This window comes from Bacillus aerius (assembly GCF_029894105.1).
In the GTDB taxonomy this organism is placed as follows: Bacteria; Bacillota; Bacilli; order Bacillales; family Bacillaceae; genus Bacillus; species Bacillus altitudinis.
In genome coordinates this window covers 1,205,311-1,320,653 of sequence record NZ_JARYHO010000001.1, presented here as the reverse complement: position 1 = coordinate 1,320,653, position 115,343 = coordinate 1,205,311, and the positions used below count along the sequence as shown (strand labels likewise).

Below are 115,343 nucleotides of genomic sequence, written 5' to 3'. Positions count from 1 at the left end.
GCTTTTACGGAATCCTGGTCTGCCTTATCATTGATACTTCCATTTGATACGGGCTGGAAGGCATTTCGCTGATAAATCACGCCTCTGACACTGTCAGGAAAAGAGCGGTGTTCCACGCGGTTTAAGACGACGCTTGCTACAGCTTTTTTCCCGGCGTAAGATTCACCTTTTGCTTCGGCATGTACCAACCGAGAAAGCAAGTCCATTTCTTCATTAGAATAGTGTGATTGATTTCTTGAGCTTGCTGGCTTTGCCGTTTCCTTTTTCTTCGGCTTCGACCTCGGTTTTGATGCCTTTTCCTCTGTTGATGTGCTTAGCATTTTCACTTTCGGCTGATGTTTCTCCTCTGAAAACGCAGGAATCACGGTATGCTTACTATCTTGATCTATATATGAAAGCTGATGCTTTTCAGGTGCTTGTTCAAGTTTCTGACTTAATGTGCCCTCTTGCTCTTGTATATTGTCCATCTTGATCGCTGAGATGAGCATAAGGATGGCAAAAAGAGCTGTATGAATTTTGATCATTCGCCTCATTCCTCCCTTAATTAATGTAGGCCGTAAGATACTTGTCCACTCTAACAAGAGCTTCTTCTATTTTCACGCACAAAGATTTTCATGCCTGTCCAAATTCCGTCATTAAATGGCATGTCCTAGTTGAAATACGCATGAACTGGTAATGTAAGCGTTTAATATAGTCTCTTTTTAGCCTATAATCATCCTTATGCTCCTGATTATGGGTTATTACATTTTCTTTTCATATGTATCAAGCTGGTTTGAAGTGTGACAAAAGAACCAAAATAAAAAGCTTTTTCTCATGAATGAGAAAAAGCTTTAGCTTCTTGCTTCTTTAAGATATTCAAAAATAACATCTCCACCATGCTTGGCGATTCCGCGAAAATGTTTAAAATCATCTTGATTGACCAATACAGAACGAAATGTTAAAAAATCATCCTTTTGAATGGTCACTTGTTTTTCAGTACCATTCCGTAATGATTCTAGTATTGTGTTGATGTGTTCTTCAGTCAAAAAAACCGCTCCTTTTCAGCCTTGATCAAATATTAAATATACCATTCGTTTTCAAAGCGTACAACGAAAACGAAAGAAAAACGTCTTTATCCTTTACATTGGTATGAAAATATTGCAAAATACTTTTTAATAGGGATTGAAATCTGTTTTTAAAGGAGAGGGATCGGTTGAAGATTGCAAAAATTGGGAATGTGATCGAATTTAGAAATGGTTTAACAGGTGTAGTTGAAAAAGTGAATGAAAACTCTGTTATTGTGGATGTCACCATTATGGACAACTATAGAGATTTAGAACTGGATTCACTAACAGTCGTTAATCATAAAAACTATAAAATCATCAAAGACTCCGTACATTAATTTGCAATCCTCAATTCAGACTACCGTTACATAAAGATATACACAGCAAAGCTGACTCGTGTCACAGCTCTGTTCTCTTTTGACAATCACATATGAAAAAGGCTGACAACCATATAAAGTGGCGTCAGTCTTTTTGCGCGTGAAAGGTTTGCATTTCCGCTTTTGTTTTGTACATATCAACTTCTTCAGGTGTTATCACGCCTTTATCAATTAAAAGGGCGATCACTCCAAGTAATGTGGAGGCACTCCATTTATATCGCTCTTTGTTTTGATGTTCAAGCATCTGAAGCTCTTCCCTTAATTCCATTAGCAGCTTCTCTGTTTTGTCTTCTTTGTTTGCCAACACAAACGCCTCCATTTTCATTCGCTCGTTTCAATTTTATCTTAAAGTAAATATATCAAGAATAAAAGCATGATACACCTTTACAAACATACGTTCTGTCGTGTATACTATACATACGAGCTGGTAGCCCCCAGCCGTCCTAGCAAGTTCTATTCCTATTGGTATGAGAAGAGTGACATGACTCTTCTCTTTTTTTATATGCCATCATAATCTATTCCATAAAAAAAGACATGTCATCCACATGTCTTTTCTTCTTTATTAGCGATTATCAATCGTTTCTGGATACATATCGTGATTCATCATACGATACGATGCCATCTCTTCATACTTTGTCCCAGGTTTTCCGTAGTTCGTATACGGATCAATGGAAATACCGCCTCTTGGTGTAAATTTGCCCCATACTTCGATATATCTTGGGTCCATTAATTCAATGAGGTCGTTCATGATAATATTCATACAATCCTCATGGAAGTCACCGTGGTTACGGAAGCTGAACAAATATAATTTTAATGATTTACTTTCGACCATGATTTCATTTGGGATGTAGCTGATATACACGGTCGCAAAATCTGGCTGCCCTGTTTGCGGGCAAAGTGATGTGAATTCTGGGCAGTTGAATTTCACAAAATAATCTCTATTCGTATGTTTATTCGGGAACGTTTCAAGCACTTGTGGTGCATAGTCAAACAAGTAATTGGTCCCCTGGTTTCCTAGTAAAGTGACACCTTCTAATTCTTCTGGTTTTCTTGTCGTCATTTTGTCTCTTCCTTTCTATACGCCTCGTTTATTTCCCCACAATAGCGTGTGCAGTTGTGGTAAGACTCTCACACGATTCAAATCAGGGTCTTGCGCTACTTGATCTACAAGCATTTCGTATTTCTTTAATAAGTGCGTTAATAAGTACGCATCATCAGCTGTCATCGTATCATCATTTCCAACTTGCAAATAAAAGGGGAGTTCTGGGTATTTCGCATGAACATCCTTTGCATAGGCTAGATCAAGATCATCAAAGATCACGACCTTCAGGCTTGCATGTTGCAATCTGTTTCCATTTTTCAATTCATCTATGATACGTGTAAGTTTCGTAAAATCTGTTTTCATATTTGAACTTGGTGGTTTTGGAGAAATGGTTAAATCATCTATCTTCAAAAACCAATCTTGATACATCGTTCCCTGCGTTTCAAGCGCCGTATCAATTCCTTCTTCATGCAATAAATCAATAAGTGATTCCATTTGTTTTAAAAGCGCAGGATTCCCACCTGAAATGGTGACATGAGAAAAAGCCTTTCCACCTATTCTCTTCAGCTCTTTTACAATGTCCTCTGCCTGAAGCCACTGAATATCATGCTTAGCTGATCCATCCCATGTAAAAGATGAATCACACCAGCTGCAAGAGTAGTCACAGCCAGCCGTTCTGACAAACATGGTTTTTTGGCCAATGACCATTCCTTCTCCTTGAATGGTTGGACCAAAGATTTCTAAGACAGGAATCGCTTTAGTCATTGAGCTCAACTCGTTTCGGACGGTAAATGCAGTAGCTTGTTGGTGTCTCTCTGACAAAAACTTGAACACATACTGGTTTGTTCGCTAAAGTCGATAAATATGCTGCGACTTTATCATACACAGTCTTTGCGACAACCTCAGTGGTTGGCATCGCGTATGGATCATTTGATGAGAATTCTTCATGGTCATTGAGCAGTGTATGGTCGTACTGTCCATGAATGAGTTTTTTTAGCGTGCTAAAATTCACAAGGAAACCTGAATCATCTAGATGATCTCCTGCAATCGTAATGTTAATCGTATACGTATGACCATGTACGCGGCTACAAGCGCCAGCATCTTCTCTCGGGATAAAATGGGCTGCCGATACATGCATATCTTTATTTAATTCAAACGAAAATGGATGATTCGTCTGTGGATAGATTTGAGAAAGCATTTAGTTCGCCTCCTTCATGTCCATATAAGTGTCATAGCCATTTTTCCGAAGCTTACATGCAGGACATTCCCCGCAGCCATCAGAAATGATGCCATTATAGCAAGTGAGTGTTTCATTTTTCACAAAATCTAGCGCATTCAGTTCATCAGCCAGCTTCCACGTTTCAGCTTTATTCAGCCACATGAGCGGCGTATGGATGACAAATGGTTTTTCCATTGCCAAATTCACGGTGACGTTACAAGATTTCACAAACTCATCTCGACAATCTGGGTAGCCGCTAAAGTCTGTCTCGCACACACCCGTAATAATATGACGTGCTCCAATTTGATACGCAAGAATGGATGCAAAGGATAAGAAAACTAAGTTTCTCCCCGGAACAAATGTGGAAGGCAGTTCTCCTTCTTTTTCTTCAATATCAATGTCATCTCTTGTTAAGGCATTGGGTGCAAGCTGATTTAAAAGAGACATATCTAATAGATGATTTTTCACACCTAGCTTGTCAGCAATTCTTTTGGCGACATCAATTTCTTCTTGATGACGCTGATTATAATGAAAGGTTACCGTTTCAACCTCTTTAAATTGTTGAAGTGCCCATAGTAAACATGTCGTACTGTCCTGTCCCCCGCTAAAGACAACGACCGCTTTTTCATTTTTCATTTTTCCTTTTCCTCCTTTTGCAGACCCGTACCTCCGCACAAAGCTGCATCTGAAAGGTTCATGAAAACCCCTATTTTTCTCAAAAGAAAAGACACCTTTACATGTGTATGAGGTGTCCCAGCCATAAAAAATAAAAAATGCCACATCCAAGGATACGGCAAGTCCTTAGTTTTTTATAGAGGGTTTTGCTAGAACCTCTCCCGTTTTCACGGATTTTTGTTCAATTTTCACAGAGGATAGTGTACCACATAATTGGTGTACAAGCTATCCCTTCTTTACTTATCACGTGATGCAGGCACTTTTTTCAGACAAAGAAAGAGGATAAAAAAGATACTGACATAACCAAAAACAGGGTAAACCGTTGAAATGAGTGTACCGTATCCAATTTTACTGATGACATAACAGCAAAGCAGAATAAAGGATATCGTATACATACTGTTCAATCGAATATACGCCCTCACCTGTCTTTCGAGACCGTATAAATTCCCTATAACGGATGTAAAGACTTCACCAAAGATCACGAATAAATAGATGAGATGAATGGAGTTTGCGACTTGATACACCACTTGGGCCATCGGAATATCATACGCTTCCAGCATTTCTAATGAAGAAAGGGATAAAAAACAGGCGAGCAGAATGAGTGTCAACATCAGACCCCCAAGCACCGCTCCTTTTTTTATCACGGCTTCGGATGTCATTTCGTTTGCAACCGGCACTAATACGGCTTGAGACAGCGCTAAATTAAATGCACCATATGAAATCGCAGACAACATCCATTCGCCCTCTCCCATTTGCAGCCCCAGAACGTGGCTTTCACCGCTACTAAACACAAATGAGTCTAGAAACACAATCAGCGAAAAGAAAATCAGCATTGGAACGACAAGTACATTGACACCAAATAACCCTTTTGAACCTTTAAAAAGGACAATGACACTTAAAATAATCGTTAAAAAAATACCATATTCTTTTGAGATGCCAAGTTGTTCTTCAAAAATAGCGCCTGCGCCAGAAATCATCACTGACGTCACACCTAGTAAAATAAAAAACATGACGATGTTAATATATCGACTCGCAGCAGCTCCAAATAAAAACCGATTCATATCTTGATAAGACTCCGCTTCAATTCGTTTGGAAATAAGCATCATTTTTGCGCCAAGGCCGGTAAAAATAACACCGCTAATCAAAATCCCGATCAATCCAATCCAGCCAAAACGAACAAAAAATTCTACGATTTCTTTTCCTGTCGCAAACCCAGCTCCAACCACTGTTCCTACATATACAAAGGCAAGCTGAAAAGCGGATTCATTTGAACGTTTCATATGACCCCTCCGCACCCATCACTTTCGATTGTCTCTTTTTTATCCTATGAGACAAGTTCCTTGAAAAGAAGGACAAACCATGATTAAATGCAAAAAAGGATTTTTCATTCAGCTATGAGCAAAACAGTTGAAAGTCAAAATAGGTCAGAGTATACTATAGTCAAAGATGGTCAAACAACAGACCATTTTATTTAACATTCATTGGTCAAATAAAGTCAAACTTTATTTTAAGGAGGTCATGGCTCATGCGTTGTCAACATTGTCAAGTAAATGAAGCAACTATTCGCCTGAATATGCAAGTAAATTCGTCCCGTAGCCAAATGGTTTTATGTGAAGACTGCTATACCTCTTTGATGGAACAGTCAAAAATGAAAATGGGTCCTAACCTTTTCGGAGGCAGCTCATTCTTCTCTGAGCAAGCAGGACATGCGACGAGCCAAGAGCGGCCTAAACAAAAAGGCTTACTCGATGAGCTTGGCCGGAACTTAACGGATGGCGCACATGCTGGTTTAATCGATCCTGTCATTGGCCGTGATGAAGAAGTCACAAGAGTCATTGAGATTTTAAATAGAAGAAATAAAAACAATCCTGTTCTCATTGGTGAACCTGGTGTTGGTAAAACGGCCATAGCCGAAGGACTAGCACTAAAAATTGCAAATGGAGATGTACCAAATAAATTAAAGAACAAACAAGTTTATTTATTAGATGTCTCTTCACTTGTGGCAAACACAGGTATACGTGGTCAATTTGAGGAACGGATGAAGCAATTAATCAAAGAATTGCAAAGCCGTAAAAATATCATCTTATTCGTTGATGAAATTCATCTTCTTGTAGGCGCAGGCTCTGCCGAAGGGTCAATGGATGCCGGAAACATTTTGAAACCAGCTCTAGCTCGAGGGGAACTGCAGCTAGTAGGTGCGACAACATTAAAAGAGTATCGTCAAATTGAAAAAGATGCTGCCCTTGAACGCAGGTTCCAGCCCGTCATCGTTGATGAGCCAACACAGGATGAAGCATTCGAGATATTAAAAGGCATTCAAGATAAGTATGAAGCCTATCATGGCGTCACCTATTCTGACGAAGCCATTAAAGCGTGTGTTCAATTATCTTCGCGGTATATTCAAGACCGCCACTTGCCAGATAAAGCCATTGATTTAATGGATGAAGCAGGTTCAAAAGCGAATCTCTCCATTGATGCAGCAAGTGAAGATGAATTAACAAACCGTCTTGCGCAAATTGCCGCTGAAAAACAAGCTGCTTTAAATGAAGAACGATATGAAAAAGCAGCGAAGCTTCGAGACGAAGAAGAAGCGATTGAAGCGAGATTGCAAAACAAAACAAATGACAAAGAACATGTCGTCACAGCTGAGGACATTCAGTCGATTGTAGAACAAAAAACAGGTATCCCTGTCGGCAAACTGCAAGCAGACGAGCAAACAAAAATGAAAGAAATTGATGTCCGCTTAAAAGCCCGCGTCATTGGTCAGGAACATGCGGTTGAAAAAGTGGCGAAAGCCGTAAAAAGAAGCAGAGCCGGCTTAAAATCAAAACACAGACCAACTGGCTCCTTCCTTTTCGTTGGACCAACAGGCGTCGGGAAAACCGAATTGTCTAAAACATTAGCGGAAGAATTATTTGGCTCAAAAGAAGCGATCATTCGTTTAGATATGAGTGAGTACATGGAGAAACATTCCGTGTCCAAAATCATCGGTTCTCCTCCTGGTTACGTTGGACATGATGAAGCCGGACAGCTCACGGAAAAGGTTCGCAGAAAACCATACAGCATCATTTTGCTCGATGAAATCGAAAAAGCGCACCCTGATGTCCAGCATATGTTCCTTCAAATCATGGAAGATGGCCGTCTAACAGACAGCCAAGGCAGAACCGTCAGCTTTAAAGACACAGTCATCATTATGACAAGTAACGCTGGCAGCACAGATAAAAAAGCAGTCAAAGTCGGATTCCAGTCTGAACAAGAAGAAGCCATCGAAGAACAATCATTGATTGATTCACTGAGCGCTTATTTCAAACCGGAATTCTTGAACCGTTTTGACAGCATCATTCAGTTTGATTCATTAGATAAAGACGATTTAGTCAAAATTGTGGATCTTCTGCTCAAAGATTTGTCAGAGCAGTTAAAAGAACAAAATCTAACTGTTCACGTCACAAACGAAGCGAAAGAAAAAATCGCTGAACTTGGTTATCATCCAGCATTTGGGGCTCGTCCGTTACGAAGAACGATTCAAGAGCATGTTGAGGATCAAATGACGGACATCTTGCTTGAAGAAGAACAACTTACTGGATTTACAGTCGATGTTGAACATGACGAAATTGTTGTGAAAAAGAGCTAAGTACATCCTAAGGAGGATCTTCAGCTCCATCATGTTGCAGTGTCTAAATTCCATCTGAGCGCCGACGCTCCCTCCCCTCTTTTCCTTTACGATAAAAGAAAAAGAGGTGGATCACATGGATCACATGATCAATTGGAACTACGATTTGATCAAAATCATACATGAAGAAAAATTAAAAGAATTGCTCTTAGATGAAACAGCTCAAAAAAGATGAAGTTTCCAGATTGTTGACAAAGGGCTAAAATGAACTTGATTTTAGCCCTTTGTCTTCTTTTCAGCGTGATAGAAAACCTTTGCAGTCTAGGAAGGACAGCTACTTGCGCGGAGTGAATTTGGCATTCGTGAGCACCAGAGCGCAGGACTGACAAAGAATGCGAGGGTTTGTCTACACGCTGAAAACTCCCTTTTATATGAGGGAGTTTCTTTTTTTACGGCTTTCAGAAAGCGCTTTCGTCAAAATTTCTTCACATAAACTGTCTTAATTTTATATTCTGACTAAAACCCTTCTAGAAGACACCGATATTAACTATAGAAAAAGATAGTTAAAGGATTTGGTGAGATAATGGACAAAACATCGTTAATTGGTATTATTTTAGCATTTATTGCACTGAGTGTCGGTATGGTTTTGAAAGGTGTGAGTCTAACCGCTCTTATCAACCCGGCGGCTATATTGATCATTGTGGTTGGGACAATTTCAGCTGTTGTCATTGCCTTCCCATCTAGTGAAATTAAGAAAACACCAAAATTATTCGGCAAAATTTTCAAAGATAGCAAGCTTCCAACGATACAAGAAATGATTCCTCTATTTTCAAACTGGGCACAAATTGCTCGTCGTGAAGGTCTTTTGGCATTAGAGGCAAATCTTGAGGAAGTCGATGACGATTTTCTAAAGAACGGCTTAAGCATGGCAGTTGACGGTCAAAGTGCTGAATTTATTCGCGACGTCTTAACTGAAGAAGTCGATGCCATGTCGGAGAGACATCAGTCAGGCGCATTAATCTTTACACAAGCTGGTACATACGCTCCGACTCTAGGGGTACTTGGTGCCGTTGTCGGACTTATTGCCGCACTTGCAAACATGGGAGACATTGAAGCACTTGGACATGCGATTAGTGCTGCCTTCGTCGCCACACTGCTTGGGATTTTTACAGGGTATGTGTTGTGGCATCCATTTGCCAACAAGCTGAAGCGTAAATCAAAGGAAGAAGTGAAGCTTCGTCTCATTATGATTGAAGGGATTCTTTCTGTCCTTGAAGGCCAGTCTCCAAAGGTTATTGAGCAAAAACTTCTGATGTACTTACCAGCAAAAGAACGTGCAAATCTTGTCATTGAAGAAGGAGAAAAACAGAATGGCTAGGAAACGTAAAAAACATGATCATGAAGACCATGTAGATGAGTCTTGGCTGATCCCTTACGCCGATCTTCTTACGCTTCTTCTCGCCCTCTTCATTGTGCTGTTTGCATCTAGCTCCATTGATGCGGCAAAATATGAACAGATGGCTAAATCGTTTAATGTTGTCTTTACTGGCGGCACTGGCGTAATGGACCAATCAAGCATGCAGAGCACCGAAGAAACAGAAAACAGCAATCAAACCAAAAAATCAGCAGAAGATGAAGAAGAAGAAGCAAAAGCGAAAGCTCGTGACCAAGCGGTATTAACAAAGGTTAAAAAGCAAGTAGATTCATTCATTGCGGATAAAAAACTTGGTTCGAAGCTTGAAACAAAGCTGACGGATGAAGGTCTGCTTATTACAATTGAAGACAGCATCTTCTTTGATTCTGGGCGAGCGGTGATCCGCTCGCAGGATGTTCCGTTAGCCAAAGAAATATCCAAGCTGCTCGTCATTAACCCTGCTCGTGACATCGTCATTAGCGGACATACAGATAACGTTCCGATTCGGAATTCTGAATTTGAATCCAACTGGTATTTAAGCGCCATTCGTGCGGTCAACTTTTTAAATATTCTCCTTGAAAACAGCAACCTAGACCAAGAGAACTTTAGCACAAAAGGTTACGGAGAATTTAAACCGATTGCCTCTAACGATACCGCAGAAGGCAGAAGTAAAAACAGACGCGTCGAAGTTCTTATTTTGCCAATTGAGAAAAAAGCAAAATAAATAGGAAGCCAGCGGCTTCCTTTCAGATCATGACAAAGGGCTAAAATGATGTTTATTTTAGCCCTTTGTCTTTCTTATGAGCGCGATTGAAAGCGCTTGTCGTTTATTGGTGCGCAGGACTGACATCATATGCGAGGATTAGTCTACATACTAAAAAGGAAGCCAACGGCTTCCTTCAGGCTGTCGAGAAAATCTCGACAGCTTTATTTTTTTCCTTAAATTTTCCACTACCCCATTTTATAATAGAGAAAAGCATACTAAAGGAAGGTGTTTTTCTCATGTTCCACACTAGAAATTCTTCTCAGCACGAAGCCGAATTTGTATTACTAGATCAACTGGTCGAAGAGGATCACCTGCTTCGTAAAATTGATCAATACATTGATTTTTCATTTATCATAGACAAAGTAAAACCATATTATAGTGAGAATAAAGGTCGTCCTTCTCTCGATCCACTCATTTTGTTCAAAATGATGTTCATCGGATACCTGTATGGTATCCGTTCTGAAAGGCAACTTGAAAAAGAAATTTACTATAACATGGCGTATAGATGGTTTTTAGGTTTGAACATCAATGACCCCGTTCCTCATCACTCGACCATTAGCTGGAATCGTCGTACTCGATTCAAAGATACAACGATTTTTCAAGACATTTTCGACGAGATTGTGCTTCAAGCTATCAATCATGATATGGTAGGAGGCCGCGTTCTTTTTACTGATTCAACTCATCTTAAAGCCAATGCCAATAAACATAAATATATGAGAAAAACGATTGAACAAGATACCCAGAACTATATAAATGATTTAGAAGAAGCGATCCAAGAAGATCGGGTGGCACACGGAAAAAAGCCCTTAAAGGTAAAAGAGGAGGTGAAAACGGAAAAAGACATTCGTCAAAGTACGACTGATCCTGAAAGTGGCTATCTTTATCGTGAAAACAAACCGGAAGGCTTTTTCTACCTAGACCACCGTACAACGGATATGAAGTACAATATCATCACGGATGCCCACATCACGCCCGGTAATGTCCATGATTCTGTTCCGTATCTTGATCGGTTGGATCACCAAATCGCACGATTTGGTTTTCAAGTAGAAGCTGTTGCCCTTGATTCTGGTTATTTGACGACCCCAATCTGTAAAGGTTTATCAGATCGCCGTATTTTTGGTGTCATCGCACATAGACGCTTTCATCCAACAAGAGGTTTATTTGAGAAGTGGAAATTCAAGTATGACTCTGAACATGATCATTACATATGCCCAAATGGTGAGAAGCTATTATATACAACAACTGATCGAAAGGGTTATCGATTCTACAAATCAGATCCTAAAAAATGTGCATCGTGTTCTTTTCTTGAAAGATGCACAAGGTCGAAAAATCATCAAAAAGTCATCTCAAGACACATATGGGAAGAACATAAAGAAAAGATCAGACAAAATCGTCTATCTGTCTCTGGAAAAGAGCTATATAAAAAAAGAAAAGAAAAAATAGAGCGAAGCTTTGCAGATTCAAAACAACTGCACGGGCTTCGCTACTGCCGGTTGAGGGGAAAACAAAATGTGAGTGAGCAAGTTCTTCTCACAGCTGCCTGTCAGAACATGAAGAAGATTGCCACACATCTAGCGAAGCTAGGTTAGGTGTGTGGGAGGCCTTTTTCATTCAATCTCATCCATCATCATTACGATGAAAATAAAAAAGATTGTAGAAAAACATGAGTTTCTCTACAATCTGAAGGAAGCCAACGGCTTCCTTTTTTATGTGTTTATTCTTTATGATCATATAAATGCTTGGCACGCAGTCCTACATGTTTGAGCATATCGATGCAGGCATCCTTCTCCTCTTCACTAAGCACACTGATCATCTCGTGAATCTCTTTTGCATGATCTGGGAAGATGTCATCAAGCAAAGCTCTTCCCTGCTCCGTAATATGTGCAAATGTCACCCTGCGGTCTTCTGCACAAGCTTTCCGGCTAAGGAGTTCTTTTTTCTCCAATTTATCAACCACATACGTGATGCTTCCGCTTGCGAGTAAGATCTTATCACCTATTTGCTGAAGCGGCTGATCACCTTTATGATACAGCAATTCTAATACAGCAAATTCAGTCGGATTCAGACCGTGCTTCACAATATGTTTGTTCATGTGGTGATTAATGGAGCGATAGGCACGTGATAGTACAATAAATAATTTCAAAGATTTCTCAACATTATGATTTTCCATTTTTTATCATCCTTTATGAAATGCAACTCACTAATGTGACATTAATAAACAATAAGTAAAATGTCAACATGTTGAACCATTTTTAGCATGAAAAAGAGACCAGAACGAATCACCTAATTTTTTAAAAATCTCACAAGTCATCGTAATAAAGATAGGTTCAATGCTATAATAAGTCTATTAGGTAATACGTTGGAGCGATGAATCATGAGTATACTGAAAGGGTTTTGGAAGAAGATCAAGCTTTACCTTATTTTGGTCGTGATTCCAACCCTCATCATTAGTTATTTTATCTACGAAAAAGAAACTGAGAAAATTGATGTAAAAAACAAACAAACCGCTACACTTATGTTAAATATTCACAAAAACCAAATGAATTATTTAATCAGTGAAACGGAAGCAAGACTAACTTCCCTTGCCATGGGATTTGACCAGCCGCTTGAAACGAAAAGAGTACAACACATCCTAGAGAAAATCTATAAACAAGAACCTCGTTTTTCAGGCCTGTATCTCCTAGACCAAAAAGGAAATGTCACAGCCAGCACCACACCATTAAAGGAAAAAATCAACCTGTCATTTAGAGATTACTTTAAACGTATTCAAGTTACAAAACAGACCGTCATCACAGATAACTATGTAAGCCGCATTACAAAGCAGCGGATTCTCTCCATTTGTGTCCCTGTTTTGAATGAAAACGACGAAGTCACAGATGTGCTAGTCGCTGCGATTCAAATTGATTATTTAAGAAATATTATGAATGTATTAAACCCAGAGCTTCATTTTAAGATGCTGAATCAAAATGGAGACGTTGTGTTTACAAGTGGTCCACAGCCAGCATCTGAAAGTGATAGCACCGTGTCTACATATTTAGATGAAAACAGCTGGAAGCTAGAGGTTTTTCCGCAGCGTGCGACAACAAGTGAAGTCCTGTCTGTGATGCTGTTTCCATTATCCAGTGCATTTATTCTCTTAAATATCTTATTTACACTCGTCCAATATATCATTTTAAGACGACAAACCCAGCAGGAACGCCACCAAAATGAAGCACAAAAACTTGAACTCATTGGAACACTTGCGGCAAGTACGGCTCATGAAATTCGCAATCCATTAACAGGCATTAGCGGGTTTATTCAACTTTTGCAAAAGAAGTATCGTTCAGAAGAGGATCAGCTTTATTTTTCTGTCATCGAGGAAGAAATTAAACGGATTAACCAAATCGTCAGTGAGTTTCTTGTGCTAGGAAAACCAACGGCTGAAAAGTGGCAAAATAATTCTGTGAAAGAAATTGTGAGTGAGATCATGCCAATTGTATTTTCTGAGGCGAACCTTTATAATGTCGAGGTTGATTTGCAAATCAATACCATTCAAGATGTTGGCGTGTATTGCACGAAGGATCACATTAAACAAGTGGTATTGAATGTAGCGAAAAACTCGTTAGAAGCGATGCCAAATGGCGGTCATTTGAAGATTGTCATTGAGGCTGAAAAAGAACAGGTCATCATAAAAGTGAAAGATACAGGTGAAGGTATACCAGAAGAGATGCTGAAACATATCTTCCTCCCTTTTATTACGTCGAAGGAAAAAGGAACAGGTCTTGGGCTTGTTGTGTGTAAACGAATCATTTCGATGTATGGGGGGACAATCGATATCGAGAGCGAAGTGAATAAAGGAACAACCGTGATCATCATGCTCCCTTCTGCACACTAATAGCTGAAGCATTCATCCGGTTTTGCTAATGGCAAGACCGGTTTTTTGATGTCAATAAGAAGGACGATTGACAGAAAGGAGACTCATTTGTGATACAAGATCATGAAAGGAAGCAACAGATTGTTGTTCATGAAAAAGAAGATACTGATACTCATTCATCAGGTTGTCCAGTTCTTGACTATATTTAATTGTCGTCTCACCTGTATAGCCTTCTACTTGAGCAGCTTCTACCATTTGTCTTCTCTTTTCATCAATTGACATTAATAGCTGTTCTTTCCGTACATAAATATTCATGATCTCAGCTCCCGCTATGAATTCGTCTGTCTACGCTCTAAATAATCCGACACCAAAATTATACTTTATTTGTAAATTAAATTAAATATGCTTATTTTATTTAATTTTTTACAGCCTAAAGACCTTTTACCCAATGAATTCTGGGGGTAAACTTCAAAATTGGACAGGACTGACACATTGATTAAACAGAATTTTATCCTATGCAGAAGACCAAAATCAACTATTTTCTCTCTCATTTTATGTCTATTTTCCTAAAAAAAAGCTGATCTTCCGCCTCATGCGAAATGATCAGCTCCCACTATTAAACCGTTTCTTCTTCGTAAATTGGCACCCAGCCCTTAGTTGTGACAAATATGCGAACTGCGACGACTTGACGATCTTCTTGAAGTGTAAAGTAGTGACGAATATTCGGGGGCACAGAAATTAAATCACCTGGATTCAGTCTCACATCAAAAAAGACGCCGTCTTTGCCTTGAATGGCAAAGATTCCATGACCGCTCACGATAAATCTGACTTCATCATCCGTATGATGATGCTCACGTTTAAAGTTTTGAAGCAGTTCATCCAGATTAGGGGTCGCATCTGATAATGAAATCACATCCTGCGCTTTGTATCCTCTTCGCTCGGAGATACTCTTTATTTCCTCTTGAAACACAGTTAAAATTTCTTCCTTTTCATCATCTGTTAAATCGTACTTTTCAGATAACTGTTTTGGTAGTTTTTCAATATCCCAATGTTCATAAATGACCCCTTGCTGTTCTAAATACGCCTGGACCTCTTGTTCGTTCTCAAGTAACGTGTTCTCTTCATTATGAATGTAAATGGTCGCCATGTGTGTTTCCTCCTTTTTATTTAACAAGCTGCTTTTGATAAAGCGCTACTTTCAAATGATAGGTAAATAAAAATTCATAAGCCTCTAAGACTCGTTTGGCTTCAAATGCGCTTTTCCCCCAAACGGTGATGCCATGATTACGAATGAGTACAGCACCAGCATCGTCCGTCAGGTGCACTGCAAATTGCTCTGCAAGGTGCGGAATATGAGCTGGGTTTTCAATAATAGGAACAGCAACTTCTGCATCCTCTTCCCAATAACCAAGCGCTTTAATGATTTCGTTACCTTTAAAACGAACTTCTCCTTTATCGCCATACAGCTCAGAAATGACATTGTTATCGATCGTGTGGACGTGAAGACAACATCCTGCTTTCGTCCGCTCATAAACGTATGTGTGAAGCAGTGTTTCAGCTGATGGCCTGAGCGGCTCATTCGGATGAACCGGCTGGCCTGCTGCATCAACAAGAACAAAATCTTCGTCGGTTTCTTTTCTTTTATCTTTGCCGCTTGCCGTCACCAAAAACGTGATGGGATCATCCGACACTTTTATCGATAAATTGCCGCTCGTTCCGTAAAACCAGTCTCTTTGTGCCAATTCACGTTTGATGTCTGCTAGTTCCTTCCAGCGTTTACTCTTCTCGTCTGCCATTCCTTCACTTCCTTTATTTGATCAAATTGCGCTTTTAGATCAACAAATGTTTCATACTCTTTATGTACGAGCCCTAGCTCTTTACATTCGTTCAGTAAATAATCACGCGCAAACGTGAGATCCGCATGTTTCGCTGCCTCAATATCAGTCACTGAATCACCAATCATGATAATAAAGTCATCTTCCTGCGTCAGTTCTCGAATAATGGAAGGCTTGCAGCAGCCACAGCCATTTTGGCATTCTGAATCACAGGCATACGGCCATTCAATTTGAATATGGTCTTCTTTAAATGATGCATGGTTACAATAAATATTCTCTTGTTCGACAATCCCTTCAAGGATAGGATAGACAAAAAAGTCCATACCGCCGCTGAGTACATAGAAAGGAATGTCTGCTTTTTTGACATCATCGACAAACTGTTCAAATCCTTCACGAATCTCTGTATCCTCTAAAATAAATGACCGAATGGCTTCTTTCTGATCACTCGTCAGTAACTGAAACATCTGCCCGACGCCTTCTTGGATCGTGATCTCTTTTGCTAGAACACCATCCTTCCATTTCGTCCATTCTTTTGGAGCAAACTGCTTCATGATGCGAATGATATTATCATTTTTCGTAATCGTGCCATCAAAATCACAACATACAATTGGTTTTTTCATTTATTCTGCTACCCTTCCCCAAAGATCAAGTGCTGCTTGTAAGTCTTGACAAGTTGATGCTTTTTCTTCGATAGACTCTTTTTTGACCACCGCATCAATGATCGAACGAAAGGCTTTCCCTCCTCCAGTTGCTCCCCGCGGATGTCCGTGAATTCCCCCGCCTGCATTAATGACATGATCAAGTCCAAAATCTTTGATTAAGATCGGCACCATTCCCGGGTGAATGCCTGCTGAAGGGACAGGAAATGTTTGTTGAACTGTATCCTCTTTCACACATGCTTCGAAAATGCCAATGGCATCTTTTTTCGGAAGGGCGACTGATCCATAAGGAGAGGGAAAAAGACTTAAATCAGAGCCAGCATATCGATTTAATTTGCCTAAAAGAAGAGAATGCGAGAATCCATAGTCTGGAGATGATGTCATTGCACCGCTCACTGCCGGATGTGCCATGATCGGCAATGGGATCTCTGGATCTTCAGCCAAGCTTTGCATGACATCAAGTCCATAGGCAAAAACGTTGAATAAAAGCGCATCAGCCCCGAGTTCGGCTGCCTTTCTTGCTCGATCTTTCAAATCAAAAGTTCTACCAGTTAAATTAACAGCATAAAGCGTGCGATGTCCTGTCTCTTCATATGTTTCTTTTAATATCTTTTTTCCTTCCATGATTCGATCTTCAAAAGGGGCTAATGGGCTTTCAAATAAAATCTCATCATCTTTGATGAAGTCTACTCCACCTAAAGCCTGTAAGCGGAGCTGCTTTTTTAAATCCTCCATATCACGGCCGATCACGCCTTTAAATATACTCATCAATAGCGGCCGATCAAACACGCCTACTTTCTTTCGTATCCCCTCAATGCCAAATACCGGTCCTGGCAGACAGCTTTTAAACCTTTCCGAAAATTCGATATCGACGAGCTTTACTTTCCCATCCAGTGAAAGCTTTCCAAAAATCGTCGTCAACACCGCTGGTATATCAGCTGAAAAGTTCGCCTCAGGATAAGCAATGGTCACCTCTGATTGATACAGACCACCATTTGCGGAGGACTGTTCTTTTACGCTCACCACACGGCCTTTATGTTTTTTTAGCTGCTCCTTTTTGAGCTGCGGCAAGTCCGTCCATGACCCGACCGTTAACCCAAGTGCGATCTGCTCTGCTTTTCGGTCTATTTGTTCATCCTCTCGATGTGTTAGTACGTATGTTGCCAGTAGTTCACTCACTAGGAATCCCCTTTCGATTGCGTCCTGTATATGGTCAATAAAAAAACCTCTTTAAGTGCTTGATCAGCGCGTTAAAGAGGTTTCGTCTCATTCATCCGAATCTTATCTCTCAGCGCTTGCTGCAAGAATTAGCACCGTGCTTCATGGAAGTCGGTTGCCGGGCTTCATTGGGCTAGTCCCTCTGCCTACTCTTGATAAGAATATTCAATTTTCTTAAATATTGCCTGAATTATCGCACCATTTTTTTACGTTGTCAATGGCTTTTTTTCAAATAACTGCAAGGCAGCGATACGATCAGCGGCTTCCTTTAGCCGCTCCTCACTTGTTAAAAGGCCGACTCTGACGTAGCCTTCACCGTGAGCACCAAAGCCATTCCCTGGTGCCACAACAACATGTGCTTTTTCTAATAATACATCCGAAAAAGTTTCAGATGTATACCCTTCAGGCACCTTTAACCAAGCAAAAAACGAGCCCTTTGGCGCACTGACGTCCCAGCCAATCTCTTTGCATGCAGCAATCCAAGTGTTTCGTCTTTTTTCGTACCGATCATTTTGTACTTGTACGCACGTTTGATCGCTTAAAAGTGCTTCTGCTGCTGCATCTTGAGTTGCTTTAAACAGTGACACAAACAGGTGATCCTGATAAAGCTCAATGGCTTCGATAACAGAGGCATTCCCTGCTGCAAAACCGACTCTCCAACCAGCCATATTATACGTTTTGGACAATGTATAGATTTCAATACCTGTCTCTTTTGCTCCGTCTATTTGCAGGAAACTAAGGGGCTTTTCGCCGTCAAATCCTATGCCGCCATATGCAAAATCATGGACAACACACATCTTATTTGCACTCGCAAACGCAACAGTATCTTCAAAAAATGTCCGGGTTGCAGTCGCACCAGTCGGATTATTTGGGTAATTTAAGTACATCAATTTTGCTTGATTCTTATCCTGCTCTGACAATTGGTGGTAGTCAGGTAAAAAATCATTTTGTTCAAGAAGAGGCATTGTGACCATGCGAGCTCCGGCAAGCACAGCGCCTGACCAGTAATCAGGATAGCCCGGATCTGGAACAAGCAGCGTATCACCTGGATTCAGTAAACATTGCGGCAATTCGACTAGTCCCGCTTTCCCTCCAAATAAGATGGCAATCTCTGTCTTTGGGTCAAGCGTGACACCATATTCTCTTTCATAAAAAGTAGCTGCAGCTTTTTTTAGTTTCGCTGTCCCGCGGAATGAGGAGTATTGATGATTTTCAGGTTTTGCTACCGCTTCCTGCATCGCTTTCACAATATGTGGAGGAGTGGGCTGATCAGGATTTCCTTGACCTAAATTAATCACATCTGCCCCTTCCTGCACTTTTTTCTGTACTTTTTGTACAAGCGACGCAAAAAATTGTTTCGGTAAATGTTTCAATACATCCGATTGCTGGAATTCCATTTTTTCACCTTCTATTCAAGTTACATGACAATACAATCACTGTAATGGATTGTTTTATGAATTGTAAAGCAATTTTGAAAAAAGATTGACATGTGAACTGCAGCTCTGATAATATCTAGAATTAAGAAATGCAAGCAGACATGAAACAATTACATATTGATTTCTCTTATCGAGAGTTGGGCGAGGGATTTGGCCTTTTGACCCCAACAGCAACCGACCGTTAATACCACTGTGAAGTGGGGCGCAGCAAGAACAGCGCCAAGACAATTCATTGTCTTATAGGGCACGGTGCTAATTCCATCAGACGTATGTGCTGAGAGATAAGAGAGGCTTCGAGCATACACGCCATCAAGCCTCTTTCTCTCAGGAGAAAGAGGCTTTTTTATATGATTTGGAGGGAAGCAATTGGTTACACTTACGGCATCATATGAAGAATTAACAGAAAGTTCGGCAGTTGCACTTGCCATTAGACTTGGATTGATTCAGGAGAGCAGTCATTTAACATGCACTGAAATCGGTGACGGAAATTTAAATTACGTCTTTCATATTTATGATCACAAACAAGCAAAAGGACTGATTATCAAGCAGGCCCTTCCTTACGCAAAAGTCGTTGGAGAAAGCTGGCCGCTGACATTAGATCGTGCAAGAATTGAAAGTGCAGCACTCATCAAGCAGTCAGAGTATGCACCTCATCTCGTACCAGCCGTCTATTATTCGGATACAGCTCTTGCAGTGACGGCAATGGAGGATCTATCACACCTCGAAATCGTCAGAAAAGGGCTAATTGCCGGAAAACAATACCCGTATTTATCAGATCATGTCGGAGAATTTTTAGGCAAAACACTATTTTACACGTCTGACTTTGCCACAAATCCTAAAATCAAAAAACAATTCGTGAAACAGTTTACGAACCCTGATCTTTGTGACATTACAGAAAAACTCGTCTTCACAGATCCTTTCTTTGACAGCGAAACGAATGACTTCGAAGAGGAATTAAGAGAAGAGGCACAAGCCCTATGGGCTGATCTTGAACTGCAAGCAAAAGCAGCCGAATTGAAACGGATCTTCTTAACCTCTGCTGAAACACTGGTACATGGAGATCTTCATACAGGCAGTATTTTTGCAAACGAAACGGAAACGAAAATCATTGATCCAGAGTTCGCTTTTTACGGTCCTTTCGGATTCGATATCGGTCACTTTATTGCCAATCTGTTCATAAATGCTTTATCTCATGAGAATGAACAGGATCAGCAGCACCTTTTTGATCATGTCGTCAATGTGTGGGCAACATTCAAAGAAGTGTTCACAAAAGCATGGAAAGAAGACAGTATTGAAGCGTTTAGTGTATCGGACAGCTTTTTAGAAACAACGTTTGACCGTATTTTAAAAGAAGCCACCGGCTTTGCTGGCTGTGAGCTTGTTCGCCGAACCATCGGTCTTGCGCATGCGGCTGATCTCGATGCGATTCCATCACATTCTAGAAGGCTTCAGCAGAAAAAAGCAGCACTTACACTAGGAAAAACATTGATCAAACAATATCAAGCAGTGGAAACAGCGTCTGACCTCGTCGCATTATTCCAGCAAACTGTAAAGGAGTGACGAGTTTTGTCTAAAGAATTTGAAGTTCCCCGTTCCGTCGAATGGGAAGAAAACCGTATCAACATTTTGAATCAGCAAAAATTACCCGCTGAAACCGTGTTTGAGCATTTATATACAAAAGAAGATGTGTATGATGCCATTGTGACGCTAAAAGTGCGCGGAGCACCTGCTATTGGCATTACAGCGGCTTTTGGGCTCGCACTCAGTGCACAAGAGATTGATACAGAAGACATTGATCTCTTTAAGCGAGAAGTCGCTCGCCTGAAAGAATATTTAAACAGTGCTCGTCCAACCGCTGTGAATCTTGCCTGGGCATTAGACCGGCTTTATCAGCGCATTGAGCGTGCTGCTTCGGTGAATGCAGCCAAAACTGATCTTGTCCATGAAGCCATTCAAATTCAAATCGAAGATGAAGAAACATGTCGGCAAATCGGTCAAAATGCTCTTCAGCTCTTTAAATCTGGTGATCGAATTATGACCATTTGTAACGCAGGCTCCATTGCCACAAGCCGTTACGGAACAGCGCTTGCACCCTTTTATTTAGCGAAAAAGAAAAACCTCGATCTTCACATTTACGCATGTGAAACACGTCCTGTCCTTCAAGGCGCTCGTCTGACGACATGGGAATTGATGCAGGGCGGCGTAGATGTGACGCTTATCACGGATAATATGGCAGCCCATACGATGAAAGAAAAACAAATTTCTGCCGTTATTGTTGGTGCAGATCGAATCGCTAGAAACGGTGATACAGCAAATAAAATTGGAACGTTAAGTCTGGCTATTTTAGCTAAACACTTTCAAATTCCATTTTTTGTGGCTGCGCCTCTTTCGACCTTTGATGTGTCAACTCAGGATGGGTCAGATATTCCGATTGAAGAACGCGACCCACAGGAAGTAAAGGAATTAAACGGCATCCAAATTGCGCCTCCTGACGTGCAGGTATTTAACCCTGCCTTTGATGTTACTCCTCATCATCTCATTTCCGGAATCATTACAGAAAAAGGCATCATCACTTCCAACTATACAGAAGAGATTGATGCACTATTCACTGAAAGCGTGTCACTTTAATCAAACAAAAGCGCGGGGTTCTTATCATTTAAGAGCACCGCGCTTTTTTGTTTCGTTCGTTTTTGCTAATATTTCTTTTTTCTGTTCTTCTGTCAACACGTTCATTTTGACACATAGTGATGTGACGGCGTACATTTTATCTTTTTTGCCCCATAACATGTTAGCAGCCTCCTTTTTCCCTAGACCAACTTTTTTAGCTTAATAAAAGGATATGTCGCTCGCTAAACATTTGGAACAGGTCAATTTATTTATTTTTGAACAAATGGGATGCCTTCTAATTCTAACAGGATCGCTTTCAGCCCTGTCTTCGTCCCTGCATAACCCGTCAAAGTCCTGTCTTTTCCAATGACCCGGTGACACGGGATAAAAATAGGCAACGCATTGCGTCTATTAGCTTGTCCAATGGCTCTGACAGCCTTTGGATTGCCGATCGCTTCTGCAATATCAGCATAGCTTTTTGATTCACCATACGGAATAGTAGAAAGTGCCTCCCACACTTGCTCTTGAAACGGAGAGCCTGCTTGCTTGAGCGGGAGATCGAACACTTTCCGATCGCCCTTAAAATATTCATCCAGCTGTTTTTTCGCTTCTTTTAATACAGGCGTGTCTTCTTGTTTAAAACGGTCTCTCTGCTTTTTGACCAAAAACGATTCATCATCAAACTTCACTTCAATGATGGCACCATCTTTCTCTAGTATGTATAATGCCCCGATTGGTGCGGTATAGACTGTATAATACACATTAAAGCTCCCCTTCTTGTTTCTGCTGACGGAGTGGAAGCGTGAGATGGAACACTGTTCCGACCCCTTCTTCACTCTCAACTTCAATGGTTCCTTGATGCTCTTCAATAATTTTATAACTAACCATTAACCCAAGTCCAGTTCCTCTTTCTTTTGTTGTATAAAATGGTTCTCCGAGACGCTTTAGTTTATCCTCTGTCATGCCGCAGCCTTCATCACGAAGAGAAATGACAATGTGCTCCTCGCCCTTCCTTTGAATGCTCACGTATACATTTCCTTTCTGAGGCATTACTTCAATCGCATTTTTTAAAATGTTAATAAAGACTTGCTTCAATTGATTTTGTTCACAGTAGATGAGCGGAATATCATCCAGCACATTTAAGTGCATTTGCACATTGCCAAGATTGGCCTGTGCGTGAAGAAGATCCATTGTGTCTTTGACAATTTGCACGACATTTTTTTCTTCATAGATGATGGCCTGCGGTTTTGCTAAAATCAGAAATTCTGTAATAATGGATTCGATTCTTTTTAGCTCTGATGTGATGACATTAAAATAGAGCGAATACTCCCCTTCAATGTTTCCTTTGAGCAGCTGAATGAAGCCTTTTAAAGCCGTCATTGGATTTCTAATTTCATGGGCAATTCCAGCGGCAAGCTCTCCGACAACATGAAGCGTATCCGATTTTCTTACCCGCTCCTCTAATTCCTTGCGCTCAGTCACATCTCTAAAGATGGCCAAATTCATGTTATGAATAATATTTCGTTTAAAAGAAAACTCCAAAATACGTTGATCTGGATGGTTCAGCACAAATGGAACTTCATTGTCCATCTCATCTAATGACATCGCCTGAGCTGGCTGCGCCAAATTTTCAATTTGATATGGCGCAAGGATATGAAAAAGGTTCATTTCCGTTAAGTGATCATCTTTGAGGCCAAGTAGTTCACTTGCGGAAGGATTCACATCAATAATCCGGTATTGATTATCGAAAAGAACAATGCCATCCATAGAGCCATTAAATACTTTACGGAATTTGAGCTCACTTTCTCGCAGCTCCTCTTCCATTCGCTTTCTGTCACTGACATTCCGTAAAATGGTTAAGTGCTGTCCTTCTAATACCGCATGCTTAGAGGTGAACTCAAGCTCTTTGAATTGGCCATTCGCCATTCTAAAGAGGAGTTCTTCTCTGATTTCAAGATTCCTTATATACCGTCTTCTTGTCGGCCGGTATCTGCGATCAGATTTGACTAGAAAATCCATGAGTTTCTTGCCAATCAGCTGATGCATCGGTAATTCAAAAATTCGGCAGGCTGATTCATTTGCCCTGACAATTTCTCCATCATCCGCCCAAATGATGATGGCATCCATCGCATTTTCGAATATTTCTCTAAAACGTTCTTCACTTTTTAGCAGCTTTTCTTCCATTAATCTTTTTTCTGTAATATCACGCATGATGGACATGTAAAAACCACTCATCACATTGGATGTGATGGTCAGTTCGAATAATTTGTGCTGCCCAGAATGAAGGGTAACAGGAAGTTCTCCCTTTGCTTTCCCTGTTTCTTTCAATGAAGTTAAGAGCTGCTGGAGCGCTGGAAGGTTTTCTTCTTCAACAAATTCATTTAAGTAGCGGTCTGTTAAATCTGTTTTTTGAAGTTCAAAGCTCTGGCAAAAAGAGTGATTGGCGTCAATCATACAACCATCCTGATCAAAAATGACCATACCGTCAATCGCTCGATCAAATAAATCTTTAAACAGCTGCTCATTCATCGAACGTTCTCGCTCTAATATTTTCTTTGAAGAAATATCACGCATGACGACAATATATTGTTGATTCACCACGTCGTGCTCTGCTACAAATTCAATATATTTTGTCTCTCCATTTTCAAGTTGAATGGAGATCTCTCTTTTTAACGTTCCTTTTCGAAAAAAAATCTCAAGTGAGCAGTCAATTTTGTTTTTCGGGATGCCGTATAGGAAATCTAGAACGGATTTATTGAGGAGGTCTTCTTTCGGTGTTTGCACAAGCCTACATGTCGCTTCATTGGCTTGAATAATGTTGAGGTGCTGATCAAATATAAAAATGGCATCTAGCGTCTTATTTAACAGCATTTTGTGCTGTATCAATTCATTTCGCAAATATTCGTTTTCTTTTTCTAATTTTCTGATATTTTTCGCGCCATCGAGCGTTTCAGTCATTCTCTTACACTCCTTTTCCAGCCTCATTCCTCTACAATATTTCTACAAGATTTTCATTGTTCCTTCATTCGACTCATAAAAAAAGAGAACTTTTTACACGAGGCTTGCTTCATTTGTTTCATTTGGATGACACGATTGTATAACGATTCTCTTTTCTTACGCTTCTTTTACAACCGTTCTACAATTTCACATCAAATAGCGAAATGAGCCAATTTGTATTTTAAAATGGGGCAAATGAGGGAACAGTGCACATAGAACGTTTATGTTCGAAATGAAGCAGGAAAGGTGATGTTATGACGTCAACGAGAGACAGTTATTTTGATAATGCAAAATTTCTTCTGATTTTTCTAGTTGTTTTTGGTCATTTGTTACGGTCATTCATACATGATAATGACTGGATACTCTACTTATATAAATTTATTTATACATTCCATATGCCCGCTTTTATATTGGTGTCTGGCTTCTTTGCCAAAGGTTTTAGAAAACCAGGTTTTATGAAAAAAGTCGCAGTTAAGCTGATCATCCCATATTTGATTTTTCAGGTCATCTATTCTGTGTATTATTATTTCTTACAGGATCAAAGCATCTCTAACTTAAATCCGATTGATCCACAATGGTCTTTATGGTTTTTAATCAGTTTATTCTTTTGGAACTTACTACTCATTCCTTTTTCAAAACTGCCATTCCACTGGGCAATGATTGTTAGTTTATCGATGGCGTTACTTGTCGGTTACGTGGACAGCATTAGCGATACGCTCAGCCTATCTCGTACGTTTGTCTTTTTGCCGATGTTTTTAGCTGGCTTTTATTTAAAAAAGCAGCACTTTGAATTTATCCGAACAAGCAAAGGGAAACTGACTGCACTTCTTGTACTGATGGCCGTGTTCATGTTTTGCTATTTTTATGAATTCGATTATTCCTTTTTATTTGGGTCACAGTCTTACGCTTCTCTTGGAGATGAAGGACTCATTGCAGCTATGAAACGAATGGTATGGTATTTACTTGCATTTGCTGCTACCTTTAGTTTCTTTGCATTAGTCCCAACACGCCGGTTCTTCTTTACCAAATGGGGCACAAGAACGCTTTATGTCTATTTACTTCATGGCTTTGTGATTAAGCTTTTAAGAACGACTTGGTTTGATGATTGGGCTCTAAATACGGCAAGTGTATTGATTCTATTGCTACTTACGGTCCTCTTAACCTTTACCCTATCTAGTACATTTGTTAAAACTGTTGCACAACCAGTCATCGAGCTCAAAATGACCAGTCTGATGCGAACCATTACTGGCAGACAAAACAGTTATATTAAATAGAAAAAACGATCTCTCAGGATCGTTTTTTTCTATTTATTTTTGTTTTTCTGTTCAGTGTGACATTCATCGTTTTTTTTAGGCTTCATTAAGGTATCAATCCATTTACTGCTGTTTATATCTCCTAGCTCGCTGCCAAATTCCTCTTCTAACATATCGGGGTTCATCGGTTTTTTATGGTCTTTCATATCTTTACTTTTCACATGCTTTTTAGTCACGAGATGCTCCCCCCCTGTTTACCTTGATGAGAATTTCGGTTCGCCTGGCGGTCTTCTGATTGCTCGTCAAATTGTGTTTGTCCTTGATCGTGTGCCATGCTTTCTGTAGGCGTCATATTATTCGTGAGTGCTTCATTTTTTGCTGCTTTTCTTTTCATTTGTCATCATTCCTTTTTAACATGTTTAGTTCTTCGCTCAATTGATCAAACAGCTCTTTCATTTGTTTGACTGTCACTGGTTTTTCCTCAGGCTTTAACTCATATCCAATTTGCCCATTCGCTTCTAGCGTTGCTTTTTTGAGACTGCTGATGTCTGTGATGCCCTGCTGCTTTAAGCGCATTTTGAATTCGTCCCTTGTCAGACGCGTTTTTTTCAGCTTGTGATCAAGCATTTCTCCATCCTCTAAAATCACCACAGACTTCCCTGAAACCAATTTTTCAAAGAAATCAAACCGAATTGACAGCTTTTCCATCACCACAAGTGCCACAATAAAGATGGTCGCTGCATAAATGGTTTCAAGTAAATTATGCTCAATGAAGGGTTGGATAATAATCGATCCAATTGAAATCATGATGACTGTCTGTTGAACCGTTAATTGACTAATGGATTTAGGTCCTGCTATTCTCAGCAGCAAGGTACCAACGAGTAGCATTACAATTGCTTTCCATAACACATCCAGCACGTCTCTTTCACCTCTTACCTATAGATTGCGAACATCCCTTGTGATTTAGCCAGTTATATAATGGAAATAAAAAAACCAGCATTCAGTAGGAATGCTGGTCTGATTGTCGACAAAGAGTTAAAATGATCGTTATTTTAACTCTTTGTCTTCTTTCAGCGTGATAGAAAACCTTTGAAGTCTAGGAAGGGCGAGTACTGGCGCGGAGCGAATTTGACATTCGTGAGCACCAGCACGCAGGACTGACAAAGAATGCGAGGGTTTGTCTACACGCTGAAACCAGCATTCAGTAGGAATGCTGGTTAGCCGATAATCACACGCTCTTTCGGATAATGATAATTCGCTTCACTTTCCCGGCGGCCAATTAAATACAAGAAGCTTGGAATTCCAATCCGTCCTATAAACATGACCACCATAATAATACACTTACCAAATACCGACAAGTCAGACGTAATTCCGAGCGACAGTCCCGTTGTTCCAAAGGCAGAACAAACTTCAAATAAAGTTTCAAGAAGTGTATGATGGTCTGATAAAGTTAACAGAAACGTAGCACCAAACACTAAAATAAAGGCCATCATCGTCACCATGAGGGATTTATTAATATCCGCTTGATGAAGCTCTCTTTTAAAGATTTTAATGGACTTATTTCCTCTCGCAAAGTGAAACAAAGCAAGTAAATTAAGGGCAAACGTGGTTGTCCGAATTCCACCCCCTACCGAGCTTGGAGATGCCCCGATAAACATCAGCAAACATAAAAATAACAGTGTCGGCTCTGTCAATTGCGTAATATCTAATGTCGAAAGCCCGCCACTTCTGGTGGCTGTTGATTGAAACAAAGAATAAAACAAGATTTCATGCCAGCTCTTCCCTAGAAAAGTAAACCGAGCTTCAAGTGCATAAATCCCAATTGCCCCAACGACAACAAGGAGGCCAAACGTGATTGTTGTAATTTTCGTAAACAATGAAAACGATGCATGTTTTCGGTCTTGATTGAATAAATAATCCTTTACTTCGACAAGTACCGGAAAGCCAATAGCGCCAAAAATGATGAGCAGCATCGTGATAAATTGGACGAAATAGTCATCTTTATAAGGAATTAACGAATTCCCAGTAATATCAAATCCTCCATTGGTTGTGGCACTGATACTAGAGAAAAATCCGTGTAAAAAAGCGCCTTGCACATCGTAATACTTTAGAAAATACATACTTAAAATCAGACCGCCTACAAACTCAATCAGCAAGATTAAATACAAGACCTGCTTCATGAGTTTTACAATTCCTGATAAGTTGCTCTGGTTTTGGTCTGCCATAATTAATTTTCTTTCTTTAATGCCGATCCTTTTTCGCATAACCAGCCAGACGAATGTACCAAGGGTCATAATGCCGATACCGCCGATTTGCAAAACAAATGCAAGGATCCACATCCCGGTCACACTAAATGTTTGTGACGTATCGACGACAGTCAGACCCGTGACACTGACAGCACTCACAGCTGTAAACAGCGCATCAATAAATGTCCATTTGACTCCTTCTTGGTGAGCCACTGGCAGGCTGAGTAGAATGAACGACACGGTCACAGCAAGAAAATAATAAAGGGCAATCAACTGAAAAGCCGACAGCCGGTCGATTAGTTTTTTCATTGGATTCATGGTTATTCCTTCTTTTATCTTTCTTTTCGAATACTATATCATTTTAATGAAAAGAAAGAAGATTTTAAAGGTATTTTGTGCTTTATTTACTTTTTCATCAAAAAGAAAAAGACATCCTTACGCAGAATGTCTTTTGATCTTTCTTATTTTGCTTCTAGTCTTCTAATTCTTTCGTTTAAATCAGGGTGTGTTGAGAAAAGAGAAGCTTTTCTTTTACCACTGATTTTCAGTGTAGCAACAGCTACTTGATCGTCATCTTTGATTCTTGATGTATACGCCTCTAGTGAACGGAGCGCATGAATCATTTTATCTTTTCCTGCAAGGTCCGCACCGCCGCGGTCTGCATGGAATTCACGATGTCTAGAGTAAGCAAATACGACAAGGCTTCCTAAGATAGAGAAAATAATTTGGAAGACGATCACAGCGATAAAGTGAACAATCGGCACAAGCTCTTCACGTGGAACGAAACGGCTTGCGATCCATGCCGCAATTCTTGAAAGGAAGACCACAAACGTGTTGACGATTCCTTGAAGTAACGTCATTGTAACCATGTCACCGTTCGCTACGTGAGCGACTTCGTGAGCGATAACCCCTTCAACTGCTGCATCATCCATTTCATGAAGCAATCCAGTTGATACGGCAACAAGCGATCTTCTTTTAGAAGGACCTGTCGCAAATGCATTTACTTCAGATGATTGGTAAATACCGACCTCAGGCATTTTAGAAAGGCCTGCTGCTCTTGATAGTCTGTGAACGCGGTCAACAAGCTGCTGCTCATCATATGTTAAAGAATCCTTTTCTGGATTTAACACACGCACACCCATCATCATTTTTGCCATCCAGCGAGACATCGCTAGTGACATAAACGAGCCTACAAAACCAACAACTGCACTGAATACAAGAAGATAAAGGATATTAAGTCTTCCGTCTGCTCCTATATAAGAACCAACACCAGTTGTTGCACTAATAACCGATAGGACAATACCAATCGTAGTGATAACAAGAATGTTCGTTAATATAAACAGAAATATTCTTTTACCCATACATAACCTCCGCTGTCATATTAAGTTCATTTGAACTTATTAATAAAATTATAAAAATAAACGTCTCAAATTGCAAGGAAAAAGGAATCGTTTTCTATGTTTATCATACTGGCTAAAACCTCGTCATTTCAATGATTACGCTACTTGCATCCGCAAATAAGTGAACAAATTGTGACGCAGCGGTCCTATTTTAGTTTATTTTGCATTTTTATTAAAAAGAGATTATGATGTTGAATTAGATCAATAATCACGTTTTTGACGTACAAATGAGGTGGAACATGGTGACTTTTAAATTAACGAGAATTGACATGACGAGACTTCTGTATTCTCTAAAAGGCGAGGGAGATCAGACTCCGCTTCAGCTTTTGAATTTATCTGTAAAAAGCGATAAGGAACATGAATATGATGAATTAAAAATCCCTTCGTTTTTTGAAAAACTCGAACGGCGGAAGCAAAAATCAGAGCACGGACTTTCAACGAACGAAATCGTTGAGCTTGGCAACTTGTGTGAGCTGACTTCTCTTAAATCGACAGCCATTCAAAACTGGATCAAGCGCGATATTAAAGATATGATCGGTCATCCAGAGCTTGGCAAGAAGTACTCCATTGATCAAGTCGTTATTTTATTAATTGTCCGGGATTTAAAATCAGTATTTGATTTTGATGCTATTCGTACGATTTTATCTGCCTTATTTAATACGATCACAGATCGAACGGATGATATTATCAGCCCCATCCGTTTTTATGAAGCATATGCGCACGTCCTTGATTTTATTTATCACCATACACATTTTCCATTAAAGGAAACGAATTTACGAGAAATGACAGAAGAGCAGACGGACAAGCTCCACGAAGAGTTTATAGAATTGACGAAGCCGCAATGGCATTTGATTAAAGGCATTATCAGTTCTACCGTTTTCTCCGTTTTCACTTCTCACTTGCAAAGCACAGCGCAAGAAATGATGTTGAATACGCTTCAGCTGAAAAAGGCTTAAAACTGAGCCCGAGGTGACCTTCATCACCTCGGCTTTTTTGTGCAGCAATTGCCAGCATAATTGCAGGCTGTTTTTTTCAAAATAAGAAGGCGCAACAAACATGAGGTGAAAGGAGGAATATGTGATGGCAAATCGAAATCAACTTCTTGTTCCTGGAGTAGAACAAGCTTTAGATCAATTTAAATACGAGATTGCTCAAGAATTTGGCGTGAATCTCGGTTCAGATACAGTCGCACGTTCAAACGGTTCTGTTGGCGGCGAGATGACAAAAAGACTCGTACAGCAGGCGCAATCTCAAATGGGCCATTCAACTAAATAAAGACATGGTGAAATACGCCGGATCTATTCTGGCGTTTTTTTACTGTTCATATGTAGGCTCATCCCGGTTTTCACGGTATGAGGGCGATGTGTTTTTTCCTTTTTGTTTGACGCCATCTCTGTTACGTTCGCCGTACGGACGATTCTGACCACTGTCGTTTTTTTTTACATGCTTTTCAGCATCACCACGTGATGTGCCGTTTGGATGTTTTTTTTCATCTGGATCAGTTGAGTGATTTTTTTTTTGCTCTTTGTCTATTTCAAAAGAGCGATCCTTTTCTTCTTTTCCCTTTTTCTCTTTGTTGTCAAGATGAGGGCTTGTTTGGTGAGGCTTTTGAACAGCTCCTTGCTCTTCCCTCTCAACTTCCTTCTGCTCTTTGTCTTCGCCTTCAGGAGCTTCTTTATCAGGCTGCATCTCATCGCTACCGTCTGTCTTTATATCTTCTTTTTTGTCTTCGTCTTTTTGATCTTCATCAGCATTTTTCGGCTCTTCTTCTTTGACAGCCTCGTCATCTGCTGGATCTTCATCTTCTTTTTTAACGTCCTCTTGTTCTTTGTCTTGCATTTCTTGATTTCTAATATAAGTTCCTGTTGAAATGCCTGCTTTTTGTGCCTTTTCTCTTGTTTCCAGGTCACCTTCCACAGTTTCCAGCTTATAATTGCGCTTTTGATATTCCCCCGAGATGGTGCTGATTTTACTTTTTACGTTTGTTTTGTATGTATGATCCTGCTTGTTTTCATAAACAGTAGAAATATAAATGCTTTTAGAGTGGTTCACGTATCCTTTTTTATCACAATCATCGATGATTTCCTGCACGACTTTGGTCATGTCGTTTTTTTCTAAATCTTTCATACTGGCCAGTACTTGCTTCGCATCTTTATTCAGCGGAGTGACACCGATCACTTGATAATTGTGATCGAGTTTCAGCTCAAAACTTGGGTTAATGTCAATCGTCATATATGCATATGCTTTTTGACTTGAGAAAGATGGCATCATAGTGAAGATCACGACAATAATTGCTGCAATTGATAGAATTCCTGCATTTAACGGACGTAAACGAAGCAGGTCAAAAAAACCGGCTCTTTTTCTTTCGAGACGTGATTCATTCGGAAACATCACTTCTTGACCGATTTCATAGTCTTGCTGTTCATACTTTGTCCGCAGAAATTGTCCATCAGGGGTCAGCAGTGTGACATATTTTTTGTTTTTCTCTACTATAATGCCTCTTCTCATGAATTAAGCACCCCTTTAAGGTAATCTTTCAAATACACATAATCACCTGTCATAATGATCGCCATCGCAATAATATATTTTCTATTTCTCTCAATCGTTTTGCGGCTGACTTCCACTAGCTTTTCCAGCTGTTTGACTGGCAATTGTTTTTTCTGAAATAAAATGGTTCTCAGTTCATCGTGCTTAACGAGTGTATGGGCCACTTTAATGGCATTTTGTCTCGCATCCGCATGCTTTGGTGAATGCTCAAGCAGTTCTTGAAACGTAAGACCATATACTTTCAATCGTTCTTTAAAATGTTCAATCTCTTCTCTTCTATGTTCTTGTTCAATTAAACGCCTATATTCATTTGCAGAAAGCTCTGCTTCAATCATGCTTTGCGAGTATTCGCCATTCTCACTTTCTTGAAGGTCCATTTGAACCGTTGGCGCGTTTCTTGCTTCTTTTCGAATATAGTCGATTACTTTTCTTTTAATAATTAACTCCGCAAATGCAAGGAGTGAGTTGCCTTTTTCGGCAGAGTATTTTTCTATCGCTTCATTAAAGGCAATTAAGCCTACGCTAAATTCATCATCTTTTTCATCTATATATCGTTTACAAACGGATGAAACCGTCTTAGCGACAAATGGTTTGTATTGCTCTATTAATGCATTTTGCAGCTCGGTATCACCCTGTTGGATGTTGATTGCCGACTGCTCTAATGTTTGCTTTTTCTTTCCCTTTTTAAACAAAAGGCTAAGCAATGGTTTCACCTCAGTTCTCCCTATATTACTCATTTATGATAGCTAATTTATGAGGGAAGCGCAAAGGAAGAAATGAGGAATTCATTTCCTGTTACTCAATTGTGACATGTATTTCTTTATCTACTTTACAACGTTTCGTTTAAAAGCAAAGAAATAAGGGGGTATCCCCCCCTTTTTTGTAATATACGTGTTATGAAAATGAAATGATATTTCTTTCAAAAAACCTACTCTTCCAGCCGCTTCTCTTGTTTTTCCTCGTTTTGTTGGCCGCCTTTTCTTGATGGACTTGATAAAAACCAGCCAAATGCTGCAATCGCGAGAAGGACCGTCCAGAAAATGATTTTCCATAATGTTGAATGAATGAAATGAGAGGACACGACCCCAATAGCTGGATGAGAAAGTGTATAGAGCGTCAGCTTCACGCCAACCCATCCGACAATGACAAATGCTGCTGTTTCTAGGCTTGGTCTCGTTTTAAGCAGTTTCACAAATACAGTCGCCGCAAACCTCATGATCACTAGACCAATGATACCGCCTAATAGAATGACAATAAATTGACCGCCATCAAGCCCGCCAATTTGTGGAAGGTTTGTTGCTGGCAAAGTCACAGCTAATGCAACGGCTGCTAAAATAGAATCTACTGCAAATGCAATGTCAGCAAGCTCAACTTTTACGACGGTTGCCCAAAAGCCGCTTTGTTTCATGTTTGTGTCTGCTTCCTTTTTCTTAAATACGTGCGATTTTAAAATATGGTGAATCGAAATATAGAGAAGATAAATTGCGCCAATGGCTTGAACTTGCCACACATCTACTAAAAACGAAATAAGAAAAAGAGAACCGAATCGCATGACAAATGCTCCCGCAAGTCCGTAAAACAATGCCTTTTTTCTTTGTTTTTCAGGAAGGTGTTTGACCATCACAGCCATAACCAGCGCATTATCAGCTGCTAAAATCCCTTCTAATCCAATCAATACGAGAAGAACCCACCCGTACTCTAAAATAATTGCTGCATCCATCATCATTCCTCCTTATTTTTTATCTATTGTCCCACAACAGACAAAGGCTTATGAATGCAAAAAAGACCTTTGCCTATAATGGCAAAGGTCTTGCTAGACATGTGATATGTAAATCATGCCAACAAAGCCGATGGAATGAGATTCCATGTAATGACGACTTTGTTTCCGGTGATAACCGGACGCTACTCCCCTTTGGTGGGATTAAGAATATTTAGATTACTTATATCATAATCAACAGACCCCGGATTGTCAACAGGTGACTTTTCATCTTCACCCGCTGATTAAGCCGTTGGTGTTTCTGTTTTTCTTTTTCTTCGTTTGAGCCACACGTAGAAAACAAACAACAAGAGCATACCAATCCCAATCGGCAATACATATGGTTCTAAAATGGTTCCAACCTCTTGCCAGTTCTCTCCAAGGACAAATCCTAAATACACGTACACAAATGTAATCGGCGTAATCGCCAAAAACGTATACAGGCAAAAAACCCACACATTCATCTTCGCAATCCCGCACGGAATGGAAATAAGGGTTCTGACCCCTGGAATAAACCGGCCGCTAAACGCAACAAATCCGCCATGCTTTTCAAAAAAGGCATCCGATTTATCAAGTGACTCAGGTTTAACAAAGAAATACTTCCCATATTTATTTAAAAAGGGTCTCCCTCCATAACGCCCTAACCAGTACAAGGTCAAGGGGCCTGCCACACCGCCAATAGAACCGGCAGCCACAACACCAATGAAGGCCATGTCCCCTTTTGAAACCCAGTAACCTGCAAGAGGCAACACCACTTCAGCAGGAACAAATTCAATGCATAATGCAAGAAAGATGCCGAAGTACGACAAATTCTTAAAGGCATCAGCTAATGAAATAATAAAATCTTCGATGTTTATCAATCCCTTTCACACATAATCAGTTTGACAGGCTATGCTTGCAAATCGTACCGTCCCACCTATTAAACGAATAAAAAACCAAAAATGATTCACTTTTCTTCGTTTTTTTACATTAAATTTGATTTTACTATAAAAAATGTTCAAAAAAAATGCTGAATGCCCTTTTTAAGTAAAGGAAAAGTGAACACAGGCGCCACTTGATCCGATATATTAAGTATATGTCTGTTTTTAGATACAGGAGGTTTTCTTACATGACACATTTAACAGGAAGTTACAACGGATGGCTTGTCTTTCTGTCAGTCGCTGTCGCCGCTGTCGCCTCCTACTCAGCTCTTCAATTAGCCAGCCGGGTGATCCAGTCGAGCGGCGCAAAGAAAAGAGTATGGTTGATCATTGGTGCGATGATCATGGGGATGGGAATATGGTCAATGCATTTTATTGGCATGATGGCGTTTCATCTACGCTCTGGTATCACATATGAAACACCCTTACTCATTTTATCGATTTTGGCCTCTTTTATCGGTTCTTTCATTGCTTTTTCAATATGTATTCAGCAGCAACTTTCCACAAGGCGACTCTTGATTAGTTCGATCACGATGGGCTCAGCTATTTGCAGCATGCACTACCTCGGATTGGAATCAATGGCGAATGTCACCATCAGCTATGACCCTGTTCTCTTTTTTCTTTCGTTTTTTATTGGTGCGCTCGCTTCATTCTTTTCATTACACCTTTTTTTCCGGCTCCATCGCTCTGAGAAAAGGCGGGAGGATCAGCTGTTAAAAATAGCGGGTGCACTGATGATGGGCGGTGCTATTGCGGGCATGCATTACACTGGCATGGCGTCTTCGACGATGTTTTTTCATTCAGATGGTCAGGTCGCTGCGGGTGGTTCTCTTGAAATGTCACCATTTAGCCTGTCCATTTTCATCGGTCTGATGACGCTTATCGTCCAATCACTCATGATTTTCGGCGCCTATATTGATCATCGGATTATGTCACAATCAGATCAGCTAAAAGAAAATGAACAGCGGTTCCAATCACTGATCAAACATAATATAGATGGTATTATCGTGTTATCTGTTGATCGAAAAGTGATATCTGCGAATGACCCAGGCAAACACATTTTGAAAATGTGCAATTCTTGGATTGGTGATGATGTGAGTCAATACGTCATGCCAACTGAGATGTGGGAAGACTTTATTTATCAATCAAAAAAAGCAATTACGCGTGAAGCAGAACTGAAAGCAGCAGATCGGTTTTATTATTATCATGTTACATACATACCCGTACACGTCAACCATACACTTGACAGCATTTATCTCGTTTTAAAGGATTTAACCCAGCAGAAGATTGCTGAAAAAGAAATTCATGTGATGGCACATTATGATGCATTAACTGAACTTCCGAACCGTCGTCACGGAATTAATCATTTAAATGATGTTTTATCCGCTCAAGAAGAGACAAAAACGTCAACGGCAGTTCTTTTTCTTGATTTAAATCGGTTTAAAATTATTAATGATGCCCTTGGTCATAACATAGGCGATCTGCTGTTGAAAGCCGCCGCAAACAGACTAACCAAATGTTTGCCTGACAATGGCTTTATTGCAAGAATTGGCGGGGATGAATTTTTAATGATCTTTCCTCACATGGAGCATAACACACATAAAATTGAACAGCTTTTGAAAAACATCATTCGCCAATTTGAACGTCCTTTTTTCATTCAAAACCATCAGCTCATTACATCCATTAGTATTGGAATCGCCATCTCTCCGCAAAACGGTAAGAATGGTATGGAATTGATGAGAAAAGCAGATATGGCCATGTATTTATCAAAGAAACATAAACAAAGCCGCTATGAATTCTTTACTGAATCTATGGAGAGATTGAGTGAGGACAGACTCAATCGCGAACTGGAGCTACGAGATGCCATTCAAAGAAAGCAGTTTGTGCTTCATTATCAGCCGCAAATCAGCGCCAAAACAAGACAGATGACAGGTGTTGAAGCCCTTTTAAGAATGAAAGCACCAGACGGTTCTCTAAAATCACCAGAGGCTTTCATTGAACTTGCTGAAGAATCGGGCCTGATTATCGATATTGGAAGGTGGGTCATTGACACAGCATGTAAGCAAGCAAAATTGTGGTATGACAAGCAATTGAAAATCCCTGTAGCGGTCAATTTATCTGCTAAGCAGTTTAACTCTGAAGACTTAATTGATTTGATCAAACTAACGCTAAAAAAATACGACCTTCAACCATCACTTCTTGAGCTTGAAGTGACAGAAAGCATGACAATGGACAACATCAAGCAGTCAAAACAAGTACTGACATCTCTAAAACAACTTGGCGTCCGTATTAGTATTGATGATTTTGGTACAGGCCACAGCTCTTTAAGCTATTTGAAGGATTTGCCGATTCACCGCCTGAAAATTGATAAATCATTTATCGAGGATATTTTGAGCGATTCAAAGTCTGAGCAAATCACAGGGGCTATTATTGCAATGGGGCACCAGCTATCTCTAGAAGTCATTGCTGAAGGTGTTGAAACTTTTGCACAAGCGCAACTTTTATCTGCGCAGGGCTGTGACGATCTACAAGGCTTTTATTATGCCAAGCCACTTCCAGCTAGTGACATTGAAAAATTTATCGCCTATCCTGCTCATCAGCTGGATACATAAAAAAGGTGCCAACCATGGCACCTTTTCGTTTTATCTAAATAACAAATGCTGGCTGTGAATACCTGCTTTTTTCAGCAGACTAATTAATTGCTCCTGTTCTTCACGCGAAAGACCAGAAAACGCCCGCGCAATTCGAAGAGAATGGATTGGATAAATTTTATCCAAATAACTGCGCCCTTTATCTGTTAAATGGGCATAAACTGACCGCTTATCCTTTGGGTCCTGTTCTCTTTCAATGAAACCATTTCGTTCTAACTTGTCAATTACGTACGTAACATTCCCGCTGACAAGCAGGAGTCTTGAGCCGATTTGCTGAAGTTTTTGAGCACCTCTCGTATACAGTAATTCGAGAACGGCAAATTCAGTTGGATTGAATCCATGCTCCTTGCTGTCTCTAATACTGTGTTCGGAAACGCTTTTAAATGCCCTTGCAAAAACTTTGTAAAGCGTCATTGAACGTTCTACTTCTTCTTCATTAAACGATAGTCTCATCACATATCTACCTCTTATAATATTTTTTTAACTTCAAGGCTTTCTTGCGGTGCAGTTGGAGCCTTTCGTAAAAAATAGAAGTACGTTTTTGAAAACCCTTTCAACCACATAAGTGACTCCATTCGTGTTATGTATAAGATTTCGATATAAACTTTTAAAATCCTTCTTATTTTTCACAATCATCTCGAAAAAAAGCTTTTCCAGCAAACCATCATGTTACGACAAATTTTAACATAATCTGTAAAGGCTCTATATTTTCTTACATTTGATTCGTCAAATTTCTACAAAATCCAATATTGCTATAATATTAAACACAAAAAAAGAACCCTTCATGTGACAACGCACATGATAAGGGATGTTAAAGATAGCGATCTGTTTTGTTGAAAAAGAAGTGATACTCTTTTTTCAAGTCACTAATTGTCATGTTCTTGGTCATATCAGGGCTATACACCCCAAGTGAGCAAAGCTGCTTCGTATAATAATGTCTTTCTTTCGCTAAAGCTTCTTTTAATATACGCCGCATGACTTCTCCCCTCCTATCAATGGATATGGATCGGGTGCTTATGAGGACTTTTTATACAAATCATTTTGTACGGCTCTAAGAAGAGCATGTGCATTCTGACCCGCAGCCTGCATGAACTGCTCCAGCAGTTCATCCCTCTTCACATCTAATGCGATGATTTCTTTTGCCATACGGATGATCTGTGTTTTCTCCATCAAGTGCGCCTCCTCCTTATTTTTTCTTTTTCTTATCATATGTTCACGTGATATGATTTGCACTTTATATGTTAATTTTCCTTCCATTGTTTTTCGTTTTTTTCATTTTTGTGTTATATTATCTAACAAACGTTAGGTTTTTTTACTGACTGTTCGATATAATATGAAGAAAAGACTTGCAGGGGTGAGGATATGACGCAGGAAGATGTATCTTATAAAGATAAAAAAGTCATTTCAATCGGGATTGTCAGTGAATTAACAGGGCTTTCCGTCAGGCAAATCCGATATTATGAGGAACGTAAACTCATCTACCCCCAGCGCTCAACAAGAGGCACACGGAAATATTCTTTTTCTGATGTAGAACGTTTAATGGATATCGCCAATAAACGGGAAGATGGTGTGCAGACAGCGGAAATTTTAAAAGACATGAAGAAAAAAGAACAGGCATTAAAAAGCGGACAATATAAGAAAAAAATGCTGGAAGGACAGATCAACGCGCACTTCCGGTACAAGAATCGATGAACTAAATAACAATCGCTTACTCGGCAAAATAGACTTAGCATCTGATCGTCCTGAATATGAATCGATGAAAGCACGAACTGACCCAAAGACCGATTCTTGCTGAAGAGTCTATTTCAGGTAGCGAAAGGAAATGCGTTACAGCTCATCTTGAATCATTGAAGCAACAAAACGAGGCAGCAATTGCAGCCTCGTTATTAGCTAAAACAACCATTCAACTATTTATCACCTAAGATACTTGATCTTTAACGATTTAGTTTTTCAAATTTGTTCAGGAATCGAAACAGTTCGTTCATTGAGCACATTCCCCGTGTTTAGCGTCGTTTTGGGTTCTATTAAGAGCAAGTGAACTTCTTCTTCAGCAATTGGCTGATGTTCAACTCCTTTTGGAATCACAAGAAATTCTCCTTCATGAAGCGTTATTTCCCTATCCCTAAAACGGATGACTAGATTGCCTTTCCACACAAAGAACATTTCATCCTCATCATCATGGTGATGCCAAATGAATTCACCCTTCATTTTCACCATTTTCATGTATGAGTCGTTCAACTCTCCACCTATTCTAGGATTCCAATAATCATTTATTTGCGAAAATTTTTCTTCGATATTTACCTTTGAAATCAATCGATTCCCCTCCTTATTAAATGGAAACGTCTGTTTTAATTGCCACAGCTAAAAAATTCTCATTTTCTCCTCTCGATCAGATAAAAGGGACGCAATGAGCATCAACCTCTTCTATCATTTAGTTTACATACTTCTTTGGATCACGTAAAATCAAAAAATAGCATATAGATCATCACAATTTGTGATGCAAAAAAGGAGAGTTAGTTTGGATATTAAATCTTTGGAAGTATTTAAAGCCGTTGCCATTGAACAAAGCATCACAAAAGCTGCTCAAAAATTAAATTATGTGCAGTCCAATGTCACCGCAAGAATCCAACGTCTTGAACAAGAGTTAGGTGTACCTCTTCTCTATCGATATCATAAGAAAATATCTTTAACGCCTGCAGGACGTGAACTGCTGCCCTATGTAAATAAATTACTATACGATTACGAAGAAGCGATAGAAGCAGTAAAGCTTTCCTCTACTCCGCGGGGATCTTTACACATTGGATCTATAGAGTCCACCGCATCTACAAGATTGCCCAGCATTTTCACAGAATATCACAAAAAATTTCCACAAGTAGAATTGAGCTTGTATATGGCACCTACAGTCGACCAAGTTAGCGCTATCCTCAACTACAAAGTAGACAGCGCGTTAGTAGATGGGCCAATTCTTCATCCAGAAATCATCGAGTATCCTGTATTGGAAGAATCCCTCGTTCTCATTACAAGCTACTCCACGGAGCAATTCCAGGTAGAATCTATTTTACATGAGCCGTTGCTCTCGTCATTCGCCCATTGTATTTATTTAGGACGATGGCAAAAGTGGCTAGAGAACAACGGCTATCCTCCTATGAAGGTCATGGAATATGGTACGTTAGAGGGCGTCCTTAAATGTGTTGAAAGCGGGCTGGGAGTGACTATATTACCAAAATCTATGATTGAATCTCGGGGGGAAGGCAAATTTACCTGTCATCCATTACCGGAACCACATCGGATCGTGCCCACTGTGTTGATCAGGCGACGTGATTCGTACATGACCAGTGCTCTGTCACAATTTATGGAGTTAATAGGCATTACGAATATATGATCTGAGACAAATCATTGTTTTCATTAATAAGATCATGTGTGATAAAAAAAGAGGATAGATAGAGCGACATTCTTTCAGCTCTTCTATCCTTTTACATTATCTCAACTTATGCCTGATTTATCATAAAGCATATGAACGATACTTTTTATTTAGATGAAGCGTCAGTTCCTGCAACAACCCCTACAAAGTCAATTCGTACGCCGCCTTTTTCAGGATCTTCTTTCACCCGAAAGGCAAGCGCCTTTTTTTCTCCAGTGTTTGCATCTTTATAATTTGCATGAAAGACATGGATGCTGGCTTCTTCCAATTGAAAATCTTCATAAGAAAGCGTCTCAATTCCCCATTCCTTTTTCGATTTAAGAATGTCACTTGGGCTTGGGACTGCGCCTTCGACATAGACATTGTCCATTTTTCGTTTATTTCCTTCAGTTATCGCTTCTAACATATGCTCTGATGCCACAAGTCTTCTGTCTTTCCCCTCGTCTTCTCTTGAACATGCACTTAGCAAAACAATGCACATGAAAATGAATAAAAACTTCTTCATTTTTTTCTCCCACCTTCTCCTTAAAATGTAAAGGATGGAAGCGCTATATGCAATCTTTATTCAAAAAAGACTGTAAAACGTTACATTTTACAGTCTTTTGACTACATCAGTGTATGAAGAAATGCTGTTGCAATTCCAAAATAGATGAGTAAGGATAAAATATCATTCAATGTTGTGATCAGCGGTCCAGATGCAATGGCTGGGTCGACGTTTAATCTGTGTAAAATAATCGGCACGACCGTACCTGCCATCGTCCCAATAATCAGTGTTGCAAGAAGCGAGGAACCAACAACAAAACCTAAAATCATATTGCCCTGCCATACCATGGCAACGACTGTAATAATGATTGAACAAACAATCCCAATATAAATACTTGTTCTCAGCTCTCTGAAAATCAAGCGCATAATGGTTTTTTTCGTTAATTCTTCTTTTGACAATCCTCTAATGACAACCGCTAGAGACTGTGTCCCTGTATTCCCTGTCATACCTGCAATCATCGGCATGAAGAATGCTAAAGCAACGACTTGCTGCAAGGTATCTTCAAAATAATTCAAGATACTGCCTGAAATCAGCCCAATGAATAGGAGCAAAATGAGCCATGGAAGACGGCGGTATGCCGCCACAAATGCCGGTGTGTCGAACGTGATATCTTTACCAGAGGCAGCAAACTTTTCATAGTCTTCTCCTGCCTCTTGAATCACAACATCAATGATATCATCGACTGTCACAATTCCGACTAAGACATTGTTCTCTTCTACAACAGGGATGGCAAGGAAATCATATCGCTCAATGAGCTTTGCGATTTCTTCCTGGTCTTGAAAGGCACCAACGGCAATGACTCGTGTAAACATAAGATCCTGCACTTTTTCATCTGGCTCACCTAAAATAAGATCCCTGTATGAGAGTACCCCTACAAGCTGTTTTTGATCATTTATGACATATAAGTAGTTGATCGATTCGGCAATTTCAGCAAAGCTTTTCAGCTTCACCACGGCATCCTGAACCGTATAATGCTGCGGAATCCAAACGTACCGATTGGTCATGATCCGGCCTGCTGTCTCAGCAGGGTAATTCATGAGAAGCTGTACGGCCTTGGATTCCTCTGCTTCCATGTTAGATAAAAGCTGCTCCTTCAGCTCATCCTCCATCTCATCAAACAAGTTGGCTAGATCATCGTTATCCATTTTGTTTGTGACGAAGGTGGCTTTGTCTTTCCCTACTTTTTCAAGAACAATCTCTTGATATTCCCGCTCCAGTTCACCCATCATTTCCGTCACGTCATCGACTGTTAAAAAGCTGAGAAAGCGGCCGCGGTGTTTTTCTGGAAGCTCCTTGAATAAGTAGGCCATATCATAAGGCTGAAGTTCTTCCATAATGTTTTTAAATTCTTTACGTTTCCCATCTCTTAGTAAAATAATGATGCGTAAAATGAGTTCATCGTACGTAATGTTCTGTATCATCGCTGTTACCTCCCCAAAATCAGGAGATACCCGAATCCCTTAGATTGTGCGGGGGTCAGGATCTCCGCTATCTGATGCGTCAATCTGATCTTTTGAGATACTCTCTATGTGTCTCGAATCGGGATGATCCATCCCCACACCTCCTTTTCTCATAAAAAAGCACCTTCAACCGAATGAAGGCGCTTTGTAAGCATGACAAATAAACACTTGCTCCTTCAATCGTAGAGCTTTAGCACTGTATGGCATAGGATTCATCCAGCTGCATTAAAAATCACCTTATGTCGATGATTCCTGTTGACCCATTGGCGTCTTTGGACATTTTTGGGCAGCAGCGTATCTCCATACAGGAGCCTCACCTAACGAAGTCTCATATTGTTGACACACTGAGATTACAGAAAAAGCGCAATGATGTCAATAAGCAAGATGCCAAGTTTTCTGATGTATTCGCTTACTTTTCAAAAAAAGAGCGATAGACAAGTTGACCATCGCCCTTTCACGTCTTCTATTCCTCTTCCGGCTGATTCATATCCTCTTGGGAGAGGAGATGAAAAGAATCATGCAAAAACAAAGCATATCCTTCTCCATCAGGATGGGGAACATATTCCGCACGATCCATCGTCTGTTCTTCTTCTTTTTTCTTCATCATATTCTCTCGCCTCCTTTCCAGTAGTTTGTCCCAATGAAAAAACCTTACACATAAAAGTGTAAGGTTCAGCGTGTGCGTGCTGGTGCTCACGAATGTCAAATTCGCCCCGCGCCAGTACTCGTCCTTCCTAGGACTGCAAAGGTTTTCTATCACGCTCAAAGGTTCATTTATAGCTTAATCGTCCCATTCTTGCTTGAGGATTTTGCCTGTTTTAGCGGAAATCTCAAAATCAACTTCTTCGCCGCTTGGTGTCGTAATTTCAATTTCATATAAGTACACACCATTTTCTTTATCTAATTCTGAATCTGTGACTGTTCCTTTTACTTTTGCAAGGGCAATTTGTTCAGCCTGTTTTTTGGTGATTTTTACATTTTGTTTCTTTTCTTTGACTGGATCATTGAGCGCTTTGCCTGTTTTGGCATCGACATATACTTTATATTCAAAGCCGCCTTTTTTAATCTCGACCTCATATACCCATTTTCCTTTTTTACGCTCAAGATCTACATCATCTACATAGCCTTTCACAACTTTTAATGCTGCTTTTTCAGCCTGTTTCTTTGAGACAAATGAAGATTTCTTTTGCACCACTTGTTCGGCATTTGCCGTTTGATTGGTATTTTGCGCTTGAAGGGTGAAACCACCTGCGACAAGGGCTCCTGTGAATGCTGTAGCTACTAGTACTTTTTTTATCATATTTCATTCCTCCTCTGTTTGATTTCTCCTTTATCTTAAAAAAACAAGATGATAAAGGAAGGAAAGGAACATGAGAAAATCATGAGAAAATGATTAGTTTTCGTACGTAATGCCTTCAATATCTCCTGTATAGGCATTCACTAACACCTCTGCCTCTCTTCCATCCGGCAAATCAAGCTCTACCTCAAACACGAGCATTCCGCTAAAAGTTTCAAGATCTGCATCATCCACTGTGCCGCCCACTTCTTTTACGGCAATCTGAATGGCTTCTTCTACCGTTATTTTTGTCAGCTTCTTTTCTTTAGAGGTTGGCTTTTTCTTTTCTGCTTCAATCACCTTGAACGTGTCTTTCTCAACATCCACTTGATACAGTTCTTTTTTTGATTGAATCGTAAAGATAAAGCGATCCGATTTTTCTTTCTTTTGAATCACGGTACCCTTCACTTTTTTCACTGCCACTTCTTCTGCTTGGAGTTCGGCATTTTTCTCATTTGGTTTTTGATAGCTCTTTAACTGTTTCATCTCTTTCATTTGACCGCTTGAGGAAGATGCAATGATTTGATAGATGCCATTTGAATTTTCAAGCGTCAATGTATAGTCCTGTTTATGATTGATCAGATCAATATTTGTGATGTTTCCATTGTAGTCTTTTGCGATGATTTTTTTAATGTCTGCTTCGCTTAATATTTTTTGGTCAATGGTTTGAATCATGAGCATTGCAAAGGCCACAAGAATGAAAAGACATCCTGTGAGCGTAAGCAGCATTTTCATTTTTTTAGACATGCAGCGCCTCCTTCCTATTTCCTATTTTATAAGGAGGAAATGAGAAATTGATGAGAAAAGACCTACTTATTTCTGAAAAAGAATGGTCATCACGGTTCCTTCACCGATACGGCTGTCTACCTTTAGCTCAGCCCCATGCTCTTCAGCAATTTGCTTCGCAATTGACAGGCCAAGTCCAGTCCCGCCCGTCTCACTGTTTCTCGCTTCATCCACACGGAAAAAGCGGTCAAAGATTTTCGGCAGATCCTCTTCTTTTATGCCAATTCCTTTGTCAACAACCGAAATAAACGGTTTCTCTCCTGCTCGTCCGCAGTTCACATCAACTGGCTCTGCACTATATTTAACCGCATTATCAATCAAGATGGTCAAAAGCTGTTTGATCTTCTCTTCGTCCCCTTCAGCAATCACAGGCTGATCTGTTTGTACATGAGTAAGGATGGTTCGATTGGTTGCCACTTCAAGTGTATGGCCAACTTGGCTGCACATTTGACCAAGATCAACCGGCTTCATGTCCAAGTAAAGCGGCTGCCCATTTTTCGCCAGTGTGAGTAGTTGATCTGTCAGCCTTTTCATTTTTTTTGCCTCATCATGAATGGCTTGAGAGGATTCTTCTACGACCTCTGGCCGGCTTTGCCCCCAGCGTTTTAGTAAATTGCTGTAGCTCATGATGACGGTAATGGGTGTTTTCAATTCATGAGAAGCATCGTGTAAAAATTGCTGCTCTTTCTCATAATGTTTCTCGAGAATTTCGGCCATTTCATTAAAGGTTTGACCCATTTGATACAGTTCATCCTTTGAATCGCCTGTTAATTCAATTCGTTTAAATGCCTTTTCTCTCATACTTGCTTTCATCGTATTGGTCATTCGACTAATTGGGCGGACAATTTGTTTTGTTAAAATGTGGCCTGCAAAATAAGAAAGCACAATAAACAAAACGCCAGTAGTGATTAAAATCATTTTTAATAACGCCAAGTTCTCTTCTGTATTTTCAATTTCTTCATATACTTGCAGCGACACAATGTCCCCATTTGTCCAAATGACAGGGATAGCCGCGAACGCAATCATATGTTTATTGTATTCTTGAATTTCTGCTGTCTGACCAGATTCGTATGTAAAAGGAAGTGAGCTAAACGTAGATTCCTTCGTGACGGTCAGCTTTGATTCACCTTTCTCTGTGACGACACGGATCATACCATTTTGAGGCAGATACGCTTTCAGAAGCTCTGAAGATGGAAGGCCCTCTTCTTCTGACTTCTTTAGTGCAATAGCAATATTTTCAGCTACTTCCGACAGTCTGGACATATCTTTTTGCGTCAAGGTCATCGAAAAAATAAAATAAATCGCTGTATGAAACAGCAGCACCATTAAAAACAAGGACAACGATGTATAAAGCTGGATCTTATTTTTTAATCTCATGCTTTATCCTTTCATCACATAACCCACACCTCTCACTGTGTGAATCAATTGTTTTTCAAACGGGTAATCGATTTTTTTTCTTAAATAGCGAATATAGACATCAACCACGTTCGTGTCACCAAAATAATCAAAACCCCAAACAGCTGTTAAAAGCTGATCTCTTGTGAGCACTTGCTGCTGATGTTTCAATAAATGAACAAGCAAGTCATATTCTCTCGGTGTCAGCTCAAGCGTCTGATCGCCTCTTTGAATTTCTCTTGTTTTCTCATTCACCGTTAAATCTGCAATACTTAGCTCAATTTCCTTTTCCTCTTGCGCATTGTGATTGAACCTCAGCTGTGCACGAATTCGCGCTAATAATTCTTCTATATCAAAGGGTTTTGTAATATAATCGTTTGCCCCAAGATCAAGACCGCTGACCTTATCGGGAACACTTCCTCTTGCGGTAATCAAAATGATCGGTGTTGCCGTATTTGTCTTTCGAACCCTTCTAAGCACTTCAAGTCCGCTTAATTCTGGAAGCATGACATCTAGAAGCACTAAATCAAAACTCTCCTCTTCGAGCGCCTGGAGTCCTTTCATCCCTGTATCTTGGACTGTGACCTCATATCCTTCATATTCAAGTTCTAATGACAGCACTCTTGCAATTTTCTTTTCATCTTCTACCACGAGTATCTTCCCTTTGTTCATCTCTATCTCTCCTATCTGAAAGGCAAGCTTGTCTTTCCATTATTATATGTTGCCTTTCTCCATTGGAACAGTCACAATCTTCATATCTTATTTTTCATGAATGAGGAATTGTTATGTAATATGGTTGATTTTTATTTTCAGCTGATCCTTTCACATTACACAAATCAACAAAAAAAGCCTCTTTTCTGAGGCTGGTCCCTTACTTCTTTTTAGGTTGACTGACAAAAAGCTCATCTACAGTCGTATTCAAAACAGAGGCGATGTCAAAGGCTAATTGTAAAGTAGGGTCGTACTTATCGTTTTCAATGGCATTGATGGTTTGTCTCGAGACCTTACATCGTTTAGCAAGTTCTTCTTGGGATAATTTAATGGATTTCCTTAGTTCTCTTATATGATTTTGCAATTTAATCACCATATTTTTTTCTGTATATGAGTAATGTAACTAAATATATGACCGACATCACAGTTAGGAACATGATGGGAGAAATCCCAAACCCCTTATCAGAATTGTTCCCTTGGGTCGTTAAAAATATGGACTCTGCGACTTCTAATAAAAGCATACCAATGACCACCATAAATGCATACGATTGAGCTTTTGAGTAGATAAATCTCTTTCTTTCATCACCCTTTTGAATCATAGGCGCGATAAAAATGAACAGTCCGACCACTAATAAGATGACTGAATACACAACTTTGACAACATCCAACGGTTAGTCCCCTCCTAATCAAAATGTCAAATACTTTTTACATTCTATATTCTTTCGATCATTATAATGAAAAAACAATTATCTGCACATGGCATGTACCTTTTTCTTTTCTGTCATCCTCTATCTCTTTATATGATTGTTTTTTCGATCTGCCTTTTTTAGTTCTTTTCACCCATTTTCATCTGTACAGGTGCAAGCTCACTATGCAACATTTCATTCTTTTTCATATGATACTAAGAGTTTTCCTCAAAAGGTGACTTCTTTCGGCAAGATATGAGGAGAACTGCATAATAAATAATTATTTGATTATTTGAAAAATTATTACAATTGACCCTTTCCGATCAAACATTTGTTTTATACAATAACATTACGCAACCTGAATCTACTTTGAAAACAAAATAAGGAGGGCTTTCTTATGAAAGGTGAAATTCGCTTAATTCCGTATGAAGTAAAAGCCAATGTGATGGAAGCGAAAGAGACGCCGGAAAGTATTCAGGAGATTAAAGCACCCGAACTTTGGTCAAGTGGCTTCAAAGGAAAAGGCATAACCATTGCTGTCCTTGATACAGGTTGCGACACGGAGCATCCCGATTTAAAAGATCAGATTATCGGAGGAAAAAACTTTACCGATGATGACAATGGCGATGCTGAGAATGTAAAAGACTACAACGGGCATGGTACCCATGTATCAGGAACGATTGCAGCAACGGATCAAAATGGTGGCATTTTAGGTGTTGCCCCTGAAGCCAAGCTGTTGATCGTGAAAGTTCTTGGAGGGAAAAATGGCAGCGGGAAATACGAATGGATTATCAATGGCATTAACTATGCGGTTGAACAGAAGGTTGATATTATTTCCATGTCTCTCGGTGGGCCAAGCAATGAACCAGAACTGCAAAAGGCCATCCAACATGCGGTAAGCAGCGGTGTGCTTGTTGTCTGCGCAGCAGGAAATGAAGGTGACGGAGACGAGCGTACTGAAGAGTTCTCCTACCCAGCTGCATACAACGAGGTCATTGCCGTCGGCTCTGTCTCTCTTGCAAGAGAATCCTCTGAATTCTCCAATGCGAATAAAGAAATCGACCTCGTCGCTCCAGGTGAAGACATTTTATCCACTCTCCCTAACCATAAATACGGAAGACTAACAGGCACTTCCATGGCTGCCCCTCATGTGAGCGGTGCACTCGCCATTATTAAAAATGCCGAAGAAGAAGCGTTCCAGCGTAAGCTGACAGAACCTGAGGTATATGCTCAGCTCGTACGGAGAACCCTTCCGCTAAAACAATCGAAAACCCTTGTAGGAAACGGGTTTTTATATTTAACTGCACCAGATGTACTTCTTGAGAAAACATTAGAAGCAGAACTTTTGTCTCTATAGGTACATGTTAGGTCCTGAGAAAAGATAGAATTTTCTCAGGATTTTTTTAATTAAAATTATTCAAAATTTACTTTGACGAAATGAAGTGAACGTTATATAATCGAACACAATAAATTCATAGTTTGAGAGTCGGTAATTCGATCACACGTCGAATTTTAATTGGGAAGACCGGTGAAAATCCGGCGCGGTCCCGCCACTGTAAGTGAGGAGAGCTTTTCGTTAATCATCCACTGTCGTGAGGATGGGAAGGATGAAAAGCTTGCAGATTCACTAGCCAGGATACCAGCCGCTCTATCACATCAAACCCCCTACGGTTGATAGGAGATGTCGGAAAAGCGTTCGTCATTGATACTTACGCCTTCTTTCGCACACACATTTTGTCTTTTTAAACCAGACATTTGCCCTCATCAATCTTGACCATGAGTGTGAGTGTCTTTTTATATTTAGAGGAGGAATTGGAATTGACAATTGTTAAAACAAGTAATCTAGGTTTCCCGCGAATTGGTTTAAACAGAGAATGGAAAAAAGCACTTGAGTCTTATTGGAAAGGTCAAACTGACCGAGAAACCCTCTTAAGCACACTCGATGAACAATTTTTAGCCGCTATTAAAACTCAAATTGATCAACAAATTGACGTTGTTCCTTCTGGCGACTTCACCTTCTATGATCACGTGCTGGATACTGCCGTTATGTTCAATTGGATTCCAGAGCGCTTCCGCAGCTTGAAAGACCCGCTAGATACATACTTTGCGATGGCAAGAGGAACAAAAGATGCTGTCTCAAGTGAAATGACAAAATGGTTTAATACAAACTATCACTACATCGTTCCAGAATACGAAAAAAGCACAGAATTCAAACTCACACATAACAAACCGCTTGAAGCATACGAAAAGGTGAAAAAAGCGTTTGGTGTTGAAACAAAACCTGTCGTTCTTGGTCTTTATACATTTGTTTCTCTTTCTAAAGGCTATGAAGCCAATGAAGTGAAAGAGATTCAGCAGCGCCTAGTGCCGCTTTATACTCAGTTGTTAAAAGAGCTTGAAGAAGCCGGTGTAAAATGGGTTCAAATTGATGAGCCTGCTTTAGTCACAGCTTCAAGTGAAGACGTGAAAGCAGTAAAAGCCATCTATCAAACGATTAAAGAAGCTGTACCTGCCTTAAACGTTCTCCTTCAAACATACTTTGACTCAGTAGATGCCTATGAAGAGCTTGTCACGTATCCTGTTGAAGCCATCGGTCTTGATTTTGTCCATGATCAAGGACGAAACCTTGAACAATTGAAAAAACACGGCTTCCCAAAAGATAAAATTTTAGCAGCCGGTATCATCGACGGCAGAAATATTTGGAGATCAGATCTAGGAGAAAGATTATCGTTTATTTCTGAAGTGATTGCTGACGTGCAGCCAAAAGAAGTATGGCTGCAGCCTTCAAGCAGCCTGCTACATGTCCCAGTTGCAAAACATCCGAGCGAACAGCTTGAAGAAAAACTATTAAACGGACTTTCTTATGCCACTGAAAAACTGTCTGAATTAACGCTATTAAAAGAAGGCTTATCAAAAGGAGCGGCTGCCATTGATGCAGACATCCATGCAGCAAATGAAGCACTTCTGACGTTAAAAGAATTCGCGAAAGGAACGAATGCGGACCTGACAGCAGAGCGCAACAATCTTTCATCAAAAGATTTTAAACGTCCAGTTGCTTTTGAAGAACGACTACGCATTCAAAATGAATCTCTTGAACTGCCGCTTCTTCCAACCACAACAATCGGAAGCTTCCCTCAGTCAGCTGAGGTGCGCAGTGCTCGTCAAAAATGGCGCAAAAATGAGTGGACTGATGCAGAGTATGATGAATTTATTAAAAAAGAAACAAAAAGATGGATTGATATTCAAGAAGAGATTGGCCTAGATGTACTCGTTCATGGAGAATTTGAACGTACAGACATGGTTGAATACTTCGGTGAAAAACTCGCTGGATTTGCCTTTACAAAATTCGCTTGGGTTCAATCTTATGGATCACGCTGCGTGAAGCCGCCGATCATTTATGGAGATGTAGAATTTACAGAGCCAATGACAGTGAAAGAAACGGTTTACGCTCAAAGCTTAACGGAGAAAAAAGTCAAAGGAATGCTGACAGGGCCTGTCACGATCTTAAACTGGTCTTTCCCAAGAACAGATATCTCTCGTAAAGACATTGCCTTCCAAATCGCTTTTGCTTTACGCAAAGAAGTAGAAGCGTTAGAAGCAGCGGGTATTCAAGTGATTCAAGTGGATGAACCTGCGCTAAGAGAAGGTCTTCCTTTAAAAGAGAGTGATTGGGCAGCATACTTAAACTGGGCAGCAGAGTCATTCCGTCTATCGACATCGTCTGTTCAAAATGAAACGCAAATTCATACACATATGTGCTACAGCAACTTCGAGGATATTGTTGATACGATTGAAGACCTTGATGCAGACGTGATTACGATTGAACATTCACGCAGTCATGGCGGGTTCCTCGATTATTTAGAAAAACATCCGTATTTGAAAGGTCTTGGACTTGGGGTATATGACATCCACAGCCCGCGCGTTCCATCTGTTGAAGAAATGAGTAAAATCATTGATGATGCACTGAACGTATGTCCGACAGATCGCTTCTGGGTCAACCCTGACTGTGGACTGAAAACAAGACAAGAACCTGAAACCATTGCTGCTTTGAAAAACATGGTGACAGCTGCTGAAGTCGCTCGTAAAAAGCTAGCGCAGCACGCATAATGGACTCACTCTTCCCCTGCTGAACATTTGGCAGGGGTTTTTTATGCGCAAATTGTCCTGTTCGATCTCCTCCTACAAGTGATTCCTTTTCTATCATGATTCGTTTATACTAGAGAAGTCAGTCGAACAAAGGGAGGAAGACAATGAATCACGAAGCTTTTTTACAACGCGCAATTGATCTTGCAGTAGAAGGAGTAAATAGTGGCACAGGCGGCCCTTTTGGAGCGGTCATTGTCAAAGACGGTCAGATTATTGCAGAGGGAAGCAACAATGTCACAACGAGTAATGATCCAACTGCACATGCAGAAGTGACAGCTATTCGAAAGGCGTGCCAAACACTACATACATACCAATTAGAAGACTGTATTTTGTATACAAGCTGTGAGCCTTGTCCAATGTGTCTTGGTGCTATCTATTGGGCTAGACCAAAGGCCGTATATTTTGCCGCCGGACACAAGGATGCAGCGACTTCTGGTTTTGATGACTCCTTTATTTATGAAGAAATCAATAAAGAATACGAATCAAGAAACATTCCATTTTACCAGCTGACCCTTCAAAAAACCCTTGCTCCATTTGAAGCATGGGACACATACGACAAAAAGAAAGAATACTAAAAAAAGACACCTGCTCCACAGCAGGTGTTAGTAGGTGCTTGAGAAAGGGCTAAATTTTAGCCCTTTTTTCTTTTCATTAGTCCGCCACTTCGAGCTCTACTTCGATGTTTCCTCTTGTTGCTTTTGAATATGGACAGAATTCATGTGCAGCCTCAACAAGCTCTTTCGCTTTGTCATGATCAAGCCCTTTAGCAGAAACAATCAGCTTCACACCAAGTTTAAAACCGCCATCACTTTCATCTTTTAATAGACTGACATGTCCTTCTACTTCTGATTCAATTTCGACACCTTGCTTCTTGGCGACTTGTTCAAGCGCCCCTCCGAAGCAGGCCGCATAACCCGCTGCAAATAATTGTTCAGGATTCGTACCAGTTTCTCCATCTTTCTTTGCGTTTGGCATCACAATGTTGTGGTCAAGCACACCATCATCAGAACGAACATGTCCTGCTCTTCCGTGCTGTGCTTTTACTTTTGCAGTAAATAATGGTTTCATCTTGATCTCCTCCTTCTTCTACTTATACCTTTCACGTTCTATTCGTTGCTCAAACATTTATGGCACATTGAAGAATTTTTCATTTTTAGTCTGTATTTATTTTAAAAAGGAAGAAAATCTTATACAATGATAAGTATGACAAAAAATAGTTGGTGACAGATATGACAAATGAATTTGAACATATGAAGCTGGAAAATCAGCTTTGTTTCTTGTTATATGCAAGTTCAAGAGAAATGACGAAGCAATATAAACCATTATTAGAAGAGTTAAATATCACATACCCGCAATATTTGGCACTGCTTTTGTTATGGGAGCATGGGACATTAAATGTGAAAACAATGGGAGAGCTTTTATATTTAGACTCCGGTACACTCACACCTATGCTAAAACGAATGGAACAAAATGGACTCATCATCCGTGAACGTTCAAAAGAGGATGAGCGTTCGGTCCAAATTCGTTTAACAGAATACGGAGAAGCTTTACAAGAGAAGGCCACTTCGATTCCATTTCAAATGCTGTCTGGAACAGGCAGATCAGAAGAAGAGCTGAAAACACTTCGCGCTTCTTTACATGAGCTTCTGCAAAAATTAACACAATCAAAAGGCTGAGGGAATATTCCCTCAGCCTTTTTTTGATGTCTATTATTGAGCGACAGCTACTAATTCTACTTCAATGTTTCCTTGCGTTGCTTTTGAGTATGGGCAAACGCCGTGTGCTTTATGAACAAGTTCATCAAGTGCAGATTGCTCAATTCCAGTTCCTTTTACTTCTAATTTAACACCTAGTTTGAAACCGCCGTCTGAACTGTCTTTGATTAAGCTTACATGTGCCGTTACTTCACTTTCAAAACGGATACGCTCTTGTCTTGCGACCATTTGAAGGGCTGAATCAAAACATGCAGAATAGCCCGCTGCGAATAATTGCTCTGGATTCGTTGCTTTCTCAAGCTTTTTCGCTCTTGGCGTTCCTGGCATTGCTACATCATGCTCTAGTACACCATCTGTTGACACAACCTTACCTTCTCTTCCTCCTACAGCTGATACCGTTGCAGTAAATAAAACTTCTGACATGAATATAACCCTCTTTCGCTCTATTAATATTTTCTACAATTGAATTGTACACAATCTAAATTCAAGAGTCAATGAAAAAAAAACACTCACTTTCATCTTTCCTCCATTTTTTATTTTTATGAATGTGCAACCTACGATGATTGAAGCGGTCAATAAAAAAAGCCCTTTAAAAAGGGCTTTTCAGATCGTGATATGCTGCGGATTCGGTTTTTCTAGCGTATGGTTTCTGTTATCGGGGTCGGCATTAGGTGATGTGATCCATAATGCCAAGATCGTGATGCTTGTACAGACGACTGCCCATTTTTTAAAATTCATATAAACAATCCCCTCTCTGAATATAGATACGAGCATGTTCCGCTTCCCCATAGAACATGGAAGATTTTTCATAATCCTCCATTTCATTATAATACTTTGCGGTGTCTAAAGCCAGCTCTTCTATATCTGGATATGCATAGGAAGATTCTAAAAAATGGAAAATCCGTTTAATATGCTCTGCATCTTGTCGTAAGTACAATGCTTCTAAAAAAATGGTCTTCTGAATATGAATGTCATCCTGCAGAGCTTCTGCTCGTTTCATACATTCTTCTCTGTAATATAATGCTTCATCGTTTTTACCTTGTTTGTATAAGATCTGAGCGGCTGTATAAAGAGGGTCTATCGATCGACGAAGATGATCAGATTGGTTTTGATCAAATAATGAGATGGATTCTTTCATTAAGTCGAGTGCGCGGTTCAAGTCTCCCATTCTGTAATAGCTGTTGCCCATATTAAACAAAGAAGAAGCAATAAAACGCACATTCTGAAAGTCTCTTGATCTTGCAAGTGCTCTTTCGAGATGTGGCAATGCCTTTTCATGCCTTCTCATATCATCATAATTACCGGCTACAATAAATTCACACTGAATGGTACGAAGCGCATATAGTTCGTGCTGAATATAGACATCCAGCGCTAGTTTGGCATGGTGCATCGAAATGTGTGTTTGTTTCATGTGATAATATATTTCTGACATTTTAAAATGAAATTCTGCACGTTCAATATCGTCGGATACAAAAGAAAGCTTGTGCTCTGCCTTTTGATAGGACGATATGGCAGCAATGTACTCTCTCCGGCCGAACTCATACATGCCTCTGAAGAAATGATAGTAATATTCAAGCATGCCTGTGACATGCGTTTGATGCTCATCTATTTCTTTCGAAAGCTCGGAAAAGTTGGCGCGAAGCTTTCCTTCCTTTAATGGCTTTAAATAATCGAGCATGACCTCATGCCTGAATTCCATTAAAGAAAAATAGAGAAGCAAATTCTGATCTTCTTCCATTGAATCAAGAGAGGTGCGAATTTCCTGCTTTAACTGTTCTGCTTGTTCTGAATCAAATCTGCGGATTAATTCATACCACTTGTTGATTTTCACTCCAATATCCGAAGAGGGAATGATTTTCGCCATACGTTGCCTTCTCCAATCTTCTCAAAATATAAAACATTACCATATTTTATCATACTTGACCGGAGAAATACAAAAATGAAAGGAAAAAGAGAGCCTTGTGCGATAAGACTCTCTTTTTGGATTGGTTATTCTCTTATTTGTCCTTGACCACGAATCACAAATTTTTCAGAGGTTAAGGCTGGCAGACCCATTGGTCCTCTAGCATGCAATTTTTGTGTGCTAATGCCGATTTCCGCTCCGTAGCCAAATTCAAAGCCATCTGTAAACCGGGTAGATGCATTATGATACACAGCAGCTGCGTCAACGGCTGTTAAGAAAAGTGCCGCATGCTGCTCGTTTTCCGTAATGATCGCTTCAGAATGCTTAGAGCTATACATTTGAATATGCTGTATCGCCTCTTCCATGGTCTTTACGGTTTTAATACTGACAATCGGCGCTAAAAATTCCGTTTCAAAATCAGTGGTCGTCGCTAAAGTGGCACTCGGTGCAAGTGCACATACTGCTTCATCGCCCCGTATCTCTACACCATGTGTCTGAAGTGCTTCAAAGAGCGAAGCGCCATGTTCTTTTGCCCACGTTTCATGAATGACAATGCTCTCAATGGCATTACAAACAGATGGTCTTTGTGTTTTCGCATTCAGAACAATTTGTTCAGCCATTTCTTTTTGGGCTGTTTCATCAATGTAAATATGACAATTCCCTGCACCCGTCTCAAGTACTGGAACAGTAGACTCTCTCACAACAAGATCAATTAAATGTTTCCCGCCGCGTGGAATAAGGACATCTAGATAGTCATTTAAAGTGAACAGGGTTTTAGCTGTCTCACGGCCTGTATCTTCAATCAATTGTACACTGTCTACTGGAATATCCGTTGGTTGCAGCGCTTCATGAATGACTTTCACAATCGCTTTATTACTATGAATGGCCGATGAACTTCCTCGAAGAATCACAGCATTTCCAGTTTTCAAGCAAAGAGTGGCCGCATCGACTGTCACGTTTGGTCTTGCTTCGTAAATCATACCAACCGTTCCAAGAGGCACACGTACTTTTTCAATGAAAAGCCCGTTTTCTTTTTGAATGGTTTCTAATGTTTCACCAATTGGGTCTTTGAGCTGAATGAGTTGATGCGTAGCGTCTGCAATCGCTTCAATTCTCTCTTCTGTTAATGTAATTCTGTCGATCACAGATGGCGTGAACTCTTTGTCTATAGCCGCCTGAACGTCCTTTTGGTTCTCGGCAATTAAATAAGCTGAAGATGCTTTTAATGCTTTTGCAATAGCGTCTAATGCAGCATTCTTTTGTTCAGTCGTTTTTAATAGCAGCTGATCTTTGGCTGCACTTGCCTTTTTTGCTTTTTCTAGAACTTCATTCATCGTTTTCCCTCCTCAGTTTTGTATGTGCTGAACCCAATGATCTCGGTGAATGACTTCAGGTTTTTCATGAGAAAGCTCATGACTTCGCATCCCTTTAATGCCAAGAAGCTCATCAGAATCATACAATGTTTGTCCTTTACCGACTAACCCGTTTGGACCAACGACTTCGACGACCTCTCCTTTAGAAAATTCACCAGCTACATCAATGACACCAGCTGGAAGAAGACTTCTTCCATTATGCAAAATCGCCGCCTCTGCCCCCGCATCAATCATGATCTTCCCAGAGACTGGTGAGTGGAATTGAATCCATTGGCGACGGTTATTGACTGATGATAAGTCTTGTTCACCAATATATGTGCCGTCCCCTTGACCAGCGAGAATGTGAAGAAGCTTGTCTTCTCCTGCACCTGTGCCAATGAAGACTTTAACGCCAAGGGAGAGAGCTGTTTGTGCAGCTGAAAGCTTAGATTTCATCCCGCCTGTTCCAACCTTTGAACCCGTACTCTTCGCATATGAGAACAATTCATCTGAAATGTGAGTCAGCACATCAAACCGCTTCGCATCAGGATTCTCACTTGGATTGGCATCATAAATTCCGTTGATATCTGTTAAAATGATCAATTGGTCTGCATGAATTAAGCCACTGACCAGTGCTGATAACATGTCATTATCACCAAAGGTAAGCTCCTCGATGGACACAGAATCATTTTCATTAATGATCGGTAAAATTTTTCTTTCGAGCAGTTCCATCATCGTTGCGTAAGCATTTCGATATCTTGTACGATCTGAAAAGTCATTACGTGTTAAAAGCATTTGTGCAGGCGTCATCTGAAACTGTGAAAATAGTTCTGTATATTTCTGCATTAACAAGCCTTGACCAACAGCAGCAGCAGCCTGCTTCCCTTTTAAGGTCACAGGTCTTGACGGATATCCTAAACTGCCAAATCCCGCCGCAACGGCACCTGACGAAATGAGAATGATTTCATGCCCTGCCTCTTTTAGCTTTGCGATGGCTTTGACATGATCCTGCATTTTGTGTTCATCAATGGCTCCCTTTTGCTCTGTTAATGAACTGCTACCAATTTTTATGACGATCCTTTGCTTTTTCATCATTGATTCCCTCCGCTATACCTTTCACCACATAAAAAATCCCTTTTTCTCCTTATGTAAAGGACGAAAAAGGGATTTTCCGTGGTACCACCTTCATTGAATAAGCATACGTCTGCTTATTCCACTCAACTCCTGTAACGCCAGGCATGCGCTTAGATTTTTCCTCTAAGGCTCAAAGGGTAGGTTCAGCAGCTGTCTGCGGCAAATGTTTCAGCATGTCATTTGCTCTCTTTTACACAGCAGGTCCTGCTTACTATTCCTTCTCAACGCTCGTTAATTTTTTTATATTATCACCAATTGCTTCAGAAAAGTCAAGCGGTCAATTAAACACAATCGTTTTATTCTCATGAACAATGATTCGATCTTCCAGATGCCATTTGACAGCTCGGGCAAGCACACTGCGCTCAATCGTGCGGCCAATATTTTTTAATGCCTCTGCATCATCTCTATGATCTACCCGCTCAATATCCTGTTCAATGATTGGCCCTTCGTCTAAATCATTTGTCACGTAATGAGAAGTCGCCCCAATCAGTTTAACCCCTCGCTCATATGCACGCTTGTAAGGGTTAGCCCCTATAAAAGCCGGCAGGAAGGAATGATGAATATTAATGATTTTGTTCGGGTGCTGTTCGATAAAGGCTGGCGTCAAAATTTGCATGTATCTAGCAAGCACAACCGCATCAATATCATATTCTTCTAATAATGCAAGCTGTTGTTTTTCTGCATCTTGGCGAATGTCTTTATTTGCTTTCACGAAGTGGAATGGAATGCCGAGTGCTTCGACTGTATCTTTTGCCGTTTCATGATTGCTGATGACAACCGCTATTTCAGCCATTAAATTACCGCTTTGCCATTCCCATAAAAGTTCATGTAAACAATGAAGCTCTTTGGACACAAAGATCGCCAGCTTTTTCAGATCACTTGCACGCGACATGCTCCATGTCATGTGAAATGATTGCGCAATTGGCTCAAAACTGCTTTTCAATTGATCTAAGTTGGCAGAAATGTCTTTCCAATCAAATTCAATTCTTAAAAAGAACCGGCCACTCTCATGATCTGTTGTGTATTGACTAGATTCAATGATGTTTGCTCCATGTTCAAATAAAAAAGTAGAAACAGCTGACACAATACCAGGCTGATCCGGGCAGCTGACTAAAAGCCTTCCTTTTTGCTCATGCTTTTGTCTGTGTAATTCAAGTTTCTCTGTAATCAATGTTCTCATGGCTTATGACCTCATTTACGTTTTTCATTCTAATGAAATATTATACTGGACTGGAAAGAGAAAAAGCAATTAAGTGGCGTATTTTTTATTGAATATTCATTCAATTCTGCACCTGGCGTGATATAATATGAATAGACCTTTTATCACAAAAGGAGTGATGGAGATGAAAAGCATGACTTTGTTTGGTAAAGTGAGCTTTTGGCTCGGCATCGTATGTCTAATCACGGGCATTTATCTATTTATGACCGGAGAAAGACTCATTCCTTTACTTACATTTGGTGTATGTTTTCTGCTTGTGAGTCAGCTTTACCGCAAAAATGAAAACGATTCCAATCATCATTCGATGTAGCAAAAAGGCTGGCACATGTTTGCCAGCCTTTTCTTATTCAATGATTTTCAACCCGACCGCTGCTGATAAAATGAGTGCGATAAAGAAAATACGTTTTGCGTCTTTCGACTCACCATAAAACATCATCCCAACAATCGCTCCTCCAGCTGCTCCGATTCCTGTCCAAATCGCATACGCCGTTCCCATCGGAATTGTATTCATCGCAAGAGACAGCATCAAAAAGGATAGCGAAAATCCAGCTGCTATGAAGAAAATCCATTTGACATGGCGATCTTTCTGGAATTGATTCATCATGGTGACACAAAGCATTTCTAAGATGCCTGCCCCAATGAGTAAAAGCCAGCTCACGATTCAGCCTCCCCTTTCTTTTCACCTGTGGTCAATTTGAGTCCTAATACACCGCTTAAAAGCACCATGATCAAAAGTAATTTTACTAGCTGTACCGGCTCACCCATGACCATCCCTACTATGACCGTACCGGCTGTTCCAAGTCCGGTGAAAACGGCGTAAAGTGTGCCAACTGGAAGTACAGTCGTGGCTTTCAGGAGTAAATAAAAGCTGACGACAATACAAACGATGGTTGCGCTCCATTCCAATATAGAGCCGGCATATTTCAACCCCATTACCCAGCCGACTTCAAATACGGCTGCAATCAAAACATTTCCCCATTTCATTCGATCTCTTCCTTTCTTACCGATTCCAAGCAATAAAAAAAGCCCGGAAATCGATCGTTTGATCAAATCTCCCGGGCTTTTATCCCTCCGTGTCCATACGGTCTATTGTCTAGACCCTATGTGTTTTCTCTCGGTCCAGACTGCGCTACCCGCACGGAACCCTAGAAAACCAATTCATGATAATCAGATCTAGCATACAGCCGATTCTGTATGAAAAAGTGTATCACACCCTGATATGCCGGTCTACCACTTTGCTTTTTCCCTTCAAATATACTTGTTCATTTTTCGAAAGAAAGTGGATGAAAGCGAAGTATACTAAATGTTAGAAAGAGGAACGACCACATCACTGATATAATAAAACAAGAGGTGGATCAAATGATGATGACCGACGAACAAAAACACGAATTTTATCAAGCACTTGTTGATAAAAATCCGCAATATGACGGCACGTTTTTTGCTGGTATTAAAACAACCGGCATCTTCTGCCATGCCACGTGCACTGCTAGAAAACCAAAATATGAGAACTGCGAGTTTTTCTTTACAGCAGAGGAGGCGCTGCTTGCAGGGTATCGGCCGTGTAAGCGATGCACGCCTTTAACATATCCTAACAGCATTCCAGAAGAAGTCAAAACACTTGTATCAGCAGTTGAAGAGAGCCCTGAGAAACGGTGGAAAGAAGAAGATTTTCGCCAATTAGGGATTCACTCTGCAACAGCTCGGAGAAAATTCAAAGAAATCTATGGAATGACCTTTGTTCAATATGCTAGATCACGCCGAATGGGGCTAGCGTTTAAAGAGATTCTGAACGGAAAAAAAGTCATTGATCAGCAAGTCACCTTCGGTTACGAGTCTTCCAGTGCCTTCAATGACGCCTTTACGAAAATCATGGGGAATCCACCCAAAAAGGCGCAAGTCAATATTTTGCATGCGAATTTTATTTCTACTCCGATTGGGCGGATGATGAGCATTTCAGATGCAACCCATGTGTATTTGCTTGAATTTATGGACAGGCGAGGATTAGAAAGAGAAATTGAGAACATCAGAAAAAAACATCATGCCCGTATTTTAGTTGGAGAAACAAACGTCCATCAGCAATTAGCAAAGGAATTGGCCTTATATTTTGACAAGAAACTCACGCAGTTTACTGTGCCACTTGCTATACATGGCACCCCTTTTCAGAAAAGGGTATGGGATCTTCTATTACAGATTCCGCCAGGCGAAACGAGATCGTATCGAGATCTTGCCATCATGCTTGGCGATCCCCATTTGGTTCGGGCAGTTGGAAATGCAAATGGTGCCAATCAGTTGGCCATCATCATTCCTTGTCACCGAGTCATTCAAACAAGCGGTGAACTTGGCGGATATGGCGGGGGAATCGAACGAAAGAAATATTTACTTCAGTTAGAACAGCGTCTATAAAAGAAAAAGCGGCTCTCCTTATGATTCAAGCGAGCCGCTTTTTCCGTCACGAGTAACACTGTAAACATCAATCATTTGATCCCATTTTGAAATGGTTTTTTCTTTTTTCATCCCCATTTTCATTGCGACCTTGACTGACGCTTCATTGTCAGGGCGAATTAAGCTGACCATTCGCCTCACCTTCATTTCGTCAAAACCATACGCAAGACAGCCTTTTGCAGCCTCAACAGCATATCCTTTTCCCCATGCCGATCTCTTTAGCATATAGCCAATTTCAAGCTCTGTTTGTCCTTCGACGTTTTGGAGAACAATACCGCTTTGTCCAAGTGGTTCTTTCGTTTCTTTTTCTTCAATGATCCACAGGGATGTATGGTACGTGCGGTCATTCTTTTGATTCCAAGCAATCCACTCTTTTGTCTGCTTTTCATCCTTTAGTGAAGGATAATACCTCATGACCTCTTCATCTTGGAACAGCTTTTCATATAAAAAAGGCGCATCGTCTTCATCCATTGTTCTCAGTCTGAGGCGCTCTGTTTCAAGCACGATCCGTGTTTGATGTGTCATTTGTTATCCCCCCTGCTTACTTGCTAAAAATATCTCCGAACAACCCATTTGAATCTGGGGCAAAGTAATGGAACCCCGCACCCGTTAAACTAGCAGCTAATGCGGTCCACATGATTAAACTGACCGTCATCCACACAGTGACTTGTTTTCTTTTCGTCCCGAAGCTCATACACATAAAAGCCGCTAAATGACTGCCAATGATAAAAGGACCAATAAGTGCCAGACCAGGGAGACCGTACCGTTCCCAAACCTTTCTGGCTTTCAGCTGTTTTTTCTCTCCTTTTTCATCATGTTTCTCCTCTTTCCTCTTCAGCCACCACGCTTTAAATCGGTCCACGAAGACGATGAGTAGCAAGACGGTAAGAAAGTTGCCGACGAATCCAATAACTGCCGTTGTCACAGGATGCAGACCACTTAAAATCCCCAGCGGAACGACACCAACCACTTCAAAGAAAGGTAAAGCAGCCAATATAAAAACGAGTACATACCCCCATACAATATCCAATCACAGAACCCCTTTTCATTTTTGTCCTCTTCTCATTGTAAAGAAAAATGTGATCCCATATCTACATTTTTTTAGAAAAAGAAAAGCACATCGCAAGAGATGTGCTCCAGATTGTTGACAAAGGGCTAAAATGAACTTGATTTTAGCCCTTTGTCTTCTTTTCAGCGTGATAGAAAACCTTTGCAGTCTAGGAAGGACGAGTACTGGCGCGGAGCGAATTTGACATTCGTGAGCACCAGCACGCAGGACTGACAAAGAATGCGAGGGTTTGTCTACACGCTGAAGCACATCGCAAGTGATGTGCTCTATCTACATTAAATGTTCATTTTTCTTGTTTGTTTTCTGTAAAAAAGCGATTGTGAGCAAGACTAAAATCACAATGGATACCAGACTTGGGAAAAGAAGCATGAGAGGCGATGTCCATCCAAGCCATTCGAATAGGAGCTGCGGTCCAAAGAAGATCAGCGGAATGAGCGACATCATATTCGCCTTTAATATGGCATTCAATAAGACAATACACAGCAGCAACAGAAGAATGACGCCCCATCTTTGGCTCGAGGTCAGCACAAGTAAAGGAGTACCAAGTTTTTGGTCCAATAATTTCACTGTGATCAAGGCTGTCATCTGAAAAACACCTAATATCCAAAAGTAAAAGAATGCCCTCCTGCTTGTTTGAAAGGCAGAAGCTCTAAACATCACAATGGTCATGATCACATTGGCCACTATGATTAGCGGATAACCAATAAGTGCATACCAAGAATACGATAAACTTTGACTGATGGCATCTGCTAACATCATGTAAAAAAGAGATCCAATTAAAAAAGCACTGACAAACGGAACCCAGTCTTTATGATTTCTAGAGAGCTCTTTCGCTAGCTCATCAGCAAAGCCCCGTGGATCTCCGCCAAATACATCTTCCCCTGTTTTCCCCTCTTTCTCAGCTTCGACAGCGTGTGTCGTTAATTCATCCATCACTTCGTCGATCTCGTCCTGATTTTTCCCTTTTGATATGAGATAGAGTTGTAGCTCTAATAAGATGTGTCTCGTTTCTTTTGTTACCATCTTCTCACTTCCCTTTATGTAATAATCGGTCTACATTCCCTGACAGCTCATTCCATCGCATGGTAAAATCCGTCAGCGCTTCTTCGCCTCTTTGTGTGAGCGTATAGTATTTCCTTTTCGGCCCGCTCGCCGATGCTTTTGTGGACGTATGAACCAGTTGTTCTTTTTGCATGCGCAGCAAGATCGGATAAATACTGCCTTCACTAATTTGATCAAACCCATAGTGAGCAAGCTTCTTTGTCATTTCATAGCCATAAATTTCACCTTCAGAAATAATCGACAGCAGGCATCCCTCTAAAATTCCTTTTAGCATTTGTGTTGATTGTGTCATCATTGATCCTCCGCTTTCAGTACCTTGCATGACAAGATAGTTTGATCTTACCACACACTATCTTGCCATGCAAGATACCGACTCAGAAAAAAATCACCGCTTAAAGGGTGATTTTTACGCCCAAGGCTTATCCGTCCCAAGTGCGTCAGCCAAAGCTTTACTATGCTTTCGGCGGCTTTTTCTTTCCTCTGCCCGCTGCTTCGCTGTTTGATGAAGCATGATTTCTTCCTCTGTTTCCGGCATGACTTGTGGAACTCGTTTTGGCTTCCCGTTTTCATCAAGCGAGACAAAGGTAAGAAATGAAGTTGCTGCGAGTCTGCGCTCTCCAGACATCAAGTTTTCCTTAATGACTTTGACGAATACTTCCATAGAAGATGTGCCGACCCATGTCACATAAGATTCTAAGCAGACGGACTCTTTCTGTCCAATCGGCTCTAAAAAATCAACTGAATCCATTGATGCGGTGACTGTTTCACTACGGCTGTGTCTTGCTGCCGAGATGGAAGCAATGTCATCTATATAACTCATTAATTTCCCGCCAAATAACGTTTGGTGGTTATTCGTATCGAGGGGGAATACCCTGCTGGTTTTCACAACTTTCGATTCCTTGCAGTATTTGAAATTTTCTTCACTCATCGTCATAGCTCCTTCTTGCTGTTTTCGTTGATGCGGAACGACTTTTATTAAACACTATTCTATTAGGTTTGTCTAAACTTTTTGCTTTAGTCTCTCATGAGAGATTTTCTTTCGGAAATGTTTCAACATTTACTAGAAGGAGGAATAATATAACTATCGATAAACAAGGAGGCCCTTTGATGGATTCTATGAAATCAGAGAAAGTGTATAAAACGCCGCAATGTATGAGTGAATATGATGATTTACAAGAAGTCCTCTTATGCAGTCCAATTTATATGGAAATTAAACAGATCATCAATGAAACCCAAAAGCATTTTGCAAGAGAAAATATTTCTCAAATCAAAGCCCTCACGCAGCATAAGCAATTCATCCAAACGCTGAAAAACCATCATGTCCGGCCTGTCCTTCTTCCTGCAAATGAACGTTTCCCTGAACAAGTCTTCACTCGGGATATTGGATTTACAATTGGACAGACTTTATTTGTTTCAAACATGGCAGCCCCTGTCAGACAAGGAGAAGAACATTCTTTAAAAGAATGGGCACAGACAAAAGGATGGACAACCATCACGCTGGATGATGGAACGATTGAAGGCGGCGATGTGCTTGTAGACCAAACCCGGGTATTTGTGGGGATCAGCAAAAGAACAAATCTAGCCGCCATACAGCAGCTCAAAAAAGAACTGCCGAATCACGACATCATTCCTATTCATCTTCCTTCTCACATTTTGCATCTTGATTGTGTGATGAATATCCTTTCTCATCATGAGATCTTGATTTACCCTGAAGCTTTTACGGAAAAGGATCTTCATATGCTCAAAAAGCATTATGATCTCATTGAAATAAGTGAGCAAGAGCAGTTCACACTTGGACCAAATGTATTGTCCATTGGACAGAAAAAAGTCATCAGCTTACCAATCAACCAAGAAACAAATGCTGCATTAACAGCCCACGGCTACACCGTCATTGAAGTAGATTTTTCAGAAATCATTAAATCCGGCGGCTCTTTTAGATGCTGTACATTACCTATTAGGCGGTCATAAAAGCCAAAAAGCCAGCTTGTCTACTCGCTGGCTTTTTAAATGCTTACCTTCTTCCCTCTATCTATTTCCTATCATATAAATGACAGGCCACTTCATGCCCTTCTTCGACTGCTTGTAATACTGGCTTTTTGTCCGCACATACATCCATTGCAGCAGGACATCTTGTCCGAAATACGCAGCCGCTTGGCGGATTCACTGGACTTGGAATTTCTCCCTTTAAAATAAACCGCTTGCGTTTATCTTCCACATCAGGATCTGGAATCGGGATAGCAGACAGCAATGCTTGTGTATATGGATGAAGCGGTGTTTTATATAAAGCATCACTGCTGGTCATCTCCACGAGATGTCCTAAGTACATGACACCGATTCGATCGCTAATATATTTGACCATCGATAAATCATGGGCAATAAATAAAAACGTCAATCCTTCTTCTTTTTGCAGTTTTTTCAGCAAATTCACGACTTGAGCTTGAACGGATACATCTAGTGCAGAAATCGGCTCATCTGCCACGATAAACTTTGGCGATAAGGCTAGTGCTCTAGCAATCCCTATTCTTTGCCTCTGACCTCCGCTGAATTCGTGAGGATAGCGTGTAGCAAAATCATGACTTAGCCCCACCGCTTCAAGCAGTTCCTTCACACGCTCGAGTCTTTTCTTTTGACTGCCATACAATTGGTGGATCTCCATCGGTTCTAGCATAATATCTTTTACAGAGAGCCTAGGATTTAAAGAAGAATACGGATCTTGAAACACCATTTGAATTTGCCTATTGAAATCAAATGATTCTCGGTTCGATAAGTGATGGAGACTTTTCCCTTCATACAAAGCCTCACCTTCTGTCGGGTCATAAAGCCGCATGAGCACTTTTCCAAGTGTAGATTTACCGCAGCCTGACTCACCAACAAGACCAAAGGTTTCGCCTTGTTTCAGCTGAAAGGTGACACCATCTAATGCTTTTAACGTTCTTCCTTTCGATAGATGAAAATGCTTTTTTAAGTTGTTGACTTGCAAAAGTGGTTCACTTCCCATCACATCTCCCCCTCTCAGCTTTCAAATACCGCCTTGTTCCTGCCCATTCCTGTTCATATGAAGTACCAGAAAGAGAAAGGAGTTCAATCTGTCTGCCCGTTTTAGGCGAGTGAAGCATCATGCCATCTCCAGCATACATCCCTACATGGCGAACTGCTCCCTTCCCATTGTCATTGGCAAAAAACATGAGATCACCTGGCGCCAAATGGTTTGATGCGACTGGAGTTCCTTGAACTGCTTGGTCACTTGCGTCTCTCGGTAATACACATCCACACGCTTTGTACATGCTGTAAACAAAACCCGAACAGTCGTAGCCATAGCTGCTCATGCCGCCCCACAAATATGACAGTCCAATAAATTGTTTTCCTATGGCTAAGGCATCCTTACCGCTCATAGAAGAAGGTGATGAAGCACGGCGCACATCTTCTTTTTTGATTTCTCTTCTTCCTACTGGAGTTAGAACATCAAAGGAATCGCTCGTTTCTTCAACAGGTGCTAGTTCTGTTAAAAAACTAACCTCCATATCCGGTGTTCCGTTTTGATATAAAACCGCTTTTTTCTGACAAACAATCAAGGGACTAGCAGGTGGTTCACTCTCTGATACTTCATTTAATTGCTCTACAGGGATATAACCTGGGTAGCCTTGCGGGTGTTTCCGGCTTGCCTGCTGCGGGATGACAACTTTCATCCAGCCATCTGTCTCCTCCAGCCCAATGACTCGTTCGCCAAGCAGTACTTGGGTTTGAATAAGGTTTTCTTCACATAAGGCCAATTTCTGTTCATATGTTTGCTGATCAATCCATTCTTTGATCTGGACGGAACTTTGAAGAACGTGTCGATCCATATCTCTCGGCGACTGCGGTGCTGTCCATATATTTGCGACTGGAACCTTTGATTCATATAACATCATAAGACCCCTTTCACTCCTTGAATGCCTAATCCATGATGCGGCGGAAAGAGAATATCTTTTCCTTGATAGACAATTCCTCCGTCTATTAAGTCCTCTTTGAGCATAAGCGGCGCATCAAAATCATAACGGGTAATATTCGGCTGGCTTGCAGCAAGATGAGCGGCTGCGGTAATCCCTAGTTTTGATTCGATCATACTGCCAACCATGCACTTGACGCCGCATGCTTCTGCTAAACTATTGATTTTCAGCGCTTTTTTGATACCGCCTGTTTTCATTAATTTTAAGTTGATGAGATCACAGCTTCTCGTTTCTAACACCTTGATGGCATCATGGAGGCTAAAAATACTTTCATCTGCCATAATCAATGTGTCTGTTGCTTCCGTCACCCGGCGCAGACCCTCGATGTCTTCTTTAGGCACTGGCTGCTCGACTAGTTCAATATCGAGTGCCTCCATTTTTCGAATGGCCACAATCGCTTCCTTCCATGTCCAGCCTTGGTTGGCGTCAAGCCTGATTTGAATATCCGGCCCGACTTTTTCTCGAATCCGTTTGATCCGCTGAATATCCGTATCTATATCATCTTTTCCCACTTTGATCTTTAAGGTACGAAAGCCTTCAGCTGCATATTGCTTCGCATCCTCTGCCATTTCTAGCGGACGGTTGACACTAACCGTGTAATCCGTTTCCAGCTGATCGCGATAACCACCAAGATATTGATAAAGCGGCAGGCCAGCCTGCTTCGCTAAACCATCGTAAATCGCCATATCTATTGCAGCCTTTGCACTCGTGTTTCCTACAAGTACACGGTCGATCGCTGAAAAGATTTGTTCATATTGTGACAATGAGGCCCCAATCAAGATCGGCCTCATCACAGCGCAAATAGCATAGTCGATGCTTTCCAGTGTTTCACCTGTAATGACCGATGTCGGCACTGCCTCTCCATAGCTGACATCACCTTGATCATAGGTGATGATCACAATAAGAGATGCGGCATCATACACCGTTCTTAATGCTGTTTTGAAAGGCTTCTTTAGCGGTACACTCGTTCTGCTTGTGTGAACATCTACGATTTTCATTTGATCGCCTCTTTCGCTGCAACACCTGGGGAAATATGCAGTTTTTTCCCTGTAGCATCTAATGTAGCCTGCACGCCGATTGGAATGGCGAAGTTTGGAGATGAATGACCGATCCGAAAGCCGCCAAGTGCAGGTTTCTGTTGCGGGACAATATACGTCTCCCATAGCTGATCGAGCGTTAACGACTGCTCTTTCTTTTTCGGCTCACATTGATGAAAATCACCAATGATAAATCCCGCCGCATCATGTAATTTTCCTGCAGATGCTAAGTGCTGCATCATTCGATCGATTTTATATGGTTCTTCGTCAATATCTTCTATCAATAAAAGCTTCCCCTTTGTATCAATTTCAAAAGGTGTACCAAGTGTCGTGACGATAAGGGCAAGATTTCCTCCGGTGATTTCGCCTGAAGTCGTGCCATGATAAAAAGTGTGAAGAGGTGACAGGTGGTTCGTATACGAAAAGGCTTTTGGAGTGAATAGCTGTAAAAAGGTATCCTTTGTATACGGATGAACCTCCTCAAGTCCCACATCAGAGGAGAGCATTGGACCATGAAAGGTGACAAGACCCGTCTGCTGCTGAATGGCTGTATGTAAAAACGTAATATCACTGTATCCCCAAAAGATTTTTGGGTTCCGGCGAATGAGGTCATAATCAATGGCTTCTGCAATTCTTCCTGTTCCGTATCCTCCGCAAGCACAAATCACTGCCTTCACGTCTGGATCTTGAAACATGTGATGAATATCTTCCACTCGTTCATGATCATGAGCTGCTAAATAACCATACCGGGAGTTGATATACTTCCCCTTTTTCACCTTTAGCCCTAAGCTTTCTAAAAAAGAAATACCTCTTGCTAATTTCAGCTCATCAGGCGGGCTTGCTGGTGCAATGATTCCCACTGTATCTCCTGTTTGAAGTGCCACTGGCAGCTGGTTCATGCCAATCCCCTCTTTCTCTTCGTTTCTTTCAATCTATGGGCATCTTCTTCATAAAATGAACAAATAAAGGAACAGACGCTTTTTTCAAAGCGTCCCGTTCTCTCATTTGTTCATTTACTCTCCATCTACCTGTGCCCATTTCAAATCAATGTAACCAACAGGATGACGGACAATGCCCTTTACGCCTTCTTTTTGTAAATAGACTTGGTTATAAAAATGAATGGGAATGATCGGTGCTTCTTCCATCAGAAGTGCCTCGGCATCATGCAGCATACGATTTCTCTTTTGTTCATCTGCTTCTTGACTCGCCTTTTTGATCAGCTGATCATACGTATCATTTGACCAACCTGTCCGGTTCATCGCATTTCCTGTTTGGAAGCTCTCTAAGAAATTGATTGGGTCTGCATAGTCAGCTAGAAATGAACTTTGCGAGAATTGGAATTTGAGTGCCTTTTGATCTTCTGCAAACACATTTGCTTCCATGTTTGCAAGCTTCACATCTACCCCTAGCGCTTCTTTTAATTGTTGCTGAATGGCTTCTGCTTTTTTCTTATTTTCAGGCTTTGTACTATATGTTAATGTGACGGGCGGCAGCTTTGAATAGTTCTCTTCCTTCAACCCTTTTTCTAATAGTTTTACAGCTTCACTCGTATCATGTTTGACAAGGTCGCCGCCAGCTTCTCTGAAATCTTCACCCTTTGAATCTAAAATTCCTGGAGAAACGAAGGCACGTGCTGGCTTCTCTTCATTTTTCGTCACATACTCTACAATATCCTGAGGATTGATCGCCATTTGAAAGGCTTTGCGAATGTTCTTATTTTGAAAAGGCTCCATGTTGACATTTAGACGATAAAAAAACAGCCCTGCTTGATCCTCAATTTGCACATCTTTGCTTTTTAACAGGTCTTCACTTTGTTCTGCCGGAACGAAGGCCGTATCTAAATCTCCTGATTGATACATTTGGTAATCTGTGTTTCGATCACTGATCATGAGCCATTTCACTTGATCTAGCTTGACCGTTTGTTTGTCCCAATACGTGTCACTTTTTTCCATTGTAAAGCTTTCATCATGCTTCCACTCTGTCAGCTTAAACGGTCCATTGCCGACAAAGGTTTTCGCATCCTTGGCCCAGTTCGGGTCCTTTTCCGCTACCTTCTCATTCACTGGGAAAAAGGCAGGGTTTGCCGTCATATTTAAGAAAGATTTCTGCGGGTATGCTAGCTTGACCTCTAGCGTTTGATCATTAACAGCCTTAACTTTTACATCTTCTTTCTTCCCTTTTCCGCTGTTAAACGCTTCGCCCCCTTCAATCATATAAGCTAAGAATGCCGCAGAAGAGCCCGTCTTTGGATCTAGCAGCCGCTTCCACGCATATTCAAAGTCACTTGCTTTGACTGGATCACCATTTGACCACTTAATCCCATCCCTTAAATGGAACGTGTACGTTTTTCCGTCCTTTGAAATGTCCCATTTTTCCGCCATGGCAGCAGATGGTTCGTGCTTTTCATTCAGTCTTGTTAATCCTTCCATTAAGTTATTGAGCCCTTGCCAGGACACATTATTAAAACCAATGGGCGGATCAAATGATGTCGGTTCGTTTTCATTATTTAATGTTAAAACTTTCTCTTCGCCCTTGCTTGAAGATCCTTTGCCTGCTTGCTCATTGGCTGTACATCCTGCAAGCAGCATCACTGCGATAAAGCACATACTGAGAATCCAACCTGTTTTTCTCATGAAAAACTCCCCCTTTGTGTTGAAGATAAAACCGTTTGCTTCGCTCGTTCATCTTGGAGCCAGCAATGTACTGCATGTGTAGGTGAACGCTGCGTTTCATGCGGCATGATATGATCACACACTTTCATCGCAGACGGGCATCGATCGGTATATGGACAACCTTTTGGCGGGGCAAATAAATCAGGCGGGCTTCCTTCAATAGGAATGAGTTCATCTTTCATATCCAGCCTTGGAACGGATTGCAGTAGCCCTTTTGTATAGGGATGCTGCGGACTGTAAAAGATATCTCGCCTTGTCCCAACTTCAACGATTTTCCCCCCGTACATGACGGCCACTCGATCAGCGACTTGTGCTACGACCCCTAGGTCATGTGTGATTAAAATAATCGTCACGCCTGTTTTTTTCTGAATCTCTTTAAATAGTTCTAAAATCTGCGCCTGTATGGTGACATCTAGTGCAGTTGTCGGTTCATCTGCAATCAGCACCTTCGGCTCACAAATAAGAGCCATTGCAATCATGAGCCGTTGCCTCATGCCGCCGCTGAACTGATGCGGATATTGCTTCAGCCTCTCTTTCGGCTGCGGAATCCCCACCAAATCAAGCATACGAAGCGCCTCTTCTTTCACTTCTTTTTTTGTCAGCTTCTGATGCACTTTTGCAGCCTCCATCAGCTGATCTCCAATTGTCAGCGTCGGGTTGAGTGCCGTCATAGGATCTTGAAAAATCATGGAGATATCGACACCACGTATGCTGCGCATGTCTTTTTCAGATAATGACAGCAAGTTGCGATCACGAAACCAAATTTCCCCTTGATCGACTTGTGCGCTGTATGCAGGGAGAAGCCGCATGATACTTTGAGACGTCACACTTTTTCCGCAGCCTGATTCTCCGACAATGGCGAGGGTTTCTTTTTCATACACATCCACATTCACCCCGCGTACCGCTTGAACAGAACCGCCATATGTCCGAAAGCTGACATGCAGATCGATAATCCGAAGCATTTTTCTCATAGCGCCATCACCTCTTCATCTTTGGATCAAGCGCATCTTGCAAGCCATCACCTAAATTATTAAAACAAAACATCGTCAGCGAAATAAAAAATGCCGGAAAGAATAAACGCCACCAGTGACCATTATCTGACAGCACTGTCGGCAAGGCATCATTGGCCATCACACCCCAGCTTGCAAACGGCGCTTGAATCCCTAAACCGAGAAAACTTAAGAATGCTTCAGCAAAAATCGCTGTCGGTACAGTTAGCGTCATCTGGACAATAATCGGTCCCATCGTATTCGGCAGTAAATTTCTGCGGATGATGCGCAAACTTTTTGCGCCAAAGGTTTTCGAGGCAAGGACATATTCTTGGCTTTTCAGCTGAAGGACTTGACCTCTCACGATCCTTGCCATCCCGATCCATCCTGTGACAGTGAGCGCCACAATAATAGTGACAAGCCCAGGCCCCATCAGAACCATCAATAAAATGACGACGAGTAAATACGGCAGACCGTAAAGCACCTCGACGATCCGCATCATGACATGGTCATACTTCCCGCCTTTATAGCCTGCAATACCGCCATAGATGACACCGATTGCAAAATCAATGAGAGCGGCCATCACGCCCACAAATAATGAAATGCGTGCGCCGTACCAAGTACGTGTAAACACATCACGTCCAAGTTCATCTGTTCCAAACCAGTGAGCAGCTGACGGTGGCAAGTTTTGCATGGAAAGCCGCTGTTCTGTCACACTATTCGGTGCAAGGAGTGGGCCTAATACAGCCATGACGAAAAGAAAAATCAGCACCGATAAACTAAACATAGCGAGTTTATTTTGTTTTAACCGTCGCCAAGTATCTGCCCAATACGAAAGTGAAGGTCTTTTAATAGCATGGACTTCAGATGTCTTTTGTTCTTTAGGAGCAAACCATTCATCTGGCACTTCATGCGCTTGATTCGTTTGATCATGCCGAAGGTGTATACTCATGCCTTTCCTCCTTTCTGATGCAGCTGGATCCTTGGATCAAGCAGACGATATGTCACATCTACAATGAAAAGAAGGGTAATTAAGATGATGCTGTAAAAAACAGTGGTTCCCATGATGACAGGATAGTCACGATTATTTATACTCTCAACAAAGTATTTTCCCATTCCAGGGATCGCAAATATTTTTTCAATCACAAAACTGCCTGTTAAAATACTTGCGACAAGTGTGCCAAGGATCGTGACAACAGGTAAAAGCGCATTCCGCAGGGCATGTTTAAACACAATTTTATAAGGGGAAAGTCCTTTCGCTTTTGCAGTTCGAATATAGTCCTGCGACAGCACTTCAATCATGCTCGATCTCGTTAACCGGGCAATGATCGCCATTGGACCTACCGCCAGTGCAATGGTAGGAAGCACCATATGCATTGGACTTGTCCACATCGCTGTAGGAAAGAGCTTTACATTCACAGCAAACTGCTGAATTAATAAGGTAGCAAAGATAAAGTTTGGTATGGATATACCGAAAACAGCAATCGTCATGGCGATATAATCAATCAAGCCATTATGCCGGAGGGCAGCCATGATTCCGAGCAAGATGCCGGAGATGACAGCAATCAAAATAGAGATAAGACCAAGTTCTAATGAGACTGGAAAACCTCTCGCCAATAAATCATTGACACTTTCAGAAGGTTTTTTAATGGAAGGACCAAAATCAAAAGTAACGATGGATTTTAAATAGATCATATATTGAACATAGAGTGGTTCGTCTAAGTGATAGTAGCTTTCGAGGTTTCGCCGGACAGTTTCGTTTGTATTTCGTTCTTCATTGAAGGGCGATCCTGGGATGACCTTCATTAAAATAAACGTTAACGTCGTAATCGTTAAAATCGTGGCAATCATCGCAATCAAACGCTTGAGCAAAAAGCTGGCCATCTGCCGTCTCCCCCTCGCTTAACAAAATGTTGTACGTGCGGCAAGCTCTGTCATGACAAGCATGGCTTGGTAGGCTTCTAATATATTCTCTGCTTGGTACGTCACCGTTGTTGTCCCTTCGATGATGGCCGTACCCGGCATTAAATTCGCCCATTCGGCTTGTCCATAATTGGCAAACTCGATTTTCAGCACTGGCTGCTCAGGAGGCGTGAGCGGCTTCATTTGATGAATTTGTTTCATGGCAGCTTCCACTTGCTGCGAGATGAGGGTGCTTACTTTCGCTGGTGTTAAGCATTTCACAGCAGATCTTGAAATGGTTTCTTTCACCGCCACTGTTTTTACGCCAGGCATTAACTTTTCTGCTTCAAGTGCCGCTTGATCGTCTCCGCATACAAGAATGACTGGAACACCATAATACCCTGCGACATACGCATTAAAGCCCATTTCACCAACTGGATGATCATTTATGTAAAAATGTCTGACACCAAAAATCATACTGTGCGACATCACACCTTTCATTGATGCCCTTGCATGATAGCCTAAAAAAACAGCGGCATCATACGTTTGATCTAATCCTTGAACCATTGAATAAGGCTTTACATCCCCTGATATGAGAGATGCTTCCTCATGCAAATCTTCAATCAACAAATTATTCATTTTAGAATGGCTATCATTCACTAAAATCTCGGTCGCCCCATGTGTAAGAAGAGCTTCTACACAGGCGTTCACTTCACCTGTCATGATTTTTCTCCCGCGCTCATAATTGTGCTGGCGGCTATCAACAAATGTATGATCAGCTAGACCAGTAATTCCCTCCATATCGACTGATACATAGAGCTTCATTCCCATCCCCCTTTAATTAAACTTAAAATTTGTGTATATTTTTCTAAATTTTCTAAAAAATTATATGAGAACTTGATTGATTTTTCAATACAATGTCTGAAAATAAGGAAATTAGACTCAGGTAATACAGGTCAAAAGCATTGATGCGAAAGGATTTATTTTACAGAAAAAACACCACTAGCTATGCCTTTAGTGGTGTTTGTCTGCTTCATCGATTTGCGATTTTAGCTGCGCATATTTTTTCATCGTTTGTGTAAACAAGTCATCGAACATTTGCGGTGCCTGCTGCTGGATGACTGCAGCGCCTTCTCCTGTAATCCCGCCTTTTGTTGCGACCCTATTCACCGTTTCAGCAAATGTCAGTCCGCGTTCAACAAGAACTTGTCCTGTACCGAGCAGCGCATATGTTAAAAATTCATAGGCTTCTTCTAAAGAAAGCTCACTATTCCGAACAGCGGCTCTCGCCATTTCTTCAAAGATTGCTGCAATAAAGCCCGGAGAAGAGCTTGTCAAATTACTCGCCGCATCAAACCGGTCCTCTTCTACTTCCCTGACGATACTAAAAGCTGAAAGCAGGCGGTGGAGTCGTTCTTGTGCCTCCTGTCCAGTGGTTTCACCATGCGCCACAAGGGATACACCCGTCCCTACGGCTGATGTCAAAGTGGGAATGTATCTAGAAACCGGCTGATTCGTATGTTGCATTAATTTGTCTAACGTGACAGCCGCTGCCACTGATACGATATGAAGAGATGTCTTTGCGGGGCTCAGCTGATCTAAGACATCAAGTACAGCAAGCGGTGGTACACAAACAAACACGACATCACATGATGCAGAGATGTCATCTAAAGAGCAAATGTTGACATGCTGGTTCTTCTCTTTCAGCTGTTGCAGCCGCTCCGTTTCACTTCTTGTATGGATCATAAACTGACTGGCATGAAGTACTCCTTTGTCCAGCCATTTTTGTACCATCATATCTGCCATGCTTCCATATCCAATGATTCCAATAGTCTCCACAGTTTAATCTCCTCTATTTTGCTTAGATTCACTACTTATTTTAACAATTTCCCACAATGTTTTCATTTTTATCCCACACTTTTTTCTTACGATAAAGTCAGTATCCACCACATACGGTCAATCACCTTACACACATACATGTAAAAATCGATGAAAGAGAGTGATCTTGATGACACATCACAAAGATGAAAAACACACTTCTTATGAATTACAAACCATTGAACAGCCGAAAAAAAAGCAGAAGAAGCCAAGTGGCTGGCTGAAGCCATTTGTCAGCGGGATTGTAGGAGGTACGTTAGCGTTAGGTGTTTACGTTCTAACTCCATATGCTCAGCATTCAGAAAATAGTTCAACTGATTCGTCAACGAAAACAGCCGCTGTATCGACAAATGATACAAGTACAAATTCGTCAAAAACAACAGCGTCACAAACATCGAATTCGACCAGCAGTATTTCAAGTATGGTCGAAAACGTATCACCAGCCATCGTCGGCATTACAAACTATCAAACACAAAGTCAAACAACCACAGATTTTGGCGATATGAACACACCTTTTGATGGATCACAGCAAAATCAAAACAGCAGCAGTCAAGAACAAGAAAGCGGTACCGGATCAGGGGTTATTTTCAAAAAATCCGGCAGTAAAGCCTATGTATTAACAAACAACCATGTGATTGAAGGAGCAAATAAATTAACAGTCTCCTTGCATAATGGCAAGACGGTAGCAGGAAAAGTGGTCGGTTCTGACCCGCTGACTGATCTTGCTGTCGTGGAAATTAGCAGCAGCGGCGTTACAAAAGTCGCTGAACTCGGAGACTCCTCATCCCTTCGTGCGGGAGAAACCGTCATCGCAATCGGAAACCCTCTTGGTGAAGATTTATCAAGAACAGTGACACAAGGAATTGTCAGCGGTGTCGATCGAACAGTTTCTATGGATACATCAGCTGGCGAAAGCAGTATTAATGTCATTCAAACAGATGCCGCCATTAACCCCGGTAACAGCGGCGGACCGCTTTTAACAACAGACGGAAAGGTTGTGGGGATCACCAGTATGAAAATTTCTGAAACAGGTGTGGAAGGTATCGGATTTGCGCTCCCAATCAATGATGTCAAACCAATTGCAGAACAGCTTCTCACAAAAGGAAAAATCGAACGACCTTATATCGGTATCAGCATGCTGGATCTCGAACAAGTACCAGATGCTTATCAGAAGGAAACGCTTGGACTGACAAGCAGTCAGCTGGATAAAGGCGTGTACGTAAAAGAAATCGCTGCTGGCTCACCTGCTGCAAAAGCTGGATTAAAGGCAGAGGATGTTATCACCGCCATCAATGGCAAAAAAGTGACAACCGGCAGTGAATTACGCCACGAGCTTTACACGAATGCAAAAGTAGGAGATACCATCAGCATCACACTCGTTCGTAATGGAAAAGAAGAAACAAAACAAGTGACATTAACACAATCTGAATCAAAGCAAGTCAGTTCTTAACGAAAAAAGCAGCTCATAAAAATTGAGCTGCTTTTTTCATGTTCACTTGATTGGGACCAATCTTTGTTCAATTTCTGCTCGTTTGTGCTCTAAAAATGGTGGAAGTGCTAATTGATCACCAAGTTCATCCACGCTTTCATCCACTGTAAATCCAGGACCGTCTGTTGAGATTTCAAACAAAATACCGTTTGGCTCTCTAAAATATAGGGCTTTAAAATAAAAACGTTCTACAACACCAGAGTTGGTGAAACCGGCTTTGGCTATTTTATCATGCCATTTTTCAAGCTCTTCTGCGTCCGCTACACGAAAGGCTACGTGATGAACACTCCCTCTACCAGATCGCTCAACAGGTCCTTGTGCTTTTTCGATGACATGAATCTCTGTTCCAGCTCCGCCTTGTCCTGATTCAAAAATCGTCACGATTTCCCCATCATTTGATTGTTCACGTGCTTTTTCTGTGAAACCAAGGATGCTCGTTAACACACTGATCGTTTTATCTGCTTCTGCGACTGTTAATTCTACTGGTCCCAAACCTCTGATCGCAAAATCAGCAGGAATCTCATCATGCACTGGCGGCTTCGCTCCATCTTGCACGCTTGGTTCTACAGTCAAAAACAGCTGCTGTCCTTCTGGATCTGTAAATTTCAAGGCAGGTCTGCCGCCTCTTAAAGAAGCTGTTTCTTTCTTTACACCTTTTTCTTCAAAGCGCTTTTCCCAAAAGGTGATTGCCTCTTCTGAAGTGACAATCAGACCTGTGCGTGAGATCGCATTTGTTCCGTCCAGCCGGCGGGCGAGCATCGGTATTTCAAAAAACGTCAGCTCTGTACCAGGTGAGGCGACCTCATCTCCATAAAATAGATGATACATCGATGGATCATCTTGATTGACTGTTTTTTTCACCAGTTTTAAGCCAAGGATTTGGCGGTAGAAATCAACGTTTTTCTGAGCATTTGCTGTTAGTGCTGATACGTGGTGAATCCCATTTATTTTCATTGTGTTCACTCCTATTATAAAATATCTCGAATTCAAGATAATTTCCTTATGAATAAAATAGGTCATTTTAGAAGAAAAGTCAACCATTCGGCTTCATCTTTATTGGATGTTCGGTTTTCGCCCATTAAATTAACATTACATCAAAAATATTCTTATATTGTTCGCTTTTAAGATAACATTCATCCTAATATCTCCAATAAACGAACACTTTTAAATACAAATACGAAAATCAGAAAATTTTTTTAATTCTTGTTTTCCTAAAATCGTATTACAATGAACAAAATACATGTCACAGTAACGTACGAAAGTGATGCAGGAGGTCGTGTGTAATGAACAAAGAACAACCAGCGTTAAAACAAGACATCGGCTTATTTTTTGCCCTATCTCTTGTCATCGGAACAATTATTGGATCTGGCGTTTTTATGAAGCCTGGCAACGTCCTTTCTTATTCAGGAAGCTCAGGCATCGCCTTATTCGCATGGCTGTTAGGCGGGATCTTAACCCTTGCAGGTGGACTCACAGTCGCTGAAATTGGTACACAAATCCCACGTACTGGCGGTTTATATGCCTATCTTGAAGAAATATACGGTGAATTTTGGGGCTACTTATGTGGCTGGGTGCAAATTATTATTTACGGGCCAGCGATTATTGGTGCTCTTGGTCTTTATTTTGGTTCATTATTAGCTAATTTATTTTCTCTTTCTTCTTTATGGGCTACAACCATTGGCATTATCACCGTTCTTTTTTTATGTGTGATCAACATCATGGGAACGAAATACGGTGGTTTTGTCCAAGGACTGACCACGATCGGAAAGCTTGTTCCAATTGCAGCAATTATTGTGTTTGGCTTATGGAAAGGAAATGAACATATTTTCACAGCCGTCAATGAGAGTATCGCACAAATGAACTTCGGTGCAGCAATTTTGGCAACATTATTCGCCTATGATGGCTGGATTTTGCTTGCAGCGCTTGGCGGTGAAATGAAAAATCCAGAGAAACTGCTTCCTCGTGCGATGGCAGGCGGTATTTTAATTGTCACAGCATGTTATCTCTTTATTAACATCGCCCTTTTGCATGTGTTACCAGCTGATCAAATCGTTCAACTAGGTGAAAATGCAACAAGCACAGCTGCTACAATGCTCTTTGGTCCAATTGGCGGTAAAATTATTAGTATCGGAATCATCATTAGTATCTTTGGCTGTTTGAATGGAAAGGTTCTTTCGTTCCCGCGTGTCATTTTTGCGATGGCAGAACGAAAACAAATTCCGTTTGCCAAAGCCATTTCACGCATTCATCCTACTTTTCAAACACCTTGGATCGCTGTATTTGTACAGATTTTGATTGCCATTGTGTTTATGATCGTCAGTAATCCCGAGAAGCTGTCAGAGATTTCGATTTTCATGATTTACATCTTTTATGTGATGGCCTTTTTCGCTGTCTTTAAGCTAAGAAAACAAAACAAGGGAATGAAGCGCGCTTATAGCGTACCACTTTACCCGCTCACACCGATCATTGCGATTATCGGCTCTTTCTTTGTCTTAATCAGCACCATGATCACCGATTGGCAAAGCTGTCTGATCTCCATGCTGATCGGCATTGCCGGACTGCCGATTTATTACTATATGAAAAAAACACAAAATAAAGCAGAGCGCTAAGACAGCCTCTGCTTTATTTTTTATATTGCTTAATGACCTTATAAGATTCGTTTAAATATCTCATCAGCCGGTATGGCTTACTTAAAACCCGGATGGGGAGTCTTGAAATAAATCCATTCAGATTCGCCTTATACTCCTGCGTCATCCGCTTTGGCTTTGTGGCAATTTTTTCATATACTTCTTTGTAAAATTCCTTCATGATGTCAACTTGCACACTGATCTTCTGATGACACTCTGTACACTCAACGCTTTTCATCTGATCATTCACATAAACGATGCTGTGGAGGGTCTCTTCTTGGCACCGAGTACAGTGTAGGTTTGCTTCCATTTCGGTTTTCTTCAAGATACACAGCTCCTTTCTCGTTTGATGTTGCTCTTTTTATACAATACGATGGCTGTCAGCTGTTTATTGGACAGATGCTTCCTTTAAAATAGCTGCCGCAGTCAATTCATCGGTGACGAGCACCTGAATAAAGCCGCCGTTTAAGGCCCCTAAAATACTTTCAGCCTTATGGGTTCCTTCCACAACTGCGATGACTTTTTTCACGTTCTTTAATTGTTCTAACGATAATCCAATCACCTTTTGGTTCAGCTCATCTTGGACTGGTTTCCCTTCCCCGTCAAAGAAACGAAAACCAATATCACCAACAGCTCCTGATTGCCTTAAACCAGACAAATCCTCTTCTTTTAAATAACCGACTGTTTTCAATGTAGAGCCTTTATGCGGATTCCCAATACCGATCAGGGCAATATCAACATTTCTGCCTTCTTCAAGCACAGCTTCTATGTCCTGCATCGCCATCAGCCGCTCTTTTAATTCTTCTGTTTCTAAAATCGCAGGTGCATATAGATAGGAGCACGTACCATTCATCTTCTTTGCCAGCTCATATGCCAGCTGATTCGCGTGAATGTCGACTGCCTGCCTGCCCATTCCGCCCTCTAAAGGAATGACTTTGACATCGTTTCTTCGCTCAAATGGATATTCCTTCACGAGCTCGGCAAGTGTGGTTCCCCATGAAATACCGATTTTCTCAGCGCCTTTCATGTTTTTAGAAAGATAATAGGCGCCTGCTTGACCGACTGCCCGTTTGACCATCTCAGACATTGTCCCGACACTTGGGACAACGACAGCATCCGTTAATTGAAAGGTCGTTTCCAGCTGCTTTTCAAGTTCCACTGTATGAATACTTTCGTCTTTAATGTACACTTCAACGATTCCCACATCTTTTGCTTTTTGTAAGAGCTTTGAAATGACTGGTCTTGAGACATTGAGCTTTTTTGCAATCTCCTGCTGCGTCCACCCGTCTGTATAATAAAGATGAGCAACCTTGACGAGCTGTCGTCTTTCTTCCCAATTCAGCATGTGACATCATCCTTTTAATATACTATGATTACCAGTATACCAAACATTCGTTTCTAATTGGAACAATTGTTATGAAAATGACAAAAAGAGCGATTAACTCTCCGCTCTTTTTCCCTCGCTATATTTAGGCTGATACGTTCTCCCACCATCTAATAAGAGTATCTGTCCGTGCAAATAGCTTCCCTCGTCACTTGCGAGAAATAAAGTGACTCCAGCAATATCTTCTGGTTTTCCTAATCTCCCGATAGGAATAAGTGATCGAAGCTGACTTTTCTCAAGCTCAGTCGGATAGAGCGTATCAAGCATCTGAGATTCAATAACGCGCGGTGCAATGACATTGATGCGGACATGATGGGAACCCAATTCCTTTACAAGCGAACGCATGAGACCAAATGCCCCGGCTTTTGACGCGTAATACTGGATGCCGCCGCCAGAGCCTGTTATCGCAGATCCTGATCCAATAATGACAACGCTGCCTTCTTTCCGCTCACATAGATAGGGTGCTAATGCTTTGATGCAGTAGAAAAGACCATATAGATTCACAGCCAGTGTCTTTTTCCAAAGTGATAAATCAACCTCTAAAAAAGGAAGGGATTTCGTCATTCCTGCTGAATAGACAAGATGCCCAATGCCACCCAACTCCTTTTCAGCTGCTGACGCCATTTGCTGAACACTTTCCCACGATGAAACGTCAGCTTGGAACGTCAGCAGCTGAGGGTGCTGTTGTTTTAAAAGCGAAAGTCCCTGTTCATCTATATCTGACACAGCTACACGATGCCCTTCTTTTAAAAAACGCTGAGCAATTTCTTTGCCGATTCCTTGGGCGCCACCTACGATGAGAACTGGTTTTTGTTGATTAGCCAGCGCTCTCACCCCCATCGAGCATAATCGCTGCTCCATCTGTAAATGCACCGTACGATGTACTTAAGAAAACCGTCATATGAGCCACCGTCTCCTTGATTTGCTCTTTGTCAGGAAGCAAATGGAGAGGCGGCGGAAGTAGTGCCAATACCCGGATGCCTTTGTCTTTAAATTCGCGCGCTAATCCTTTTGTCATGGCATTCAACATACTATTTGATGTAGCATGTGAGATCCCGCCATCACCTGTTATGCTGCCTGATGAGGAAATATTAATGATGCAGCCCTGCTTCTGATCCACCATATGCCACACAGCGGCTTGACTGGAAAGAAAGACTGTATTTACGGATCTTTCCACTTCATCGACCCATATCTCAGGACTTACGTCATCAATCTCCTCATCTGCTTTTTGCTCGGCTTGATTGACTAAAATATCAAGCTTGCCGCATGTATCGATGACTTGTCTTAGCATAAGCGTAGCATCACGCGGTGTCTCAAGCGGATTGATGACAACAGTCGATTGGCCGCCTAATTTTTCAATGTCTTCGCTTATCGACTTTGCTTTTGATTCATCACGAAAAGCGTGTATGAAAACATGTGCACCTGCCTGGGCCAAAGCTAGGCAGATGGCTTCTCCAAATCCATCTGTGCTATCTGTCACAAGTGCCACTTTCTGATGAAGCTGGACGTGCACACGGATCTCCTCCCTATCCCTTATTTGGCATTTATTTTCTCAGCTTACTCACAATATCAAGAGCTGCTTCATAAAAGCCTTCTGAGATGGTTGGATGCGGATGAATCATTTTGGCCATCTCTTCCGCTGTTCCTTCTAAATACATAAATGAGGAAGCCTCTGATATCATCTCCGTTACATGCGGACCAACCATTGTAGCGCCAATGACTTCACCATATACGGTATCGTACACGAGTTTAATAAAACCGGTTTGAACACCTGCTGCCAACGCTTTTCCGCTTGCAGCTAAATCAAATCGCTCTGCCCGCACGTTTAGCCCTTTCGCTTTTGCCTCTTTCTCAGTCAGTCCAACACTCGCTACTTCTGGCAATGTATAAATACATCTAGGAACGATGTCGTGATTCATTCTTTCAGGTTCGCCGCATATATTGCTGACCGCAACGGCTGCCTCTGCCATCGCCGCATGAGCGAGCTGATAGCCGCCGGCTACATCTCCAATTGCATATACACCTTCAGTACTTGTCTTCATCTCGTCGTTTACTTTAATAAAAGGACCATCCAGCTGAAGGTCCAGCTGACTGACAGCAGAGACATTTGGTCTTCTTCCGACGCAAACTAGCAGTCTTTCAGCCGTAAAGATGTGCGTCTCTCCTTTATCGTCTGTCGCATGAATCGCTTTGACTCCTTCGCTTTCTGTTACCTCTGTCACCGTCGTTTTCTTTGCGATATGGATGCCTTTTTTCTTCAATTCTTTTTCTAGTAATTTCGACGCTTCTTCATCTTCCTGCGGAATAATCGACGGAGCGGCTTCTATAATGGTGACTTTTGATTGGAGACTCTGGAAGATGCATGCCAGCTCAAGACCAATTACACCCCCGCCAATAATGACGACAGATGCAGGAATATCTGGGATGTCAAAGATCGTATCACTTGTGTCAAATTGAATCTCTTTGAGCCCTGGAATAGGCGGAATAGCAGGTGATGAGCCAGTGGCAATGATCAGCTCTTTTGTTTCAATCGTTTCTGATCCATCTTGTTTTTCAATGTCAATGCGATTTTTTGTCACAGCTGTGCCTCTGCCGTTATATACATCAATCTTTCCTTGCTTTAATAAAAAGGCGATTCCGCCCCTGAGTTTTTCGATGACATCATCTTTACGTTTTCTCATTTTATCGAAGGAAAGAACCATCTCACCTGTTTCGATTCCCCAGCTTTTTGCTTTCTCAATGGATTCAATGACTTCTGCATGTTTGAGCAGTGTCTTTGAAGGGATACAGCCTCGATTTAAACAAGTCCCCCCTAGAAAATCCTCTTCAATCAATGCAACCTTGTGTCCACGTTCAGCGGCTTGAAGGGCGGCAGTGTATCCGCCAGGCCCTCCACCAATGACTGTCAGATCATACGTTTTTGTCATCCGATTCATCTCCTACATTAGCAATTCAAATGGTTGTTCAAGCACTTTTTTAAGGTCTGTTAAAAAGGCGGCTGCTGGTGCACCATCTACCACTCGATGATCAAATGATAAACTGACGCCCATCATTGGCCGCACCTGAATTTCTCCATCGATCACTACAGGTTTTTCTTGAATGCGTCCAACGCCTAAAATCGCCACTTCCGGCTGATTAATAATTGGGGTAAACGTGTCAATGGCATACATCCCTAAGTTACTAATGGTAAATGTAGACCCCTTCAACTGGCCTGGCAGTAGCTTTTGATCGCGTGCATTTCGACCAATTTCTTTTGCTTCTTTTGTGAGCTGTTTCAGCCCTTTTTGATTTGCATGAGAGATGACCGGAACCATTAAGCCGTCTTTCACAGCAACCGCAAGACCAATGTGCACATCCTCATGGAAATGGAGCTCATTTTGTTCAAACGTCATATTGATTTGCGGATGGCGCGTGAGGACACTGCTGACCGCATGGATGATGATTTCTGTAAACGACAATCTGTAGCCTGTCTCTTTTTCAATCGCTGGGAGCAGCTGTTTGCGCACTTCTTTTGCTTTTGTCATATCAATTTCACTTGTTAATGTGACGTGCGGTGCTGTAAAGGCACTTTGTGACATGCGATCTGCGATCACTTTTCTCATCCCGGCTAGTTTTTGTGTTCTCACTGGAGCAGCTTCTGCCTTTTGTGCGCCTGCTGCTGTCACATCACTCTTCATGATTTTTCCGTGAGCGCCAGAACCAGCAACATTCGCTAAGTCGATTCCTTCACGAGCAGCCACTTTTCCTGCAAGTGGTGATACGCGCTGGCCTTCCTCGTTCGTCTGAAGGGCCGCTTCGACATCCCGTTTTTGAATTCTGCCTTTTGGTCCTGTACCAGATACTTCGTGAATGGCTACTTGGTGATCTTTTGCCGTTTTTCTCGCTGCAGGTGTTGCGCGTACTTTCTCACCCACCGCTGGTTCAACTTCAGTCGAAACAGATGGTTCAGATGTTGATGACGTTCCGCTGTCTTCAGAAGATGCTTCATCAGACTGCGCTGGCGGCTCGCTCGGTACCTGCTCATTAGCCTCTCCGATATATCCAATGACAGCATTAACTGGAATCTGATCATCTGCTTCGTAATATTTCTTTAGAAAAACGCCATCATCATAGGCTTCAACCTCGATATTGATTTTGTCTGTCATAATCTCAAATAGAGGCTCACCGATTTCAACCGAATCTCCTTCTTCTTTAAACCATTGAAGCAAGGTACCGATCTCCATCGTACTGCTTAGCTTCGGCATAAATATCTCTTTTGGCATGATCTTCTCCCCTTTACTTAAGAGCGCACGAGCTCTTTTGCTGCTTCAATAATATCTGGCACTTGTGGAATGACTGCTTTTTCCAGCGTTGGGTTGTACGGTATTGGGACGGCAAGACCGCCAAGTCGTTTAATAGGTGCATCTAAATAGTCGAAGGCTTCACTTTCCGCTATCATACTGGCAATCTCTCCGCCGTAGCCGCCTCGTTTCACTGCCTCATGCACAACGATACATTTGCCTGTTTTTTTCACAGATTCAATAATGGTTTCTTCATCTAATGGGACGAGCGTTCTCGGATCAATGATCTCGACATCGATTCCTTCCGCTTCTAGTTCCTTCGCTGCTTCGAGCGCTTTGTGCACCATAATGGCTGTTGCGACAATTGTGACGTCCTTTCCGCTTCTCTTCACATCCGCTTTCCCTAAAGGAATCGAGTACTGCTCTTCTGGTACTTCACCAATTGTTTTATATAAAAGCTTGTGTTCATAGAAAATGACAGGGTTGTCATCATCCATTGCTGCTTTTAAAAGTCCTTTTGCATCATAAGCTGTTGAAGGCTGAACCACCTTTAGTCCAGGAATATGAGCCATCCATGCTTCTAAGCTTTGGGAGTGCTGCGCTGCGGCACCTGTCCCGGAACCTGCTGGTGTTCTGACAACAAGCGGCACTTTCCCTTTTCCGCCAAACATGTAACGTGTTTTCGCTGCTTGGTTTACAAGCTGATCCATTGCAATTGTAATAAAGTCAGAGAATTGTAGTTCTAAAATCGGACGCATCCCTGTCAAAGCCGCTCCGACTGCGCCTCCTGCGATGGCAGCCTCTGAAATCGGCGTATTGCGGACGCGTTCTGGACCGAATTCCTCGATCATCCCGCGCGTGACACCAAATGCGCCACCGTATACGCCGATATCTTCACCTAAAATGAAGACATCTTGATTTTTTCTCATTTCCTGACTCATTGCTTCTCGAACGGCTTCTAAATATGAAATCTCTCTCACTGTCGTGTTTGTCACGTGATTCCCCTCCTAATTAGGCGTATACATCCTCTAATAGTGTGTCAATTGATGGTTCTTTACTATTTTTCGCAAATTCAACAGATGCCTCGATCTCTTGCTTCGCTTCTTCTTGTAAACGAGCAGCCTGCTCTTCTGTCAGAACATCTAGCTCCATTAAGAGTGACTTAAAGCGTTTAATTCCGTCTTTTTGTCTCCATTCTGTCTCTTCTTCACGTGTACGGTATTTTTTCGCATCACTCTTTGAGTGACCCTTCCAGCGATACGTTTTCATTTCAATAAGTGATGGCCCTTCTCCAGCTCTTGCACGGCTGACCGCTTCATCTACTGTGTTCATAATCTCAACCATGTCATTTCCATCAATCGATTTTCCTGGGATTCCATAGCTTTCTGCTCTTGTTGAAATGTCTTCAATGTTGATCATTTCTTTCACAGGACCAGACATGCCGTATTGGTTGTTTTCACAAATAAACACAACAGGTAAATCCCAAATGGAAGCAAGATTCAGCGCTTCATGGAAGCTGCCTTCATTTGTGGCGCCGTCTCCGAAGAAACAAAGGACCACAAAGCCTTCCTTTTTCATCTTGGACGTGAGCGCCGCACCTGTTGCAAGCGGAATACCGCCGCCAACAATTCCATTTGCCCCAAGGTTTCCTTTTTCTAAGTCGGCAATATGCATGGAGCCGCCTTTTCCTTTGCAGTAACCCGTTTCACGTCCGAACAGTTCAGCCATCATTTTATTGACCTCTGCACCTTTTGCAATACAGTGACCATGTCCGCGGTGTGTACTGACAATCTTATCTTCATCCTTTAACACAGCAATAGATCCAACAGCCGATGCTTCCTGTCCAACACATAAATGGGTCGTTCCATGGATTAATCCTTTAGCAAAGAATTGATCGACCTTTTCATCAAAATATCTTACTAACCACATTTGTTTATATAAATCTGCTAATTTCTCATGACTAATCTGTTCAGGCAAAGTGATTTGTTTTTGCATTTCTTCTCTCCCCTTTACATTTGTTCTTATATGTTACATTTGTAATTATCATACGTTTAACTCTCATTGAAGTCAAGCATTTCCGTTTATTTTTTAAGCGTTTTCATCTTTTTTCAGAAAAAAAGAGAAAGGCAAAGCCCTTTTCCAAAGACCTTCTCTTTCTCTCCATCTCGTACATTCTCATTCATCTGGATACATCATGATTTTGACGCTTTCACCTTCTGGATGCCTAGCGCATTCTATCGCCTGACGAAGCTGACTTAATGGATATCGATGCGTCACCATTTTTTCTGTATGAACGACTTTCGCTTTTAAGAGCTCTAGCGCTTCACGATAATGGTATGGATGCGAGGAATAAGCTCCGACTACTTTCACTTCATCATGGAAAAAACGTTCTGCTGGAATGGAGACATCCCCTTTCGGAAAGTGAGCAAAGACCAAAATCGTTCCGCCTCTTGCGACAGCTTGAAATGCTTCTTTTAAAAGCGCACTGCTCCCCACAGAAATAATGACAAGGTCTGCTCCCTTTCCATCTGTTTCTTTCATGACGCGGTTTTCTACTGGCTCAGATGCTGGATGAAAAGCGACGTCCGCCCCAAGATTTCTTGCTTGAAGGAGCCTGTTCTCATTTACGTCTGTGATCATCACTTTTCCAGCCAAATAATATTTGGCAAGCTGTAATTGAATGCAGCCAATTTGCCCCGCTCCAAGAATCAAGACCGAATCTCCAGGATGAACGGGCGCCCTTTCAAAGCCGTGAAGACAGCAGGCAACCGGTTCGACCATCGCTCCTTGTTCATATGAGACGTCATGTGGGAGCTTGCCCATTGTATGCTTAACATGTAAAGCGGGAACACGAATATATTCCGAAAAACCGCCCGGCTCTACATTTGTGGCTGCAAATTGCGGGCACATTGTATAAAATCCTCTTTGACAAAAGTCACAAGTAAAACAAGGGACATGATGCGCTACATACACCCTGTCTCCCGTTTGAACATGTGTGACGTGACGGCCTGTTTCGATAATGTCACCAGCGATTTCATGCCCTAGCACTGTGCCAGGAGGTACCGTCTCATGTGTCGCTTTATAAATATCCGTCCCGCATAACCCGCAGGCACGCATTTTTAATAATACTTCGTCGTCACCAATGGCTGGCCGCTTCCGCTCCTCGTAACGAATGTCCTCTGAAGAATAAAAGACAGCTGATTTCATTTAGCCGCATCCTCCTTTTCATCACATGTCGCAAGACTCTGCAAGGATTGAACGAGCTGCTTGTACTCACTCATCTCACTTGAAATCCAGTAGCGTCCGCCAAATATTCGCGCAGGTCCCACTCTGACATATACTTTCCCGATATGAGGATATGGTTTTAAAAACAATTTTCCTTTAATATCGGACACGGCATATGTGTGCCACCTGCCAAAAGCACCTATTTTCAGCTCATCTTCACTAATCATGATATTCGTTGGCTGATTCAGGCCAGTGATGCTAGAAAGCATAAGGATAGGCAGCGTATAGACACCTAACACAGCTAATGGCTCAGGTCCTGCCGACATCAACGTATAAAGGGACCAGAGAAAAAACACACATATTAACAAGGCCGGAAGGAAAATAGAAAACATGGCAGACGTTCGGCTATAAGCATGCTGCTGCATGAGAGCTCCCCCTTTCAAATGACATGGAAGGAGCTTTCGCAGCTCCTCCACGCAACCATCGTTCACTTAATATGATCGATAATTTTTTCAATATCCTCTTCAATGCCAAATCCCGTTAAAAAAGATAACGTTTGAATCACAGGCGTTCCTTTTGTATCACTAACAGGCGTTGTCGTCACAATTAAATCAGCACCCTCCGCTTTCTGCGGAACCTCAGATGCCTTACACTGTTCAACGATGACATCGTATCCTTTTTCCTTTAATGTCTCTTCTACCTTTTTTGCCACAACCGTTGACGTAGCAACTGCCGTTCCGCAAGATACTAATATTTTTTTTGCCATGAGAATCCCTCCAGCTCATTTATTGATCTTTCTGATCTAAGCCCATTTCTTTTGCATACTGCTTTTTAATATCATTTCGCACCCAGTACCAAAGAAGCGCATATGCCAGTGCACAGACAATCGCTGCAATGAAGTAAGGATTGCTCGGATCAAGAAGTCTCACCATGATCCAAGGAATGACGTGAGAACCGAGATCAATACCAGAAATCATATTTGCCCCTTCTGGGAAGTCGAAACCAACTGCTTTCCCCATTGTTGTGGCGAGTGGTGCAAGGTTCGTTGCAATGAAGAAAACAATCATTAAGGTAAAAATACTGTTAATGAGGCCGCGAATAATATTCCCACGAGCGGCTGCTACTGCCCATACGACTGTAAATGGCAGAACCGATAAGTCTGCAAACGGCAGCATGCCATTGTAAGGAAGGACGACAGCGAGCAAAATGGTGATTGGCACCATCAAAAGGGCTACAGCCATATTCGCTGGATGACCAATGACAATCGCTGTATCCAAACCAATATAGACATTTTTTCCAGGGAAACGCTTTTGAATATAAGAACGAGCACCCTCAGAGATTGGAATAAGTCCTTCCATTAATAAAGCAACCATTCTTGGCATTAACACAAGCACTGCAGCCATTTGAATTCCAAGAGTCATGACACCTTTTGCATCATAGCCGCCAAGAAGACCAATAATGATACCAAGTATAAGACCCATCACAAGCGGTTCACCAAAGATGCCAAAACGTTTTTTCAAAGTTTCTGGATCCGCATGAATTTTGTTTAAACCAGGGATTTTATCAATCACGCGGTTTGACGCATACATGAGCGGAGCGAAGTTGACCGTTTCAGCATGAGCCATCGATACGCCTTTTAATCCGAAATGGTGTTCAATCGTCGGTGCCGTCCAATCGGCGAGTTTTAGTGTAATCGCAGAAACGATTAAACCAACGGCAAGAGCTAAGAACATATTATGATAAGCGTAGTAAGTAACAGAAGCAGCGAAAATCAAATGCCAGAAATTCCAAATATCCACATTCAATGTTTTCGTAAAGTTAACAGACAGCAAAATGACATTTAACAAGAGCACAAGAGGAATCATCAAAGGGGCAACAGGTGTACCAAATGAAATGGCGGCTCCAATCGGCCAACCGACATCTAAAATATCAAGCTTTAATCCAAGAGAATTGACCATGGCTTTGGCTGCTGGTCCAAGACCGCTTACAAGTAAATTAATGACCAGATTGACCCCGACAAATCCAATTCCGATGGTAATACCTGCACGGAAGGATTTTTTAAATCCTTGCCTTAAAATCATACCGAATAACGTCATAATAATTGGGAGCATAATTGTTGGCCCTAAGTCTAAGATGAAATCGACGGCTTGCTTGATCATACATCCACCTCCTGATTTTAAATAAAGCGCTTACATTATGTCGTGAATAGCTATTGGTTTAATTCTTTTTGAAGTACATCAACGGCTTCTTCATACGATGTCATGTGAGATAAACTTGTCATTACTTCTTCTTTTCTGAAAAGCGTCATCAGTTTCTCTAACATCACGAGCTGCTTACTAGGTTCAGAGATTGCCAGAACGAACACAATTTTGGCTTGAACTGTCTCATGAGGGCTTCCCATCTTATGAAAAATAACAGGTTCCTTTAATGTCGCTACACTGATCGCCGGTTTGTTTACATGTTCAGGATCTGTATGGGGAATGGCCACCCCAAAGGTCGCAAGAGGAAGACCGGTCGGATATGTTTTTTCTCTTTCAAGCACTGCTGGTAAAAAGCTCGATTTAATATATCCTCCAGTTTCTAACCTTTCTGCTAAATAGGCAGTCACCTCCTCACTTGAAGATGCTTCGTATTGCAGCTCAATCAGCTGTTGATCTAACTCAAACAAGCTGTTCAAACAACCACCCCTTTCATTTGGTATAAATATGAACACATGTAACAAAAAGAATGAACATTTTAAAATAGAACCTTTTGTGAAGCGCTTACAAATAGATGTTTTATAAAATGTTCAATACTGTTACCTTTGTAAAGATATTATAATATTCGAAATTATAAGTCAATGTTCCTAGGAAAATTTTTATAAAAAAAGATGCAGCTTTTTGCCGCATCTCTTTCATTACATCACATCAACTTCTTGTTAAATATGGCTTCCTATATCTAAAAACTCAGCTACAAAAAGGTTGTCTGTCTGCTCTGTCATTTCTTTTTTTGTGCCGATTTTTTCGATTCTGCCCTCATTCATCACTACAACACGATCAGCGATATCAAACGCTTCTTCTTGATCATGCGTCACAAAGATGGTCGTCATTTGAAAGTCTTGATGAACTTTTTTCAGCCAATGTCTTAATTCTTTTCTCACCTTTGAATCTAGTGCACCAAAAGGTTCATCTAAGAGAAGAGCTTTCGGTTTAACGGCTAGAGCACGTGCGAGTGCTACACGTTGCTTTTGTCCACCTGACAGCTGCTCTGGATAACGGTGTTCATACTGCGTTAATTGAACAACTTTCAGCAGCTCATGCACTCGCTCTTTGATGTCTTTTTTAGGCAGCCTTTCTCCTCTAGGTTTCATCTTCAATCCATAAGCCACATTATCAAATACCGTCATATTTTGAAAAAGCGCATATTGCTGAAAGACAAAACCAATTTGCCGTTTTCGCACTGGAATGTAAGTATAATCCTGTTCTCCAAATAAGATCTGTCCAGTATTCGCATCATCAAGCCCTGCAATAATTCTTAATAAAGTCGTCTTACCTGACCCAGACGGTCCAAGTAAGGAAATCAATTCCCCATTTCCGATCGTCAAATCCACGTTTTGCAAAACCTTCGTCTGCCCAAATTGCTTTGATATTTGTTTCACTGTAATCCCCAAGGCTGATCCCTCCATTTATTTTGAACGCTTGCCAAGCCTATGATCTCTCTGCTGAATGATCTGCTTGATGATTAATGTGATGACTGCAACAAACGCCATGAGAGAGGCCACGGCAAAAGCCGCTTGGAATTGATACTCGTTGTATAGAATTTCTATATGAAGCGGCATCGTATTCGTCATTCCGCGGATATGACCGGATACAACCGACACTGCACCAAATTCACCAATTGCCCTAGCCCCTGCTAAAATGGCGCCGTAAAAAAGGGCCCATTTTATATTTGGAAGTGTCACAAGGAAAAAGGTCTTCCACCCACTGGCACCAAGCGTAAGCGATGCTTCTTCCTCATGAATGCCTTCATTTTGCATAAACGGAATTAACTCTCTCGCAACAAAAGGAAATGTCACAAAGATCGTCGCAAGAATCATCCCCGGTACAGAGTAAATCACTTTCCATCCATTTGCTAAAAGCCACGGTCCTAAAAGTCCATTTGAACCAAATAAAAGTACAAATACAAGTCCTGCAATGACAGGTGACACCGCAAACGGAAGATCAATGACAGTTGTTAACAAACGTTTTCCCGGGAAATGAAATTTTGTGATGAGCCAAGCAGCACTGATCCCAAAAATCATTTGAAGCGGCAATGTGATCATCACAATGAAAACAGTCAATTTAATTGCCGCAAGCGTGTCTGGATGTGAGATGGCAAGAAGATAAGAACTCCATCCTTTCTCAAAAGCCTTTGAAAACACAGCAATCAACGGCATGAGTAAAAACAAAATCAAAAAAGCATACACCACACTAATCAACATACGCTTCACCGCTTTTGATTCCGTCACAGGACTCCTGTACTTGATGCGGTGCTCTTTAAGAAGCTCCCTTTCCAATCGTCTCACCTCACTTCCACTTGTTTTTTCCGCTCGACAAACCACTGCAATCCGTGAATCAATAACAAAATGACAAATGATAAGAGCAGCATGAAACAAGCAATGGCTGCGGCACCTTGATAATCATACTGCTCAAGCTTAGACATGATCATCAGTGGTGTAATCTCTGTTTTAAACGGAATATTTCCCGCTATAAACACAACGGAGCCATATTCACCGAGTGCTCTTGCAAATGCAAGAGAAAATCCAGTCATTACCGCTGGAAACAAGGCAGGCAGCAGTACATGAAAAAAGGTCTGTTTTCTTGTAGCACCAAGTATGGCTGCGGCCTCTTCCACTTCCTGCTCAAGCCCCTCAATGACCGGTTGAACTGTTCTTATGACAAATGGAATGCCAATAAAAATCAGTGCCAAAATAATCCCGAGCGGGGTGTATGCCACCTTCACATGCAAAAATTGCCCAATCCACCCATTCGGAGAATAAAGAGTCGTCAAAGCGATGCCAGCCACTGCCGTTGGAAGAGCAAACGGCAAATCGATGAGGGCATCCAGGATGTTCTTTCCTGGAAACGAGTACCGCGTGAGAACCCATGCGATCAGTACACCGAAACCTGCATTGATGAGTGCAGCTGCAAAAGAAGTCGTAACCGTAAGCTGCAGCGACTTTAGCACCCGCGCATCACTAAAGACATTCCAAATTCCTTCTGCTCCTAATGAAGCCGTCCAAATAAATACCATAGATAAAGGAATCACGACAATCGCACTGACATAAACAAGTGTCACTCCGAGACTCAGCCCGAATCCAGGCAATACACGTTTTCTTTTATTGGCGGCAGCATAGCCTTTCTTCATCACGTCGCCCCCTATTTTTGTCCGCTATATATTTGATCAAATAATCCGCCATCATCAAAAAATCTTTTCTGCGCCTTTCGCCATCCGCCAAATGCCTGATCAATGGTCACCATATCAATCTCTTTAAATTGATCTTTATATTTGTTTAGCACTTCTTGATTTCTTGGGCGATAATAGTTTTTAGCCGCAATTTCCTGTCCTTTTTTAGAATACAAATAATCTAAATAAGCCTTTGCCACTTTCTCTGTTCCTTTTCGTTTCACATTTTGGTCGACAACAGCAACGGGCGGCTCTGCTAGAATACTAATGGAGGGACTGACAATCTCAAATTTTTCTTTGCCTAATTCATGCAGTGTTAAATAGGCTTCATTTTCCCAAGCAATTAACACGTCACCAAGACCGCGCTCGACAAAAGTTGTTGTGGCGCCACGAGCACCTGAATCGAGCACCTCGACATGCTCATATAACTTTTTCACAAAATCCTTCGTTTTTTCTTCATCCCCATGAAAGGTTTTATCGGCATATGCCCATGCGGCTAAATAATTCCATCTTGCACCGCCTGACGTTTTTGGATTTGGTGTGATGATAGATACACCCGGCTGAATCAAGTCATCCCAGTCTTTAATTTTTTTGGGGTTTCCTTTCTTCACAAGAAACACAATAGTAGACGTATAAGGTGTGGACTGATTCGGAAATTCTTTTTGCCAATCCTTTGAAAGTAGCCCTCGATCTGCAATGGCATCAATGTCGTACCCAAGAGCAAGTGTAGCCACGTCTGCTTCGAGTCCATCAATAATCGATCTCCCCTGCTTACCTGACCCTCCATGAGACTGCTGCATCGTCACATCCTCACCGGTTTTGTCTTTCCAATAAGTCTGAAAGGCTTGATTGTATTCCTGATACAATTCACGTGTAGGATCGTATGACACATTCAACAGCTCAACCTTTCCCTTTTGATTTGAGGCTTCATTCGCATTTGAGCATGCAGCACTTGTGATGATGAAAAGTGTCATCGCAATAGAAATCCATATCCATTTTTTCATGTTATCCGCTCCCTTTCACATTGAATAGTGACACCAACCTTGCCGTTTTCAGTTCTATACGCAAAAAAGGCCCTCAGCGATTGAAGTACAAAAAAGTCCTGTACGTCAATGCCAAGAGCCTTCGGTTGTCCGATCAGCTATGTATGATTGATGTTAGTCTATATATTATTCAAACTATTCACAGGTGTCAACTGTGTTTTTATTTTAATGAAAACTAAAAAGAAACGCCTTCTTGATGAGGCGCTTCTTTTCCCGGGAAATGCTATTGATCTGCAGCTACCTTTAGATTGACACCTACAGCAGTTCCATTTCTCGTTGAATCAGCTACTCCAGTAAATGTCCCTGCTTTTCGATCAATCAGTAAAGCTTGCACATTCCCTATATCAATAGGGGAACTGCCAAACTGGTGACCCATATCATTTAACTTTGTTCTTACATCTAGAGGGACACCTACTTCATAACGATACGAAGTTAAGCTGTTTGTGTAGATTCTTGGCTCTTCTACCGCATCCTGAAGCTCCATGTCATATTCAAGTAAATTGAGAATCGTCTGTGAAACAGAAGCAATGATCGTCGTTCCACCAGGAGACCCAACAGTCATGACAGGCTCTCCATCTTTAAAAATGATCGTCGGGGTCATACTTGATAATGGACGTTTATTGGGCTGGACTTCATTTGCCCCGCCAGGTCTTGCATCAAAATCAGTCAGTTCATTATTTAAGAAAAATCCATACTCTGGAACAAGAATCCCTGTACCAAATAATTGTTCAATGGTAGTGGTAAATGACACAACATTTCCCCACTGATCTGCAACAGTAAAATGGGTCGTCTCACCAATGGTTTTATCTTCTGGCTGAGGAACAATTGGGGATGGATTTTTCTCATCCTCATATGCCCAAGGATCTCCTTCTTTCGGGCTGCGATTCATTTGATCTAATTGAATGAGAGAGGCTCTTTCTGAAATGTAATCATCGTCTAGTAGTCCTTTTAGTGGAACATCTACGAATTCGGGGTCGCCGGCATATGCGGCTCTGTCAGCATAGGAGAGGTGCATTGTTTCAGCAAGCAGCTGATATTTTTCGAATGATTTGGGGTCATACTGAGACAGGTTAAAATGGTCAAGTATTTTGAGAATTTGTAGCATAAACACCCCGCCTGAGCTTGGTGGAGGCATGCTTGCAAGCTGATATCCTTTATAGTCTCCCCAGATTGGCTTGTCAGTCTTGACTTCATAACGTTTGATATCTTTTGAAGTCATCGTCCCGCCAAAATCTTGAACTGTATTTGCAAGTGCCTTCGCTACTTTTCCTTCATAAAATGCTTTGCTTCCTTTTTTCGCAATGAGTTTAAATGTTTTTGCAAGACCTGGCTGGACAAGCAGATCTCCTTCTTCGAGCGGCTGATCATTTGGAAGAAAAATTGGCGCTGCGGCCGTGTTTTTCAATTTTCCTTGGTGATCATCAATCGCTTTTGCCAAGACAGAATCAATTTCAAAACCATCTTCTGCAAGTTGAATGGAGGGCTCAATCAATTCCTTCATAGAACGAGTACCCCACTTATCTAATGCAGCTTCAAGACCTTTTACAGTCCCTGGAACACCTACCGCATTTCCATGTGTAGATCGCTCAGCAAACGGAATCACTTTCCCATCATCTGTTAAAAACATGTCAGGTGTTGCGCCCTGTGGTGCTCGCTCTCTGCTATTGATGATGGATGTTTCCTTTGTCTTCCCATCATAAACCATCATAAATCCGCCACCGCCAATTCCAGACATCATTGGCTCTGTTACGTTAAGTGCGTACTGGATGGCAACAGCCGCATCCACTGCGTTCCCACCTTTTTTCAATACGTCAGCACCAATCTCCGATGCAAGCGGATGTGCAGTAGCCACCATACCATCTTTGCCAACAGCTACTTTATTCCCATGAGTTTCGTTTGCAGTGACTTGGCTGACCGGCAGGAAAAACGAGAAAACAAACAGACATATGGACAAAACAGTTAGAGAAATGCGTTTCATGAACAACACCCCTTCCATATTCTTACTTTGACCTTACCGACTTCTTGACCAGAATACAATAGATTATTCTAAAATTTCAAAATTTTTCATTCTATCATCCTATATCTGCCAAACAAAACACATGTTTTCAAAACATATGACATGCACATCTTGTAGTAATAAAGACATACGTTTTCCAAGTTTGAAACTTCACGATATAATAAACTCATAACAAAGGGGGAAAAAGAATGAACCACAAAAGCACTTTATTTTGGGAATCTTATTGGGAAGAAAAATCAGAAAAAACTCCTGATCACGCCTCTGTTTCTGCTTGGGCATTTGGTGCAAATCCAGATCACTTGCTTGACCTTGTACAACAAGGAAAAAAAACAGCCACTTGTTCTGGATACCTTTTTTACGAAAAAGAACAAGAGCCTCTTCCAAAACCCGGTCAATATGCGGTCATTTTGGACAGCCAAGAGGAACCAAAAGCCATCATAGAGATCACACAAGTAGATATCATGCCAATGAATGAAGTTCCTGAATCATTTGCAAAAGCAGAAGGTGAAGGCGATCTTTCATATGACTATTGGTACAAAGAACATGAAGAATTTTTCACAGAAGCCCTTAAGCCGTACGGATTAACATTTAAGGAAGATATGCTTCTTGTTTGTGAGCGATTTAAGCTTGTTTATTCAGCTTCTTAACTTTTAAGCGGTGCCAAAAATGGTCCGCTTTTTTGCTTTCTTTTCCCCTTTCTGAAAAAGGTGAGTTGAGATCACATCTTTAGGTCAGAATAAGATCAAATAGAAAAAGTGAAGAAATTTTCGACTACACCTGTTTTTTTTCGACAAAAGAATATATAATTATTTGATGTGTGCATTGTCTCATTTATACAATGGAGGGTTTTTACATGTTAAAAAGGAAAAAAGACAAGTTTTCCGTCTTGTTAACGGAAATTGCTAAAAATTTAGATGAAACTGCTGAGTATTTTGTTAGCTATAAAGTAACAAATCAAACCACTCTGAAAGAATTTTCTGACACATTGAAGGAATATGAGACAAAAGGTGATAATCATGTTCATACCATGATTAAAGAGCTGAACAAAGCCTTTATTACACCGATTGAACGTGAAGACATTCTTCAATTGACGAATAGCCTCGACGATGTTTTAGACGGCATTGAGCATTTTTCAGCAACTTTAGAAATTTATTCAATTACAAGCTCTGACGAACATATCGACAAATTCAGCCACTACATCAGAGAATGTGCGAAAGAAATTTTAACGACTATTGAATTACTGGCTGATAATCGCTTGAAAGATATTCATCCGCACGCAATCAAAATTAAAGAGATTGAGCATAATTGTGACAATCTTCACCGCAAATCACTAAAGAACTTGTTTGGAAAAGAAACAGATCCAATTAAGGTCATTCAATACAAAGAAATTTACGAAACACTTGAAGAAATCGCAGATTCCTGTCAAAGTGTTGCCAACAATCTAGAAACAATCATTATGAAGAATGCGTAACGGGGTTAGTTAAACATGGATACTTTACTCATCCTTACCATACTTATTGTCATTTGTGCACTTGCTTTTGATTTCATTAACGGATTCCACGATACAGCAAATGCCATTGCTACTTCTGTTTCAACAAAGGCGTTAAAGCCAAGACATGCTATTATTATGGCAGCGTTTATGAACTTCTTAGGAGCAATGACATTTACAGGTGTGGCAAAGTCCATTACAAAAGACATCGCAGATCCTTTTACACTTCAAAACGGATCTGTCGTCATTTTGGCTGCTTTAATTGCAGCCATTACTTGGAACTTGCTTACTTGGTATTACGGGATTCCGAGTAGTTCTTCACACGCACTGATCGGATCAATTGCAGGAGCTGTTATTGCCTCTGCTGGTTTTGGCGCTTTAAACTATTCGGGATTCATTAAAATCATTCAAGCACTATTGCTTTCACCTATCCTGGCTTTTGTTTTGGGATATATCGTGTATACCATTATCAAAATTATATTCCGAAACAACAATCTCGCAAAAACAAATAAACAATTTCGACGTGTTCAAATTTTAACGGCTGCACTGCAATCGTATACCCACGGAACAAACGATGCGCAAAAAGCGATGGGAATTATTACGATGGCTTTAATTGCAGGTAATTTGCATACAACAGACGACATTCCTTTCTGGGTACAATTCTCTTGTGCGCTTGCAATGGGACTAGGTACGTCTATTGGCGGCTGGAAGATTATTAAAACAGTCGGCGGTAAAATCATGAAGATTCGTCCAGTAAACGGAGTATCTGCAGACTTAACGGGTGCAGCTATTATCTTCGGTGCAACATTTATTCACTTACCGGTTAGTACCACTCACGTGATCTCATCTTCTATTCTAGGTGTAGGATCTGCACATAGAGTAAAAGGAGTCAACTGGGGTACGGCAAAACGTATGCTTGTCACTTGGGTGATCACATTACCGATTTCGGGAACTCTAGGGGCACTTATATACTTTGTGTTAAATGCGATTCTTTAATTTCAAAGACCTGTCTAACAGGTCTTTTTTTATTTGTGTTTGGATTCTCAAATGCTCTTTTTCTGCAAGCCATTTTTTCATGAAGCAGGGTTTCCAATCATATCCATAGAAATAAAGTAAGTATCCATCTGTCTATGGGAGAGAAGAACATGCTATTATTTTTTCAATTGACTGTTTGGTTATTGCTAGGTGCTCTTGCTGTATATGTATTTGCGGTATGGCGCTTTGAACAAAAAGTAAAAGAAAAGATGTTTGCGATTCGTAAAACGTGGTATTGGATTTATGTAGCGGGTGCTGTTGTGTACTGGACAAATGACCCTGCTTCAATCTTCACCGATTGGATGCACTACCTGATTATTGCTGTTTTTTTCGCATTAACTGATGCCTTTATTTTCCTCAGCTCCTATATTAAAAAACTCGGAAATCATGAACTTGAAACCGACACCCATCAACTCCTAGAACAAAATAACGACCTGCTTCATTCTTACCTCAATAAACTAAAAACGTACCAATACCTATTGAAAAACGAACCGATCCATGTATATTATGGAAGTATAGAAGCTTATATAGAGGGAATTGAACGACTGATCTATTCTTTTGCAGAAAAAATGAATATTCAAGCAGTTCTTTGTCCTTATGATACGCAGGAGCAAAAAGATGACCTGCTGCGGACACTTGATCAGAGAGCGCTCATTCAAGCAAAGCTTGACAGGCAGGAAGTGTATTACGATGATTTCGGCAAATTGGTTCTCATCCCGTTTTCAGTAGCGGATGCACACTTTGTGATTAAGCTGACCTCTGAGGAAATTGTCACTGAATTCGACTATTTATTAATGACTTCACTTACAACGATTTATGACCTAATCTTGCCTGACGAAGAGGAAGGTGATGAAGATGGAACACGCACTTCAAGGGGATAATAACAATCGCAAGAAAAACCCATTTAAGATTTTAAAGAAAAAGCGCCATATTAGTATGGCTGATTACAAAGTAAGTCCCCATACGGAGCGTATTTTCAAAAAGAATGAACAGCTCCTAGATGAGTATAAAAATAAAAAAGCTTGATTACACTAAAGGACGCGGAACTTCATCCGCGTCCTACTTCCGTTTTCACATCTACTTGCATACAATAAAACCAACTGCTGCAACGATTGAGGTGCCAATATGAAAAAGAAACTTAAACAATTGAGGTATGTTCAGTTTGCTGAATTTAAGCCATCCCCTTATGTCTGCCGATTACACGAAAAAAGTGTAGCCGTCATTCAAGCGGCCAAAAAGAAAGACTCACTGATTTAATAGTTGAAGCAACTTCACTTTTGTTTTAGGACCGTATACTCCATCACTTGTTAGACCATTCATCAGTTGAAATCGCGCGACGGCATTGGCTGTTTTTTCCCCATAAACGCCATCAATGCCCTTATCTACAGCTGTTTTGTCAGGATAAAAATACACAGCAGCAAGCGCTTTTTGGACGAGACGTACATGCTCCCCCTTTGTCAGAGGTGATGTCACCTTTAACACCCCATCTGGCAGTTCATAACTGAGCTTTTCTTCTGCATGATAAATCTTGAGAACTTGTCCAACTCGAATCATGTTCGGGTCACTAATCTGATTCCATGTCTGTAAATCACTCACTGTGACACCATGGGCTTTGGCAATACTCGTTAGCGTATCCCCGCTTTTCACCACATATGTGATAACCGTTTCCGGATCACCTGCAGTCTCAATTCCTCTTTTAAATTCATCCCATGTAGCTAGCAGCAGACGTGGACATGTTTTTCCTGACCAATGCTGATGCGTCACCACATTTGCTAATGGAATGCCATGTTCTTTTAAAAGCTTTTGAATAAGCCACTGGGCATGTTTGACAGCTTGTTGAAAGTTTCCATCCTCATTTTCACAAATTTCAATGCCAATCGATTTTCGGTTGCCATCTCCATGTCCATCCCCAGCATGCCATCCATTTTCATTTAAAGGGAGATGCTGAAAAATTTCCTTGTCATCCACTGTAAAGTGCCAGCTTACCTCTGTTGTTGAGCGTTTGACATATGCCGCGTGACTTTTTGCGTCAGCTCCCTTAGATGTATTGGCTGTGTTATGCACAGTTACATAAAGCGGCGCCATAGCATATCCTGGCCGATTTCCGTTTCCAACTGGAATAAAATCTTGATAAATTTGTACCATGTTTTGCACTCCTTTTTGTTAAATTGATGTTTGATCTTGCTCATCAATCGGTGGCAAACGTAAGACAAATTTGTTTGTTTTCGTCATAAGACTATGGTAAAATTTGAATTCAATCGCCGTTTTATCTTTGTAAAAAATAAAAAATTAGAATAAGAAACAGGAAAAACTTCCAATTTTCTTTGATTTTATGTTAAAATTGTTAAAAACAAGCCGATATAAGAAGTAAGCGATAGCTTTATTAGCCATTTAGTCCTATATGGACTTTTCTTTTACGGCAAAAATAGAACATACGTTTGTATGGAGGTTTTGACATGACTTATTTTTTAACCCATTTAGAAGAAGATATTAAACGGTTATACACTCAACTGCAAATAAGCGGTCCTGCCTATGTAGACATGCATAGGATCGCAGCTGAATTTCATGTATGGGTACACTACGAGGATACTGGCAGCATGATGATCAAACATCAAGGTCTTTACAGTATTATTTTAAACAGAGCCTTATCGTCAGAAGAACAGTGGCAGGATTTCGCCCACGAGCTTTGTCATGTGCTAAAGCATACAGGCAACCACTTTAACATGCACAAGCTCTTTCGAGAACTGCAAGAGTTTCAAGCAAAACAATTCATGTATCACTTTTGTGTTCCGACTTTTATGCTGCTGCAAATGACGCTCCCAAACCTTAGGCAGCAAGCCATTTTGCATATTGCTCAAACATTTCATGTCACTCGGGATTTTGCTGAAAAACGGCTTGCTCTATTTGAACAGCGAAGAGCCGGCATTCAATTTCAAAAAGAATTCACTTCTTATTTAATGAGAGCAGGCAAGGTCGCAGAAAATGAAGCTGCGTATCAAACAAAAGCGTCTGCACACGTGACGTCAGAAGTTTATTCATAAAGGCTTAACACTTGTTTCAGTACATTTGTGTATTGATAAAATTGTTCGGTTTGTGTATCACGCCTACGGCTCCTCCTAAAGTCTTGAAAGAAAGCTCTTCTCTGAGCTTGGCTAATTTCAATTTGAACACTTTTTCCTGTGAGGCATTGATTATTAATATTTTGAGGATGTGTTCCAGCAAATTGATCCGATTCAGATAAAAGTAAGGCATGGAAGCCATTTTGTGTGAGATACTTCACTGTTTCAGCAGCTTTTTCCCTGTCGGTACCGCCAACTAAAGTTTGTAGGACGTCTGTTTCTCCATAGCCGTGGAGTGCAAACGTATAATGATGTGTATGCACTTGAGAAAGACAAATCGGCTCATCAAAACGTGTGCTCGTAATATGAAGAACATGATTGCCTTTCACTTTAAGGCCCTCGAATAAATACATAGAATAATCGGTTGCTACTTCATGGACCAGCTCGCTCACGCCAGATTCAATTCCTCCCGCATGAGGTGACAGGACGAGAAGCTGATCCCCTTTCCGCTGATGAAGAATTTGATAGTCGATCCCTTTTCTTTCATGAGCGGAAAGCTCTTCATAATTTTGATACGTATCTATGATTTGATTCATTCCATCTGCCCCATTTCTCTATATGAGCATAAGTCTACTGATCGCAAATTCTTTTGTAAAGTGTTTTCGAATAACCAGTGTGATCTGAACGCATCCTTAAATTTTCCTTATCTTTACGGGCTAACTGTTGAATGTTGAGAAAAAATGACCGATAATTGAAATGAATAGAACTTTTGGACTATATGAATCTTTTTGTATTCTCTCTCATATATTAGAATATTGCGATCTACACCTGGAGGAATTCATGTTTAAAAAGAAAACCACCATCATCCTTGCCATCTTATGTCTTAGCTTCGCCGGAATTATTTACTGGAAATGCTTCTCTCTTCAAGGCGTGTCTCACGGAACATTCATCCGCTCGATATCATCACCTGATGGAACCTATACCATTAACACATATCGACATAGCGGAGGAAAACTAAAAGAGAATGCGGTCAGAGCAGAAATTGAAAACAAACTCACCCATCACAAAAAAACAATCTACTGGAAGTACCCTGATAAAGATCCTCTGATCAAATGGGAAAATGCACAGCTCGTTCAAATTGGACATGAGTTTTTAAATGTGGTCAAAGGTGAAACATACGATTATCGCTTTGATCAGAAAAACAGAAAATAACGAGCCAACAAAAAACGAACCCTTTTTGGATTCGTTTTTTACGTTAACATCACCTTTTGCATAAATTCTTTCATTTCTTTGCTAACCGTCGTCAACCGATCTACAATTTCACTAAACTCCGTCACTAATAAAGCTTGTTCTGAAGATGACCCTTTCATATGGCCCATACTCTCAAGTAATGTATGTATATTAGAGGAAATCCCTTGCAATGAGCTTTCTATGTTTTCTGTTGCACGTGAGGTTTCGCTTGAGAGCTTTTGAACCTCGCTCGCTACCACACTAAAACCCGCTCCCTCTTTCCCTGCCCTGGCCGCTTCAATTGAAGCATTCAATCCTAGCAAACTTGTTTGCTTAGAGATACCTTTGATCATTTTTGTAATATCTGAAGTTTTTTCGAACTTTCAAGTGTTTGCTGTGTTTGGAATGTCATTTCCTCACTTGTCGCAGAGAGCTCTTCTGAATGAGCCGCCACCACATGTACTTTTTCTTGAATACTTTGAATGATGTCGTTCAATGACTCCATATACGCCTCAAGTTCTATTTGATTTTTAAGTGGAAAACCTAAAGCGATTGCACCAATGACTTGTTGATTTTCATCGAAAATCGGCAATCCCATTGCATTTAAAGGCGTCCCATACACCGATTCAGGTACAAATGTACTTGATGTTTCGCCTCTAAGCGCATTTTTCATATTCTGATCATCTGGTTTAATGGGATCTCCTGTCCGTATTTGAAAATCCACATCTTTTGATGGCAAATACAGCAAGAATTTTTCTCGATCAATGACACCCATCGTCACTTCATCTTTTAAAATCTTCATCATATATGGTGCTGCGGTTACAATACTCTGTAGTATATCCATTCCCTCTACCCCCTTAATGTATTTATCGGTCATTCCTCTTAAATTTGATTATTATTTTTTAAAAATAATGATCAAGATTGAAGTTTTTTTCATATTTACGAGTAAAAAGTATGCCAATTCCTTTCTATATTCAAAAAAACGAGAATTTGCTATACTTAGAAAATCAACATATGATGAAATGGTCATGTAACCATTTTATATATTCACTGGAGGCGCATGTTGTGACACAACCCACGAAGTATGAGCGGGCGATCGTCATCGGAGGCGGAATAACGGGAATGCTCGCTGCAAAGGTTTTATCAAGTTTTTACCTTGAAGTATTGATCATTGAAAAGGACGAATTGCCAGACGCTCCTGAAAATCGTTTTGGCACGCCTCAAGCTTTTCATCCACATAGAATGTTGCCACTAGGCAAACAAATAGTGGATCGTCTATTTCCTGGTTATACAAAAGAATTACTCGAAATGGGCGGGTACAACACATGGCATCAGACATCTCGATTTATGACAAAAGATGGCGAGTTAGTACTCACCGATACTGAAGAAACAGCTGTCACACGACGTGCCATGCTAGAGTGGGTGCTGATGCAAAGAATGTTACGTGAGGATCGTGTTCAATTTTTAGAAAAACATGAAGCGATCGCTCTTCTTTTTGAAGAAGAAACGACTCAAGTGAGTGGATTACAGGTCAAAGATCGGAGGATAAAGCATGGAATCATCAACAAAATGAGTGCGGACTTAGTCATTGATACGTCTGGAAGAATGTCTAAATTGCCAAAATGGCTGAAAAGCGCAGGACGAACCTTGCCGCAGACAGATGAGCTAATCGTCTCTCTTGGCTATAGCACAAGATACTACCAAATACCACCTGAGGCACCGAATCTGGAACCAATGGTCATCGTTGGACAACCGAATAAGCAAATTCCAACAGGACTGTTTGAACGAGTAGATCATGATTTAGTAGCGGTTCTTCTCTCAGCAGCTGGCGGCTCTCATTATCCAACAACGGACGCTGATCAGTTTGATGAAGAGACCACTAGGCTGACCAATCCCTCGATAGCAGAAGCCATCACTCATTTAATTCCCTATACGAAACCAAAAGGATTTAGAGTTCCGGCTTGTGTCAGAAACCACTATGAACAAATGGAAGATTGGCCAAGCGGCTTATTGGTCATGGGTGATGCCTTATGCACATTAGATCCAATACATGGTCAAGGAATGACAAAGGCCGCTCTTGAGGCACAGACACTTGAGCGTATGCTCAAACAAGCACAAGAAGATGGGCTTATTTCTTTTGAACGGCATACCTTACAACAAATGCAGCATGCCAATAAGCTTGGCTGGTGGCTCTGTGCAATTGCAGATATGGCATGGGAAGGCGTCGAGTTAAAAGGAACCCCCATTTCCCATCTGACATTTGTACAAGAATTTTTCAATTATTATGTACAATATGCCGTTCAAACAAAACAACCTAAATGCCTTGAGGCGTATCATCGTATGCATTCATTCTTAATAGAACCGAGAAAAATCATCAACCTAGAGCAGCTGCAAGACATGATTCAAGCTGACTCCACTGGTGAGGTCCGCAACTGGTGGCAGAGGTGGGATCAAAAGAATGATGAATTAAATCGAGCTTTCTTCTATGAAGCTGTTCCAGATTTTCAATTACATCTGTTGCTAAAATCAACATAAAAAAAGCCCCTCAAAGGGGGCTTTTAATTAACGTAATAATTGAAGTACGTTTTGTGGCTGTTGGTTCGCTTGTGCAAGCATTGCTTGAGAAGCTTGAGAAAGAATGTTGTTCTTTGTGAACTCACTCATTTCTTTCGCCATATCAACGTCACGAATACGAGACTCAGCAGCTGTTAAGTTTTCAGCAGAAGCGCTAAGGTTGTTGATTGTGTGCTCTAGACGGTTTTGGACTGCACCAAGCTTAGACCGCTGAGCAGACACTTGCTTAATAGCTGTTTCAATAATACCAAGTTGTGCATCAAATCCAGCAGCTTCCTCGCCATCTTCACCACTTGCACTAATAAATTTTGTCACATCGATTCCAGCAACAGAACCGGCTCCATCTTCACCTTCAGCCGTCCCATCTGTACCTAAAACTGAAGCACCCATGTTTTCGATGTTAAGTGTAATTTGTTGTGTTGCGTTTGCACCGATTTGGAATACAAGGCTTTGTGCCTCACCACCGTCATCAGCACCCTTAGACGAATAAGTTCCATCTAATAATTTCTTCCCGTTAAACTCTGTACGAGTAGAAATACTTGTAATCTCATCTTGCAAGTTTGAAATTTCATCTTGAATGGATGCCAAATCCTCTTCCTGCTGTGTACCTGTGTTCCCAGCTTGAACAACAAGCTCACGAATACGTTGAAGTATCGCATGAGATTCAGTCAATGCGCCTTCAGCCGTTTGAATAAGAGAGATACCATCTTGAGAGTTTTTAGTAGCCATTTCTAGACCACGGATTTGACTTCTCATTTTTTCAGAGATCGCAAGACCTGCTGCGTCATCCCCTGCGCGATTAATGCGAAGACCAGAAGAAAGTTTCTCCATGTTCTTTTGGCTTGAACCGTTGTTAGTAGAAAGACGATTCAATGTGTTAAGTGCTGCGATATTGTGGTTAATTCTCATATTAAATGACCTCCATGTGTTTGAACCAATTAGACATCCATGTCTAAAAGTTCTAAATTAGAATTTTTCTGTAAGCCTTACAATCCATTTATCGAACTTTAATGGAATATGTTTAACAAAAAAGGAATAAATGAGGGAAAAGTCTCATTCAATATGATCGTTTCGCTAGAGTATGCCAAATTTAAAGGTCGTTTTTCATGATTTATCAGAGGGATTAAAGAATCATACGTGAAGAGAAGGAGAAAAAGAGAGGAAAAAAGAGCATAAAAAAAAGCCCCATTAAGGGGCCTTTCATTAACGTAGTAATTGAAGTACGTTTTGTGGCTGTTGGTTCGCTTGTGCAAGCATAGCTTGAGAAGCTTGAGAAAGAATGTTGTTCTTAGTGAACTCACTCATTTCTTTCGCCATGTCAACGTCACGGATACGAGACTCAGCAGCTGTTAAGTTTTCACCAGAAGCACCAAGGTTGTTGATTGTGTGCTCTAGACGGTTTTGAACAGCTCCAAGTTTAGAACGTTGATCTGAAACTTGTTTAATAGCGCCATCAACGATGTCTAATTGTTGATCAAATGTAAGAGTTGGTGTAGCAGCAGTAAATTGTGTTACATCAAGGTCAGATACAGCTTGACCAGTTACAAGTGCGCCAGATGCATCAGTAGCACCTAGAGCATCAGAAGACATTGCTTCGATGTTAACATCTAATTTTTGTGCTTTGTTTGCACCAATTTGGAAAGTTAGAGTAGCTGTACCGTCAGCGAAATCGCCATTCAACAATTTTTTACCGTTAAATTCTGTACGGTCAGAGATACCATTCTTGTTAGATCCGTTACCAATTTCTTGGACAAGGTTATTAATCTCTTCTTGAATTGCACCAAGATCTGTATCATCTTGTGTACCAGTGTTTCCAGCTTGAACAACAAGCTCACGAACACGTTGAAGGATTGAGTGAGTTTCAGTCAATGCACCTTCAGCGATTTGGATAAGAGAGATACCGTCTTGTGCGTTTTTAGAAGCCATTTCTAAACCGCGGATTTGTCCACGCATTTTTTCAGAGATTGCAAGACCTGCTGCGTCATCTCCTGCACGGTTGATTTTAAGACCAGAAGAAAGTTTCTCCATGTTCTTTTGGCTCGCACCGTTGTTTGCAGACAAACGGTTTAATGTGTTAAGTGCTGCGATATTGTGGTTAATTCTCATTTCCTATTACCTCCATGTATGTGGGACCTGACAGACGTCCTTGTCTGAAAAAAGTCCTTTATTCTAGGGCTTATCAACCCTGACAATTCTATTATCGGACGTGGTTATGGGATGTTTAGCATATTTTTAAAAAAATATCTTATTTTTTATGATATTCATCCTAATTTTAACAATAATGTAAAATATAAAAAGCTGCTAATCTATTATCAGCAGCTTTCATTTTATTAATATTGCTTGATATCAAACATTAAGATATTTTGGTACACCACGTAATCTTTCTTACTTGTGAAAGGTCCTTTATTGTGTTCATCATTGATCTCATAAAAGTTCATTCCGATTCCAAAGCTTCTTTCTTTATACCAATTAAGAAAATCGTTGATTTCTTTCATTGAGAGCAGATAATCTTTTTGTAACCCATTAATCATGGTAATGGAAAGTATACCTTTCGCAGTTTCTTCTCCTGGTTTTGTTCCATCTTGGTCTTTCGGCTCTTCTGTTGTGCCGTCACCTGGCTTTGTTCCGTCTTGATCTTTCGGTTCTTCGGTTGTATCATCACCTGGATTTGTCTCGTCCTGATCTTTCGGTTCTTCTGTTGTGCCATCACCTGGATTTGTCCCGTCCTGATCTTTCGGTTCTTCTGTTGTATCATCACCTGGCTGTGTCCCATCTTGATCCTTTGGGTCTTCTGCTATCCCATCATCCGGCTTTGTTTCATCCTCAGTCACTTGTAAGTCTTTTAATGAAATAGAAATCACGGATCTGTAATCACTTTTCACAGAAAGATGTCTCATAGATTCCGAATAGTTACGTCCGCCAATGACATACAATTGGTCATCAACAATTGCTGCGACAGCTGATACTCTACCTTCTGGTAAATCATATGCTGAATTTTTAAATTGGCCATCTTTTGGATTGAAAATCTGAACTTTGTTTACCATATTTTTTGAACTATCACCATATAATTGCCCACCAATAATAAAGAACTTGCCGTTGTAAGTTTCATAGGAGGGTTCATATGTATAAGATGTTAACTGAACATCAATTAATCTCTTCCAAGTATCTGTTGAAATATCATACTGAAACAAATACTTTTCTCTACTATGCCCTATCGAATTTTCGCCACCTGCAACATATATTTTTCCCTCAATTGCAGAAATGGCTCTCCCATTCCGAGATGGCAAACCCGATGAGTTCAAGCTCTTCCATTCACCAGAGACTGTATTGTATTCATAGACATTATTCTTATATGAGTTTTTTGAAGATACAATATATATCTTCTCTTTCACTGCAACTGCTTGTAAAGTTCCTTTACTATAAGCTGAAAAAACCGGCTCTCTTGGAATTCGAATCGGCTCTTCAGCCCACTGATCAAGTTCTGCATCATAAATATCTATAGTGTTATAAGCTACTCCTGTCTCTTCATTAATTCCACCTATTAAATAGATTTTTTTACCTACAGTAGCGTAAGTACCGCCTGTTCTATTTCTTGGCATACTGGCTTTCTCTTCCCAAACATCTTTTTTTGGATCATACATAAATGTTTGGTTATTCAACTTATTTTTTTCACTTGCTCCACCAAATACATAAATTTTCCCATCAACGACTCCCACACCAGCATTAATACGTTCTTCTGGTAAATCAGCTCGTTTCGTCCATCCAATTGAATTTTCTGCATTTGCTTTAAATGGACTAAGAGTACTCATTAATAGGAGTACCGTGATAAATAATAAAAACCGTTTTTTCATTTTCTATTCCTCCAACTCGTTATGTTCCCTCCTTTTATCGTGCTATTTTTTACAAAGTTTACAATTTAAAGAAGTTTTAAATAAAACTTTATATACATTCAAAATGTTGTGGGCTAGAGATGCGGCCTAAGCATTACCTTTTCATAATCGCTTCTTCATCTTTCAACTGAATCATAAGTGAGGATTGAATATATAATAAATTGATAATACGTCGTGCCATTTCTGAGGGAGATGCATTGTAGTCATTTCTGATCCATTCAATGATAAAACCAAAGATGCCATATGAACGATATTGGACAAAATAACTGTCGTTGATTTCTGCATACTGATCACTCACAAACGACATTCTATTTTGGAAAATATATTGTATTTTCTTAAGCAATTGTTCTTGTATGTGGGGAATTCGGTCTCCCATCACTAATAAATCATAATAGTCGCGATTTTCAACGATATATTGAAATACATCGGTGCCCTCTGGTTTCATGCGAGTTAAATCCAACAGTGGATTTTCACGAGTCGGCTTACAAAATTCATATTCGAAATCGACCATTTCCCGGTGAATAACATCTGCTGCTAATTCATCTTTACTTTCATAATGCACATAAAACGTCGTCCGATTATAGTTTGCCTTTTCCACAATATCCTTCACTTTTACGTGCGAATATCCTTTTTCTTTTACTAGTATTTTGAATGTTTGACGAAGTGTTTCTTTTGTTCGCTCAACACGGCGATCCTCTTTTTTGATCATGGGCCCCTCCTTTAGACACTTTTTAATAAATGTTGATTAGATATACATAAATTTATTTGTGTTGAAAACCTATACAAAAAAGATTTTTTGCTGATTGAAACGGAAAATCTTTCGTCCTACAATCAACTTAGTCATAAAGAAATGAATTTTTTGTGACATTTGATCTAACCTTTCTTCAGAATATCATACTATACAAAAAGTGAGGGCACATGATATGGAAATTCAAGCGATGGTCACAACAAATGAAAAAGATTTCGAGAAACAAACACTATTACTAGATGATCCAAAAGCAGATGAAGTGCTTGTCAAAATCGTTGCATCTGGCGTTTGTCATACGGATGCCACAGTATTAGATGGTACGCTTCCTGTCCCACGTCCTGCTTTATTAGGACATGAAGGCTCTGGCATTGTCGTAAAAGCAGGTTCTAATGTCACAACCGTTCAAGAAGGAGACCACGTTGTACTTGGTTTCGCTTATTGCGGTCATTGCCACAATTGTCTTGACGGGAACGCTGGTGGATGTGAAAACATGATTCCACTGAATTTTTCTGGTCGTAATAAACATAATGAAACGCCTATCCATACACATGATCATCAAGATGTATCACAATTTTTTGGTCAATCGTCATTTGGTACATATGCAACGGTTGATGAGAAAAATGTAGTGAAAGTAGACAAAGAAACTGATTTACGTTACTTAGGACCATTCGGTTGCGGCTTAATGACTGGGAGCGGTACTGTCTTAAATTCACTTGCTCCAGCTCCAGGTACAAGCATTGTTGTGTTTGGTACAGGTGCTGTTGGTTTAAGTGGGTTAATGGCAGCAAAAATTGCAGGCTGTGATCCGATTATTGCCGTTGATATCCATGATAGCCGCCTTGAGCTAGCAAAAGAATTAGGTGCAACACATGTCATCAACAGTAAACATGAGAACCCAGCTGAAAAAGTGAAGGAAATCACAGAAGGAAAAGGGGCACATTACTCATTTGAAACAACTGGAGTACCAGAAGTCACGCTAGCTGCCCTTCACTGCCTGCGTGTCAAAGGAACTTGTGCAACAGTAGCAGTAGGAAAGCGCGATTTAACGTTTAATGTGACCAATGATCTCATGCTCAATGCGCTCACGTTAAAAGGTGTGATAGAAGGCGATGCCGTTCCTCAACTATTCATTCCTAAACTAGTCAAGTTCTTTAAAAATGGACAATTCCCAGTTGAGAAACTAGCAAAATTCTACGAATTAGAAGAGATTGAACAAGCTTTTGAAGATTCTAAAAATGGATCTACGATTAAACCAATTCTTATTTTAGATAAAGAGTATCGAGCTTAAGCCGAAATAAGACGTGAAACTCAAAATCCCCCTTTATAAAGGGGGATTTTTGCAATTTCATGCTGTCCTTACCTTCACACATACATCACCGGCGTCGATATTTTAATAATCTTCCCGCCTCGACGATAAAACCTTGGAACACGGCGGCTTAATGTTGCAATGACTTCATAGTTAATCGTATTGAGCATTTCAGCAATTTCATCAACAGAAATTTCTCCGCCCTTTTGACGGCCATAAATGACGACTTCCTCGCCTTGCTTTGCTTTCATCTCTCCTAAGCTGATCATCGTCATATCCATTGTGACTCGGCCCGCAATTGGCATTCGTTCTCCGCGGAAAAGCATAAACCCTCGATTGGATAAAGCACGTGAGTACCCATCTGCATAACCAATCGGTATGGTCGCAATAACTTCATCAGGCTTTGCCACATAGGTTGCCCCATAGCTGACCGTCCTAGGTTTTGTGACCATTTCTTTTACAAAAGCAATTCTTGCCTTTAAGCTTAGTGCTGGTTCCAATTGAACAGCGTCTAAGCTTTGAATATATTGCGATGGATACAATCCATAAAGTCCGATACCAAGCCGGATCATATCGGCACTAAATTCAGGAAACGCAATCGAAGCAGCTGTATTGTTCATATGTACGGTCGGCAGTTTGATCCCTTCTTCTTTCAAAAACCGAAGAAAATCAATGAAGATGCTGTGCTGCAGCAACGTGAAATCAGGGTCAGGCTCATCCGCAGTGGAGAAATGCGTAAATATTCCATCCCACCTCAGGTTTTCACTCTTTTCAAGCGCCTTCACCACCGCTAACAGCTCTTCCTTTGTCCGTACACCTAATCGCCCCATCCCTGTGTCAACATTGACATGAATCCCAAGCCGGCGCTGGCTTTCTTCTTCCGCTAAGATCTCATTTGCTTGAGCAATCCAATCTTCACGAAGGCCAGATAGATCAATTCTCCAGGCTGCGGCCCTTTTCACACAGTCGAGCGGTGTAAATCCAAGAACCAAAATCGGCGCTTCAATTTTTGCTCTTCGCAGCACAATGCCTTCCTCTAAGCTAGCAACTGCGAGCTCCGTCGCACCGCTTTCTAGTGCCTGCCGCGCTACCTCCACTGAACCGTGTCCATAAGCATTCGCCTTCACGACAGCCATGATCTTACTTTTTCTTGGAATATGCGCTTGAATCGCTTCGATATTCCTTTTTATCGCATCAAGATTGACTTCGATCCAGACTTCCCGGCAGAGTTTTTTCATTTATCGTTCCTCCTCACAAAATGAGTGATTCTTATATCATTGTTCACTTTAACGTCTAGTCTATCTTTATTCATTTTTGAGTAAAACATTCAACCACAATGACCGTATCTCGACTTTGTTTTAGGCTGTTTATTAATATAAGAAAAAACATCACCCAGCAAAAGGCTGAATGATGTTTTTTCTTATTTGAGGATAACATTTTCTGTACGTCTTCAAATGAGAATGGAGTTAGCAATTTCATTGCATAAATCGATGATTCCCCTGGAAATCCCCCCTTGATTTAATACCAATGCATCCCAGCTATTAGGTTTATTAACACATGGCCGAAAATCTTTTATATTTAACCAGTGAACGTTACACTTTCAATTTTGTTCACATCTATCAAACTAGTTGCAGTACCCCCACCCGATGTTGGGTCATTAAAAAATACAATGCCCGTCGTTTGGTCATAAGTAACCCGGTCCATACAAATAACCTGAATCACCGACGATATCGAGAGCAGTACCTGGTGTAAGTCCGGCAAAAAGTCCATTAAATTTAGATGAACTTGTGGTAGGTGATTGGTTATGACCAAAACCTACACTTTGCGAGATGTTTAAACCAAGAGCCGATAAATCCTGTGTTATATTTACCACGATAATGCCTCCTTCTCTCTAATTTAATCTTGTATTCTGTACAGTCTATTCTCATCGAAATTTTTTGAATGAGCTTATAGTGGAGTTTTATGAAGAAAAATGAGACGCGGAGGACTTTTTCATAAATAACAGTACGGTTTTCCAATCGATTTCATACGCAAAACAAATAGCTGTTTTTGTTCAAAATTTGGAGTATATCTTGAATGTCTGATTCATACTGGCTACACTCATTATTGATTTCGATTATCATTTTTAGCGATAAAAACATTGATAAAAGTGAC

At 40.9% G+C, this 115,343-nt stretch carries 124 protein-coding genes, 1 pseudogene, 6 riboswitches and 1 other annotated feature (1 of these 132 running past the window's edge); of the genes and pseudogenes, 33 read left to right on the top strand and 92 right to left on the bottom strand.

Annotation, left to right across the window (positions count from 1 at the left end; translation table 11 throughout):
• Together M2353_RS06815 and M2353_RS06810 are read right to left on the bottom strand one after the other, a co-directional pair.
• On the bottom strand, positions 1-524 hold the 5' portion of the coding sequence (locus tag M2353_RS06815; protein WP_284725177.1) for a cell wall hydrolase. It extends 136 nt beyond the left edge of the window; 524 of the gene's 660 nt are visible here — the first part of the coding sequence; the start codon lies at positions 522-524; its stop codon lies beyond the left edge, outside the window.
• A gap of 306 nt (positions 525-830) precedes the next feature.
• Positions 831-1,025 carry a hypothetical protein gene (locus M2353_RS06810; RefSeq protein ID WP_008348081.1) on the bottom strand — a complete coding sequence of 65 codons (195 nt, stop codon included), beginning with the start codon at positions 1,023-1,025 and terminating at the stop codon, positions 831-833.
• 167 nt (positions 1,026-1,192) lie between these two features.
• On the opposite strand from M2353_RS06810, the gene M2353_RS06805 reads away from it, so the two are divergent.
• Positions 1,193-1,381 (top strand): YkvS family protein, encoded by a 189-nt coding sequence (locus tag M2353_RS06805; RefSeq protein ID WP_003211747.1) that lies wholly within the window; start codon positions 1,193-1,195, stop codon positions 1,379-1,381.
• A gap of 124 nt (positions 1,382-1,505) precedes the next feature.
• Here the strand turns inward: M2353_RS06805 and M2353_RS06800 are convergent, their stop codons facing one another.
• From M2353_RS06800 to M2353_RS06775, 6 genes are all read right to left on the bottom strand, one after another.
• The gene (locus M2353_RS06800) at positions 1,506-1,724 is read right to left on the bottom strand and encodes a hypothetical protein (RefSeq protein ID WP_017367128.1); all 219 of its coding nucleotides are present in this window, start codon (positions 1,722-1,724) and stop codon (positions 1,506-1,508) included.
• 258 nt (positions 1,725-1,982) lie between these two features.
• Positions 1,983-2,480: a preQ(1) synthase gene (gene queF, locus M2353_RS06795; RefSeq protein WP_003211403.1), complete on the bottom strand. Its 498-nt coding sequence runs from the start codon at positions 2,478-2,480 to the stop codon at positions 1,983-1,985.
• A 15-nt stretch (positions 2,481-2,495) separates the two neighbouring features.
• Positions 2,496-3,227, bottom strand: a complete 732-nt coding sequence (gene queE / locus M2353_RS06790; RefSeq protein WP_284725176.1) for a 7-carboxy-7-deazaguanine synthase QueE — start codon at positions 3,225-3,227, stop codon at positions 2,496-2,498.
• Positions 3,220-3,660 carry a 6-carboxytetrahydropterin synthase QueD gene (queD, locus tag M2353_RS06785; protein ID WP_039169139.1) on the bottom strand — a complete coding sequence of 147 codons (441 nt, stop codon included), beginning with the start codon at positions 3,658-3,660 and terminating at the stop codon, positions 3,220-3,222. Before queD ends, queE begins: the two co-directional genes overlap by 8 nt.
• Positions 3,661-4,317, bottom strand: a complete 657-nt coding sequence (queC, locus tag M2353_RS06780) for a 7-cyano-7-deazaguanine synthase QueC (RefSeq protein ID WP_008348090.1) — start codon at positions 4,315-4,317, stop codon at positions 3,661-3,663.
• Positions 4,318-4,476: 159 nt separating this feature from the next.
• A riboswitch (PreQ1 riboswitch) is annotated at positions 4,477-4,521 on the bottom strand.
• A gap of 71 nt (positions 4,522-4,592) precedes the next feature.
• Positions 4,593-5,636, bottom strand: coding sequence for a YkvI family membrane protein (locus M2353_RS06775; protein ID WP_098680947.1), 1,044 nt, complete (start codon positions 5,634-5,636; stop codon positions 4,593-4,595).
• Between the two features lie 245 nt (positions 5,637-5,881).
• Here M2353_RS06775 and M2353_RS06770 point away from each other — a divergent pair, with 245 nt between their 5' ends.
• From M2353_RS06770 to M2353_RS06755, 4 genes are all read left to right on the top strand, one after another.
• Positions 5,882-7,987, top strand: a complete 2,106-nt coding sequence (locus M2353_RS06770; RefSeq protein WP_045035131.1) for an ATP-dependent Clp protease ATP-binding subunit — start codon at positions 5,882-5,884, stop codon at positions 7,985-7,987.
• Between the two features lie 562 nt (positions 7,988-8,549).
• A complete protein-coding gene (gene motA, locus M2353_RS06765) occupies positions 8,550-9,344 on the top strand; it encodes a flagellar motor stator protein MotA (RefSeq protein WP_008346088.1) in 795 nt (264 codons plus the stop codon).
• Positions 9,337-10,104 (top strand): flagellar motor protein MotB, encoded by a 768-nt coding sequence (gene motB, locus M2353_RS06760; RefSeq protein ID WP_024719648.1) that lies wholly within the window; start codon positions 9,337-9,339, stop codon positions 10,102-10,104. Before motA ends, motB begins: the two co-directional genes overlap by 8 nt.
• 278 nt (positions 10,105-10,382) lie before the next feature.
• The gene (locus tag M2353_RS06755) at positions 10,383-11,735 is read left to right on the top strand and encodes an IS1182 family transposase (protein ID WP_284725045.1); all 1,353 of its coding nucleotides are present in this window, start codon (positions 10,383-10,385) and stop codon (positions 11,733-11,735) included.
• Between the two features lie 125 nt (positions 11,736-11,860).
• On the opposite strand, the gene mhqR is transcribed toward M2353_RS06755, so the two are convergent.
• Entirely contained in the window at positions 11,861-12,316 is a 456-nt protein-coding gene (mhqR, locus tag M2353_RS06750) for a MarR family transcriptional regulator MhqR (RefSeq protein ID WP_003211701.1), read from the bottom strand.
• A 204-nt stretch (positions 12,317-12,520) separates the two neighbouring features.
• Here mhqR and M2353_RS06745 point away from each other — a divergent pair, with 204 nt between their 5' ends.
• Positions 12,521-14,020, top strand: coding sequence for a sporulation kinase KinD (locus M2353_RS06745; RefSeq protein WP_193804255.1), 1,500 nt, complete (start codon positions 12,521-12,523; stop codon positions 14,018-14,020).
• Positions 14,021-14,071: 51 nt separating this feature from the next.
• Here M2353_RS06745 and M2353_RS06740 read toward each other — a convergent pair whose 3' ends face one another.
• The 6 genes from M2353_RS06740 to M2353_RS06715 all read right to left on the bottom strand — a co-directional run bounded on the left by M2353_RS06740 (position 14,072) and on the right by M2353_RS06715 (position 19,108).
• The gene (locus tag M2353_RS06740) at positions 14,072-14,314 is read right to left on the bottom strand and encodes an aspartyl-phosphate phosphatase Spo0E family protein (protein ID WP_008346101.1); all 243 of its coding nucleotides are present in this window, start codon (positions 14,312-14,314) and stop codon (positions 14,072-14,074) included.
• A 301-nt stretch (positions 14,315-14,615) separates the two neighbouring features.
• Positions 14,616-15,146, bottom strand: a complete 531-nt coding sequence (locus M2353_RS06735; protein WP_284725175.1) for a 1,2-dihydroxy-3-keto-5-methylthiopentene dioxygenase — start codon at positions 15,144-15,146, stop codon at positions 14,616-14,618.
• A 16-nt stretch (positions 15,147-15,162) separates the two neighbouring features.
• On the bottom strand, positions 15,163-15,795 hold the full coding sequence (locus M2353_RS06730) for a methylthioribulose 1-phosphate dehydratase (RefSeq protein ID WP_024719645.1): 633 nt from the start codon (positions 15,793-15,795) through the stop codon (positions 15,163-15,165).
• Positions 15,759-16,454, bottom strand: coding sequence for a 2-hydroxy-3-keto-5-methylthiopentenyl-1-phosphate phosphatase (locus M2353_RS06725; RefSeq protein WP_284725174.1), 696 nt, complete (start codon positions 16,452-16,454; stop codon positions 15,759-15,761). The genes M2353_RS06730 and M2353_RS06725 overlap by 37 nt, the downstream gene beginning before the upstream one ends.
• The gene (gene mtnW / locus M2353_RS06720) at positions 16,455-17,672 is read right to left on the bottom strand and encodes a 2,3-diketo-5-methylthiopentyl-1-phosphate enolase (protein WP_284725173.1); all 1,218 of its coding nucleotides are present in this window, start codon (positions 17,670-17,672) and stop codon (positions 16,455-16,457) included. It abuts the gene before it with no gap.
• A 99-nt stretch (positions 17,673-17,771) separates the two neighbouring features.
• A riboswitch (SAM riboswitch) is annotated at positions 17,772-17,873 on the bottom strand.
• Positions 17,874-17,917: 44 nt separating this feature from the next.
• The gene (locus tag M2353_RS06715; RefSeq protein WP_284725172.1) at positions 17,918-19,108 is read right to left on the bottom strand and encodes a pyridoxal phosphate-dependent aminotransferase; all 1,191 of its coding nucleotides are present in this window, start codon (positions 19,106-19,108) and stop codon (positions 17,918-17,920) included.
• Positions 19,109-19,513: 405 nt separating this feature from the next.
• Between M2353_RS06715 and mtnK the strand changes: the two genes are divergently transcribed.
• Positions 19,514-20,707, top strand: coding sequence for an S-methyl-5-thioribose kinase (gene mtnK, locus M2353_RS06710; RefSeq protein WP_268389787.1), 1,194 nt, complete (start codon positions 19,514-19,516; stop codon positions 20,705-20,707).
• Between the two features lie 6 nt (positions 20,708-20,713).
• The gene (mtnA, locus tag M2353_RS06705; RefSeq protein WP_017367119.1) at positions 20,714-21,775 is read left to right on the top strand and encodes an S-methyl-5-thioribose-1-phosphate isomerase; all 1,062 of its coding nucleotides are present in this window, start codon (positions 20,714-20,716) and stop codon (positions 21,773-21,775) included.
• A gap of 24 nt (positions 21,776-21,799) precedes the next feature.
• Here the strand turns inward: mtnA and M2353_RS06700 are convergent, their stop codons facing one another.
• From M2353_RS06700 to M2353_RS06690, 3 genes are all read right to left on the bottom strand, one after another.
• Positions 21,800-21,934, bottom strand: coding sequence for a hypothetical protein (locus M2353_RS06700; protein ID WP_017359454.1), 135 nt, complete (start codon positions 21,932-21,934; stop codon positions 21,800-21,802).
• 89 nt (positions 21,935-22,023) lie between these two features.
• Positions 22,024-22,515, bottom strand: coding sequence for a methylated-DNA--[protein]-cysteine S-methyltransferase (locus tag M2353_RS06695; protein WP_284725171.1), 492 nt, complete (start codon positions 22,513-22,515; stop codon positions 22,024-22,026).
• Position 22,516: 1 nt separating this feature from the next.
• On the bottom strand, positions 22,517-24,712 hold the full coding sequence (locus M2353_RS06690; RefSeq protein WP_284725170.1) for a PAS domain S-box protein: 2,196 nt from the start codon (positions 24,710-24,712) through the stop codon (positions 22,517-22,519).
• A gap of 293 nt (positions 24,713-25,005) precedes the next feature.
• On the opposite strand from M2353_RS06690, the gene M2353_RS06685 reads away from it, so the two are divergent.
• Positions 25,006-26,025 (top strand): acyltransferase family protein, encoded by a 1,020-nt coding sequence (locus M2353_RS06685; RefSeq protein WP_017367116.1) that lies wholly within the window; start codon positions 25,006-25,008, stop codon positions 26,023-26,025.
• A gap of 29 nt (positions 26,026-26,054) precedes the next feature.
• Here the strand turns inward: M2353_RS06685 and M2353_RS06680 are convergent, their stop codons facing one another.
• The 5 genes from M2353_RS06680 to htpX form a co-directional block, all read right to left on the bottom strand.
• Positions 26,055-26,240: a hypothetical protein gene (locus tag M2353_RS06680; RefSeq protein ID WP_284725169.1), complete on the bottom strand. Its 186-nt coding sequence runs from the start codon at positions 26,238-26,240 to the stop codon at positions 26,055-26,057.
• On the bottom strand, positions 26,237-26,398 hold the full coding sequence (locus M2353_RS06675; protein WP_284725168.1) for a hypothetical protein: 162 nt from the start codon (positions 26,396-26,398) through the stop codon (positions 26,237-26,239). Before M2353_RS06675 ends, M2353_RS06680 begins: the two co-directional genes overlap by 4 nt.
• Positions 26,395-26,922, bottom strand: coding sequence for a DUF421 domain-containing protein (locus tag M2353_RS06670; RefSeq protein WP_045034960.1), 528 nt, complete (start codon positions 26,920-26,922; stop codon positions 26,395-26,397). The genes M2353_RS06675 and M2353_RS06670 overlap by 4 nt, the downstream gene beginning before the upstream one ends.
• A 299-nt stretch (positions 26,923-27,221) precedes the next feature.
• Complete coding sequence (locus M2353_RS06665; protein ID WP_007498761.1) at positions 27,222-28,568, bottom strand: TrkH family potassium uptake protein; 1,347 nt, start codon at positions 28,566-28,568, stop codon at positions 27,222-27,224.
• Between the two features lie 143 nt (positions 28,569-28,711).
• Positions 28,712-29,611, bottom strand: a complete 900-nt coding sequence (htpX, locus tag M2353_RS06660) for a protease HtpX (protein WP_284725167.1) — start codon at positions 29,609-29,611, stop codon at positions 28,712-28,714.
• Between the two features lie 278 nt (positions 29,612-29,889).
• Between htpX and M2353_RS06655 the strand changes: the two genes are divergently transcribed.
• On the top strand, positions 29,890-30,606 hold the full coding sequence (locus tag M2353_RS06655; protein WP_284725166.1) for a DUF1836 domain-containing protein: 717 nt from the start codon (positions 29,890-29,892) through the stop codon (positions 30,604-30,606).
• Between the two features lie 124 nt (positions 30,607-30,730).
• Positions 30,731-30,925 (top strand): alpha/beta-type small acid-soluble spore protein, encoded by a 195-nt coding sequence (locus M2353_RS06650; RefSeq protein ID WP_008346135.1) that lies wholly within the window; start codon positions 30,731-30,733, stop codon positions 30,923-30,925.
• Between the two features lie 39 nt (positions 30,926-30,964).
• Here the strand turns inward: M2353_RS06650 and M2353_RS06645 are convergent, their stop codons facing one another.
• The 4 genes from M2353_RS06645 to M2353_RS06630 form a co-directional block, all read right to left on the bottom strand.
• Positions 30,965-32,158 (bottom strand): anti-sigma factor domain-containing protein, encoded by a 1,194-nt coding sequence (locus tag M2353_RS06645; RefSeq protein ID WP_284725165.1) that lies wholly within the window; start codon positions 32,156-32,158, stop codon positions 30,965-30,967.
• On the bottom strand, positions 32,155-32,910 hold the full coding sequence (sigI, locus tag M2353_RS06640) for an RNA polymerase sigma factor SigI (RefSeq protein WP_008346139.1): 756 nt from the start codon (positions 32,908-32,910) through the stop codon (positions 32,155-32,157). Before sigI ends, M2353_RS06645 begins: the two co-directional genes overlap by 4 nt.
• Before the next feature lie 215 nt (positions 32,911-33,125).
• Positions 33,126-33,917 (bottom strand): TerC family protein, encoded by a 792-nt coding sequence (locus tag M2353_RS06635; RefSeq protein ID WP_045034957.1) that lies wholly within the window; start codon positions 33,915-33,917, stop codon positions 33,126-33,128.
• Between the two features lie 32 nt (positions 33,918-33,949).
• A riboswitch (yybP-ykoY riboswitch) is annotated at positions 33,950-34,120 on the bottom strand.
• A 78-nt stretch (positions 34,121-34,198) separates the two neighbouring features.
• A complete protein-coding gene (locus tag M2353_RS06630) occupies positions 34,199-34,813 on the bottom strand; it encodes a DedA family protein (RefSeq protein WP_045034956.1) in 615 nt (204 codons plus the stop codon).
• 248 nt (positions 34,814-35,061) lie between these two features.
• Between M2353_RS06630 and M2353_RS06625 the strand changes: the two genes are divergently transcribed.
• Complete coding sequence (locus M2353_RS06625; RefSeq protein WP_284725164.1) at positions 35,062-37,485, top strand: EAL domain-containing protein; 2,424 nt, start codon at positions 35,062-35,064, stop codon at positions 37,483-37,485.
• Positions 37,486-37,515: 30 nt separating this feature from the next.
• On the opposite strand, the gene M2353_RS06620 is transcribed toward M2353_RS06625, so the two are convergent.
• The 3 genes from M2353_RS06620 to M2353_RS06610 form a co-directional block, all read right to left on the bottom strand.
• Positions 37,516-37,980, bottom strand: coding sequence for a MarR family winged helix-turn-helix transcriptional regulator (locus tag M2353_RS06620; RefSeq protein ID WP_088004396.1), 465 nt, complete (start codon positions 37,978-37,980; stop codon positions 37,516-37,518).
• Between the two features lie 355 nt (positions 37,981-38,335).
• Positions 38,336-38,500: a hypothetical protein gene (locus M2353_RS06615; protein WP_008346148.1), complete on the bottom strand. Its 165-nt coding sequence runs from the start codon at positions 38,498-38,500 to the stop codon at positions 38,336-38,338.
• 38 nt (positions 38,501-38,538) lie between these two features.
• Complete coding sequence (locus tag M2353_RS06610; protein WP_008346151.1) at positions 38,539-38,694, bottom strand: hypothetical protein; 156 nt, start codon at positions 38,692-38,694, stop codon at positions 38,539-38,541.
• Between the two features lie 192 nt (positions 38,695-38,886).
• Here M2353_RS06610 and M2353_RS06605 point away from each other — a divergent pair, with 192 nt between their 5' ends.
• Positions 38,887-39,216 (top strand): MerR family transcriptional regulator, encoded by a 330-nt coding sequence (locus M2353_RS06605; protein ID WP_007498778.1) that lies wholly within the window; start codon positions 38,887-38,889, stop codon positions 39,214-39,216.
• Between the two features lie 258 nt (positions 39,217-39,474).
• On the opposite strand, the gene M2353_RS06600 is transcribed toward M2353_RS06605, so the two are convergent.
• Positions 39,475-39,837: a cupin domain-containing protein gene (locus M2353_RS06600; protein ID WP_081105410.1), complete on the bottom strand. Its 363-nt coding sequence runs from the start codon at positions 39,835-39,837 to the stop codon at positions 39,475-39,477.
• A 205-nt stretch (positions 39,838-40,042) separates the two neighbouring features.
• Here M2353_RS06600 and M2353_RS06595 point away from each other — a divergent pair, with 205 nt between their 5' ends.
• A complete protein-coding gene (locus M2353_RS06595) occupies positions 40,043-40,906 on the top strand; it encodes a LysR family transcriptional regulator (RefSeq protein WP_284725163.1) in 864 nt (287 codons plus the stop codon).
• A 145-nt stretch (positions 40,907-41,051) separates the two neighbouring features.
• Here the strand turns inward: M2353_RS06595 and M2353_RS06590 are convergent, their stop codons facing one another.
• From M2353_RS06590 to M2353_RS06550, 9 genes are all read right to left on the bottom strand, one after another.
• On the bottom strand, positions 41,052-41,450 hold the full coding sequence (locus M2353_RS06590; RefSeq protein ID WP_284725162.1) for a hypothetical protein: 399 nt from the start codon (positions 41,448-41,450) through the stop codon (positions 41,052-41,054).
• 101 nt (positions 41,451-41,551) lie between these two features.
• The gene (mgtE, locus tag M2353_RS06585; protein WP_284725161.1) at positions 41,552-42,910 is read right to left on the bottom strand and encodes a magnesium transporter; all 1,359 of its coding nucleotides are present in this window, start codon (positions 42,908-42,910) and stop codon (positions 41,552-41,554) included.
• Positions 42,911-43,117: 207 nt separating this feature from the next.
• Positions 43,118-43,281, bottom strand: a riboswitch (M-box (ykoK) riboswitch).
• A 131-nt stretch (positions 43,282-43,412) separates the two neighbouring features.
• Positions 43,413-43,556 carry a hypothetical protein gene (locus tag M2353_RS06580; RefSeq protein ID WP_008346168.1) on the bottom strand — a complete coding sequence of 48 codons (144 nt, stop codon included), beginning with the start codon at positions 43,554-43,556 and terminating at the stop codon, positions 43,413-43,415.
• 174 nt (positions 43,557-43,730) lie between these two features.
• Positions 43,731-44,249, bottom strand: coding sequence for a PepSY domain-containing protein (locus tag M2353_RS06575; RefSeq protein WP_008346169.1), 519 nt, complete (start codon positions 44,247-44,249; stop codon positions 43,731-43,733).
• Positions 44,250-44,342: 93 nt separating this feature from the next.
• Positions 44,343-45,032: a PepSY domain-containing protein gene (locus M2353_RS06570; protein ID WP_041507401.1), complete on the bottom strand. Its 690-nt coding sequence runs from the start codon at positions 45,030-45,032 to the stop codon at positions 44,343-44,345.
• Between the two features lie 66 nt (positions 45,033-45,098).
• Positions 45,099-46,448 carry an ATP-binding protein gene (locus tag M2353_RS06565; protein WP_284725160.1) on the bottom strand — a complete coding sequence of 450 codons (1,350 nt, stop codon included), beginning with the start codon at positions 46,446-46,448 and terminating at the stop codon, positions 45,099-45,101.
• Positions 46,449-46,451: 3 nt separating this feature from the next.
• Positions 46,452-47,138, bottom strand: a complete 687-nt coding sequence (locus M2353_RS06560) for a response regulator transcription factor (protein ID WP_019743445.1) — start codon at positions 47,136-47,138, stop codon at positions 46,452-46,454.
• 199 nt (positions 47,139-47,337) lie between these two features.
• A complete protein-coding gene (locus tag M2353_RS06555) occupies positions 47,338-47,553 on the bottom strand; it encodes a helix-turn-helix transcriptional regulator (protein WP_169476040.1) in 216 nt (71 codons plus the stop codon).
• Positions 47,543-47,845 (bottom strand): DUF2178 domain-containing protein, encoded by a 303-nt coding sequence (locus M2353_RS06550; RefSeq protein WP_039170291.1) that lies wholly within the window; start codon positions 47,843-47,845, stop codon positions 47,543-47,545. Before M2353_RS06550 ends, M2353_RS06555 begins: the two co-directional genes overlap by 11 nt.
• Before the next feature lie 415 nt (positions 47,846-48,260).
• On the opposite strand from M2353_RS06550, the gene M2353_RS06545 reads away from it, so the two are divergent.
• The 3 genes from M2353_RS06545 to guaD all read left to right on the top strand — a co-directional run bounded on the left by M2353_RS06545 (position 48,261) and on the right by guaD (position 52,584).
• Complete coding sequence (locus M2353_RS06545) at positions 48,261-49,220, top strand: S8 family peptidase (RefSeq protein WP_007498796.1); 960 nt, start codon at positions 48,261-48,263, stop codon at positions 49,218-49,220.
• A gap of 112 nt (positions 49,221-49,332) precedes the next feature.
• Positions 49,333-49,525: riboswitch (cobalamin riboswitch) on the top strand.
• 156 nt (positions 49,526-49,681) lie between these two features.
• The gene (gene metE, locus M2353_RS06540) at positions 49,682-51,970 is read left to right on the top strand and encodes a 5-methyltetrahydropteroyltriglutamate--homocysteine S-methyltransferase (RefSeq protein ID WP_284725159.1); all 2,289 of its coding nucleotides are present in this window, start codon (positions 49,682-49,684) and stop codon (positions 51,968-51,970) included.
• A 143-nt stretch (positions 51,971-52,113) separates the two neighbouring features.
• On the top strand, positions 52,114-52,584 hold the full coding sequence (gene guaD / locus M2353_RS06535; RefSeq protein WP_008346184.1) for a guanine deaminase: 471 nt from the start codon (positions 52,114-52,116) through the stop codon (positions 52,582-52,584).
• Between the two features lie 76 nt (positions 52,585-52,660).
• On the opposite strand, the gene ohrB is transcribed toward guaD, so the two are convergent.
• Positions 52,661-53,077 (bottom strand): organic hydroperoxide resistance protein OhrB, encoded by a 417-nt coding sequence (ohrB, locus tag M2353_RS06530; protein ID WP_039170286.1) that lies wholly within the window; start codon positions 53,075-53,077, stop codon positions 52,661-52,663.
• Positions 53,078-53,238: 161 nt separating this feature from the next.
• On the opposite strand from ohrB, the gene M2353_RS06525 reads away from it, so the two are divergent.
• Positions 53,239-53,685, top strand: coding sequence for a MarR family winged helix-turn-helix transcriptional regulator (locus M2353_RS06525; protein WP_008346188.1), 447 nt, complete (start codon positions 53,239-53,241; stop codon positions 53,683-53,685).
• Positions 53,686-53,718: 33 nt separating this feature from the next.
• On the opposite strand, the gene M2353_RS06520 is transcribed toward M2353_RS06525, so the two are convergent.
• From M2353_RS06520 to purU, 6 genes are all read right to left on the bottom strand, one after another.
• Entirely contained in the window at positions 53,719-54,147 is a 429-nt protein-coding gene (locus tag M2353_RS06520; RefSeq protein WP_007498801.1) for an organic hydroperoxide resistance protein, read from the bottom strand.
• 180 nt (positions 54,148-54,327) lie between these two features.
• Positions 54,328-54,462 (bottom strand): hypothetical protein, encoded by a 135-nt coding sequence (locus tag M2353_RS06515; protein ID WP_008346190.1) that lies wholly within the window; start codon positions 54,460-54,462, stop codon positions 54,328-54,330.
• Positions 54,452-55,588, bottom strand: coding sequence for a Rap family tetratricopeptide repeat protein (locus M2353_RS06510; protein WP_024719625.1), 1,137 nt, complete (start codon positions 55,586-55,588; stop codon positions 54,452-54,454). The genes M2353_RS06515 and M2353_RS06510 overlap by 11 nt, the downstream gene beginning before the upstream one ends.
• A 125-nt stretch (positions 55,589-55,713) precedes the next feature.
• Positions 55,714-56,961, bottom strand: coding sequence for a glutamate-5-semialdehyde dehydrogenase (locus tag M2353_RS06505; RefSeq protein ID WP_081114173.1), 1,248 nt, complete (start codon positions 56,959-56,961; stop codon positions 55,714-55,716).
• A gap of 12 nt (positions 56,962-56,973) precedes the next feature.
• Positions 56,974-58,071 (bottom strand): glutamate 5-kinase, encoded by a 1,098-nt coding sequence (proB, locus tag M2353_RS06500; RefSeq protein WP_029575424.1) that lies wholly within the window; start codon positions 58,069-58,071, stop codon positions 56,974-56,976.
• 56 nt (positions 58,072-58,127) lie between these two features.
• Positions 58,128-58,347 (bottom strand) — a binding site (T-box leader).
• A 43-nt stretch (positions 58,348-58,390) separates the two neighbouring features.
• On the bottom strand, positions 58,391-59,293 hold the full coding sequence (purU, locus tag M2353_RS06495; protein WP_007498809.1) for a formyltetrahydrofolate deformylase: 903 nt from the start codon (positions 59,291-59,293) through the stop codon (positions 58,391-58,393).
• A gap of 163 nt (positions 59,294-59,456) precedes the next feature.
• Here purU and M2353_RS06490 point away from each other — a divergent pair, with 163 nt between their 5' ends.
• On the top strand, positions 59,457-59,642 hold the full coding sequence (locus M2353_RS06490; RefSeq protein ID WP_024719622.1) for a hypothetical protein: 186 nt from the start codon (positions 59,457-59,459) through the stop codon (positions 59,640-59,642).
• A gap of 33 nt (positions 59,643-59,675) precedes the next feature.
• On the opposite strand, the gene M2353_RS06485 is transcribed toward M2353_RS06490, so the two are convergent.
• On the bottom strand, positions 59,676-59,990 hold the full coding sequence (locus M2353_RS06485) for a DMT family transporter (RefSeq protein ID WP_025207223.1): 315 nt from the start codon (positions 59,988-59,990) through the stop codon (positions 59,676-59,678).
• Positions 59,987-60,316: a DMT family transporter gene (locus tag M2353_RS06480; RefSeq protein WP_024719620.1), complete on the bottom strand. Its 330-nt coding sequence runs from the start codon at positions 60,314-60,316 to the stop codon at positions 59,987-59,989. The genes M2353_RS06485 and M2353_RS06480 overlap by 4 nt, the downstream gene beginning before the upstream one ends.
• A gap of 66 nt (positions 60,317-60,382) precedes the next feature.
• Positions 60,383-60,492, bottom strand: a riboswitch (guanidine-I (ykkC/yxkD leader).
• 199 nt (positions 60,493-60,691) lie between these two features.
• Between M2353_RS06480 and M2353_RS06475 the strand changes: the two genes are divergently transcribed.
• A complete protein-coding gene (locus M2353_RS06475; RefSeq protein WP_268373179.1) occupies positions 60,692-61,735 on the top strand; it encodes a bifunctional transcriptional activator/DNA repair enzyme AdaA in 1,044 nt (347 codons plus the stop codon).
• An 18-nt stretch (positions 61,736-61,753) separates the two neighbouring features.
• On the opposite strand, the gene M2353_RS06470 is transcribed toward M2353_RS06475, so the two are convergent.
• The 5 genes from M2353_RS06470 to M2353_RS06450 form a co-directional block, all read right to left on the bottom strand.
• On the bottom strand, positions 61,754-62,299 hold the full coding sequence (locus tag M2353_RS06470; protein WP_284725158.1) for a GNAT family N-acetyltransferase: 546 nt from the start codon (positions 62,297-62,299) through the stop codon (positions 61,754-61,756).
• Positions 62,300-62,315: 16 nt separating this feature from the next.
• Positions 62,316-62,804: a small multi-drug export protein gene (locus M2353_RS06465; RefSeq protein ID WP_007498817.1), complete on the bottom strand. Its 489-nt coding sequence runs from the start codon at positions 62,802-62,804 to the stop codon at positions 62,316-62,318.
• Positions 62,805-63,113: 309 nt separating this feature from the next.
• Positions 63,114-63,866 (bottom strand): HAAS domain-containing protein, encoded by a 753-nt coding sequence (locus tag M2353_RS06460; RefSeq protein ID WP_284725157.1) that lies wholly within the window; start codon positions 63,864-63,866, stop codon positions 63,114-63,116.
• Positions 63,867-63,870: 4 nt separating this feature from the next.
• Positions 63,871-64,197: a PadR family transcriptional regulator gene (locus M2353_RS06455; RefSeq protein ID WP_284725156.1), complete on the bottom strand. Its 327-nt coding sequence runs from the start codon at positions 64,195-64,197 to the stop codon at positions 63,871-63,873.
• 114 nt (positions 64,198-64,311) lie between these two features.
• Positions 64,312-64,833, bottom strand: coding sequence for an acyl-CoA thioesterase (locus M2353_RS06450; protein WP_008346212.1), 522 nt, complete (start codon positions 64,831-64,833; stop codon positions 64,312-64,314).
• A 179-nt stretch (positions 64,834-65,012) separates the two neighbouring features.
• Between M2353_RS06450 and M2353_RS06445 the strand changes: the two genes are divergently transcribed.
• On the top strand, positions 65,013-65,873 hold the full coding sequence (locus M2353_RS06445; RefSeq protein ID WP_056407837.1) for a dimethylarginine dimethylaminohydrolase family protein: 861 nt from the start codon (positions 65,013-65,015) through the stop codon (positions 65,871-65,873).
• A 61-nt stretch (positions 65,874-65,934) separates the two neighbouring features.
• Here the strand turns inward: M2353_RS06445 and M2353_RS06440 are convergent, their stop codons facing one another.
• From M2353_RS06440 to proG, 10 genes are all read right to left on the bottom strand, one after another.
• The gene (locus M2353_RS06440; RefSeq protein ID WP_008346217.1) at positions 65,935-66,903 is read right to left on the bottom strand and encodes an ABC transporter ATP-binding protein; all 969 of its coding nucleotides are present in this window, start codon (positions 66,901-66,903) and stop codon (positions 65,935-65,937) included.
• Positions 66,893-67,810, bottom strand: coding sequence for a C40 family peptidase (locus M2353_RS06435; protein WP_284725155.1), 918 nt, complete (start codon positions 67,808-67,810; stop codon positions 66,893-66,895). Before M2353_RS06435 ends, M2353_RS06440 begins: the two co-directional genes overlap by 11 nt.
• Positions 67,810-68,889 (bottom strand): dipeptide epimerase, encoded by a 1,080-nt coding sequence (locus M2353_RS06430; RefSeq protein ID WP_284725154.1) that lies wholly within the window; start codon positions 68,887-68,889, stop codon positions 67,810-67,812. The genes M2353_RS06435 and M2353_RS06430 overlap by 1 nt, the downstream gene beginning before the upstream one ends.
• Positions 68,886-69,827, bottom strand: coding sequence for a S66 peptidase family protein (locus tag M2353_RS06425; RefSeq protein WP_284725153.1), 942 nt, complete (start codon positions 69,825-69,827; stop codon positions 68,886-68,888). The genes M2353_RS06430 and M2353_RS06425 overlap by 4 nt, the downstream gene beginning before the upstream one ends.
• Positions 69,828-69,941: 114 nt before the next feature.
• Positions 69,942-71,561 carry a peptide ABC transporter substrate-binding protein gene (locus M2353_RS06420; RefSeq protein WP_035700454.1) on the bottom strand — a complete coding sequence of 540 codons (1,620 nt, stop codon included), beginning with the start codon at positions 71,559-71,561 and terminating at the stop codon, positions 69,942-69,944.
• Positions 71,558-72,571, bottom strand: coding sequence for an ABC transporter ATP-binding protein (locus M2353_RS06415; RefSeq protein WP_008346229.1), 1,014 nt, complete (start codon positions 72,569-72,571; stop codon positions 71,558-71,560). Before M2353_RS06415 ends, M2353_RS06420 begins: the two co-directional genes overlap by 4 nt.
• 7 nt (positions 72,572-72,578) lie before the next feature.
• On the bottom strand, positions 72,579-73,541 hold the full coding sequence (locus M2353_RS06410; protein WP_041092314.1) for an ABC transporter permease: 963 nt from the start codon (positions 73,539-73,541) through the stop codon (positions 72,579-72,581).
• Positions 73,538-74,473 carry an ABC transporter permease gene (locus tag M2353_RS06405; protein ID WP_284725152.1) on the bottom strand — a complete coding sequence of 312 codons (936 nt, stop codon included), beginning with the start codon at positions 74,471-74,473 and terminating at the stop codon, positions 73,538-73,540. The genes M2353_RS06410 and M2353_RS06405 overlap by 4 nt, the downstream gene beginning before the upstream one ends.
• Positions 74,474-74,491: 18 nt before the next feature.
• Complete coding sequence (locus M2353_RS06400; RefSeq protein WP_039168738.1) at positions 74,492-75,316, bottom strand: M55 family metallopeptidase; 825 nt, start codon at positions 75,314-75,316, stop codon at positions 74,492-74,494.
• Between the two features lie 189 nt (positions 75,317-75,505).
• Entirely contained in the window at positions 75,506-76,330 is an 825-nt protein-coding gene (gene proG, locus M2353_RS06395) for a pyrroline-5-carboxylate reductase ProG (RefSeq protein WP_048001641.1), read from the bottom strand.
• Between the two features lie 169 nt (positions 76,331-76,499).
• Here proG and M2353_RS06390 point away from each other — a divergent pair, with 169 nt between their 5' ends.
• Positions 76,500-77,819 (top strand): S1C family serine protease, encoded by a 1,320-nt coding sequence (locus tag M2353_RS06390; RefSeq protein ID WP_047945973.1) that lies wholly within the window; start codon positions 76,500-76,502, stop codon positions 77,817-77,819.
• Positions 77,820-77,861: 42 nt separating this feature from the next.
• Here the strand turns inward: M2353_RS06390 and M2353_RS06385 are convergent, their stop codons facing one another.
• The gene (locus M2353_RS06385; protein ID WP_072367660.1) at positions 77,862-78,812 is read right to left on the bottom strand and encodes a ring-cleaving dioxygenase; all 951 of its coding nucleotides are present in this window, start codon (positions 78,810-78,812) and stop codon (positions 77,862-77,864) included.
• Positions 78,813-79,141: 329 nt separating this feature from the next.
• On the opposite strand from M2353_RS06385, the gene M2353_RS06380 reads away from it, so the two are divergent.
• On the top strand, positions 79,142-80,467 hold the full coding sequence (locus M2353_RS06380; RefSeq protein ID WP_284725151.1) for an APC family permease: 1,326 nt from the start codon (positions 79,142-79,144) through the stop codon (positions 80,465-80,467).
• A 13-nt stretch (positions 80,468-80,480) separates the two neighbouring features.
• Here the strand turns inward: M2353_RS06380 and M2353_RS06375 are convergent, their stop codons facing one another.
• From M2353_RS06375 to ggt, 18 genes are all read right to left on the bottom strand, one after another.
• Entirely contained in the window at positions 80,481-80,810 is a 330-nt protein-coding gene (locus M2353_RS06375) for a hypothetical protein (RefSeq protein WP_008358910.1), read from the bottom strand.
• Positions 80,811-80,873: 63 nt separating this feature from the next.
• Positions 80,874-81,830, bottom strand: a complete 957-nt coding sequence (locus tag M2353_RS06370) for a sugar-binding transcriptional regulator (RefSeq protein WP_017359143.1) — start codon at positions 81,828-81,830, stop codon at positions 80,874-80,876.
• Between the two features lie 93 nt (positions 81,831-81,923).
• The gene (locus M2353_RS06365) at positions 81,924-82,709 is read right to left on the bottom strand and encodes an SDR family NAD(P)-dependent oxidoreductase (protein WP_284725992.1); all 786 of its coding nucleotides are present in this window, start codon (positions 82,707-82,709) and stop codon (positions 81,924-81,926) included.
• On the bottom strand, positions 82,687-83,382 hold the full coding sequence (locus M2353_RS06360) for an SDR family NAD(P)-dependent oxidoreductase (RefSeq protein ID WP_024719603.1): 696 nt from the start codon (positions 83,380-83,382) through the stop codon (positions 82,687-82,689). The genes M2353_RS06365 and M2353_RS06360 overlap by 23 nt, the downstream gene beginning before the upstream one ends.
• A gap of 31 nt (positions 83,383-83,413) precedes the next feature.
• Entirely contained in the window at positions 83,414-84,796 is a 1,383-nt protein-coding gene (gene lpdA, locus M2353_RS06355; RefSeq protein ID WP_159145613.1) for a dihydrolipoyl dehydrogenase, read from the bottom strand.
• Between the two features lie 12 nt (positions 84,797-84,808).
• Positions 84,809-86,131: a dihydrolipoamide acetyltransferase family protein gene (locus tag M2353_RS06350; RefSeq protein ID WP_284725150.1), complete on the bottom strand. Its 1,323-nt coding sequence runs from the start codon at positions 86,129-86,131 to the stop codon at positions 84,809-84,811.
• Between the two features lie 17 nt (positions 86,132-86,148).
• Complete coding sequence (locus tag M2353_RS06345; RefSeq protein WP_026050078.1) at positions 86,149-87,129, bottom strand: alpha-ketoacid dehydrogenase subunit beta; 981 nt, start codon at positions 87,127-87,129, stop codon at positions 86,149-86,151.
• 31 nt (positions 87,130-87,160) lie between these two features.
• Complete coding sequence (gene pdhA / locus M2353_RS06340) at positions 87,161-88,144, bottom strand: pyruvate dehydrogenase (acetyl-transferring) E1 component subunit alpha (protein WP_048001645.1); 984 nt, start codon at positions 88,142-88,144, stop codon at positions 87,161-87,163.
• A gap of 180 nt (positions 88,145-88,324) precedes the next feature.
• A complete protein-coding gene (locus tag M2353_RS06335; protein ID WP_017367078.1) occupies positions 88,325-89,356 on the bottom strand; it encodes an alcohol dehydrogenase catalytic domain-containing protein in 1,032 nt (343 codons plus the stop codon).
• On the bottom strand, positions 89,353-89,799 hold the full coding sequence (locus M2353_RS06330; RefSeq protein WP_008346260.1) for a hypothetical protein: 447 nt from the start codon (positions 89,797-89,799) through the stop codon (positions 89,353-89,355). The genes M2353_RS06335 and M2353_RS06330 overlap by 4 nt, the downstream gene beginning before the upstream one ends.
• A 62-nt stretch (positions 89,800-89,861) precedes the next feature.
• A complete protein-coding gene (locus tag M2353_RS06325; RefSeq protein WP_008346262.1) occupies positions 89,862-90,140 on the bottom strand; it encodes a PTS sugar transporter subunit IIB in 279 nt (92 codons plus the stop codon).
• A 19-nt stretch (positions 90,141-90,159) separates the two neighbouring features.
• Positions 90,160-91,533: a PTS galactitol transporter subunit IIC gene (locus M2353_RS06320; RefSeq protein ID WP_007498866.1), complete on the bottom strand. Its 1,374-nt coding sequence runs from the start codon at positions 91,531-91,533 to the stop codon at positions 90,160-90,162.
• 50 nt (positions 91,534-91,583) lie between these two features.
• On the bottom strand, positions 91,584-92,051 hold the full coding sequence (locus M2353_RS06315) for a PTS sugar transporter subunit IIA (protein WP_008346265.1): 468 nt from the start codon (positions 92,049-92,051) through the stop codon (positions 91,584-91,586).
• A 240-nt stretch (positions 92,052-92,291) separates the two neighbouring features.
• Positions 92,292-93,023 carry a sulfate/molybdate ABC transporter ATP-binding protein gene (locus M2353_RS06310; RefSeq protein WP_284725149.1) on the bottom strand — a complete coding sequence of 244 codons (732 nt, stop codon included), beginning with the start codon at positions 93,021-93,023 and terminating at the stop codon, positions 92,292-92,294.
• A 15-nt stretch (positions 93,024-93,038) separates the two neighbouring features.
• Complete coding sequence (gene cysW, locus M2353_RS06305; RefSeq protein WP_052320227.1) at positions 93,039-93,908, bottom strand: sulfate ABC transporter permease subunit CysW; 870 nt, start codon at positions 93,906-93,908, stop codon at positions 93,039-93,041.
• A gap of 5 nt (positions 93,909-93,913) precedes the next feature.
• The gene (gene cysT / locus M2353_RS06300) at positions 93,914-94,759 is read right to left on the bottom strand and encodes a sulfate ABC transporter permease subunit CysT (protein ID WP_019743464.1); all 846 of its coding nucleotides are present in this window, start codon (positions 94,757-94,759) and stop codon (positions 93,914-93,916) included.
• An 11-nt stretch (positions 94,760-94,770) separates the two neighbouring features.
• Positions 94,771-95,802, bottom strand: a complete 1,032-nt coding sequence (locus tag M2353_RS06295; protein WP_284725148.1) for a sulfate ABC transporter substrate-binding protein — start codon at positions 95,800-95,802, stop codon at positions 94,771-94,773.
• Between the two features lie 262 nt (positions 95,803-96,064).
• A complete protein-coding gene (ggt, locus tag M2353_RS06290) occupies positions 96,065-97,819 on the bottom strand; it encodes a gamma-glutamyltransferase (RefSeq protein ID WP_034647714.1) in 1,755 nt (584 codons plus the stop codon).
• Positions 97,820-98,046: 227 nt separating this feature from the next.
• On the opposite strand from ggt, the gene M2353_RS06285 reads away from it, so the two are divergent.
• From M2353_RS06285 to M2353_RS06260, 6 genes are all read left to right on the top strand, one after another.
• Positions 98,047-98,505 carry an ASCH domain-containing protein gene (locus M2353_RS06285; RefSeq protein WP_073414248.1) on the top strand — a complete coding sequence of 153 codons (459 nt, stop codon included), beginning with the start codon at positions 98,047-98,049 and terminating at the stop codon, positions 98,503-98,505.
• Between the two features lie 206 nt (positions 98,506-98,711).
• Positions 98,712-99,329 (top strand): DUF47 domain-containing protein, encoded by a 618-nt coding sequence (locus M2353_RS06280; protein ID WP_017359157.1) that lies wholly within the window; start codon positions 98,712-98,714, stop codon positions 99,327-99,329.
• A gap of 15 nt (positions 99,330-99,344) precedes the next feature.
• Positions 99,345-100,343, top strand: a complete 999-nt coding sequence (locus M2353_RS06275; protein WP_017359158.1) for an inorganic phosphate transporter — start codon at positions 99,345-99,347, stop codon at positions 100,341-100,343.
• 149 nt (positions 100,344-100,492) lie between these two features.
• Positions 100,493-101,263 carry a type II toxin-antitoxin system SpoIISA family toxin gene (locus M2353_RS06270; RefSeq protein ID WP_017359599.1) on the top strand — a complete coding sequence of 257 codons (771 nt, stop codon included), beginning with the start codon at positions 100,493-100,495 and terminating at the stop codon, positions 101,261-101,263.
• Positions 101,232-101,408, top strand: a complete 177-nt coding sequence (locus tag M2353_RS06265; protein WP_008346289.1) for a type II toxin-antitoxin system SpoIISB family antitoxin — start codon at positions 101,232-101,234, stop codon at positions 101,406-101,408. Before M2353_RS06270 ends, M2353_RS06265 begins: the two co-directional genes overlap by 32 nt.
• Before the next feature lie 99 nt (positions 101,409-101,507).
• Entirely contained in the window at positions 101,508-101,639 is a 132-nt protein-coding gene (locus M2353_RS06260; protein WP_256734188.1) for a hypothetical protein, read from the top strand.
• Here M2353_RS06260 and M2353_RS06255 read toward each other — a convergent pair.
• On the bottom strand, positions 101,628-102,527 hold the full coding sequence (locus M2353_RS06255) for an N-acetylmuramoyl-L-alanine amidase (protein WP_284725147.1): 900 nt from the start codon (positions 102,525-102,527) through the stop codon (positions 101,628-101,630). The genes M2353_RS06260 and M2353_RS06255 overlap by 12 nt on opposite strands.
• A gap of 311 nt (positions 102,528-102,838) precedes the next feature.
• Here M2353_RS06255 and M2353_RS06250 point away from each other — a divergent pair, with 311 nt between their 5' ends.
• On the top strand, positions 102,839-103,423 hold the full coding sequence (locus M2353_RS06250; protein WP_041507425.1) for an ImmA/IrrE family metallo-endopeptidase: 585 nt from the start codon (positions 102,839-102,841) through the stop codon (positions 103,421-103,423).
• Here M2353_RS06250 and M2353_RS06245 read toward each other — a convergent pair.
• A complete protein-coding gene (locus M2353_RS06245; protein ID WP_024719586.1) occupies positions 103,414-104,037 on the bottom strand; it encodes a poly-gamma-glutamate hydrolase family protein in 624 nt (207 codons plus the stop codon). The genes M2353_RS06250 and M2353_RS06245 overlap by 10 nt on opposite strands.
• Positions 104,038-104,281: 244 nt before the next feature.
• Here M2353_RS06245 and M2353_RS06240 point away from each other — a divergent pair, with 244 nt between their 5' ends.
• The gene (locus M2353_RS06240; RefSeq protein WP_017359605.1) at positions 104,282-104,653 is read left to right on the top strand and encodes a DUF5412 domain-containing protein; all 372 of its coding nucleotides are present in this window, start codon (positions 104,282-104,284) and stop codon (positions 104,651-104,653) included.
• Positions 104,654-104,691: 38 nt separating this feature from the next.
• Here M2353_RS06240 and M2353_RS20205 read toward each other — a convergent pair.
• Positions 104,692-105,515 (bottom strand): annotated as a pseudogene (locus M2353_RS20205) (methyl-accepting chemotaxis protein).
• Between the two features lie 221 nt (positions 105,516-105,736).
• On the opposite strand from M2353_RS20205, the gene M2353_RS06225 reads away from it, so the two are divergent.
• Positions 105,737-107,206 (top strand): NAD(P)/FAD-dependent oxidoreductase, encoded by a 1,470-nt coding sequence (locus tag M2353_RS06225; RefSeq protein ID WP_284725144.1) that lies wholly within the window; start codon positions 105,737-105,739, stop codon positions 107,204-107,206.
• A gap of 27 nt (positions 107,207-107,233) precedes the next feature.
• On the opposite strand, the gene hag (M2353_RS06220) is transcribed toward M2353_RS06225, so the two are convergent.
• From hag (M2353_RS06220) to M2353_RS06205, 4 genes are all read right to left on the bottom strand, one after another.
• On the bottom strand, positions 107,234-108,154 hold the full coding sequence (gene hag / locus M2353_RS06220; RefSeq protein WP_041092274.1) for a flagellin Hag: 921 nt from the start codon (positions 108,152-108,154) through the stop codon (positions 107,234-107,236).
• A 294-nt stretch (positions 108,155-108,448) separates the two neighbouring features.
• On the bottom strand, positions 108,449-109,351 hold the full coding sequence (hag, locus tag M2353_RS06215) for a flagellin Hag (RefSeq protein WP_058337454.1): 903 nt from the start codon (positions 109,349-109,351) through the stop codon (positions 108,449-108,451).
• A gap of 224 nt (positions 109,352-109,575) precedes the next feature.
• Positions 109,576-111,096 (bottom strand): Kelch repeat-containing protein, encoded by a 1,521-nt coding sequence (locus M2353_RS06210; RefSeq protein WP_284725143.1) that lies wholly within the window; start codon positions 111,094-111,096, stop codon positions 109,576-109,578.
• A 133-nt stretch (positions 111,097-111,229) separates the two neighbouring features.
• Positions 111,230-111,844 (bottom strand): TetR/AcrR family transcriptional regulator, encoded by a 615-nt coding sequence (locus tag M2353_RS06205; RefSeq protein ID WP_284725142.1) that lies wholly within the window; start codon positions 111,842-111,844, stop codon positions 111,230-111,232.
• A 214-nt stretch (positions 111,845-112,058) separates the two neighbouring features.
• Here M2353_RS06205 and M2353_RS06200 point away from each other — a divergent pair, with 214 nt between their 5' ends.
• Positions 112,059-113,171 carry an NAD(P)-dependent alcohol dehydrogenase gene (locus M2353_RS06200; RefSeq protein ID WP_058337457.1) on the top strand — a complete coding sequence of 371 codons (1,113 nt, stop codon included), beginning with the start codon at positions 112,059-112,061 and terminating at the stop codon, positions 113,169-113,171.
• A 74-nt stretch (positions 113,172-113,245) separates the two neighbouring features.
• Here M2353_RS06200 and alr read toward each other — a convergent pair whose 3' ends face one another.
• Together alr and M2353_RS06190 are read right to left on the bottom strand one after the other, a co-directional pair.
• Complete coding sequence (gene alr / locus M2353_RS06195; RefSeq protein WP_284725141.1) at positions 113,246-114,427, bottom strand: alanine racemase; 1,182 nt, start codon at positions 114,425-114,427, stop codon at positions 113,246-113,248.
• A 446-nt stretch (positions 114,428-114,873) separates the two neighbouring features.
• On the bottom strand, positions 114,874-115,062 hold the full coding sequence (locus tag M2353_RS06190; protein WP_284725140.1) for a hypothetical protein: 189 nt from the start codon (positions 115,060-115,062) through the stop codon (positions 114,874-114,876).
• Between the last annotated feature and the right edge of the window lie 281 nt (positions 115,063-115,343).

Bases quoted from the DNA above. Each gene is read 5' to 3' on its own strand.
- queF (WP_003211403.1), bottom strand. From the start codon at position 2,480: ATGACGACAAGAAAACCAGAAGAATTAGAAGGTGTCACTTTACTAGGA.
- queE (WP_284725176.1), bottom strand. From the start codon at position 3,227: ATGACTAAAGCGATTCCTGTCTTAGAAATCTTTGGTCCAACCATTCAA.
- queD (WP_039169139.1), bottom strand. From the start codon at position 3,660: ATGCTTTCTCAAATCTATCCACAGACGAATCATCCATTTTCGTTTGAA.
- queC (WP_008348090.1), bottom strand. From the start codon at position 4,317: ATGAAAAATGAAAAAGCGGTCGTTGTCTTTAGCGGGGGACAGGACAGT.
- M2353_RS06775 (WP_098680947.1), bottom strand. From the start codon at position 5,636: ATGAAACGTTCAAATGAATCCGCTTTTCAGCTTGCCTTTGTATATGTA.
- M2353_RS06770 (WP_045035131.1), top strand. From the start codon at position 5,882: ATGCGTTGTCAACATTGTCAAGTAAATGAAGCAACTATTCGCCTGAAT.
- motA (WP_008346088.1), top strand. From the start codon at position 8,550: ATGGACAAAACATCGTTAATTGGTATTATTTTAGCATTTATTGCACTG.
- motB (WP_024719648.1), top strand. From the start codon at position 9,337: ATGGCTAGGAAACGTAAAAAACATGATCATGAAGACCATGTAGATGAG.
- M2353_RS06755 (WP_284725045.1), top strand. From the start codon at position 10,383: ATGTTCCACACTAGAAATTCTTCTCAGCACGAAGCCGAATTTGTATTA.
- mhqR (WP_003211701.1), bottom strand. From the start codon at position 12,316: ATGGAAAATCATAATGTTGAGAAATCTTTGAAATTATTTATTGTACTA.
- M2353_RS06745 (WP_193804255.1), top strand. From the start codon at position 12,521: ATGAGTATACTGAAAGGGTTTTGGAAGAAGATCAAGCTTTACCTTATT.
- M2353_RS06740 (WP_008346101.1), bottom strand. From the start codon at position 14,314: ATGAATATTTATGTACGGAAAGAACAGCTATTAATGTCAATTGATGAA.
- M2353_RS06735 (WP_284725175.1), bottom strand. From the start codon at position 15,146: ATGGCGACCATTTACATTCATAATGAAGAGAACACGTTACTTGAGAAC.
- M2353_RS06730 (WP_024719645.1), bottom strand. From the start codon at position 15,795: ATGGCAGACGAGAAGAGTAAACGCTGGAAGGAACTAGCAGACATCAAA.
- M2353_RS06725 (WP_284725174.1), bottom strand. From the start codon at position 16,454: ATGAAAAAACCAATTGTATGTTGTGATTTTGATGGCACGATTACGAAA.
- M2353_RS06715 (WP_284725172.1), bottom strand. From the start codon at position 19,108: ATGGAATTCCAGCAATCGGATGTATTGAAACATTTACCGAAACAATTT.
- M2353_RS06700 (WP_017359454.1), bottom strand. From the start codon at position 21,934: ATGTTATGGGGCAAAAAAGATAAAATGTACGCCGTCACATCACTATGT.
- M2353_RS06690 (WP_284725170.1), bottom strand. From the start codon at position 24,712: ATGACTGAAACGCTCGATGGCGCGAAAAATATCAGAAAATTAGAAAAA.
- M2353_RS06685 (WP_017367116.1), top strand. From the start codon at position 25,006: ATGACGTCAACGAGAGACAGTTATTTTGATAATGCAAAATTTCTTCTG.
- M2353_RS06675 (WP_284725168.1), bottom strand. From the start codon at position 26,398: ATGAAAAGAAAAGCAGCAAAAAATGAAGCACTCACGAATAATATGACG.
- M2353_RS06665 (WP_007498761.1), bottom strand. From the start codon at position 28,568: ATGAATCCAATGAAAAAACTAATCGACCGGCTGTCGGCTTTTCAGTTG.
- htpX (WP_284725167.1), bottom strand. From the start codon at position 29,611: ATGGGTAAAAGAATATTTCTGTTTATATTAACGAACATTCTTGTTATC.
- M2353_RS06655 (WP_284725166.1), top strand. From the start codon at position 29,890: ATGGTGACTTTTAAATTAACGAGAATTGACATGACGAGACTTCTGTAT.
- M2353_RS06650 (WP_008346135.1), top strand. From the start codon at position 30,731: ATGGCAAATCGAAATCAACTTCTTGTTCCTGGAGTAGAACAAGCTTTA.
- M2353_RS06645 (WP_284725165.1), bottom strand. From the start codon at position 32,158: ATGAGAAGAGGCATTATAGTAGAGAAAAACAAAAAATATGTCACACTG.
- M2353_RS06635 (WP_045034957.1), bottom strand. From the start codon at position 33,917: ATGGATGCAGCAATTATTTTAGAGTACGGGTGGGTTCTTCTCGTATTG.
- M2353_RS06625 (WP_284725164.1), top strand. From the start codon at position 35,062: ATGACACATTTAACAGGAAGTTACAACGGATGGCTTGTCTTTCTGTCA.
- M2353_RS06615 (WP_008346148.1), bottom strand. From the start codon at position 38,500: ATGCGGCGTATATTAAAAGAAGCTTTAGCGAAAGAAAGACATTATTAT.
- M2353_RS06610 (WP_008346151.1), bottom strand. From the start codon at position 38,694: ATGGAGAAAACACAGATCATCCGTATGGCAAAAGAAATCATCGCATTA.
- M2353_RS06605 (WP_007498778.1), top strand. From the start codon at position 38,887: ATGACGCAGGAAGATGTATCTTATAAAGATAAAAAAGTCATTTCAATC.
- M2353_RS06590 (WP_284725162.1), bottom strand. From the start codon at position 41,450: ATGAAGAAGTTTTTATTCATTTTCATGTGCATTGTTTTGCTAAGTGCA.
- mgtE (WP_284725161.1), bottom strand. From the start codon at position 42,910: ATGATACAGAACATTACGTACGATGAACTCATTTTACGCATCATTATT.
- M2353_RS06580 (WP_008346168.1), bottom strand. From the start codon at position 43,556: ATGATGAAGAAAAAAGAAGAAGAACAGACGATGGATCGTGCGGAATAT.
- M2353_RS06575 (WP_008346169.1), bottom strand. From the start codon at position 44,249: ATGATAAAAAAAGTACTAGTAGCTACAGCATTCACAGGAGCCCTTGTC.
- M2353_RS06570 (WP_041507401.1), bottom strand. From the start codon at position 45,032: ATGTCTAAAAAAATGAAAATGCTGCTTACGCTCACAGGATGTCTTTTC.
- M2353_RS06565 (WP_284725160.1), bottom strand. From the start codon at position 46,448: ATGAGATTAAAAAATAAGATCCAGCTTTATACATCGTTGTCCTTGTTT.
- M2353_RS06560 (WP_019743445.1), bottom strand. From the start codon at position 47,138: ATGAACAAAGGGAAGATACTCGTGGTAGAAGATGAAAAGAAAATTGCA.
- M2353_RS06555 (WP_169476040.1), bottom strand. From the start codon at position 47,553: ATGGTGATTAAATTGCAAAATCATATAAGAGAACTAAGGAAATCCATT.
- M2353_RS06545 (WP_007498796.1), top strand. From the start codon at position 48,261: ATGAAAGGTGAAATTCGCTTAATTCCGTATGAAGTAAAAGCCAATGTG.
- guaD (WP_008346184.1), top strand. From the start codon at position 52,114: ATGAATCACGAAGCTTTTTTACAACGCGCAATTGATCTTGCAGTAGAA.
- ohrB (WP_039170286.1), bottom strand. From the start codon at position 53,077: ATGAAACCATTATTTACTGCAAAAGTAAAAGCACAGCACGGAAGAGCA.
- M2353_RS06525 (WP_008346188.1), top strand. From the start codon at position 53,239: ATGACAAATGAATTTGAACATATGAAGCTGGAAAATCAGCTTTGTTTC.
- M2353_RS06520 (WP_007498801.1), bottom strand. From the start codon at position 54,147: ATGTCAGAAGTTTTATTTACTGCAACGGTATCAGCTGTAGGAGGAAGA.
- M2353_RS06515 (WP_008346190.1), bottom strand. From the start codon at position 54,462: ATGAATTTTAAAAAATGGGCAGTCGTCTGTACAAGCATCACGATCTTG.
- M2353_RS06510 (WP_024719625.1), bottom strand. From the start codon at position 55,588: ATGGCGAAAATCATTCCCTCTTCGGATATTGGAGTGAAAATCAACAAG.
- M2353_RS06505 (WP_081114173.1), bottom strand. From the start codon at position 56,961: ATGAATGAAGTTCTAGAAAAAGCAAAAAAGGCAAGTGCAGCCAAAGAT.
- proB (WP_029575424.1), bottom strand. From the start codon at position 58,071: ATGAAAAAGCAAAGGATCGTCATAAAAATTGGTAGCAGTTCATTAACA.
- purU (WP_007498809.1), bottom strand. From the start codon at position 59,293: ATGAGAACATTGATTACAGAGAAACTTGAATTACACAGACAAAAGCAT.
- M2353_RS06490 (WP_024719622.1), top strand. From the start codon at position 59,457: ATGAAAAGCATGACTTTGTTTGGTAAAGTGAGCTTTTGGCTCGGCATC.
- M2353_RS06480 (WP_024719620.1), bottom strand. From the start codon at position 60,316: ATGAAATGGGGAAATGTTTTGATTGCAGCCGTATTTGAAGTCGGCTGG.
- M2353_RS06475 (WP_268373179.1), top strand. From the start codon at position 60,692: ATGATGATGACCGACGAACAAAAACACGAATTTTATCAAGCACTTGTT.
- M2353_RS06470 (WP_284725158.1), bottom strand. From the start codon at position 62,299: ATGACACATCAAACACGGATCGTGCTTGAAACAGAGCGCCTCAGACTG.
- M2353_RS06460 (WP_284725157.1), bottom strand. From the start codon at position 63,866: ATGGTAACAAAAGAAACGAGACACATCTTATTAGAGCTACAACTCTAT.
- M2353_RS06455 (WP_284725156.1), bottom strand. From the start codon at position 64,197: ATGACACAATCAACACAAATGCTAAAAGGAATTTTAGAGGGATGCCTG.
- M2353_RS06450 (WP_008346212.1), bottom strand. From the start codon at position 64,833: ATGAGTGAAGAAAATTTCAAATACTGCAAGGAATCGAAAGTTGTGAAA.
- M2353_RS06445 (WP_056407837.1), top strand. From the start codon at position 65,013: ATGGATTCTATGAAATCAGAGAAAGTGTATAAAACGCCGCAATGTATG.
- M2353_RS06440 (WP_008346217.1), bottom strand. From the start codon at position 66,903: ATGGGAAGTGAACCACTTTTGCAAGTCAACAACTTAAAAAAGCATTTT.
- M2353_RS06435 (WP_284725155.1), bottom strand. From the start codon at position 67,810: ATGTTATATGAATCAAAGGTTCCAGTCGCAAATATATGGACAGCACCG.
- M2353_RS06430 (WP_284725154.1), bottom strand. From the start codon at position 68,889: ATGAAAATCGTAGATGTTCACACAAGCAGAACGAGTGTACCGCTAAAG.
- M2353_RS06425 (WP_284725153.1), bottom strand. From the start codon at position 69,827: ATGAACCAGCTGCCAGTGGCACTTCAAACAGGAGATACAGTGGGAATC.
- M2353_RS06420 (WP_035700454.1), bottom strand. From the start codon at position 71,561: ATGAGAAAAACAGGTTGGATTCTCAGTATGTGCTTTATCGCAGTGATG.
- M2353_RS06415 (WP_008346229.1), bottom strand. From the start codon at position 72,571: ATGAGAAAAATGCTTCGGATTATCGATCTGCATGTCAGCTTTCGGACA.
- M2353_RS06410 (WP_041092314.1), bottom strand. From the start codon at position 73,541: ATGAGTATACACCTTCGGCATGATCAAACGAATCAAGCGCATGAAGTG.
- M2353_RS06405 (WP_284725152.1), bottom strand. From the start codon at position 74,473: ATGGCCAGCTTTTTGCTCAAGCGTTTGATTGCGATGATTGCCACGATT.
- M2353_RS06400 (WP_039168738.1), bottom strand. From the start codon at position 75,316: ATGAAGCTCTATGTATCAGTCGATATGGAGGGAATTACTGGTCTAGCT.
- M2353_RS06390 (WP_047945973.1), top strand. From the start codon at position 76,500: ATGACACATCACAAAGATGAAAAACACACTTCTTATGAATTACAAACC.
- M2353_RS06385 (WP_072367660.1), bottom strand. From the start codon at position 78,812: ATGAAAATAAATGGGATTCACCACGTATCAGCACTAACAGCAAATGCT.
- M2353_RS06380 (WP_284725151.1), top strand. From the start codon at position 79,142: ATGAACAAAGAACAACCAGCGTTAAAACAAGACATCGGCTTATTTTTT.
- M2353_RS06370 (WP_017359143.1), bottom strand. From the start codon at position 81,830: ATGCTGAATTGGGAAGAAAGACGACAGCTCGTCAAGGTTGCTCATCTT.
- M2353_RS06365 (WP_284725992.1), bottom strand. From the start codon at position 82,709: ATGGGGGTGAGAGCGCTGGCTAATCAACAAAAACCAGTTCTCATCGTA.
- lpdA (WP_159145613.1), bottom strand. From the start codon at position 84,796: ATGACAAAAACGTATGATCTGACAGTCATTGGTGGAGGGCCTGGCGGA.
- M2353_RS06350 (WP_284725150.1), bottom strand. From the start codon at position 86,131: ATGCCAAAAGAGATATTTATGCCGAAGCTAAGCAGTACGATGGAGATC.
- pdhA (WP_048001645.1), bottom strand. From the start codon at position 88,144: ATGCAAAAACAAATCACTTTGCCTGAACAGATTAGTCATGAGAAATTA.
- M2353_RS06335 (WP_017367078.1), bottom strand. From the start codon at position 89,356: ATGAAATCAGCTGTCTTTTATTCTTCAGAGGACATTCGTTACGAGGAG.
- M2353_RS06330 (WP_008346260.1), bottom strand. From the start codon at position 89,799: ATGCAGCAGCATGCTTATAGCCGAACGTCTGCCATGTTTTCTATTTTC.
- M2353_RS06325 (WP_008346262.1), bottom strand. From the start codon at position 90,140: ATGGCAAAAAAAATATTAGTATCTTGCGGAACGGCAGTTGCTACGTCA.
- M2353_RS06320 (WP_007498866.1), bottom strand. From the start codon at position 91,533: ATGATCAAGCAAGCCGTCGATTTCATCTTAGACTTAGGGCCAACAATT.
- cysT (WP_019743464.1), bottom strand. From the start codon at position 94,759: ATGAAGAAAGGCTATGCTGCCGCCAATAAAAGAAAACGTGTATTGCCT.
- M2353_RS06295 (WP_284725148.1), bottom strand. From the start codon at position 95,802: ATGAAAAAATGGATATGGATTTCTATTGCGATGACACTTTTCATCATC.
- ggt (WP_034647714.1), bottom strand. From the start codon at position 97,819: ATGAAACGCATTTCTCTAACTGTTTTGTCCATATGTCTGTTTGTTTTC.
- M2353_RS06285 (WP_073414248.1), top strand. From the start codon at position 98,047: ATGAACCACAAAAGCACTTTATTTTGGGAATCTTATTGGGAAGAAAAA.
- M2353_RS06280 (WP_017359157.1), top strand. From the start codon at position 98,712: ATGTTAAAAAGGAAAAAAGACAAGTTTTCCGTCTTGTTAACGGAAATT.
- M2353_RS06275 (WP_017359158.1), top strand. From the start codon at position 99,345: ATGGATACTTTACTCATCCTTACCATACTTATTGTCATTTGTGCACTT.
- M2353_RS06270 (WP_017359599.1), top strand. From the start codon at position 100,493: ATGCTATTATTTTTTCAATTGACTGTTTGGTTATTGCTAGGTGCTCTT.
- M2353_RS06265 (WP_008346289.1), top strand. From the start codon at position 101,232: ATGAAGATGGAACACGCACTTCAAGGGGATAATAACAATCGCAAGAAA.
- M2353_RS06260 (WP_256734188.1), top strand. From the start codon at position 101,508: ATGAAAAAGAAACTTAAACAATTGAGGTATGTTCAGTTTGCTGAATTT.
- M2353_RS06255 (WP_284725147.1), bottom strand. From the start codon at position 102,527: ATGGTACAAATTTATCAAGATTTTATTCCAGTTGGAAACGGAAATCGG.
- M2353_RS06250 (WP_041507425.1), top strand. From the start codon at position 102,839: ATGACTTATTTTTTAACCCATTTAGAAGAAGATATTAAACGGTTATAC.
- M2353_RS06245 (WP_024719586.1), bottom strand. From the start codon at position 104,037: ATGAATCAAATCATAGATACGTATCAAAATTATGAAGAGCTTTCCGCT.
- M2353_RS06240 (WP_017359605.1), top strand. From the start codon at position 104,282: ATGTTTAAAAAGAAAACCACCATCATCCTTGCCATCTTATGTCTTAGC.
- hag (WP_041092274.1), bottom strand. From the start codon at position 108,154: ATGAGAATTAACCACAATATCGCAGCACTTAACACATTGAATCGTCTT.
- hag (WP_058337454.1), bottom strand. From the start codon at position 109,351: ATGAGAATTAACCACAATATCGCAGCACTTAACACATTAAACCGTTTG.
- M2353_RS06210 (WP_284725143.1), bottom strand. From the start codon at position 111,096: ATGAAAAAACGGTTTTTATTATTTATCACGGTACTCCTATTAATGAGT.
- M2353_RS06205 (WP_284725142.1), bottom strand. From the start codon at position 111,844: ATGATCAAAAAAGAGGATCGCCGTGTTGAGCGAACAAAAGAAACACTT.
- M2353_RS06200 (WP_058337457.1), top strand. From the start codon at position 112,059: ATGGAAATTCAAGCGATGGTCACAACAAATGAAAAAGATTTCGAGAAA.
- alr (WP_284725141.1), bottom strand. From the start codon at position 114,427: ATGAAAAAACTCTGCCGGGAAGTCTGGATCGAAGTCAATCTTGATGCG.